The 113,731-nt window shown below is 70.3% G+C and carries 102 protein-coding genes, 1 tRNA gene and 2 pseudogenes (2 of these 105 only partly in view); 37 read left to right on the plus strand and 68 right to left on the minus strand.

Annotated elements, in window-relative coordinates:
• Positions 1-369, minus strand: partial view of a methylmalonyl Co-A mutase-associated GTPase MeaB gene (gene meaB, locus ABT084_RS01610; protein WP_351037631.1) — the start only. The gene continues 594 nt to the left of window position 1, outside the view; only the first 369 of its 963 coding nucleotides appear in the window; it begins with the start codon at positions 367-369; its stop codon lies off the left edge, out of view.
• Between the two features lie 11 nt (positions 370-380).
• A complete protein-coding gene (locus ABT084_RS01615; RefSeq protein WP_351037632.1) occupies positions 381-1,601 on the minus strand; it encodes an acetyl-CoA C-acetyltransferase in 1,221 nt (406 codons plus the stop codon).
• A 137-nt stretch (positions 1,602-1,738) separates the two neighbouring features.
• Between ABT084_RS01615 and mce the strand changes: the two genes are divergently transcribed.
• The 7 genes from mce (at position 1,739) to ABT084_RS01650 (ending at position 12,239) form a co-directional block, all read left to right on the plus strand.
• Positions 1,739-2,167 carry a methylmalonyl-CoA epimerase gene (mce, locus tag ABT084_RS01620; RefSeq protein WP_351037633.1) on the plus strand — a complete coding sequence of 143 codons (429 nt, stop codon included), beginning with the start codon at positions 1,739-1,741 and terminating at the stop codon, positions 2,165-2,167.
• A gap of 178 nt (positions 2,168-2,345) precedes the next feature.
• Positions 2,346-6,881: a polarized growth protein Scy gene (gene scy, locus ABT084_RS01625; protein WP_351037634.1), complete on the plus strand. Its 4,536-nt coding sequence runs from the start codon at positions 2,346-2,348 to the stop codon at positions 6,879-6,881.
• 194 nt (positions 6,882-7,075) lie between these two features.
• Complete coding sequence (locus ABT084_RS01630; protein ID WP_351037635.1) at positions 7,076-8,014, plus strand: coiled-coil domain-containing protein; 939 nt, start codon at positions 7,076-7,078, stop codon at positions 8,012-8,014.
• A 173-nt stretch (positions 8,015-8,187) separates the two neighbouring features.
• Positions 8,188-9,261, plus strand: coding sequence for an ATP-binding cassette domain-containing protein (locus tag ABT084_RS01635; protein ID WP_351037636.1), 1,074 nt, complete (start codon positions 8,188-8,190; stop codon positions 9,259-9,261).
• A gap of 2 nt (positions 9,262-9,263) precedes the next feature.
• On the plus strand, positions 9,264-10,043 hold the full coding sequence (locus ABT084_RS01640; protein WP_351037637.1) for an ABC transporter permease: 780 nt from the start codon (positions 9,264-9,266) through the stop codon (positions 10,041-10,043).
• Positions 10,044-10,203: 160 nt separating this feature from the next.
• Complete coding sequence (locus tag ABT084_RS01645) at positions 10,204-11,394, plus strand: ABC transporter ATP-binding protein (RefSeq protein WP_351037638.1); 1,191 nt, start codon at positions 10,204-10,206, stop codon at positions 11,392-11,394.
• Complete coding sequence (locus tag ABT084_RS01650; RefSeq protein ID WP_351037639.1) at positions 11,391-12,239, plus strand: ABC transporter permease; 849 nt, start codon at positions 11,391-11,393, stop codon at positions 12,237-12,239. The genes ABT084_RS01645 and ABT084_RS01650 overlap by 4 nt, the downstream gene beginning before the upstream one ends.
• 43 nt (positions 12,240-12,282) lie before the next feature.
• Here ABT084_RS01650 and ABT084_RS01655 read toward each other — a convergent pair whose 3' ends face one another.
• Positions 12,283-12,627: an Rv1322 family protein gene (locus ABT084_RS01655; RefSeq protein WP_351037640.1), complete on the minus strand. Its 345-nt coding sequence runs from the start codon at positions 12,625-12,627 to the stop codon at positions 12,283-12,285.
• Positions 12,628-12,847: 220 nt separating this feature from the next.
• On the opposite strand from ABT084_RS01655, the gene ABT084_RS01660 reads away from it, so the two are divergent.
• The gene (locus ABT084_RS01660) at positions 12,848-13,888 is read left to right on the plus strand and encodes an LLM class flavin-dependent oxidoreductase (protein WP_351037641.1); all 1,041 of its coding nucleotides are present in this window, start codon (positions 12,848-12,850) and stop codon (positions 13,886-13,888) included.
• A 99-nt stretch (positions 13,889-13,987) separates the two neighbouring features.
• On the opposite strand, the gene ABT084_RS01665 is transcribed toward ABT084_RS01660, so the two are convergent.
• Positions 13,988-14,380, minus strand: coding sequence for an SCO5389 family protein (locus ABT084_RS01665; protein WP_351037642.1), 393 nt, complete (start codon positions 14,378-14,380; stop codon positions 13,988-13,990).
• 220 nt (positions 14,381-14,600) lie between these two features.
• Here ABT084_RS01665 and nucS point away from each other — a divergent pair, with 220 nt between their 5' ends.
• Positions 14,601-15,272, plus strand: coding sequence for an endonuclease NucS (gene nucS, locus ABT084_RS01670; RefSeq protein ID WP_351037643.1), 672 nt, complete (start codon positions 14,601-14,603; stop codon positions 15,270-15,272).
• Positions 15,273-15,346: 74 nt separating this feature from the next.
• On the opposite strand, the gene ABT084_RS01675 is transcribed toward nucS, so the two are convergent.
• The 3 genes from ABT084_RS01675 to ABT084_RS01685 form a co-directional block, all read right to left on the minus strand.
• Positions 15,347-17,671: a P-loop NTPase family protein gene (locus ABT084_RS01675; protein ID WP_502968814.1), complete on the minus strand. Its 2,325-nt coding sequence runs from the start codon at positions 17,669-17,671 to the stop codon at positions 15,347-15,349.
• Positions 17,672-17,999: 328 nt separating this feature from the next.
• A complete protein-coding gene (locus ABT084_RS01680) occupies positions 18,000-18,323 on the minus strand; it encodes an STAS domain-containing protein (RefSeq protein WP_351037645.1) in 324 nt (107 codons plus the stop codon).
• Between the two features lie 169 nt (positions 18,324-18,492).
• Entirely contained in the window at positions 18,493-19,341 is an 849-nt protein-coding gene (locus ABT084_RS01685; protein WP_351037646.1) for a 3-hydroxyacyl-CoA dehydrogenase family protein, read from the minus strand.
• A gap of 191 nt (positions 19,342-19,532) precedes the next feature.
• Here ABT084_RS01685 and ABT084_RS01690 point away from each other — a divergent pair, with 191 nt between their 5' ends.
• Positions 19,533-20,105 carry a cob(I)yrinic acid a,c-diamide adenosyltransferase gene (locus tag ABT084_RS01690; protein ID WP_351037647.1) on the plus strand — a complete coding sequence of 191 codons (573 nt, stop codon included), beginning with the start codon at positions 19,533-19,535 and terminating at the stop codon, positions 20,103-20,105.
• 21 nt (positions 20,106-20,126) lie between these two features.
• Here the strand turns inward: ABT084_RS01690 and ABT084_RS01695 are convergent, their stop codons facing one another.
• Positions 20,127-20,705: a hypothetical protein gene (locus tag ABT084_RS01695; RefSeq protein ID WP_351037648.1), complete on the minus strand. Its 579-nt coding sequence runs from the start codon at positions 20,703-20,705 to the stop codon at positions 20,127-20,129.
• A gap of 168 nt (positions 20,706-20,873) precedes the next feature.
• Here ABT084_RS01695 and ABT084_RS01700 point away from each other — a divergent pair, with 168 nt between their 5' ends.
• The 3 genes from ABT084_RS01700 (at position 20,874) to ABT084_RS01710 (ending at position 24,934) form a co-directional block, all read left to right on the plus strand.
• Positions 20,874-22,199 (plus strand): sensor histidine kinase, encoded by a 1,326-nt coding sequence (locus tag ABT084_RS01700; RefSeq protein WP_351037649.1) that lies wholly within the window; start codon positions 20,874-20,876, stop codon positions 22,197-22,199.
• Positions 22,196-22,864, plus strand: coding sequence for a response regulator (locus tag ABT084_RS01705; RefSeq protein ID WP_351037650.1), 669 nt, complete (start codon positions 22,196-22,198; stop codon positions 22,862-22,864). Before ABT084_RS01700 ends, ABT084_RS01705 begins: the two co-directional genes overlap by 4 nt.
• A gap of 90 nt (positions 22,865-22,954) precedes the next feature.
• A complete protein-coding gene (locus ABT084_RS01710; protein WP_502968808.1) occupies positions 22,955-24,934 on the plus strand; it encodes a glycosyl hydrolase family 18 protein in 1,980 nt (659 codons plus the stop codon).
• Between the two features lie 143 nt (positions 24,935-25,077).
• Here the strand turns inward: ABT084_RS01710 and ABT084_RS01715 are convergent, their stop codons facing one another.
• The 25 genes from ABT084_RS01715 to ABT084_RS01835 all read right to left on the minus strand — a co-directional run bounded on the left by ABT084_RS01715 (position 25,078) and on the right by ABT084_RS01835 (position 51,802).
• A complete protein-coding gene (locus ABT084_RS01715) occupies positions 25,078-25,524 on the minus strand; it encodes a DUF2550 domain-containing protein (protein WP_351037651.1) in 447 nt (148 codons plus the stop codon).
• A 129-nt stretch (positions 25,525-25,653) separates the two neighbouring features.
• Entirely contained in the window at positions 25,654-26,028 is a 375-nt protein-coding gene (locus ABT084_RS01720) for a F0F1 ATP synthase subunit epsilon (protein WP_351037652.1), read from the minus strand.
• A 129-nt stretch (positions 26,029-26,157) separates the two neighbouring features.
• Positions 26,158-27,600: a F0F1 ATP synthase subunit beta gene (gene atpD, locus ABT084_RS01725; protein WP_351037653.1), complete on the minus strand. Its 1,443-nt coding sequence runs from the start codon at positions 27,598-27,600 to the stop codon at positions 26,158-26,160.
• The gene (locus ABT084_RS01730; RefSeq protein ID WP_351037654.1) at positions 27,600-28,517 is read right to left on the minus strand and encodes a F0F1 ATP synthase subunit gamma; all 918 of its coding nucleotides are present in this window, start codon (positions 28,515-28,517) and stop codon (positions 27,600-27,602) included. The genes atpD and ABT084_RS01730 overlap by 1 nt, the downstream gene beginning before the upstream one ends.
• Before the next feature lie 20 nt (positions 28,518-28,537).
• Positions 28,538-30,133 carry a F0F1 ATP synthase subunit alpha gene (gene atpA, locus ABT084_RS01735; protein ID WP_351037655.1) on the minus strand — a complete coding sequence of 532 codons (1,596 nt, stop codon included), beginning with the start codon at positions 30,131-30,133 and terminating at the stop codon, positions 28,538-28,540.
• A 130-nt stretch (positions 30,134-30,263) separates the two neighbouring features.
• Positions 30,264-31,079 (minus strand): F0F1 ATP synthase subunit delta, encoded by an 816-nt coding sequence (locus tag ABT084_RS01740; RefSeq protein WP_351037656.1) that lies wholly within the window; start codon positions 31,077-31,079, stop codon positions 30,264-30,266.
• On the minus strand, positions 31,076-31,624 hold the full coding sequence (locus tag ABT084_RS01745; protein ID WP_351037657.1) for a F0F1 ATP synthase subunit B: 549 nt from the start codon (positions 31,622-31,624) through the stop codon (positions 31,076-31,078). The genes ABT084_RS01740 and ABT084_RS01745 overlap by 4 nt, the downstream gene beginning before the upstream one ends.
• Positions 31,625-31,662: 38 nt before the next feature.
• Positions 31,663-31,908, minus strand: a complete 246-nt coding sequence (locus tag ABT084_RS01750; RefSeq protein WP_351037658.1) for an ATP synthase subunit C-like protein — start codon at positions 31,906-31,908, stop codon at positions 31,663-31,665.
• A gap of 82 nt (positions 31,909-31,990) precedes the next feature.
• Positions 31,991-32,809, minus strand: a complete 819-nt coding sequence (gene atpB / locus ABT084_RS01755; protein ID WP_502968809.1) for a F0F1 ATP synthase subunit A — start codon at positions 32,807-32,809, stop codon at positions 31,991-31,993.
• Between the two features lie 228 nt (positions 32,810-33,037).
• Entirely contained in the window at positions 33,038-33,484 is a 447-nt protein-coding gene (locus tag ABT084_RS01760; RefSeq protein WP_351037659.1) for a Cg1360 family ATP-synthase-associated protein, read from the minus strand.
• 260 nt (positions 33,485-33,744) lie between these two features.
• A complete protein-coding gene (locus tag ABT084_RS01765; RefSeq protein WP_351037660.1) occupies positions 33,745-35,064 on the minus strand; it encodes an MraY family glycosyltransferase in 1,320 nt (439 codons plus the stop codon).
• 116 nt (positions 35,065-35,180) lie between these two features.
• On the minus strand, positions 35,181-36,413 hold the full coding sequence (glyA, locus tag ABT084_RS01770; protein WP_351037661.1) for a serine hydroxymethyltransferase: 1,233 nt from the start codon (positions 36,411-36,413) through the stop codon (positions 35,181-35,183).
• A 746-nt stretch (positions 36,414-37,159) separates the two neighbouring features.
• A complete protein-coding gene (locus ABT084_RS01775) occupies positions 37,160-37,798 on the minus strand; it encodes an arsenate reductase/protein-tyrosine-phosphatase family protein (RefSeq protein ID WP_351037662.1) in 639 nt (212 codons plus the stop codon).
• The gene (locus ABT084_RS01780; RefSeq protein ID WP_283448545.1) at positions 37,795-38,442 is read right to left on the minus strand and encodes an L-threonylcarbamoyladenylate synthase; all 648 of its coding nucleotides are present in this window, start codon (positions 38,440-38,442) and stop codon (positions 37,795-37,797) included. The genes ABT084_RS01775 and ABT084_RS01780 overlap by 4 nt, the downstream gene beginning before the upstream one ends.
• A gap of 61 nt (positions 38,443-38,503) precedes the next feature.
• Positions 38,504-39,385, minus strand: coding sequence for a peptide chain release factor N(5)-glutamine methyltransferase (gene prmC, locus ABT084_RS01785; RefSeq protein WP_351037663.1), 882 nt, complete (start codon positions 39,383-39,385; stop codon positions 38,504-38,506).
• Between the two features lie 47 nt (positions 39,386-39,432).
• Positions 39,433-40,512: a peptide chain release factor 1 gene (gene prfA / locus ABT084_RS01790; RefSeq protein ID WP_351037664.1), complete on the minus strand. Its 1,080-nt coding sequence runs from the start codon at positions 40,510-40,512 to the stop codon at positions 39,433-39,435.
• A 139-nt stretch (positions 40,513-40,651) separates the two neighbouring features.
• Positions 40,652-40,870, minus strand: a complete 219-nt coding sequence (rpmE, locus tag ABT084_RS01795; protein WP_330332652.1) for a 50S ribosomal protein L31 — start codon at positions 40,868-40,870, stop codon at positions 40,652-40,654.
• A 147-nt stretch (positions 40,871-41,017) separates the two neighbouring features.
• Positions 41,018-42,121, minus strand: coding sequence for an LCP family protein (locus ABT084_RS01800; protein ID WP_351037665.1), 1,104 nt, complete (start codon positions 42,119-42,121; stop codon positions 41,018-41,020).
• A 306-nt stretch (positions 42,122-42,427) separates the two neighbouring features.
• Entirely contained in the window at positions 42,428-44,584 is a 2,157-nt protein-coding gene (gene rho, locus ABT084_RS01805; RefSeq protein WP_351037666.1) for a transcription termination factor Rho, read from the minus strand.
• Between the two features lie 428 nt (positions 44,585-45,012).
• The gene (thrB, locus tag ABT084_RS01810; protein WP_351037667.1) at positions 45,013-45,939 is read right to left on the minus strand and encodes a homoserine kinase; all 927 of its coding nucleotides are present in this window, start codon (positions 45,937-45,939) and stop codon (positions 45,013-45,015) included.
• A gap of 366 nt (positions 45,940-46,305) precedes the next feature.
• Positions 46,306-47,376: a threonine synthase gene (thrC, locus tag ABT084_RS01815; RefSeq protein WP_351037668.1), complete on the minus strand. Its 1,071-nt coding sequence runs from the start codon at positions 47,374-47,376 to the stop codon at positions 46,306-46,308.
• A gap of 7 nt (positions 47,377-47,383) precedes the next feature.
• Positions 47,384-48,688 (minus strand): homoserine dehydrogenase, encoded by a 1,305-nt coding sequence (locus ABT084_RS01820; protein WP_351037669.1) that lies wholly within the window; start codon positions 48,686-48,688, stop codon positions 47,384-47,386.
• Between the two features lie 155 nt (positions 48,689-48,843).
• Positions 48,844-50,235, minus strand: coding sequence for a diaminopimelate decarboxylase (gene lysA, locus ABT084_RS01825; protein ID WP_351037670.1), 1,392 nt, complete (start codon positions 50,233-50,235; stop codon positions 48,844-48,846).
• 52 nt (positions 50,236-50,287) lie between these two features.
• Positions 50,288-51,274: an ArgS-related anticodon-binding protein NrtL gene (gene nrtL, locus ABT084_RS01830; protein WP_351037671.1), complete on the minus strand. Its 987-nt coding sequence runs from the start codon at positions 51,272-51,274 to the stop codon at positions 50,288-50,290.
• A 9-nt stretch (positions 51,275-51,283) separates the two neighbouring features.
• Positions 51,284-51,802: a response regulator gene (locus ABT084_RS01835; RefSeq protein WP_351037672.1), complete on the minus strand. Its 519-nt coding sequence runs from the start codon at positions 51,800-51,802 to the stop codon at positions 51,284-51,286.
• Positions 51,803-51,884: 82 nt separating this feature from the next.
• Between ABT084_RS01835 and ABT084_RS01840 the strand changes: the two genes are divergently transcribed.
• Positions 51,885-51,956, plus strand: a tRNA-Arg gene (locus ABT084_RS01840).
• Between the two features lie 219 nt (positions 51,957-52,175).
• Here the strand turns inward: ABT084_RS01840 and ABT084_RS01845 are convergent.
• The 10 genes from ABT084_RS01845 to ABT084_RS01890 form a co-directional block, all read right to left on the minus strand.
• Complete coding sequence (locus tag ABT084_RS01845) at positions 52,176-53,549, minus strand: tyrosine-type recombinase/integrase (protein ID WP_351037673.1); 1,374 nt, start codon at positions 53,547-53,549, stop codon at positions 52,176-52,178.
• A complete protein-coding gene (locus ABT084_RS01850) occupies positions 53,546-53,719 on the minus strand; it encodes a helix-turn-helix transcriptional regulator (protein WP_351037740.1) in 174 nt (57 codons plus the stop codon). The genes ABT084_RS01845 and ABT084_RS01850 overlap by 4 nt, the downstream gene beginning before the upstream one ends.
• A gap of 11 nt (positions 53,720-53,730) precedes the next feature.
• Positions 53,731-55,092, minus strand: coding sequence for a replication initiator protein RepSA (gene repSA, locus ABT084_RS01855; protein ID WP_351037674.1), 1,362 nt, complete (start codon positions 55,090-55,092; stop codon positions 53,731-53,733).
• A 90-nt stretch (positions 55,093-55,182) separates the two neighbouring features.
• A complete protein-coding gene (locus tag ABT084_RS01860) occupies positions 55,183-55,515 on the minus strand; it encodes a SpdD-like protein (protein WP_351037675.1) in 333 nt (110 codons plus the stop codon).
• Positions 55,516-55,536: 21 nt separating this feature from the next.
• Entirely contained in the window at positions 55,537-55,695 is a 159-nt protein-coding gene (locus tag ABT084_RS01865; protein WP_107084747.1) for a hypothetical protein, read from the minus strand.
• Positions 55,696-55,712: 17 nt separating this feature from the next.
• Complete coding sequence (locus ABT084_RS01870) at positions 55,713-55,904, minus strand: mobile element transfer protein (RefSeq protein WP_351037676.1); 192 nt, start codon at positions 55,902-55,904, stop codon at positions 55,713-55,715.
• 15 nt (positions 55,905-55,919) lie between these two features.
• Positions 55,920-56,573: a DUF2637 domain-containing protein gene (locus ABT084_RS01875; protein WP_351037677.1), complete on the minus strand. Its 654-nt coding sequence runs from the start codon at positions 56,571-56,573 to the stop codon at positions 55,920-55,922.
• Positions 56,574-56,650: 77 nt separating this feature from the next.
• Positions 56,651-58,012, minus strand: a complete 1,362-nt coding sequence (locus ABT084_RS01880; protein WP_351037678.1) for an FtsK/SpoIIIE domain-containing protein — start codon at positions 58,010-58,012, stop codon at positions 56,651-56,653.
• A 2-nt stretch (positions 58,013-58,014) separates the two neighbouring features.
• A complete protein-coding gene (locus ABT084_RS01885; RefSeq protein ID WP_351037679.1) occupies positions 58,015-58,353 on the minus strand; it encodes an SCO3933 family regulatory protein in 339 nt (112 codons plus the stop codon).
• Positions 58,354-58,502: 149 nt separating this feature from the next.
• The gene (locus tag ABT084_RS01890) at positions 58,503-59,285 is read right to left on the minus strand and encodes a GntR family transcriptional regulator (RefSeq protein ID WP_351037680.1); all 783 of its coding nucleotides are present in this window, start codon (positions 59,283-59,285) and stop codon (positions 58,503-58,505) included.
• An 18-nt stretch (positions 59,286-59,303) separates the two neighbouring features.
• Between ABT084_RS01890 and ABT084_RS01895 the strand changes: the two genes are divergently transcribed.
• Together ABT084_RS01895 and ABT084_RS01900 are read left to right on the plus strand one after the other, a co-directional pair.
• Complete coding sequence (locus tag ABT084_RS01895; RefSeq protein ID WP_351037681.1) at positions 59,304-59,774, plus strand: NUDIX hydrolase; 471 nt, start codon at positions 59,304-59,306, stop codon at positions 59,772-59,774.
• A complete protein-coding gene (locus tag ABT084_RS01900; protein ID WP_351037682.1) occupies positions 59,771-60,151 on the plus strand; it encodes a hypothetical protein in 381 nt (126 codons plus the stop codon). The genes ABT084_RS01895 and ABT084_RS01900 overlap by 4 nt, the downstream gene beginning before the upstream one ends.
• A 1,016-nt stretch (positions 60,152-61,167) precedes the next feature.
• On the opposite strand, the gene ABT084_RS01905 is transcribed toward ABT084_RS01900, so the two are convergent.
• The 6 genes from ABT084_RS01905 to ABT084_RS01930 form a co-directional block, all read right to left on the minus strand.
• On the minus strand, positions 61,168-61,569 hold the full coding sequence (locus tag ABT084_RS01905; protein ID WP_351037683.1) for a hypothetical protein: 402 nt from the start codon (positions 61,567-61,569) through the stop codon (positions 61,168-61,170).
• Between the two features lie 672 nt (positions 61,570-62,241).
• The gene (locus ABT084_RS01910; RefSeq protein ID WP_351037684.1) at positions 62,242-63,105 is read right to left on the minus strand and encodes a hypothetical protein; all 864 of its coding nucleotides are present in this window, start codon (positions 63,103-63,105) and stop codon (positions 62,242-62,244) included.
• 355 nt (positions 63,106-63,460) lie between these two features.
• On the minus strand, positions 63,461-64,102 hold the full coding sequence (locus tag ABT084_RS01915; RefSeq protein WP_351037685.1) for a DUF4365 domain-containing protein: 642 nt from the start codon (positions 64,100-64,102) through the stop codon (positions 63,461-63,463).
• Between the two features lie 759 nt (positions 64,103-64,861).
• Positions 64,862-65,602 carry a GntR family transcriptional regulator gene (locus ABT084_RS01920; protein WP_351037686.1) on the minus strand — a complete coding sequence of 247 codons (741 nt, stop codon included), beginning with the start codon at positions 65,600-65,602 and terminating at the stop codon, positions 64,862-64,864.
• The gene (locus ABT084_RS01925; protein ID WP_351037687.1) at positions 65,599-65,823 is read right to left on the minus strand and encodes a hypothetical protein; all 225 of its coding nucleotides are present in this window, start codon (positions 65,821-65,823) and stop codon (positions 65,599-65,601) included. Before ABT084_RS01925 ends, ABT084_RS01920 begins: the two co-directional genes overlap by 4 nt.
• A 257-nt stretch (positions 65,824-66,080) precedes the next feature.
• Positions 66,081-66,353, minus strand: a complete 273-nt coding sequence (locus ABT084_RS01930; protein ID WP_351037688.1) for a hypothetical protein — start codon at positions 66,351-66,353, stop codon at positions 66,081-66,083.
• A gap of 79 nt (positions 66,354-66,432) precedes the next feature.
• Here ABT084_RS01930 and ABT084_RS01935 point away from each other — a divergent pair, with 79 nt between their 5' ends.
• From ABT084_RS01935 to ABT084_RS01945, 3 genes are all read left to right on the plus strand, one after another.
• Complete coding sequence (locus ABT084_RS01935; RefSeq protein ID WP_351037689.1) at positions 66,433-67,188, plus strand: GntR family transcriptional regulator; 756 nt, start codon at positions 66,433-66,435, stop codon at positions 67,186-67,188.
• A gap of 33 nt (positions 67,189-67,221) precedes the next feature.
• On the plus strand, positions 67,222-67,491 hold the full coding sequence (locus ABT084_RS01940; protein WP_351037690.1) for a hypothetical protein: 270 nt from the start codon (positions 67,222-67,224) through the stop codon (positions 67,489-67,491).
• Positions 67,492-67,601: 110 nt separating this feature from the next.
• Positions 67,602-67,841 (plus strand): hypothetical protein, encoded by a 240-nt coding sequence (locus tag ABT084_RS01945; RefSeq protein ID WP_351037691.1) that lies wholly within the window; start codon positions 67,602-67,604, stop codon positions 67,839-67,841.
• A 927-nt stretch (positions 67,842-68,768) separates the two neighbouring features.
• On the opposite strand, the gene ABT084_RS01950 is transcribed toward ABT084_RS01945, so the two are convergent.
• On the minus strand, positions 68,769-70,064 hold the full coding sequence (locus ABT084_RS01950; RefSeq protein ID WP_351037692.1) for a tyrosine-type recombinase/integrase: 1,296 nt from the start codon (positions 70,062-70,064) through the stop codon (positions 68,769-68,771).
• A 155-nt stretch (positions 70,065-70,219) separates the two neighbouring features.
• Here ABT084_RS01950 and ABT084_RS01955 point away from each other — a divergent pair, with 155 nt between their 5' ends.
• Positions 70,220-70,483, plus strand: coding sequence for a CopG family transcriptional regulator (locus ABT084_RS01955; RefSeq protein WP_351037693.1), 264 nt, complete (start codon positions 70,220-70,222; stop codon positions 70,481-70,483).
• Positions 70,480-70,893, plus strand: coding sequence for a PIN domain-containing protein (locus ABT084_RS01960; protein ID WP_351037694.1), 414 nt, complete (start codon positions 70,480-70,482; stop codon positions 70,891-70,893). The genes ABT084_RS01955 and ABT084_RS01960 overlap by 4 nt, the downstream gene beginning before the upstream one ends.
• Before the next feature lie 48 nt (positions 70,894-70,941).
• Here ABT084_RS01960 and ABT084_RS01965 read toward each other — a convergent pair whose 3' ends face one another.
• The 5 genes and pseudogenes from ABT084_RS01965 to ABT084_RS01985 all read right to left on the minus strand — a co-directional run bounded on the left by ABT084_RS01965 (position 70,942) and on the right by ABT084_RS01985 (position 78,476).
• On the minus strand, positions 70,942-71,745 hold the full coding sequence (locus ABT084_RS01965) for a hypothetical protein (RefSeq protein WP_351037695.1): 804 nt from the start codon (positions 71,743-71,745) through the stop codon (positions 70,942-70,944).
• Between the two features lie 68 nt (positions 71,746-71,813).
• Positions 71,814-73,943, minus strand: a pseudogene (locus ABT084_RS01970) (UvrD-helicase domain-containing protein); the annotation flags it as partial.
• A gap of 65 nt (positions 73,944-74,008) precedes the next feature.
• Positions 74,009-76,174, minus strand: a complete 2,166-nt coding sequence (locus tag ABT084_RS01975) for an AIPR family protein (RefSeq protein ID WP_351037696.1) — start codon at positions 76,172-76,174, stop codon at positions 74,009-74,011.
• A gap of 85 nt (positions 76,175-76,259) precedes the next feature.
• On the minus strand, positions 76,260-77,849 hold the full coding sequence (locus tag ABT084_RS01980) for a serine/threonine-protein kinase (protein WP_351037697.1): 1,590 nt from the start codon (positions 77,847-77,849) through the stop codon (positions 76,260-76,262).
• 129 nt (positions 77,850-77,978) lie between these two features.
• Entirely contained in the window at positions 77,979-78,476 is a 498-nt protein-coding gene (locus tag ABT084_RS01985; RefSeq protein ID WP_351037698.1) for an ATP-binding protein, read from the minus strand.
• A 111-nt stretch (positions 78,477-78,587) separates the two neighbouring features.
• Between ABT084_RS01985 and ABT084_RS01990 the strand changes: the two genes are divergently transcribed.
• Positions 78,588-79,442, plus strand: a complete 855-nt coding sequence (locus tag ABT084_RS01990; RefSeq protein WP_351037699.1) for a helix-turn-helix domain-containing protein — start codon at positions 78,588-78,590, stop codon at positions 79,440-79,442.
• Positions 79,439-79,651: a DUF397 domain-containing protein gene (locus ABT084_RS01995; RefSeq protein ID WP_502968810.1), complete on the plus strand. Its 213-nt coding sequence runs from the start codon at positions 79,439-79,441 to the stop codon at positions 79,649-79,651. Before ABT084_RS01990 ends, ABT084_RS01995 begins: the two co-directional genes overlap by 4 nt.
• Before the next feature lie 59 nt (positions 79,652-79,710).
• Here the strand turns inward: ABT084_RS01995 and ABT084_RS02000 are convergent, their stop codons facing one another.
• The 4 genes from ABT084_RS02000 to ABT084_RS02015 all read right to left on the minus strand — a co-directional run bounded on the left by ABT084_RS02000 (position 79,711) and on the right by ABT084_RS02015 (position 88,467).
• The gene (locus ABT084_RS02000) at positions 79,711-82,905 is read right to left on the minus strand and encodes a type I restriction endonuclease subunit R (protein WP_351037701.1); all 3,195 of its coding nucleotides are present in this window, start codon (positions 82,903-82,905) and stop codon (positions 79,711-79,713) included.
• Positions 82,902-84,203, minus strand: a complete 1,302-nt coding sequence (locus tag ABT084_RS02005; protein WP_351037702.1) for a restriction endonuclease subunit S — start codon at positions 84,201-84,203, stop codon at positions 82,902-82,904. The genes ABT084_RS02000 and ABT084_RS02005 overlap by 4 nt, the downstream gene beginning before the upstream one ends.
• On the minus strand, positions 84,200-86,191 hold the full coding sequence (locus tag ABT084_RS02010; RefSeq protein WP_351037703.1) for a type I restriction-modification system subunit M: 1,992 nt from the start codon (positions 86,189-86,191) through the stop codon (positions 84,200-84,202). The genes ABT084_RS02005 and ABT084_RS02010 overlap by 4 nt, the downstream gene beginning before the upstream one ends.
• A gap of 89 nt (positions 86,192-86,280) precedes the next feature.
• Positions 86,281-88,467: an N-6 DNA methylase gene (locus tag ABT084_RS02015; RefSeq protein ID WP_351037704.1), complete on the minus strand. Its 2,187-nt coding sequence runs from the start codon at positions 88,465-88,467 to the stop codon at positions 86,281-86,283.
• A gap of 144 nt (positions 88,468-88,611) precedes the next feature.
• Here ABT084_RS02015 and ABT084_RS02020 point away from each other — a divergent pair, with 144 nt between their 5' ends.
• Positions 88,612-90,294 carry a DUF6119 family protein gene (locus ABT084_RS02020; protein WP_351037705.1) on the plus strand — a complete coding sequence of 561 codons (1,683 nt, stop codon included), beginning with the start codon at positions 88,612-88,614 and terminating at the stop codon, positions 90,292-90,294.
• A gap of 76 nt (positions 90,295-90,370) precedes the next feature.
• Here the strand turns inward: ABT084_RS02020 and ABT084_RS02025 are convergent.
• Positions 90,371-92,037: pseudogene (locus ABT084_RS02025) on the minus strand (SWIM zinc finger family protein).
• Between the two features lie 612 nt (positions 92,038-92,649).
• Positions 92,650-95,154 (minus strand): helicase-associated domain-containing protein, encoded by a 2,505-nt coding sequence (locus tag ABT084_RS02030; RefSeq protein ID WP_351037706.1) that lies wholly within the window; start codon positions 95,152-95,154, stop codon positions 92,650-92,652.
• Between the two features lie 138 nt (positions 95,155-95,292).
• On the opposite strand from ABT084_RS02030, the gene ABT084_RS02035 reads away from it, so the two are divergent.
• From ABT084_RS02035 to ABT084_RS02050, 4 genes are all read left to right on the plus strand, one after another.
• Positions 95,293-95,517, plus strand: a complete 225-nt coding sequence (locus ABT084_RS02035) for an NAD(P)-dependent oxidoreductase (RefSeq protein WP_351037707.1) — start codon at positions 95,293-95,295, stop codon at positions 95,515-95,517.
• Between the two features lie 271 nt (positions 95,518-95,788).
• Positions 95,789-96,124, plus strand: coding sequence for a zinc-ribbon domain-containing protein (locus ABT084_RS02040; protein ID WP_351037708.1), 336 nt, complete (start codon positions 95,789-95,791; stop codon positions 96,122-96,124).
• A 280-nt stretch (positions 96,125-96,404) separates the two neighbouring features.
• Positions 96,405-97,403: an XdhC family protein gene (locus ABT084_RS02045; protein WP_351037709.1), complete on the plus strand. Its 999-nt coding sequence runs from the start codon at positions 96,405-96,407 to the stop codon at positions 97,401-97,403.
• 92 nt (positions 97,404-97,495) lie between these two features.
• Positions 97,496-97,879, plus strand: coding sequence for a DUF6479 family protein (locus tag ABT084_RS02050; protein ID WP_351037710.1), 384 nt, complete (start codon positions 97,496-97,498; stop codon positions 97,877-97,879).
• Between the two features lie 96 nt (positions 97,880-97,975).
• Here ABT084_RS02050 and ku read toward each other — a convergent pair whose 3' ends face one another.
• A complete protein-coding gene (gene ku / locus ABT084_RS02055) occupies positions 97,976-99,124 on the minus strand; it encodes a non-homologous end joining protein Ku (RefSeq protein WP_351037711.1) in 1,149 nt (382 codons plus the stop codon).
• A 31-nt stretch (positions 99,125-99,155) separates the two neighbouring features.
• On the opposite strand from ku, the gene ligD reads away from it, so the two are divergent.
• Together ligD and ABT084_RS02065 are read left to right on the plus strand one after the other, a co-directional pair.
• Positions 99,156-100,079, plus strand: a complete 924-nt coding sequence (gene ligD / locus ABT084_RS02060) for a non-homologous end-joining DNA ligase (RefSeq protein WP_351037712.1) — start codon at positions 99,156-99,158, stop codon at positions 100,077-100,079.
• On the plus strand, positions 100,076-101,131 hold the full coding sequence (locus tag ABT084_RS02065) for an ATP-dependent DNA ligase (protein ID WP_502968811.1): 1,056 nt from the start codon (positions 100,076-100,078) through the stop codon (positions 101,129-101,131). The genes ligD and ABT084_RS02065 overlap by 4 nt, the downstream gene beginning before the upstream one ends.
• 30 nt (positions 101,132-101,161) lie before the next feature.
• Here the strand turns inward: ABT084_RS02065 and ABT084_RS02070 are convergent, their stop codons facing one another.
• Complete coding sequence (locus ABT084_RS02070; RefSeq protein ID WP_351037713.1) at positions 101,162-101,980, minus strand: nuclease-related domain-containing protein; 819 nt, start codon at positions 101,978-101,980, stop codon at positions 101,162-101,164.
• A gap of 184 nt (positions 101,981-102,164) precedes the next feature.
• Between ABT084_RS02070 and ABT084_RS02075 the strand changes: the two genes are divergently transcribed.
• The 3 genes from ABT084_RS02075 (at position 102,165) to ABT084_RS02085 (ending at position 105,351) form a co-directional block, all read left to right on the plus strand.
• On the plus strand, positions 102,165-102,839 hold the full coding sequence (locus ABT084_RS02075) for a hypothetical protein (RefSeq protein WP_351037714.1): 675 nt from the start codon (positions 102,165-102,167) through the stop codon (positions 102,837-102,839).
• 350 nt (positions 102,840-103,189) lie between these two features.
• Positions 103,190-104,002 (plus strand): hypothetical protein, encoded by an 813-nt coding sequence (locus ABT084_RS02080; RefSeq protein WP_351037715.1) that lies wholly within the window; start codon positions 103,190-103,192, stop codon positions 104,000-104,002.
• Entirely contained in the window at positions 103,999-105,351 is a 1,353-nt protein-coding gene (locus tag ABT084_RS02085) for a histidine kinase dimerization/phospho-acceptor domain-containing protein (RefSeq protein WP_351037716.1), read from the plus strand. Before ABT084_RS02080 ends, ABT084_RS02085 begins: the two co-directional genes overlap by 4 nt.
• Positions 105,352-106,058: 707 nt before the next feature.
• Here ABT084_RS02085 and ABT084_RS02090 read toward each other — a convergent pair.
• Genes ABT084_RS02090 through ABT084_RS02100 form a run of 3 tightly spaced genes read right to left on the minus strand, consistent with a single transcriptional unit; the run spans position 106,059 to position 108,058 of the window.
• A complete protein-coding gene (locus ABT084_RS02090) occupies positions 106,059-106,334 on the minus strand; it encodes a DUF8847 domain-containing protein (protein WP_351037717.1) in 276 nt (91 codons plus the stop codon).
• Positions 106,335-106,344: 10 nt separating this feature from the next.
• Complete coding sequence (locus tag ABT084_RS02095) at positions 106,345-107,082, minus strand: TetR/AcrR family transcriptional regulator (protein ID WP_351037718.1); 738 nt, start codon at positions 107,080-107,082, stop codon at positions 106,345-106,347.
• A 46-nt stretch (positions 107,083-107,128) separates the two neighbouring features.
• The gene (locus tag ABT084_RS02100) at positions 107,129-108,058 is read right to left on the minus strand and encodes an AurF N-oxygenase family protein (RefSeq protein WP_351037719.1); all 930 of its coding nucleotides are present in this window, start codon (positions 108,056-108,058) and stop codon (positions 107,129-107,131) included.
• A 278-nt stretch (positions 108,059-108,336) separates the two neighbouring features.
• Between ABT084_RS02100 and ABT084_RS02105 the strand changes: the two genes are divergently transcribed.
• Positions 108,337-109,437 carry a ferritin-like domain-containing protein gene (locus ABT084_RS02105; protein ID WP_351037720.1) on the plus strand — a complete coding sequence of 367 codons (1,101 nt, stop codon included), beginning with the start codon at positions 108,337-108,339 and terminating at the stop codon, positions 109,435-109,437.
• Between the two features lie 81 nt (positions 109,438-109,518).
• Here the strand turns inward: ABT084_RS02105 and ABT084_RS02110 are convergent, their stop codons facing one another.
• Entirely contained in the window at positions 109,519-110,976 is a 1,458-nt protein-coding gene (locus ABT084_RS02110; RefSeq protein WP_351037721.1) for a penicillin-binding transpeptidase domain-containing protein, read from the minus strand.
• Positions 110,973-112,364 (minus strand): FtsW/RodA/SpoVE family cell cycle protein, encoded by a 1,392-nt coding sequence (locus tag ABT084_RS02115; RefSeq protein WP_351037722.1) that lies wholly within the window; start codon positions 112,362-112,364, stop codon positions 110,973-110,975. The genes ABT084_RS02110 and ABT084_RS02115 overlap by 4 nt, the downstream gene beginning before the upstream one ends.
• Before the next feature lie 119 nt (positions 112,365-112,483).
• Between ABT084_RS02115 and ABT084_RS02120 the strand changes: the two genes are divergently transcribed.
• The 3 genes from ABT084_RS02120 to ABT084_RS02130 form a co-directional block, all read left to right on the plus strand.
• Complete coding sequence (locus ABT084_RS02120; protein ID WP_351037723.1) at positions 112,484-112,873, plus strand: DUF6325 family protein; 390 nt, start codon at positions 112,484-112,486, stop codon at positions 112,871-112,873.
• Positions 112,873-113,133 (plus strand): SHOCT domain-containing protein, encoded by a 261-nt coding sequence (locus tag ABT084_RS02125; protein ID WP_351037724.1) that lies wholly within the window; start codon positions 112,873-112,875, stop codon positions 113,131-113,133. The genes ABT084_RS02120 and ABT084_RS02125 overlap by 1 nt, the downstream gene beginning before the upstream one ends.
• A gap of 168 nt (positions 113,134-113,301) precedes the next feature.
• Positions 113,302-113,731: the start of a C40 family peptidase gene (locus ABT084_RS02130; protein WP_351037725.1), read on the plus strand. It continues 968 nt past the right edge of the window; only the first 430 of its 1,398 coding nucleotides appear in the window; its start codon is at positions 113,302-113,304; the stop codon falls past the right edge of the window.

Raw genomic sequence — 113,731 nt, forward strand, 5'->3', positions numbered from 1 at the left:
CAGGTGCCCCCGGGTGGCCATCGAGCGGATGTAGACCCCGGGGTCCGAGGCGTGGTCCGACATCCGCACCCGGTCGCCGAGCAGCGCCCCGCCGGAGAACGGCGAGGAGGGGTCGACGGCGAGCACGCCGACGCGCTTGCCCGCCTTCCGGTACGCCGACACGAGCGCCGAGGTCGACGTGGACTTGCCCACGCCGGGCGAGCCCGTGAGGCCCACCACGTACGCCCCACCGGTCAGCGGGGCCAGGGCGGCCATCACCTCGCGCAGCTGCGGGGACGCCCCCTCGACCAGTGAGATCAGCCGGGCCACGGCCCGTGGCCTGCCCTCCCGGGCCTGGGCCACGAGCGAGGGAACGTCCACCGTCGTCATGCGATCAGCACCTACGCCTTCGAGCCGGTGCCGGGAGCGGGCACGCGCACGATCAGCGCGTCGCCCTGACCGCCGCCGCCGCACAGGGCGGCCGCGCCGACCCCACCGCCGCGCCGGCGCAGTTCCAGCGCGAGGTGGAGCACCACGCGGGCGCCGGACATGCCGATCGGGTGGCCCAGGGCGATCGCGCCACCGTTGACGTTCACCCTTTCCGGGTCCACGTCAAGGTCCTTCATTGACTGCACCGCGACGGCCGCGAAGGCCTCGTTGATCTCGATCAGGTCCAGGTCGGCGACCTCCAGGCCCTCCTTCTTGAGGGCGTGCAGGATCGCGTTCGAGGGCTGCGACTGCAGCGAGTTGTCGGGGCCCGCCACATTGCCGTGGGCGCCGATCTCGGCGATCCAGTCCAGGCCCAGCTCCTCGGCCTTGGCCTTGCTCATCACGACCACGGCGGCGGCGCCGTCGCTGATCTGGGACGAGGTGCCCGCGGTGATGGTGCCGTCCTTCGCGAACGCGGGACGCAGCCGGCCCAGGGACTCCACCGTGGTCTCCGCGCGGATGCCCTCGTCCTCGGAGAAGACGACCGGGTCGCCCTTGCGCTGCGGGATCTCCACCGGGGTGATCTCCGCGGCGAAGACGCCGTTCTTCTGCGCGGCGGCGGCGCGCTGGTGGGAGGTGGCCGCGAAGGCGTCCTGCGGGGCGCGCTCGATGCCCAGGCGGGTGTTGTGCTTCTCCGTGGACTCGCCCATCGCGATGTTCTCGAAGGCGTCGGTGAGGCCGTCGTAGGCCATCGCGTCGAGCATCTCGATGGCGCCGTACTTGTAGCCCTCGCGGGACTTCGGCAGCAGGTGCGGGGCGTTGGTCATCGACTCCTGGCCGCCCGCGACCACGATGTCGAACTCTCCGGCGCGGATCAGCTGGTCGGCCAGCGCGATCGCGTCCAGACCTGACAGACACACCTTGTTGATGGTGAGGGCCGGCACGTTCATGGGGATGCCGCCCTTGACCGCCGCCTGGCGGGCGGGGATCTGGCCGGCGCCCGCCTGGAGCACCTGACCCATGATCACGTACTGCACCTGGTCACCGGAGATTCCGGCCCGGTCCAGCGCGGATTTGATGGCGAAGCCACCGAGGTCGGCACCCGAGAAGGACTTCAGCGAGCCGAGCAGCCGCCCCATGGGCGTGCGGGCCCCGGCGACGATCACTGAAGTGGTGTTGTTCGTTCCGGACATGAGGCACAGCCCCTTGGATGAGAGGAGTGAACGAGGGTTTACCCGAATGTACTGAGCGGTACCCGCGCCGTCACCGGGCTGTGGGTGTGATCGCTGGCACGTTGCGTGACCGCCCTCCTCCAGAGTGCACTGGTCCCATGCTGACAAGAATCGACCACATCGGGATCGCCTGCTTCGACCTGGACAAGACCGTCGAGTTCTACCGTGCCACGTACGGCTTCGAGGTGTTCCACTCCGAGGTCAACGAGGAGCAGGGTGTCCGCGAGGCCATGCTCAAGATCAACGGCACCTCCGACGGCGGCGCCTCCTACATCCAGCTCCTGGAACCCACCCGGGAGGACTCCGCGGTCGGCAAGTGGCTGGCCAAGAACGGCGAGGGGGTGCACCACATCGCCTTCGGCACCGCCGACGTCGACGGGGACTCCGAGGCCATCCGCGGCAAGGGCGTCCGCGTCCTGTACGACGAGCCCCGCAGGGGCTCCATGGACTCCCGGATCACCTTCCTGCACCCCAAGGACTGCCACGGTGTCCTGACGGAACTGGTCACCGCCAACCCGGAGCACTGACCGCCCGATTCCCCGGCCGGTAGAGTGAGGGTGGCTCGGCCGGGGTTCGGTGCGCAGGGGGTCGGGGCCCGTGGGCCTCGGCCGCCATCTGACACCATCCCCCGGGGGCGTCGTTCAGCGGGCGGACGATGCTCATTTGGGAGTGAGCTTGCGACCAGGGGACGGATGGGACCGCGCTGTGCGGGGCTACGAAAGCCAGGAGAGCCATCAGGCCGAGGCCGACCATCTCTCGCTGTTCGAGGCCGAGATGGAGCGGCTGAAGAAGGAGCGCGGGAAGGCCGTCCAGCACGCCGAGGACCTGGGCTACCAGGTCGAGGTGCTGCGCGCCAAGCTCCATGAGGTGCGCCGCAGTCTCGCGTCCCGCCCCGCCTACGACGGCGCGGACATGGGCTACCAGGCGGAGCAGCTGCTCCGCAATGCCCAGATCCAGGCCGACCAGATGCGTTCGGACGCCGAACGCGAGCTGCGCGATGCCCGGGCTCAGACCCAGCGCATCCTCCAGGAGCACGCCGAGCACCAGGCGCGCCTGCAGGCCGAGCTCCACAGCGAGGCGGTCAACCGGCGCCAGCGCCTGGACCAGGAACTGAACGAGCGTCGCCAGACGGTCGAGGCCCACGTCAACGAGAACGTGGCCTGGGCCGAGCAGCTGCGCGCCCGCACGGAGGCCCAGGCCCGCCGGCTCCTGGAGGAGTCCCGCGCCGAGGCCGAGCAGTCCCTGAACGCGGCCCGCACCGAGGCCGCCCGGCTCGCCGAGGAGGCCCGCCGCCGGCTCACCGCCGACGCGGAGTCCTCCCGCACCGAGGCCGAGGCCACCCTGCTGCGGGCCCGCAAGGAGGCCGAGCGGCTGCTGACCGCCGCCTCCGCGCAGGCCCAGGAGGCCACCGAGCACGCCGAGCGGCTGCGCAGCACCACCTCCGCCGAGGCCGAGCAGACCCGGCAGCAGACCCTGGACCTCGGCCGGGTGGCCGAGCAGCGGGTGCAGGAGGCCGACAGCGCGCTGCGCGAGGCCCGCTCCGAGGCCGAGCGGCTGCTGAGCGACGCCAAGGAGAGCGCCTCCCGCCAGCTGGCGTCGGTGGAGTCCGTCAACGAACAGCGCACCCGCACCGCCAAGGAGCAGGTCGCCCGTCTCGTCGGCGAGGCCACCAAGGAGGCCGAGGTCCTCAAGGCCGAGGCCGAGCAGCTGCTCGCCGATGCCCGCGGTGAGATCGAGCGGGTCACCGCCGAGGCCGGCGACCAGGCCCGTACGGCCGCCGCCGAGGACACCGCCGCCCAGCTCGCGAAGGCGGCGCGCGCCGCCGAGGACGTGCTCAACAAGGCGTCCGAGGACGCCCGCGCGACCACCCGGGCCGCCTCCGAGGAGGCGGAACGCATCCGCGGCGAGGCCGAGGCCGAGGCCGAGCGGCTGCGTGCCCAGGCGGCGGCGACCGCCGATGAGCTCAAGGGCGCGGCGAAGGACGACACCGAGGAGTACCGCGCCCGCACGGTCGAGCTGCAGGCGGACGCCCGGCGGCTGCGCGGCGAGGCCGAGCAGCTGCGAGCCGAGGCCGTCGCCGAGGGCGAGCGGATCCGCGGCGAGGCGCGCCGCGAGGCCGTCCAGCAGATCGAGGAGGCGGCCCGGACCGCCGAGGAGCTGCTGGGCAAGTCCAAGGCGGACGCGGACGAGCTGCGCAGCGGCGCCACCGCGGAGAGCGAGCGGGTGCGCGCCGAGGCCGTCGAGCGCGCCACCACCCTGCGCCGGCAGGCCGAGGAGACCCTGGAGCGCACCCGCGCCGAGGCCGAGCGGCTGCGCGCCGAGGCCCTGGAGCAGGCCGAGGCGCTGCACGCCGAGGCGGAGGCGGCCGTGGCCGCGCGCCGCGAGGAGACCGACCGGGCGCTGGCGGCGAAGCGCGCCGATGCGGACGCCGAGCTGGTCCGGCTGCACGAGGACGCCGAAGCGCGTCTCGCGGGCGCCGAGCAGGCGCTGCGTGACGCCCGGGCGGCGGCGGAGAGCATCCGCCGGGAGACCACCGAGGAGAACGACCGGCTGCGCGCCGAGTCGGCGGAACGGATCCGCACCCTCCAGGCCCAGGCCGAGGCGGAGGCCGCGCGGCTGCGCACCGAGGCCGCGGAGGAGGCCGCGCAGGCCCGTACGGAGGCCGAGCAGGTCGGCGTACGGCTGCGCGGTGAGGCGGAGACCGAGGCCGAGCGGCTGCGCACCGAGGCGCAGGAGACCGCGAACCGGCTGCGCGCCGAGGCGAAGGCGGCGGCCGAGCGGGTCGCCGAGGAGGCCGCCGAGGCGCTGGCCGCCGCGCAGGAGGAGGCCGCCCGGCGTCGCCGGGAGGCCGAGGAGACCCTGGCGTCGGCCCGTACGGACGCGGACAGCGAGCGGGCGCAGGCCCGCGAGCAGAGCGAGGAACTGCTGGCGCAGGCCCGCAAGCGCTCGGAGGAGGCCACCGCCGAGGCGGTCTGGCTGACCGAGGAGGCCGAGCGGCGCGCGTCCGAGGTGGTCTCGGCCGCCGAGGCCACCGCGCAGCAGGTCCGCGAGGCCGTGGCCGGGCTGCACGAGCAGGCCGAGGAAGAGGTCGCCGGGCTGCGCAGCGCGGCGGATCACGCCGCGGAGCGCACGCGGACCGAGGCGCAGGCGGAGGCGGACCGGGTCCGCTCCGACGCGTACGCGGAGCGGGAGCGGGCGACCGAGGACGCGAACCGGATCCGCGGCGAGGCCCGCCTGGAGACGGACGCGGCGAAGGCACTGGCCGAGCGGACCGTCGGGGACGCGATCGCCGAGGCCGAGCAGCTGCGCGCCGACACCGCCGAATACGCCCAGCGGGTGCGCACCGAGGCCACGGACGCGCTGGCCGCGTCCGAGCGGGACGCCTCGCGCACCCGTGCCGACGCCCGGGACGACGCCAACCGGATCCGCGGGGAGGCCGCGGAGTCCCTGGAGGCCTCGCGCGCCGAGGGCGTGCGGATCGTCGCCGAGGCGACCGAGCGGGCCGAGGCGCTCACCGAGCAGACCCTGGCCGCGAACGCGCTGACGGTCGGCGAGGCCACCGCGGAAGCGGAACGGCTCACGGCCGAGGCCGTGGCGGCGGCGGACGCGACCCGCACCGAGGCCGCCCAGACCCTCGACGAGGCCCGCGCCGAGGCGGGGCGGCTGCGCACCGAGGCGGCCGAGCAGGCGGACCAGCTCATCACCGGGGCCACCGCGGAAGCGGAGCGGCTCACGGCGGAGACCCGCGCGGCCAACGAACGCACGGTCGGCGAGGCCGCCGCGGAGGCCGAGCGGCTCACGGCCGAGGCCGTGGCGGCGGCGGACGCGACCCGCACCGAGGCCGCCCAGACCCTCGACGAGGCCCGTACCGAGGCGGGGCGGCTGCGCACCGAGGCGGCCGAACAGGCCGACCACCTCATCGGCGAGGCCGCGGCGGAAGCGGAGCGGCTCACCACCGAGGCGGCCCGGACCCTGGACGACGCCCGCGCGGAGGGCGGCCGGATCATCGGCGAGGCCACCGCGGAGGCGGAGCGCGTCACGCTCGCCGCCGCCGAGACGCTGGCTTCGGCGGAGCGGGAGTCCGAGCAGACCCTGGACGAGGCGCGCGCGGAGGCGGGCCGGCTGCGGTCCGAGGCGGCCGAGCAGGCGGACCGGCTCATCGGCGAGGCGTCCTCGGAGGCGGCCCGCCTCACGGAGCTGACCCGCAAGGACAACGAACGCACCGTCGGCGAGGCGGCGAACGAGGCCGAGCGGCTGCGCGCGGAGGCGTCCGAGTCCCTGGCGTCGGCGCAGGAGCACGCGACCCGGACCCGGGACGAGGCGGAGCGCGTCAAGGCGGAGGCCGCCGCGGAGGCGGAGCGGATGCGCGCGGAGGCCCGTACCGAGTCGGAGCGGCTGCTGGACGAGGCGCGTCAGGCGGCCAACAAGCGCCGCAGCGAGGCCGCGGAGCAGGTGGACCGGCTCATCAGCGAGGCGTCCTCGGAGGCGGAGAAGCTCACCTCGGACGCGCAGGCGGCCGCGCTCGCGGCCACCACGCAGGCCGAGGAGCAGGCCGACGCGATGGTCGACGCGGCCCGCAAGGAGGCCGCGCGGATCACCTCGGAGGCGACCGTCGAGGGCAACTCCACGGTGGAGAAGGCCCGTACGGACGCGGACGAGCTGCTGGTCGGGGCGCGCACGGACGCGTCGGCCATAAGGGAGCGGGCCGAAGAGCTGCGCGCCCGGGTCGAGGCGGAGGTCGAGGAGCTGCACGAGCGGGCCCGCCGGGAGTCGTCCGAGCAGATGAGGTCGGCCGGCGAGCGCGTGGACAAGCTGGTGAAGGCGGCGACCGAGCAGAGCCAGGAGGCCGAGGCGAAGGCCAAGGCGATGGTGTCGGACGCGAGCAGCGAGGCCGGCAAGGTCCGGATCGCGGCGGTGCGCAAGGCCGAGCAGCTGCTCAAGGAGGCCGAGCAGAAGAAGGCCGAGCTGGTCAGGGAGGCCGAGGGCATCCGTTCGGCGGCGCAGGCGGAGGCCGCTCAGCTGGTCGACGAGGGGCGCCGTGAGCTGGAGGTCCTGGTGCGCAGGCGCGAGGACATTCAGGCGGAGATCTCCCGTGTCCAGGACGTGCTTGAGGCGTTGGAATCATTCGAGGCGCCTTCGGGTGGCGCGAAGCCCGCGGCCGGTGGCCCGTCCTCGGGTGGAGTGAAGGCGGGAGCGTCGGCCGGGTCCACTCGATCGGGTGGTAAGTCGTCAGAGGGCTAGTCGGGGAACAAAGTGTGTGCCCCTGATGGAGGTTCAGGCGGACGAGTGACAAGCATTCTGTCGCCTTGCCACTCAAAAGGGGTGTCATTGTCCAGATCAAACGTGGATTGACTCGATGACACGCCGCTCCGGCGCCTAGGATTCCCCTTAACACCTCACGTAGCACCTCATCGGTCTCATTCGACAGGAACCCCATGAGCGACACTTCCTCACCCTTCGGCTTCGAGCTCGTGCGGCGTGGTTACGACCGCGGTCAGGTGGACGACCGCATTACCAAGATCGTCGCCGACCGTGACAGCGCCCTGTCCCGCATCAACTCTCTGGAGAAGCGGATCGAGGAACTCCACCTCGAGACGCAGAACGCCCAGGCCCAGGTCAGCGACGCCGAGCCGTCGTACGCCGGTCTCGGTGCCCGGGTCGAGAAGATCCTGCGGCTCGCCGAGGAGGAGGCGAAGGACCTGCGCGAGGAGGCCCGTCGCGCGGCCGAGCAGCACCGCGAGCTGGCCGAGTCGGCGGCCCAGCAGGTGCGCAACGACGCCGAGTCGTTCGCGGCCGACCGCAAGTCGAAGGCGGAGGACGAGGGCGTCCGCATCGTCGAGAAGGCCAAGGGCGACTCGGCCACCCTGCGTTCCGAGGCGCAGAAGGACGCCGCCTCCAAGCGCGAGGAGGCCGACGCCCTCTTCGAGGAGACCCGCGCCAAGGCCGCCCAGGCCGCCGCGGACTTCGAGACCAACCTGGCCAAGCGCCGCGAGCAGTCCGAGCGCGACCTGGCGGGCCGCCAGGCCAAGGCGGAGAAGCGTCTCGCGGAGATCGAGCACCGCGCGGAGCAGCTGCGCCTGGAGGCCGAGAAGCTCCGTACGGACGCCGAGCGCCGCGCCCGGCAGACGGTGGAGACGGCGCAGCGCCAGGCCGAGGACATCGTCGCCGACGCCAACGCCAAGGCGGACCGCATCCGCAGCGAGTCCGAGCGCGAGCTGGCGGCGCTCACCAACCGCCGCGACTCCATCAACGCCCAGCTGACCAACGTCCGCGAGATGCTCGCGACGCTGACCGGTGCGGCGGTGGCCGCGGCCGGTTCCCCGATCGACGACGAGCCGGTCACCCGAGGCGTCCCGGCCCAGCAGAGCCGCTGACGCCGTCCCGCGGCGAGCACCGACGACGAGTACGGACGACGGGTTCGGCCAACCGGCTGACGGGCGGCCGAACCTGACAGAAGCTACTCGCTGGTAGCGAAACCCCGTGGTCCAGGGCCTTGTGACACCGTTTTGAGGTGGCGCAAGGCCCTGGGGCGTTCTAGCGTGGCCGCATGATCGAGCTTGAGGGCCTTACCAAACGATTCGGCGCGAAGACCGCCGTGGACAACCTCAGCTTCCAGGTCAGACCGGGGGTGGTCACCGGCTTCCTCGGCCCCAACGGGGCGGGCAAGTCCACGACCATGCGCATGATGCTCGACCTCGACAACCCGACCAGTGGTTCGGTCAGGATCGACGGCAAGCACTACCGGGACCTGCCGGAACCGCTGAAATACATCGGCGCGCTGCTGGACGCGAAAGCGATGAACGGCGGACGCAGCGCCTACAACAACCTTCTGTGCCTCGCCCAGTCGAACCGGATCCCCACGAGCCGGGTCTCCGAGGTGCTCGACCTGGTCGGACTGACCAGCGTCGCGAAGAAGAAGTCCAAAGGATTTTCGCTCGGGATGGGGCAACGGCTGGGAATCGCCTCCGCGCTGCTCGGTGATCCGGAAATCCTGATGTTCGACGAACCCGTCAATGGTCTGGACCCCGAGGGAATTCTCTGGATCCGCAATCTGATGAAGGGCCTGGCCTCGGAGGGAAGGACGATCTTCGTTTCCTCCCACCTGATGAGCGAAATGGCCCTGACTGCAGACCATTTGATCGTGATCGGCCAGGGCTGGCTGCTGGCCGATACCTCGATGGCCGATTTCATCCAGCAGAACTCGCGCAGTTTCGTGCGGCTGCGCTCCCCGCAGCAGGAACGGCTCAAGGACGTCCTGCACGAGGCGGGCATCCAGGCGATCGACGTCCCGGGCGCCGGTGCCCTGGAGATCGACGGCGCGAGTTCCGAACAGCTCGGCGAGCTGGCCGCCCAGCACCAGATCGTGCTGCACGAACTCAGCCCGCAGCGGGCCTCCCTGGAAGAAGCGTTCATGCGGATGACGGCCGACTCGGTCGAATACCACGCCCACTCGTCCGCCCTGCCCGGACATCCCATCGGACCCGGGCAACCGGGCGGCTACGGACACCCGGGCGGCCCCGGGCAGCCCGGTCCCGGCCTCCCCGGTGACAACCCGGCCCGGCCCGCCGACGTCCCCGCCTGGGGCGCCGGTTTCGACGCGCAGCGCAAGGGCGGCAAGTGACCATGGCTTCCTTCCCCGCCGTTCTGCGGTCCGAGTGGACCAAGATCCGCACGGTCTCCTCCACCATCTGGACCCTGATCTCCGCGCTGGTCGTCACGGTCGGCGTCAGCGCCGGCCTGTGCGCGGTCTTCAACGCGACGTTCAAGGACATGGACGAGGCCCAGCGGCTCACCTTCGACCCGACGCTGGCCAGCTTCGCCGGCATGACCCTCGGTCAGCTCGCCATGATCGTCTTCGGCGTCCTGGTGGTCGGCAGCGAGTACAGCACGGGCATGATCCGCACCTCGCTGGCCGCCGTACCGGCCCGGGCGAACTTCCTGTTCGCCAAGCTCACCGCGGCCACCGCGCTGGCCCTGATCGTGGGCCTGCTGACCAGCTTCCTGTCCTTCTTCCTCGGCCAGGCCATCCTGGGCAGCCACAGCATCGGCATCGGTGAGACGGGCGTCCTGCGCGCGGTGATCGGCGCCGGGCTGTACATGGCGCTGACCGCCCTGTTCTCGATGGCCGTCGCGACCATCCTGCGCAGCTCGATGCTCTCGCTCGGCATCCTGATGCCGTTCTTCTTCCTGGTCTCGCCGATCCTCGGGGCGGTGAGCGCGACCCGCAAGGTGGCGCAGTACTTCCCCGACCAGGCGGGCTCCAAGATCATGCAGGTGGTGCCGGGCGCGATGGACAGCGCCGCGCCGCCGTACGGGCCCTGGGGCGGGCTCGGCATCATGGCGCTCTGGGTGCTGGCCGCCGTACTCGGCGGGTACCTCGTCCTGAAGAACCGCGACGCCTGATCCCCCCGATCCCGGACCCGGGGCCGTCCCTTCTCAGGGGCGGCCCCGGGTCGCATCTCAGGGGTACCTCAGGGATCGGCAGGGGGTGGAACCGGACGGGGGTCGATATCCTCTTAAGCCTTACGCGGGCGAATCTCGCCAGCCTGGCAAGGGACAAGGAATGATCGAGGCAGTCGGCCTGACCAAGCGCTTCGGCGCCAAGACCGCCGTCGACCAGCTCTCCTTCCAGGTCAGGCCGGGGCACGTGACCGGATTCCTGGGGCCCAACGGGTCCGGGAAGTCGACCACCATGCGCATGATCCTCGGCCTCGACCGGCCCACCGCCGGACACGTCACGATCAACGGCTCCTCCTACCGCGGCCTGCCGAACGCGCAGCGCGGCGTCGGCGCCCTGCTGGACGCGAAGGCGGTCCACGGCGGCCGCCGGGCCCGGACCCACCTGCTCGCCCTCGCCCAGCTCTCCGGGATCCCGGAGAAGCGGGTCGACGAGGTGCTGCATGTGGTCGGCCTCCAGGACGTGGCCCGCCAGCGCACGAAGGGCTTCTCCCTCGGCATGGGCCAGCGGCTGGGGATCGCCGCGGCCCTGCTCGGCGATCCGCAGGTGCTGCTCTTCGACGAGCCGGTCAACGGCCTCGACCCCGAGGGCATCCTCTGGGTCCGCAACCTCATGAAGCAGCTGGCCGCCGAGGGCCGGACCGTCTTCGTCTCCTCGCACCTGATGAGCGAGATGGCGGTCACCGCCGACCACCTGATCGTCATCGGGCGCGGGCGGCTGCTGGCCGACATGGGCGTGCAGGAGTTCATCACGCACAATTCGGCCGGATTCGCTCGGGTCCGCACCTCCGACGACGCCCCCGGCGAGCGCGAGGAGCTCGCCCGGAGGCTGGTCGAGGAGGGCGCGCGGGTGCTCACCGAGCCCGACGGCGCCCTGCGGGTGACCGGGCTGGCGCTGCCGCGCATCTCCGACCTCGCGCACGAGGGCGGCGTACGCCTGTGGGAGCTGTCTCCGCACAAGGCCTCGCTCGAAGAGGCCTACATGCGGATGACCCACTCCTCGGTCGAATACACCTCCACCGACGACCCGCGCGCCGAGCTGTTCGAGCCGGAGCCGCTGACCGTGCCCGAATGGGAGGAGCCGGCGCCCCCGCCGGTCCCCCACGAGGGCTGGTACGTGCCCGAGCCCCCGGCGGCCGCCGGCGCGCCCGCGGCCTCCGCGGCCGCCGAGCCCGCGGCGGCGGCCGGGCCCGCGCCCACCCCCGCGCCCACCGGATCCGCACCGGCCTTCCTGATGCCGAGCAGCCCCGGCGATCTGGCCCGAGCCGTAAAGAACGACCCGGAGGACTCCCGATGACCCCGCCGACGAGCACCCGGCCCGCGCCGCGGCCCGGCGCGGCGGGCAACACCGCCCCGCTGCCCACGCCGCGTCCGCACCTCGGCCACGCCCTGGCCTCGGAGTGGACCAAGATGATCTCGGTCCGCTCCACCCTGTGGACCATCGGCACGCTGGTGGTGACCGTCGTCGGCATCGGGCTGGCCTTCGTGGCGCAGACCTCCGACGAGAACTACCTGAACATGCCGTACACTGCGCCCGCGCTGTTCGGCCTGCTCGCCGGCCAGCTCGCGGTGATGGTCCTCGGGGTGCTGACGATCACCTCCGAGTACGGCACCGGCCTGGTCCGGACCACCTTCGGCGCCGCGCCCGACCGGCACCGGGTGCTGACCGCGAAGTACCTCGTCTTCAGTGCGGTCGCCTTCCTCGCCGTGGCCGGCTCGGTCTTCCTGGTCGGGATCATGACGGCCATGGTGCACGGCGGCCCCGCGTCCGGTCCGCACGACAACGGCGCCTGGGGCTCGGCCCTGGTGGTCAGTGTCTACGTGACCCTGCTCGGCGTGCTTTCGCTCGCCATCGGGACGCTGGTCCGGCATTCCGCCGGAGGGATCTCGGTGATGCTCGGGGTGGTGACGCTGCCGCCGGTGATAGGGGCGATGCTCAGCGTCTGGGAGGTCTCGCAGCCGCTGAGCCGGCTGGTCCTCAACTACAACGCGCCGGTGGCCCTGATGCAGCTCTTCGGCATGCCGGGCACGGGCGGCGTCACCGACCTGCCGAACAAGCTGATCCAGATGGGCCTGCTGATCGCGGTGACCGGCGCCGCGGTGGCCGCTTCGTACGTGGCCGTCCGGCGCCGCGACGTGTGAGGCCGACGGCCGGCAGGCCGTTGGCCGCCGGTACGCCCGCCGGTCAGTACTTGGGAGCGTTACGGGACCGCTGCACCCGCGAGGTGCGGCGGTCCTTCGCGTTCCAGCAGGCCTTGTGCCAGTGCCTGCGGTCGTCCACGCCGCCGTACTCGGGCCAGGCCACCAGGTGCGGGGTGCCGGAGGGGATCTCCTGGTCGCAGCCGGGGCAGCGGTAGCGCTTGCCCGCGGCGCTCGCGCCCGCGACGTGCCGGACCTTCCACTCCTCGCCCTGGTACTCCTCCGTGCGCTCCAGGCCGTACCGCTCCAGCCCCGGGCCGCGGCCCGGGTCCGCGTCCGGTCGATCGGCTGGGTTCTCGCCGCCTCGGGGGCGGTTGTGGCGCGGTGACACGTATACCTCACGGATCAGCGAACGGGCAGGACTTTTCTCCAGACTACGCGCAGCGAGCCCGGGTACCCGCAGGGTGGCCGAAGACGATTCCCCGACAATCCCAATAACTTTCCTGTCAGGCCGTGCCTTTGGCACGTGTCAGACGTTGTTGCCAGCAGACGGTGTCTCACGAAACCGGTCCACCTGGGGAGGCCGCGTCAGCCGCGAGGAGGAGAAGGCGATGCGCGTAGGAGCGTTTGTACTGGGGGCCCAGTTCCCCGGCCAGGGGCCGGGAGAGGCCCTCCACAGGGCGGTGCGGACCGCCGAAGTGGCCGAGGAGGCCGGACTGGACTCGGTCTGGGTGGCCGAGCACCACTTCGTCCCGTACGGGGTGTGCCCCTCGGCGGTGACCCTGGCGGCCCTGCTGCTGGGGCGGACCCGGCGACTGCGGGTGGGGACGGCGGTGAGCGTGCTGCCGAACGCGCATCCGGTCGCCCTCGGGGAGCAGGCCGCCCTGCTGCACCTCACCTCGGGCGGCAGGTTCACCCTGGGGGTGGGCCGGGGTGGGCCCTGGGTGGACCTGGAGGTGTTCGGCGGCGGCCTCGAGGCGTACGAGCACGGCTTCCCGGCGGCCCTGGACCTGCTGCGGCGGTGGCTGACCGAGCCGCGCGTGGGGGTCCCGGCGGGCCCCGGGGAGCGGTACGGCTTCCGCGAGGTGGCCGTCGTACCGCGCCCGTCGGAGTCCCTGGACGAGGACGGAAAGGGACCGGAAGTGATCGTCGCGTGCACCTCTCCCGCGTCGGTCCGCCTCGCCGCGGAGCGGCTGCTGCCGATGCTGCTCGGCATGCACTGCGGGGACGAGGACAAGGCGGGGATGGTCGCGCTGTGGCGGGAGGCGGCGCTGGCCGCCGGGCACCCGCGGGAGCGGGTCCTGACCGCGGAGCACGTGTCGGCCGGGGTCTGCCAGCTGGCGGACCGCACGGCGGACGCGCGGGAGACCCTGCTCAAGGCGATGCCGGGGTGGCTGAAACAGGGGCTGGACGCACATGTGACGGTGGACGGCCGGGTCCGCGCGATGCGCGATCCCGTCGCGTACACGGAGCTGCTGTGCGAGCTGCACCCCGTGGGCACCCCCGAGCTGGCGGCGGACCGGCTGGCGGCCACCTCCGCGCGCACCGGGATCACCCGCTTCGCGCTGCTGACCGAGGGCTCCGGTGACCTCGCGGGCACCGAGGAGAACGTACGGCGCCTGGGCGTCGAGGTCCTGCCGCTGCTCGGCTGAGCCCGCGCCCTCCCCCTCCCCCGGCGCCGGGACTGTGGCTGCCGCTCCGGTATCAGTCGCACCTCCCACGATACGGAGCGGCAGCAAAGTACTAAGTCACTAACAGTCCCGCAGTTCCGGCGACTGGTTGAGCAGCTGACCCCTGATGGACGTGAACTTGGCCAGCCGGTCGTCCACCGAGGCATCCAGCGGGAACACCGCCACACGGTGGCAGTTCTGGAATGCCAGACGCACCCCGAAGTGCCGCTGCAGCGCACCGCGTATCGCATCACTCGCGAGCGCGCGCAGCAGCTGGCCACGCGCCTGCTCGTTCGGCGGCGGTGTCTGGTTGTCGGCGAACTCGCCGCCGTCAACCTTGAGTTGGGCCACCAACGAACTGATCATCTCCCACGCGAAAGGCAGGGAGGTCCGGACGCAGTCGACGAAGGCGGCTTCGTCGACCTCGCCTCGCTCGGCCTGTTCAAGTAGGGCCGGTGAGACGTCGAGCGACATGGGTTCTCCTCTCGCGACCCCGGCCGTTTGGTGACCGGAGTCTTACGGGCAGGGAAGGGAAACCGCGACGCAGCGTGCACGCACGACGACCTCCCGCTCACCACGGTAGGCGCCCGGGGGGTACCGCACCAGGAGAATGCGCATACAACGCGCCATCCACGAACGGGGCTTTCGGGGGCGAATCGCGTGGAGGCGGGTCGGTCGAGTAGCGTTGCCGACCATGCGTCTCGTCATTGCCCGCTGCTCCGTCGATTACGCGGGCCGGCTCACCGCCCATCTGCCCTCGGCACCCCGTCTGATCCTCGTGAAGGCCGACGGCAGTGTCTCGATCCACGCGGACGACCGGGCGTACAAACCGCTCAACTGGATGTCCCCGCCCTGCACCCTCAAGGAGGGGAGCGGGGACGAGGCGGGCGTCTGGACCGTCGTCAACAAGGCGGGCGAGAAGCTCATCATCACGATGGAGGAAGTCATCCACGACTCCTCCCACGAGCTGGGCGTCGACCCCGGCCTGATCAAGGACGGCGTGGAGGCCCACCTCCAGGAGCTCCTCGCCGACCGGATCGAGACCCTCGGCGAGGGCTTCACGCTGATCCGCCGCGAGTACATGACGGCGATCGGCCCGGTGGACATCCTGTGCCGCGACGCCTCGGGCGCGACGGTCGCCGTGGAGATCAAGCGGCGCGGCGAGATCGACGGCGTGGAACAGCTCACCCGCTACCTGGAGCTGCTGAACCGCGACCCGCACCTCGCGCCGGTCCGCGGTGTCTACGCGGCCCAGGAGATCAAGCCCCAGGCGCGCGTGCTGGCGACGGACCGCGGCATGGAGTGCCTGATCCTCGACTACAACGCGATGCGCGGCATCGAGGACGACAAGCTGCGCCTCTTCTGACGACACCCGGCCTTCACCCGAACGCCCCCTCCCGCCGATGGCGGAAGGGGGCGTTCGCGCGTCCCGGCGCGGACTCAGGGCGTGGCGGCGGGCGGGGAGAGCTGGGTCGTGGTGGGCGGCGGGGTGGTCGCGGCGTTCGAGGGCGAGGGGGAGGCCGGCGGCGAGGCCGGGGGCGACGTGCCGGGGGCGGGGGAGGACGCCGAGGGTGAGCCCGGAGTCGTCGGCGGCTTGGAGACCGGGCGGCGGGAAGGCCCGGTCCCGGGGGCCGGGGCCGACGCCGAGCCCGGGGCCGGGCCGGAGGGGGCCGGTCCCGAGGCACCCGGGGACGCGGGCGCGGAGGCGCTGCCGGACGGGGGCGCGTCGGTGCCGGTGGCGGTGCCCGGGGACGCGGGGGCGGGTGCAGGATCGTTCCCGCTGGTGTCCGGCGCGGAGGACGACGGGTTCGGCGAGGTGCCCCGGTGCTCCGGGGCCGCCGTGTCGCTCGAGCTGATCGCGAAGCTCACCGCCGTACCGAGGGCCAGCACCGCGAGGACGCCGCCCGCCGCCAGGGCCGCGGGCCGGCGGTGCCACTGCGGGACCGCGGCCGCCGTGGGCCGCGTCATCGGCACGCGTACGGTCACGGGCGCGGGCGCGGGCTTCGCGTCCAGCGGGAAGGTCTCCTCGAAGGCCGCCGCCGGGGGCACCACGGGCACCGGCTCGACGCGCACGAGGGGGAAGGCCTGGGTCGGCGCCTCCGCCCCCACCGGAGCGGGGGCTTCCAGCCGCAGCGGGGGCGAGAGGGCCGGGCCCGCCGCCTCCCGGTCCGTGACCAGGGCCAGGGCCCTGCGGCCCGCGACCGTGCCGCGCTTGTCGGCGAGGGCGCCCCGCAGCCCGTTGGAGGTCTCCAGTTCGGCGCGGGCCCGGTCCAGTCGGCCGCCGCACAGCGCGAGGACGCCGAGTTCGTGGTGGAAGTACGCCTGTTCCGCGACCTCCCCCGCCGTCCGGGCGGCCTCGGCCCCGGCCCGTAGCACCCGTTCCCAGGCGCCCCAGTGCAAGGAGGCGGCGAAGGCGGGCGCGGCGGTGCGGGCGAGCAGGACGGCGGCCACCACGTCGGCGCCCGCGAGGGCCGCGAGCACCGCGTCCCCCTCGGCCGCCACGCGCTCGGGGGTCACCGACGCATGGCCGGTCCACCAGGCGTAGTGCCGGGCCGCGGTCAGCGCCTCGCCGGAGGCGCCGAAGCCGGATTCGGCGAGCTGGCGGGCCACTCCGGCGGCCAGCCGGTAGCGGCTCCCCGCGGCCGTCAGCAGCCCGCAGGCCAGCAGCTCCGCGACCGCCGCGTCCGCGTGGGTGTCCCCCACCAGTGCGGGCAGGTGCGCGGGGTGCGGCATCTCGCCGTCGAGGGCGCACGCGAACCGCAGCGCGGCCCGCGCCGACTCGCTGACCCGCGAGGCCAGCAGCTCGGCCGGGGCGGCGCCCTCGGCGAGCGTCGGCAGCGGGACCTGCGCGGCGTCCCGGGACCGCTCCTCGAAGACGCCGGGCTCCTCGCCGTCGGCGTCCTCGGCGTTCAGCTCGTCGCGCCGGCGCAGCAGCCCGCCCGCCTGTACGAAGCGCAGCGCGAGCCCCTCGGAGGCGAAGCGCAGGTCCCCCGCCCAGGCGGACTCCAGCTCGGTGAGCGGCCGGCCGACGGCGATCTCCAGGAGTTCCGTGCACGCGGCCCGGCCCAGCCCGCCGAGGAAGATCTCCTCCAGGTGCGAGCGGTCCGAGGGGGCGGGAGTGTCCGGGGTCGCGGCCAGCAGCCAGGCGCATTCGGGGGTGGCGCGCAGCAGCTCCTCCAGCGCGGCGCCGCCGAAGTCGAGGTCGTCGAGGAGGACGACGGCGCCGATCTGGCCGACCAGCTGGAGCAGTTCGGCGCGGGCGGGGCGCTCGGGGAACCGCTCCGAGGGCGCGTAGACCACGGAATACAGCGCGTACAGCAGCTCGGTGGGGGTCTGCCGGTGCCCGGAGAGCCGGACGACACCGTCGGGCGCCAGGTCCGCGCAGTCCTCGGCCACGGCGTCGAGCAGGACGGTACGGCCCGACCCGGAGGGGCCGGTGAGCCGTACGGAACGCCCTCGTCCGAGCAACCGGGCGAGACGCTCGCGCTCCTCCTCGCGCTCCAGCAGCGGCAGGACGGCCAATGGGGCGCCCGGAGGCGCCGGAGGCCGCCCGGCGGCGTCCAGGGCGTCCCGTGAGGCCTTGTCACGACGCTGCGGACCCTCGCCCTCCGCATCACCCGGACGCCGAGCCTCGATCTCGCTCCCGTCGACGGGATTGACCGTCAGAAGATAGTCACCGACGGCAAGCCGGACGACCCGAGCGGGCCCGACCACCGGCGAAGAGGTATCGGGCACACCCTCATCCACAACGGACTGCCCCTGCATACGGTCCATGACCAAGTCCCCCGATCGCGTCGTGCGCCGTCGTCCCGCCCGGCCTTCGCACACGCCGCTGCCGCTACTGGTCCGGTTTCGCCCGAACCCTAGACCGTGTCCGGCCGTCCCGAAACCTCAGGGGTGCCATCCCGCCCGGACCGTTACGTTTCGCCCCACGGAGTCCCCCTCGTCCACCCCGGCCGCACCCCGCGGGTTCCGGGTGGGACGGGGACCCGCGGGAGTGTCCCCGCAGGCCGAGCGGGTCACCCCTGCCGCATGTTCCGACCGCCCGCACCCCCACCGGCCCGCACACACCCCGCCCCCACGGGACCCCACGTCACACCCGAGGAAGCGATTCCGCTTCCAGCCCGCCCTCGATCGCGAGGATCCGATGCAGCCGGGTCGCCACGAGCAGCCTCTGCATCTGCGGCGGCACCCCCCGCAGCACCAGCCGCCGCCCGGTCCGCCCGGCCCGCCGGTGCGCGCCCATGATCACGCCGAGCCCGGTCGCGTCCCACGAGTCGAGACCGGTCAGATCGAGCACGAGGTCCCCGACGCCGTCGTCCAGGGCGGAGTGGAAGGCCGTACGGGCGTCCGCCGCGCTGCGCACGTCGAGGCGGCCCCCGACTGCGAGTTCGGCGTGGTCGCCCCTGATGTGCATGTGTGCTCCCGGCAGTGCGGCGTTCGTCTGGTCCGATGGGGCCGTGGTCGGCAACTCTCACTGCAACTGACTGCCGTACGGGCAGGGAAGTTGCCGACCGTGAGCGAACCGATACCTAATTCACCCCGACGGGTGAGGGCATTCGAACGGTGTCGCCCGTGCTGTGCGCTCAGTGCTTGTAGAAGCCCTGCCCGCTCTTGCGGCCGATGTCACCCGCGTCCACCATCCGGCGCATCAGCTCCGGCGGCGCGAACTTCTCGTCCTGCGACTCGGTGTAGATGTTGCTGGTGGCGTGGAGCAGGATGTCCACACCCGTCAGGTCGGCCGTGGCCAGCGGCCCCATGGCGTGCCCGAAGCCCAGCTTGCAGGCGATGTCGATGTCCTCGGCGGAGGCCACGCCCGATTCGTACAGCTTCGCGGCCTCGACGACGAGCGCCGAGATCAGACGGGTCGTCACGAATCCGGCGACGTCGCGGTTGACGACGATGCAGGTCTTGCCGACGGACTCGGCGAACGCGCGGGTCGTGGCGAGGGTCTCGTCGCTCGTCTTGTAGCCGCGCACCAGCTCGCACAGCTGCATCATCGGGACGGGCGAGAAGAAGTGCGCGCCGACGACCCGCTCCGGACGCTCCGTCACGGCCGCGATCTTCGTGATCGGAATGGCGGAGGTGTTGGAGGCCAGGATCGCGTCCTCGCGCACGAGCTTGTCGAGCGCGCGGAAGATCTCGTGCTTGACCTCGAGCTTCTCGAAGACCGCCTCGACGACGATGTCGGCGTCGGCGACCGCGTCCAGGTCGGTGCTCGTGCGGATCCGGCCCAGCGCCGCCTCGGCGTCCTCGGCGCTCATCCTGCCCTTGGCGACGAACCGGTCGTACGAGGCCTTGATCCCGTCGGTACCGCGGGTCAGCGCGGCGTCCGTGACGTCGCGCAGGACGACGTCCCAGCCCGCCTGTGCGGAGACCTGCGCGATCCCCGAACCCATGAGTCCGGCACCGATGACGGCGAGCTTCCCAGCCACTTCACACCCCACGTTCTTCCATACGGCCCAGTCACGGCCCGGTCTCGTAGCCTCTTCGGCGGAGAGTAGCGTCCGGGACGGGTCCGATGACCGGGAAGTAACACGCGTCACGTCTCAGATGACGGACATCACACCGGGACGGCTCAGCACTCCGGCGGGGCCGCGCAGTTGACCCGAACTAGGCTGACCGCATGGTGAACCTCACGCGCATCTACACCCGTACCGGCGACAAGGGCACGACCGCCCTCGGCGACATGAGCCGTACCGCCAAGACCGACCTGCGGATTTCCGCGTACGCCGACGCCAACGAGGCCAACGCGGCCATCGGGGCGGCGATCGCGCTCGGGGCGCTCGCCGAGGACGTCGTGAAGGTGCTGGTCCGGGTGCAGAACGACCTGTTCGACGTGGGCGCGGACCTGTGCACGCCGGTGGTGGCGGAGCCGGAGTACCCGCCGCTGCGGGTGGAGCAGTTCTACGTCGACAAGCTGGAGGCGGACTGCGACACCTTCAACGAGGAGCTGGAGAAGCTGCGCAGCTTCATCCTGCCCGGCGGCACCCCCGGCGCGGCCCTGCTGCACCAGGCGTGCACGGTGGTCCGGCGCGCCGAGCGCTCCACCTGGGCGGCCCTGGAGGTGCACGGCGACTCGATGAACCCGCTCACCGCCACCTACCTGAACCGGCTCTCCGACCTGCTGTTCATCCTGGCACGGACGGCCAACAAGGAGGTCGGGGACGTGCTGTGGGTGCCGGGCGGCGAGCGCTAGGCAGCATCGGGAAGGGGCGTCCTAGAACCAGCTGCCGGTACGTTCCCGCGGGGCCGGTGCCGCCTCGGCGGCCGGGGCCTTGCGGGGCCAGAGCGTGTACGTCGCGGCGATGATCCCGTGGATCCCGGTCACCCGCAGGGCGACGGCCTGCCAGCCGCGCAGCGGCTCGGCCGCCGCCGCGTCGCCGACGTACCAGACCGCGAGCTGGAGCAGCCCGAGGGCGACGGCCGCCGCGACGAGCGTGCGCAGCCACAGCTTCCACTCGTGCAGCGCGCGGGCCTTGCCGTGAAGGGCGCCGGGCGGCTTGGGGCCGCCGCCGAAGCGGTGGGCGGCGTGGCCGTCGAGCCACTTCACCGTGTAGTGGCCGAATCCGACGGTGTACCCGATGTAGAGGGCGGCCAGGCCGTGGGTCCAGGTGGGCTCGGCGCCGTTCTTGAGGTCCAGGACGGTCGCGACCAGCAGGACCAGTTCCAGCAGCGGCTCGCAGAGCAGCACGGCCGCGCCGAGCCGGGGCTTCCGGGCCAGGTAGCGCAGGGCCAGTCCGGCGGCCAGCAGCACCCAGAAGCCGACCTCGCAGGCGATGATCAGTGCGACCAGCACGGGAGTCTCCTCGTCCCTCGGTTCTTGCCTCGTCCTGCCTTCCAGCCTCCCGGCCGCCGCAGGCCGGCGCGTCGTCGGCGGTGACGAACCGCGACTGCATCCTTCGATGTAGTCGGCATCCGGCGCCCGGCCGAGGCCCCGGGCCCCGCCACCCTGTTGGATGGACCCGTGACCCCGACGATCCCCCGCCCGCACCGCGACGACGTGCTGCTCGCCGTGATCAGCGTGTCCGTGGGCGTGCTGCTGTGGGCCCTCGGTGTGCACAGCAACCAGACCCGGCACCTGCTGCCCGACTGGGCCGCCCTGGTCCCGCTGGTGTGCCTCGGCGCGATGGAACTGCTGCGCCGCTCCGCGCCCCGCGTGACCCTCGCCATCGGCACCCTCGGGATCATCGCCGACCAGTTCACGGTGGGCAGCCTGGCCACCGTGGTGATCTTCACGGACCTGATGTACGCCGCCGTGGTCTACGGCAAGCCCGCCATGGCCCGGCGGCTTCCGGTCACCACCGGCCTGATCACCGTCGTCGCCACCATCGCCGCCGTGGCCTGGCTGCGCACCCCGCAGTCCCTGCTCATCGGCGCGGTCACCGGCCTCGTCTGCTTCGCGCCCGCGCTCACCGGGGCCACCCTGCGCAATCACCGCGAGGCCGCGGTGGCCGCGCGGCTGCGGGCGGAGCAGACCGCGCTGCTGGCCGAGATGGACCGTAGCCAGGCGGTGGTCGCCGAGCGCGCGCGGATGGCCCGCGAGCTGCACGACATGGTCGCCAACCACCTGTCGGCGATCGCCATCCACTCGACCGCCGCGCTCTCCATCGACTCCCCCGCCACCAGCCGCGAGGCCCTCGGGGTGATCCGCGAGAACAGCGTCCAGGGGCTGGCCGAAATGCGTCGGCTGATCGGACTGCTGCGCGAGGCGGGGGCCGAGCGGGAGGCCGTCGCGGTGCCCTCACTGGACGGCCTGGAGGCGCTGATCGAGCAGGCCCGTACGAACGGCTCCGCGAGCGGACTGGACTTCGTCCTGTACGACGACCGGGCGCCCGCCGGGGAGCGGGGCGAGCCGCTGCCCGCACCGGTGGAGCTGGCGGCGTACCGGATCGTTCAGGAATCCCTGACGAACGCGGTCAAGCACGCCTCCCCCGGCACGGTCACGGTCCGGGTGACCCGCTCGGCCGGCCTGCTGAGCATCGGCGTGGACTCTCCGCACGGGGGCGGGACGGCCGGACCGCGCGCACCCGGGTCCGGGGCCGGGCTGGTGGGGATGCGCGAGCGGGCGGAGCTGCTGGGCGGCAGCTTTCACGCGGGTACGGAGGGGACGGACGGTATGGAGGGGACGGACAGGGTGGGCGGGACGGACCGGATGGGCAGGACGGACAGGGTGGGCGGGACGGACCGGATGGGCAGGACGGATGCGACGGACGGTGTCGGTGTGACGGACGGGACGATGTGGCGGGTGCGGGCGGTCCTGCCCGCCGAGGAGAAGGCGGCGCGGACATGACGGCACGACCCATCCGGGTGGTGGTGGCCGAGGACCAGGGCGCGGTGCGGTCCGGGCTGGTGCTGATCCTGCGCAGCGCCGGTGACATCGAGGTGGTGGGCGAGGCGGCGGACGGGCTGGAGGCGGTCCGCCTGGCCCGGGAGCTGCGGCCGGACGTGGTGCTGATGGACGTACAGATGCCCCGGCTGGACGGGGTCTCGGCGACCCGCCGGGTGGTGGCCGAGCGGCTGGCGGACGTCCTGGTGCTGACCACCTTCGACCTGGACGAGTACGTCTTCGGGGCGCTGCGCGCGGGCGCGTCGGGGTTCCTGCTGAAGAACGCGGAGGCCGGGGAGCTGATCCAGGCGGTCCGCACGGTCGCGCGCGGGGAGGGGCTGATCTCCCCCGCGGTGACCCGGCGGCTGATCGCGGAGTTCGCGGCTCCGACGGCGGCCCGCTCCGCCCTGCCGCCCGAGGCGGCCGCGGCCGTGGAGTCGCTGACCCGGCGCGAGCGGGAGGTGCTCGGCTGCCTGGGCGGGGGCCTGTCCAACGCGGAGATCGCGGTCCGGCTGGAGATGGCCGAGGCGACGGTGAAGACCCATGTCAGCAGGCTGCTGGGGAAGCTGGAGCTGCGCAGCCGGGTCCAAGCGGCCGTATTGGCACAGGAGTTGGGCATCGCGCACTGACTTCTTGTGCGTGGCTGGAGTGGAGGTCTGGACCTCTTGACGGTTGGTCCAGACCTTTCTAATCTCACCGCAACACTGTGGTGAGCGTGCATGACAAAGCGTGCTCACGGGCGGCGCAGGTCCCACCCCCATGCCGGGAGTCGACGCCAGCGGCTCCGGCGGACCTTCGGAGGAGCACCCTTGAGCACAGCACACGCGTCACGTCCCGCACCCCCACCCCGGCAACGGCGTCCGCACCGGCTGCTGCGCAGACTCGCCGCGACCGTGGCCGCCTTCGCCCTTCCCCTCGCCGGGCTGGTCGGCCTCGCGAGCACCGCCCAGGCCGCCACCGCCGCGACGGCGACCTACACCAAGGTCTCCGACTGGGGCTCCGGCTTCGAGGGCAAGTGGACGGTGAAGAACACCGGCACCACCACGCTCAGCAGCTGGACCGTCGAGTGGGACTACCCGGCCGGCACCTCGGTCACCTCGGCCTGGGACGCCACCGTCACCAGCTCCGGCACCCACTGGACCGGCAAGAACGTCGGCTGGAACGGCACCCTCTCCCCCGGCGCCAGCATCAGCTTCGGCTTCAACGGCGCGGGCGCGGGCGCCCCCAGCGGCTGCAAGGTCAACGGCGGCTCCTGCGACGGCGGCACCACGCCCCCGGCCGACGCTCCCCCCACCGCTCCCGGCACCCCCACGGCCGGCCCGGTGGGCGACACCTCGGTGAGCCTGAGCTGGACCCCGGCCACCGACGACAAGGGCGTCAAGAACTACGACGTCTACCGCGGCTCCGCCAAGATCGCGACCGTGACGGGCACGAGCTACACCGACACGGGCCTGACCAAGGGCACGACGTACGGCTACAGCGTCACCGCCCGCGACACCATCGACCAGACCGGGCCCTCCTCGGGCACCGTGACGGTCACCACCACGGGCGGCGACCCGGGCCCCGGGCCCGGCCCCGGCCCCGGCTCCAAGGTGCAGCTCGGCTACTTCACCAACTGGGGCGTCTACCAGCGCAACTACCACGTGAAGAACATCGTCACGTCCGGTTCGGCGAGCAAGCTCACCCACATCAACTACGCCTTCGGCAACGTCACCGGCGGCAAGTGCCAGATCGGTGACGCCTACGCCGACTACCAGAAGACCTACGACGCGGCGAGCAGCGTCTCCGGCGTCGCCGACACCTGGGACCAGCCCGTCGCCGGTAACTTCAACCAGCTGCGCGAGCTGAAGAAGAAGTACCCGAACATCAAGGTCCTCTGGTCCTTCGGCGGCTGGACCTGGTCCGGCGGCTTCGGCCAGGCCGCGGCCAACCCGGCCGCCTTCGCCGACTCCTGCTACAGCCTGGTCGAGGACCCGCGCTGGGCGGACGTCTTCGACGGCATCGACATCGACTGGGAGTACCCGAACGCCTGCGGCCTGTCCTGCGACACCAGCGGCGCCGCGGCCCTGAAGAACGTCCTCTCCGCACTGCGCGCCAAGTTCGGCGCGAACAACCTGGTCACCGCGGCCGTCACGGCCGACGGCTCGGCGGGCGGCAAGCTGGACCTCGCCGACTACGGCGCGGCCGCCGCGTACGTCGACTGGTACAACGTGATGACCTACGACTTCTTCGGCGCCTGGGACGCCAAGGGCCCGACCGCCCCGCACTCCCCGCTCACCTCCTACAACGGCATCCCGATCGCCGGGTTCAACAGCGACGCCGCGATCCAGAAGTACAAGTCCAAGGGCATCCCGGCCAACAAACTCAACCTCGGCATCGGCTTCTACGGACGCGGCTGGACCGGGGTCACCCAGGACGCCCCCGGCGGCGCCGCCACCGGCCCGGCTCCGGGCACGTACGAACAGGGCATCGAGGACTACAAGATCCTCAAGAACAGCTGCCCGTCCACCGGCACCATCGCGGGCACCGCCTACGCCAAGTGCGGAAGCAACTGGTGGAGCTACGACACCCCGGCGACCATTGCCGGAAAGATGGGCTACGTGAAGAACCAGGGCCTGCGCGGCGCGTTCTTCTGGGAGTTCAGCGGAGACACCAGCAACGGCGAGCTGCTCACCGCGATCGACAGCGGCCTGAGGTAGCGGCCCGGCGCACCACGTACGAAGCCGGGTGACGGGGTCCGCCCCCCGTCACCCGGCTTCTTCATGCCGTACGGCGTTCCTACGCGACGTTCACCCTCCCCCAGACTCCGTCCGGGGGTACCCCCGTTCAACGGGCAAGGAGTTCAGGCCACATTTACCCGTTGGCCGGGAGGCGCGGCCTCCAGCCAGGCGAGGAATCCGGTCAGCGCGTCCTCGCTCATCGCCAGCTCCAGCCGGTCCTCGCGGTGGCGGGCGCCGAGCACGATGGCGTCGGAGAGCAGGGCCAGCTCCTCCTCGCCCTCCGGGGCGCGCCGGGACAGCACCTCGATCGCGGAGCGCTCCAGCACGCGGCGCGGCCGGGGAGAGTACGAGAACACCCGGAACCACTCGATCCGGTCACCGCCGTAGCGCGCGACCCCGTACACCCAGCCCTTGCCGGAGACGTCGGGGGCATCGGAGACACCCCAGCGCACACTGCAGTCGAAGGTGCCGCCGGAACGCTGGATGAGCCGCCGGCGCAGCCCGAACACAAACAGCCCGATCACCACCAGGGCTACGACCAGGCCGCTCACAAGCAGAGCGAGGAGCATCTTCACCGACCTCCTCGCTCATCGAATTCGGAAAACCAAAAACGGACCCGCATCGCCTCAGCCGCGACCCGGTCCGGAAAATTCCGGAACGGGCCGCGGCTGAGGAATCACACTCCTGTGGTGTCGGGGTCAGCGCCCCGTCACCGCGCGCAGCCGGACATCGGCGCGACGCTCGGAGGCGTTGTCGGCCTCCGACTTCGCGCGCTCCAGTGCCCGCTCCGCACGCTCGACGTCAATCTCGTCGGCGAGCTCGGCGATCTCGGCCAGCAGGGACAGCTTGTTGTCCGCGAACGAGATGAAACCGCCGTGCACCGCGGCGACGACAGTGCTGCCGTCACTGGTGCGGATGGTCACCGGGCCCGATTCCAGCACACCGAGAAGCGGCTGGTGACCGGGCATGACGCCGATGTCGCCGGACGTGGTGCGGGCAACAACCAGGGTGGCCTCGCCGGACCAGACACTACGGTCCGCCGCGACCAGCTCGACGTGCAGCTCAGCAGCCAAGGTGGCTCCTCGGGTCACCACCCGGCGGGAAAGCCGGGTGTTGGGTCAAATTCTAATGGGCGTGGGCAGGGGGACGGGACGCACCCGCCCCCCTGCCGTCAATCAGCTGTGCTCACGAGGAGCCCGGCTTCAGGAGACGCCCAGCTCCTTGGCGTTGGCCTTGAGGTCCTCAATGCCACCGCACAGGAAGAACGCCTGCTCGGGGAAGTGGTCGTAGTCACCGTCGCAGATCGCGTTGAACGCGGTGATCGACTCGTCGAGCGGAACGTCCGAACCGTCGACGCCGGTGAACTGCTTGGCGACGTGCGTGTTCTGCGACAGGAAGCGCTCGACACGACGGGCACGGTGGACAACGAGCTTGTCCTCCTCGCCCAGCTCGTCGATACCGAGGATCGCGATGATGTCCTGGAGGTCCTTGTACTTCTGCAGGATCCCCTTGACGCGCATCGCCGTGGCGTAGTGGTCCGCCGCGATGTACCGCGGGTCGAGGATGCGGGACGTCGAGTCCAGCGGGTCCACGGCCGGGTAGATGCCCTTCTCGGAGATCGGACGGGAAAGAACCGTCGTCGCGTCGAGGTGGGCGAAGGTGGTGGCCGGAGCCGGGTCGGTCAGGTCGTCCGCGGGGACGTAGATCGCCTGCATCGAGGTGATCGAGTGACCGCGGGTCGAGGTGATGCGCTCCTGCAGCAGACCCATCTCGTCAGCCAGGTTCGGCTGGTAACCCACGGCGGACGGCATGCGGCCCAGAAGGGTCGACACCTCCGAACCGGCCTGGGTGTAACGGAAGATGTTGTCGATGAAGAAGAGCACGTCCTGCTTCTGCACATCGCGGAAGTACTCCGCCATGGTCAGACCGGCCAGCGCGACGCGCAGACGGGTGCCCGGGGGCTCGTCCATCTGGCCGAAGACGAGCGCCGTCTTGTCGATGACGCCGGAGTCGGCCATTTCCTCGATGAGGTCGTTGCCCTCACGGGTACGCTCACCGACGCCCGCGAAGACCGACACACCGTCGTGGTTGTTGGCGACGCGGTAGATCATTTCCTGGATCAGAACGGTCTTGCCGACACCGGCACCACCGAACAGACCGATCTTTCCACCCTTGACGTACGGGGTGAGAAGGTCGATGACCTTGACGCCGGTCTCGAACATCTCCGTCTTCGACTCGAGCTCGTCGAAGCGCGGGGCCTTGCGGTGGATCGGCCAGCGCTCGGTGACCTCGGCGTTCGCCTCGGGGTAGTTCAGCACCTCGCCCAGGGTGTTGAACACCTTGCCCTTGGTGAAGTCACCGACGGGGACGGTGATGCCCTCGCCCGTGTCGGTCACCGCGGCCTGGCGGACCAGACCGTCGGTGGGCTGCATCGAGATGGTGCGGACCACGCCGTCACCCAGGTGCTGGGCGACCTCGAGGGTCAGCGTCTTGAGCTTGCCGTCCTCGGCCGGGTCGGCGACCTGGACCTTGAGGGCGTTGTAGATCTCGGGCATCGCGTCGACGGGGAACTCCACGTCGACGACCGGGCCGATGACCCGGGCGACGCGGCCCGTGGCGGCGGCCGTCTCAACAGTGGTCGTCATTACTTGTCACTCCCCGCGGTCGCGTCTGCCATGGCGCTGGCGCCACCGACGATCTCGCTGATTTCCTGGGTGATTTCGGCCTGGCGGGCCGCGTTGGCAAGCCGGGAGAGGCTCTTGATGAGATCCCCGGCGTTGTCGGTCGCCGACTTCATCGCGCGGCGGCGGGCGGCGTGCTCGGAAGCGGCCGACTGCAGCAGTGCGTTGTAGATGCGGCTCTCGACGTAGCGCGGCAGCAGGGCGTCGAGGACGTCCTCCGCCGACGGCTCGAAGTCGAACAGCGGAAGGATCTCGCCCTTCGCACCGTCCTCTTCCTGAACCTTGTCGAGGCTGAGCGGCAGCATCCGGCCGTCCACCGCGTTCTGCGTCATCATCGACACGAATTCCGTGTAGACGATGTGCAGCTCGTCGACGCCGCCCTCGGCCGTTTCCGTCTGGATGGCCTCGATCAGCGGCGCCGCGACGCGCTTGGCGTCGGCGTAGGCCGGGCTGTCGGTGAAGCCCGTCCACGACTCCGCGACCTTGCGCTCGCGGAAGCCGAAGTAGGCCACACCCTTACGGCCGACGATGTAGGTGTCGACCTCCTTGCCCTCGCCGCGCAGCCGCTCGGTGAGCCGCTCCGCCTGCTTGAGGGCGTTCGAGGAGTAGCCGCCGGCCAGACCGCGGTCGCTCGTGATGAGCACGATCGCGGCACGGGTCGGCGCCTCGACCTCGGTGGTCAGGGCGTGCTTGGTGTTCGAGCCGGTCGCCACCGCGGTCACCGCACGGGTGAGCTCGGTGGCGTACGGCATCGATGCCGCCACCTTGCGCTGCGCCTTGACGATGCGCGAGGCGGCGATCATCTCCATCGCCTTGGTGATCTTCTTGGTCGCCGTGACGGCACGGATGCGACGCTTGTAGACCCGGAGCTGCGCTCCCATGAGTCAGGTCCCTTCCGTCGTCACTTGGAGACGTTGACGGCCGGTGCGTCCTCGCCCAGCAGCTGGCCGTCCGAGGTCTCGAACTGCCGCTTGAAGTTGGCGATGGCGTCACCGATCGAGGTGAGGGTGTCGTCCGACATCTTGGCGCCCTCGGCGATGGAGGTGAGGAGGTCCTTGCGCTCGCGGCGCAGGTGCTCCAGCAGCTCCGACTCGAAGCGACGGATGTCGTTGACCGGGACGTCGTCCATCTTGCCGGTGGTGCCGGCCCAGACGGAGACGACCTGCTCCTCGACGGGCATCGGCTGGTACTGGCCCTGCTTCAGCAGCTCGACCAGGCGCTTGCCGCGCTCCAGCGAAGCCTTCGAGGCGGCGTCCAGGTCGGAACCGAAGGCGGCGAACGCCTCCAGCTCGCGGTACTGGGCGAGGTCCAGACGCAGACGGCCGGACACCTGGCGCATGGCCTTGTGCTGGGCGCTGCCACCGACGCGGGAGACCGAGATACCGACGTTCAGCGCCGGGCGCTGGCCCGCGTTGAACAGGTCGGACTCCAGGAAGCACTGACCGTCGGTGATGGAGATGACGTTGGTCGGGATGAACGCCGACACGTCGTTCGCCTTGGTCTCGACGATCGGCAGACCGGTCATCGAACCGGCGCCCATCTCGTCGGAGAGCTTCGCGCAGCGCTCGAGCAGACGCGAGTGCAAGTAGAAGACGTCACCCGGGTAGGCCTCACGGCCCGGCGGGCGGCGCAGCAGCAGCGACACGGCGCGGTAGGCGTCGGCCTGCTTCGACAGGTCGTCGAAGATGATCAGGACGTGCTTGCCGGCGTACATCCAGTGCTGGCCGATGGCGGAACCGGTGTACGGCGCCAGGTACTTGAAGCCGGCCGGGTCGGACGCCGGGGCGGCGACGATCGTCGTGTACTCGAGCGCGCCGGCCTCTTCCAGGGCGCCGCGAACGGACGCGATGGTCGAGCCCTTCTGGCCGATGGCGACGTAGATGCAGCGGACCTGCTTGTTCACGTCGCCCGAGCGCCAGTTGTCGCGCTGGTTGATGATCGTGTCGACGGCAAGAGCGGTCTTGCCGGTCTGACGGTCACCGATGACCAGCTGACGCTGGCCACGGCCGATCGGCACCATCGCGTCGATGGCCTTGTAGCCGGTCTGCATCGGCTCGTGGACCGACTTGCGGACCATGACGCCGGGGGCCTGCAGCTCGAGGGCGCGGCGGCCCTCGGTCGCGATCTCGCCGAGGCCGTCGATCGGGTTGCCGAGCGGGTCGACAACGCGGCCGAGGTAACCCTCGCCGACGCCGACGGAGAGCACCTCACCGGTGCGCTGCACCGGCTGGCCCTCCTCGATACCGCTGAACTCGCCGAGGACGACCGCACCGATCTCGCGCTCGTCGAGGTTCAGGGCGAGACCGAGGGTCCCGTCCTCGAACTTCAGCAGTTCGTTCGCCATGGCGGAGGGCAGGCCCTCCACCTTCGCGATGCCGTCGCCGGCAACGCTGACCGTTCCGACCTCCTCGCGCGAGGCCGCGTCCGGCTGGTACGACTGGACAAAGTTCTCCAGTGCGTCCCGGATCTCCTCCGGCCGGATCGTGAGCTCCGCCATCTGGGTTCCCTGCTCTCCTTGTTGGGCCTGAAGCTTCTTAGGGGTCTGGGGGCGACCCCCAGGAATCTTCTGCAAGTTCTGCACGGCCCAACCGGGCCGCTAGGACTACATCGTTCTTTTGGTCGGCTGGTCAGCCGGCCATGCGGCGGGACGCCTCGCTGAGGCGGTCCGCGATGGTGCCGTCGATGACCTCGTCGCCGACCCGCACCACGATCCCGCCGAGGACCGTCGGGTCCACGTCGAGGTTCAGGTGCATCTCGCGGCCGTACAGCTTGGCCAGCACCGCGCCGAGACGCTGCTTCTGCACGTCGCTGAGCGGAACCGCCGTGGTCACCGTGGCGACCCTGCGGTTGCGGCGCCCGGCGGCGAGCGTGGAAAGGGACTCGAGTCCCGCTTCCAGGCTACGTCCACGCGGGTGCGTGACAAGTCGCTCGACCAGGCGCTCGGTGACGGCGTTCGCCTTGCCACCGAGCAGGGTGTGGAGCAGCTGCTTCTTGGCGGCGGCGGTGGCCGACCGGTCGGTCAGCGCGGCGCGCAGCTCGGTGCTCGAGGACACGATCCGGCCGAACCGGAACAGCTCGTCCTCGACGTCGTCGAGCCCGCCCGCCTGCTGGGCGCCGGTGAGGTCGGCGGTGTCCGCCAGCTCCTCGAGGGCGTCCACCAGGTCACGCGACCGCGACCAGCGGGACCGGACCATGCCGGACAGCAGGTCGAGGGTTTCCCCTCCCACCTGGCCGCCCAGCAGACGGCCGGCCAGCTCGGCCTTGGCCTCGCCGGACTGCGCCGGGTCCGTGATGACCCGACGCAGCGAGACCTCGCGGTCGAGCAGCACGGTGACGGCAGCCAGCTCACCGGCGAGCTTCGTCGCGTCGACGGACGTGTTGTCCGTCAGCGCGTCGAGACGCTCGCGCGCGGCGGCCAGTGCCTCGCGGCTCGATCCGCTCATCGGGCCGCCTCGGCCTTCTCCTCGAGCTCGCTGAGGAAACGGTCGATCGTGCGGCTCTGCCGGGCGTGGTCCTCGAGGGACTCGCCGACGAGCTTGCCGGCCAGGTCGGTGGCGAGCTTGCCCACGTCCTGACGCAGCGCCTGAGACGCGGCCTTGCGGTCGGCCTCGATCTGGGCGTGACCGGCAGCGATGATCTCCTCACGCTGCCGCTGGCCTTCTGCGCGCAGTTCTTCCTTGAGCGCAGTGCCCTGCTCCAGCGCGTCCTGGCGCAGACGCGCGGCCTCGTGCCGGGCTTCGGCGAGCTGGGCCTTGTACTGCTCCAGCACGCTCTGAGCCTCGCTCTGAGCGGCCTCAGCCTTCTCGATACCGCCCTCGATCGCCTCGCGACGCTCTTCCAGAACCTTGTTGATGGTCGGGAGGAGCTTCTTCCAGAAGAAGAAGAAGACGATGGCGAAGGCGATGGCGCCGATCAGCAGCTCGGGGCCGGCGGGAACGAGCGGGTTCTGCTCTTCCTCGGCCGCCAGCTGAACCAGGTTGGCGATCACATCAGTGCCTTTCGTCGACAGTGGTCAGTAAGAAGTGATTACTTACCGAACACGAACGGCATAACGATGCCGATGAGAGCGAGCGCCTCACAGAAGGCGAAGCCGAGGATCTGGTTGGCGCGGATCAGGCCGGCAGCCTCGGGCTGACGGGCGAGAGCCTGCGTGCCGTTACCGAAGATGATGCCGACGCCGACGCCGGGGCCGATGGCCGCGAGGCCGTAGCCGATGGAGCCGACGGAGCCGTGGACACCAGCTTCAGCAGCAAGGTTCTGGAGAGCGGACATGCCGGTTCTTCCTTCTCTTTCACGGACCGATGGGGGTTGGCCATCGGGCGACTTGGGGTAATGCGGGGGCGGCGGGATTGCCTCAGTGCTGCTCGGCGAGAGCGCCCTGAATGTACGAGCAGGCCAGCAGTACGAAGACGTACGCCTGGACGGCCTGCACGAAAAGCTCAAAGAGGATCATGACGACGGTCATGACGAAGGAGACTCCGGCAGCCGGAATCATGAAGCTGCCCATCAGGTACCAGGAGGCGACCGTGAACATGACCAGCATCAGGTGGCCCGCGAACATGTTCGCGAACAGTCGGACGGCGTGGGTGAACGGCCGGACCAGAAGGTTCGAGAAGAACTCGATGACCATCACGAGCGGCAGGACCCCGCCGAGCGACTTGTCGTAGCCCGTCACGTTCTTCCAGAAGCCGACGAAGCCGTGCTTCTTGAAGGTCAGCGAGACCCAGACGACGTACACGATCGCCGCGAGGACCATCGGGAAGGCGATGACCGACGACACCGGGAACTGCGCGAGCGGAATCACGGACCAGATGTTCATGATCCAGATGAAGAAGAACAGCGAGACCATGAGGGGGACGTACTTCTCGCCCTCACGCTTGCCGAGCGTCTCGTAGACGATGCCGCGGCGGACGAAGTCGTAACCCGCCTCACCGATCATCTGAAGCTTCCCGGGCACGACCTTCGCCTTGCCGAACGCCGCCCAGAAGAAGGCGACGACGATCAGGGAGGTGATCAGCGCAAGCAGCATCACCTTGTTGAACTCATACCCGCCGACCGTGAAGAGCGGCTTGAAGAGGAAGGAGTTCAGGCCCGGAGCGGGAAAGCCACAGCCGTTGTCAGACAGGATGCGGCAGCTCCAGTCAAAGGCGAGCTGGTTCTGTTCAGCACTCACCGCGGGCTCCTTCAGCGTGGCGCATAGGTACGGCAACCTCGTTGTGTCGGCGCGGCGGACAGCCGCGGTTCGGCACGGGACTGGTCATACGGATGTGGGGGCGGCAGCTTGCAGGCATTGAGCCTCGCGATTGAGCAGGCGTCAGCTCAGATGTCTGCGCCCGCGATGCCGCAGTTGGCACCGGACGATAGCAGGATCTCGAACGAGCACTTATTCCGCCCCTACCGTTCACGACGAGGACCCCGTGTTTTCGGGCTTCTCACCCTTGCCGCCCTTGGGGGCTTCGGGCTCGACGTAAAGGATCTTGGCCTTCATGTGTGCGCGGGCCTGCGCACCGATCCAAGCGAGGGTCGCCGCGACGATGGTTGCCGCGAATGCCTTGGGATGGAACAGCGTCGTGTCCTTGAACACGGCGACGAAGACGAAGAGCAGCAGGATCTGGGTCGTGAAGAGCATCAGACCCATTGCCTGGAACAGATAGGGAAACGACCGCGCCGTGCGTTGCAGCACGAGCACGCCGATGCCCATGAAGACGATCACCACCAACGTGGCGACGACGGCGCCGAGGGCTCCCTTGCCGCCCGCGACGACACCGCTGACGACAGCGGCGATCGCGCCGACGGCAGCAGTGGGTACGGCGGTATGCAGAAGGGATCGGGCGTCATCAGACCGCATGGCGCATGGCTCCGCGTGGTGGTGGGGGTTTTCGGGACTCGTGCAGGACGAGCGTAAGCCCGGTCCGAGAGAGAGCCTCGGGCCAATGGACCGTCGCACTACGGTCCTTCGGCTCTGTCGCCGGGTTTAGTGAACGGTATCACAAACTATTTGATGAGAGCTTTACCTGTGAGGTGTGCTCACTGTCACACATGAGAGCTAACCCGCCCGTGTGTGCACGACAGCCAACTGTTCTGTCTGATATAGGGCGTTCGGTCCGGTTACCGGAACCGCGAACGAGGGCCTACGGCGGTCGCGCCGTTGACGCCGGAGACCCCGGCCACGGCCTTCGGCGCCGCTTCCCGGGCCGGCTCGGGCTCTTCGCCCGAGGTGTCCAGGGCGGCCGCCTCCGCCGCGGCCTCGGCCGCGCGCTCGGAGCGCCGGTAGCGGGGCGGGACCAGTCCCTCCGCCCACCGCGGGGCGCGCGGCGTGAACCGCGGCAGCAGGAGCAGTACGAGCCCCACCGCGCTCAGCGCGACGATCATCAGCACGATCCACATCGAGGCGGAGTTCACCGAATACGCCACGGCCCCGAAGGCGATCAGCGCCGACCAGAAGTACATGATCAGGACGGCCCGGCTGTGCGAATGCCCGATCTCCAGCAGCCGGTGGTGCAGGTGCCCGCGGTCCGCCGAGAACGGCGACTGGCCGTTCCAGGTGCGCCGGACGATGGCCAGCACCAGGTCCGCCACCGGGATGGCGATGATCGTCAGCGGCAGCACCAGCGGGATGAAGACGGGCACCATCGCGTGCGTCGCGTTGCGCTCACCACCGGCGAACAGGGCCAGCGCGTCCGGGTCGACCTGACCGGCGATGGAGATGGCGGAGGCGGCGAGCACGAGACCGATCAGCATCGAACCGGAGTCGCCCATGAAGATGCGCGCCGGGTGCATGTTGTGCGGCAGGAAGCCGACGCACATGCCCATCAGGATCGCGGCGAACAGGGTCGCGGGCGCGGCCGCCTCGATCGCGTAGCCGTACCAGATCCGGTAGGAGTACATGAAGAACGCGGCGGAGGCGATGCAGACCAGCCCGGCGGCGAGACCGTCGAGGCCGTCGACGAAGTTCACCGCGTTGATGGTGATGACGACGAGCGCGACGGTGAGCAGATTGCCCTGCCACTGGGTGAGCGAGACCGTGCCGATGCCGGGGACCGGGATGAACAGGATCGTCAGGCCCTGCATGACCATCACGCCCGCGGAGATCATCTGCGCGCCGAGCTTGATCAGGGCGTCGATCTCGAACTTGTCGTCGAGGACGCCGATCAGCCAGATCAGCGCCGCTCCGGAGAGCAGGGCCCGTGGTTCGTTGGACCGCTCGAAGACGCCGTTGAGGTTCGGCAGGTGATCGGCGACGAGCAGGCCGGCGCACAGTCCGCCGAACATCGCGATGCCGCCGAGCCGCGGAGTGGGCTCGCGGTGCACGTCGCGCGCGCGGATCTGCGGCATCGCCCCGGCCGCGATCGCGAACTTCCGTACCGGCCCGGTGAGCAGGTACGTCACCGCCACCGTGACGCAGAGCGTCAGCAGATATTCACGCACGGGCTGCCCCAGATGTATCGCCGGCCATCTCAGCCCCACACATTAGCCGCGATGTCCCCATGAGAGAGGACGCGAGGAGACCCCGAACCGGTTGCACTACCCCCTGCTTGCGGCGGTTACTCCCCGTACGGGGGAAATCCCAGGGCCAGTTCGGCGACGTCGGCCCTGATCCGGGAGGTGTCCCCGCCGGTCACGGCCGCCGTGAACAGGGTGGCGATCCTTGTCATCTCCGCCGCTCCCATGCCCTGGGTGGTCACGGCCGCGGTGCCCAGGCGCAGGCCGCGCTGGTCTCCGTACGGCAGGGCGCAGGTGTCCAGCACCATGCCCGCGGCGGCCAGGCGGCCCCGGGCGGCGGGGCCGTCGATGCCGAGGGGGGCCGGGTCCGCGGTGATCAGGTGGGTGTCGGTGCCTCCGGTGGTGATCGCGAGGCCGCGGGTGCGGAGGCCTTCGGCCAGGGTGCGCGCGTTGGCGACGACCCGGTGGGCGTAGGTGGTGAAGGCCGGGGTCGCGGCCTCGCCGAAGGCGACGGCCTTGGCGGCGATGGTGTGCATCTGGGCGCCGCCCTGGGTGAAGGGGAAGACGGCGCGGTCGATCCGCTCGGCGAACTCGGCACCGCACAGGATCATTCCGCCGCGGGGGCCGCGCAGCACCTTGTGCGTGGTGGCGCAGACGACGTCCGCGTACGGGACCGGGCTCGGGGCGGCGCCGCCGGCGACGAGCCCGATGGGGTGGGCCGCGTCCGCGATCAGGAACGCGCCGACCTCGTCGGCGATCTCGCGGAAGGCCGAGTACTCGGGGTGGCGGGGGTAGGAGATCGAGCCGCAGACGATCGCCTGGGGGCGGTGGGTGCGGGCCAGCTCCTGGACCCGGAGGTAGTCGATGAGGCCGGTCGCGGCGTCGACGCCGTAGCCGACGAAGTCGAACCAGCGGCCGGAGATGTTCGCCGGTGAACCGTGGGTGAGGTGGCCGCCGTACGGGAGTCCCATGGCCAGGACCGTGTCGCCGGGGCGCAGCAGCGCGGCGTAGGCGGCCAGGACGGCGGCGGAGCCGGAGTGCGGCTGGACGTTGGCGTGCTCGGCCCCGAACAGGGCCCTGGCGCGCTCCACGGCGATCCGCTCGGCCTGGTCGGCGTACTCGCAGCCGCCGTGGTGGCGGGCGCCGGGGTAGCCCTCGGCGTACTTGTTCGCGAGGGCGGAGCCGAGGGCCGTGAGGACGGCGGCGGAGGTGAAGTTCTCGGCGGCGATCAGCTGCAGGCTGTCGGCCTGACGGCGCGCCTCCCCGGCGAGGACGTCGGCCATCTGCGGATCCTGGCGGCGCAGGGTGTCCGTCGGCTGGGTGATGACGCTCATGGCGCGACTCCGACGCGGTGGATGGACCGGGTACCGCCACTCTAGGCCCGCGAACCCCATCCCGCCTTTCCTGCCCGTGGGGCGTGGGGGCCGCGCGGCCCCGCCACGGCGCGCGCCTACCTCAGCCTCCGCCGCCGCCTCAACCGCCGGACGGACCGCCCTCGCCTCCGGCGCCGCCTCAACCTTCGGGGGCCACCCTCGCCTCCGGCGGCGCCTCAACCCTTCGCGGGGCCACCCTCGCCTCCGGCGGCGCCTCAAACGCCGGCGGGGCTGATTTCGCCCCAGCCAAACACCGTCCCAACCCGGGGCGCGGCCCCGGCAACCGCCGCCCGGGCCAACGGTTCGCCTCCGGCGGCGCCTCAAACGCCGGCGGGGCTGATTTCGCCTCCGCCCCGCTCAACGCCCACTGGCGACCCAGCCCGACCCCGCACCCCACGCCCGCGGACGCAAAGGGGCCCAGCCACACCGAGCCCGCCCGGCGATTGAGGGCCCGCCGGAGGCGACACCGGCCCGCACGGCGCGGCAAAGCTCGGGCTCGCGCGAATCAAGCCCGCCCGGCGATTGAGGGCCGCCGGAGGCGATGGCGGCCGCACGGCGCCGCAGGGACCGGGGCTCGAGCGCATCCAGCCTGCCCGGCGATTGAGGGCTCGGCGAAGGCAGTGGCCTGGCCGTGCAGTGGTTCGGGGGGCAGGGGCCGCGGCAGGGGCGGCGGCGGGCGCCGGGGGTGGGGCAGCCCGGGGTGGGGGTCAGTGGCGGTCGTTGACGCCCGTCAGGGCGGTGACCACCGGGTCCAGCGCCTGCTGGATCTCGTCCCCGATCGAGCGGAAGAACGTGATCGGGGCGCCGTACGGGTCGTACACCTCGTCCGCGTCGGGCGAGGGAGCCAACAGCCACCCCCGCAGCGCCGCGGCAGCCCGCACCAGCGCCCGCGCCCGCTCCGCCATCCCGTCGTCGATCGGCGGCAGCGTGGCCGGGTCTATCGCCCGGACCAGCCGGGTGAACTCCTTGAGCGTGAACGTACGCAGCCCGGCAGAGTGCCCCATCGAGATGACCTGGGCCCGGTGGTCGCGCGTAGCGGTCAGCACCAGGTCGGCGCGTATGACGTGCTCGTCGAGCAGCTCCCGCCCGATGAACCCGCTCGCGTCGGCCCCGAAGTCCGCGAGGACCTCCGCCGCGTTCGCCTCCATGGGCGCACCCTCGTGGCCCCAGGTCCCGGCGCTCTCGACGATCAGCCCGCCGTCGGGCGTCCCGCCCAGCCGGTGGGTCAGGGCATGGCGCGTCAGCCGCTCGGTGATCGGCGAGCGGCACACGTTCCCGGTGCTGACGTGGAGTATGCGGAAGGCGTCCCCCCCGGCCCTTGCTATGCCACGCCCCTCAGGGCTCACGGGGCCACCTCGAGGTCGGGTACGACCTCGCGCAGCTGGTCCGCGGTCAGTGCCCCCTCGCGCAGGAGGACGGGAACCTTCCCGGTGACATCGACGATCGACGACGGCTGGATACCGGGCGTGGGCCCGCCGTCCAGGTACACGGACACGGAGTCCCCGAGCATCTCGCGCGCGGCGTCGCAGTCCTCCGGAGCCGGGTGACCGGTCAGGTTCGCCGAGGACACGGCCATCGGGCCGACCTCGGTCAGCAGCTCGATCGCGACGGGGTGCAGCGGCATGCGCACGGCCACCGTGCCGCGGGTCTCGCCGAGGTCCCAGGCCAGCGACGGCTGGTGCTTGGCCACCAGGGTCAGCGCGCCGGGCCAGAAGGCGTCGACCAGCTCCCAGGCCTGCTCGGTGAAGTCCGTGACCAGGCCGTGCAGGGTGTTCGGCGAGCCGATGAGCACGGGCGTGGGCATGTTGCGGCCCCGGCCCTTGGCGGCCAGCAGGTCGCCGACGGCCTCCGCGCTGAAGGCGTCCGCGCCGATCCCGTAGAGCGTGTCCGTAGGCAGCACGACGAGCTCGCCGCGACGCACGGCGGATGCGGCTTCACGCAGGCCCGTCTTACGGTCCGTCGCGTCGTTGCAGTCGTATCGCCGGGCCATCAGCGGGCCTCCTCGTGCGGGGTGATCGTGGCGGGGGTGTGCACAGGGCGGGGCGCGCTCGTCACGGCATGGCCTTGCGGGCGGTGGCGAAGCGCGGCCGGTTGTTCAGGTCGGGGTGGTCGGCGGCGTCGGCCCAGCCCCGCTCCTCGGCGAAGATCCACGGGACCTGGCCGCCCTGGGTGTCGGCGTGCTCGATGACGACGATGCCGCCGGGGCGCAGCAGCCGGTGTGCGGTGCGTTCGATGCCGCGGATGGTGTCGAGGCCGTCCTCGCCGGAGAAGAGCGCCATCTCCGGGTCGTGGTCGCGGGCCTCGGGGGCGACGTACTCCCACTCGGTGAGCGGGATGTACGGCGGGTTGGAGATCACCAGGTCGACCTGGCCGTCCAGCTCCGGCAGCGCGCTGAGCGCGTCGCCCTGGTGGACGGTGACCCGCGAGCCGTCGGCGTTCTTGCGGGTCCACTGCAGGGCGTCCTCGGACAGCTCCACCGCGTGCACGCGCGAGCGCGGCACCTCCTGCGCCATGGCGAGCGCGATGGCGCCCGAGCCGGTGCAGAGGTCCACGATCAGCGGTTCGACGACGTCCATCGCCCGTACGGCCTGTATGGCCCAGTCCACGACGGACTCGGTCTCCGGGCGCGGTACGAAGACGCCCGGCCCGACCTGGAGCTCCAGGTAGCGGAAGAAGGCGCGTCCGGTGATGTGCTGCAGGGGCTCACGGGCCTCGCGGCGGGCGATGGTCTCCCAGTAGCGGGCGTCGAAGTCCGCGTCCTTGACCAGGTGCAGTTCCCCCCGCTTGACGCCGTGCACGAAGGCCGCGAGTTCCTCGGCGTCGAAGCGCGGCGAGGGTACGCCTGCGCCGGCCAGCCGCTGAGTGGCCTGGGCCACCTCGGCAAGCAGCAAACTGCGCGGGCCTGGGGGTCGCCCCCCAGATGGTGGCTGCACGCTGGTCCTCCGGGCTGCTGTCGTACGGGCGGGTCGGTCGGAAGGGGTTACTGCGCGGCCGCGAGCTTGGCGGCGGAGTCGGTGTCGACGCAGGCCTGGATGACGGAGTCGAGGTCGCCGTCGAGCACCTGGTCCAAGTTGTACGCCTTGAAGCCGGTCCGGTGGTCCGAGATCCGGTTTTCCGGGAAGTTGTACGTACGGATCTTCTCGGACCGGTCCACGGTGCGCACCTGGCTGCGGCGCACGTCGGAGGCCTCCTGCTCGGCGGCCTCCTGCGCGGCGGCCAGCAGCCGCGAGCGCAGGATGCGCATGGCCTGCTCCTTGTTCTGGAGCTGGCTCTTCTCGTTCTGGCAGGACGCCACGACACCGGTCGGCACGTGCGTGATGCGCACGGCGGAGTCGGTGGTGTTGACGGACTGGCCGCCGGGGCCCGACGAGCGGTACACGTCGATGCGCAGGTCGTTCATGTTGATCTCGACCTCGACCTCCTCGGCCTCCGGGGTGACGAGCACGCCCGCGGCGGAGGTGTGGATGCGGCCCTGGGACTCGGTGGCCGGCACGCGCTGTACGCGGTGCACGCCGCCCTCGTACTTCAGGCGGGCCCAGACGCCCTGGCCGGGCTCGGTCGCGCCGTTGCCGCCCTTGGTGCGCACGGAGACCTGGACGTCCTTGTAGCCGCCGAGCTCGGACTCGGTGGCGTCGATGATCTCGGTCTTCCAGCCCACGCGCTCCGCGTAGCGCAGGTACATGCGCAGCAGGTCGCCGGCGAACAGGGCCGACTCGTCGCCGCCCGCGCCCGCCTTGACCTCGAGGAGCACGTCCTTGTCGTCGCTGGGGTCGCGGGGAACGAGCAGCAGGCGGAGCTTTTCGGTCAGCTCGACGCGCTGGGCGCTCAGTTCCTTGACCTCGGCGGCGAAGTCGGGGTCATCGGCGGCGTACTCCTTGGCCGTCTCGATGTCCTCGCCCGTCTGCTTCCACGCCCGGTAGGTGGCCACGATCGGCGTCAGCTCCGCGTAGCGCTTGTTGAGCTTGCGCGCGTTGGCCTGATCGGAGTGGACCGACGGGTCGGCGAGCTTCTTCTCAAGATCGGCGTGCTCGCCGATCAGGTCCTCGACCGCCTCGAACATCGGGGGCTCCTGGGGTGAAAAGTACGAACGGGCTGCGGGAAGGGCTGTGGCACCCGCGAAGGGGCCAGGACGACAAAGGCGCCGGTCCGGCCGCCCCCGAGTGGACTGGGGGCGGCCGTAGACCGGCGCCTTGGGCTCGCTACTTGGAGCCGGCAGCCTTGCCGAAGCGGGCCTCGAAGCGGGCCACGCGGCCACCGGTGTCGAGGATCTTCTGCTTGCCCGTGTAGAACGGGTGGCACTCGGAGCAGACCTCGGCTCGGATGGAGCCCTCGGTCAGGGTGCTACGGGTGGTGAACGACGCGCCACAGGTGCAGCTGACCTGGGTCTCGACGTACTGGGGGTGGATGTCGCTCTTCAAGGTGTCTCCTAGATCGGGAGGGCGCCGGGTCGCAGGGGCCGAATTGCGCGCTGCGTGAACCGGGGCCGACGGACCAGTCTGCCAGGACCGGGCCGCCTGTCAAAATTCAGGACGCCTCACATAACGGGGAGGGGGCCCCGGGTATTCCTACTGGACGATCGAACCCGCCCCGCTCTTGTCGTTCGCGGAGTTCTGCGTGGCTTCGGCGGGTATCGGCTGGTCGCCGCGCAGGGCGTCCCAGACGAGCTTGGACTCGTGCTCCAGGGGTATGACGCGGTCCTTGTCCTTGGGGTAGTCCATCACCGGCAGGGTGACCATGTGCATGTTCTCGGCCCCGAGGCCCTGGAGACCGGCGGCGAAGCCCATGAGGGACTTCACGTCGCCGAGGCCCTTGTCGGTGGTGATCGCCTTGGTGGCGGTGTCCGCGACGGCCAGGAGCCGCTTGGGGTTGTCGAACACCCCGATGCTCTTGACCTGCTTGATCAGTGCCTTGATGAAGGCCTGCTGGAGCTGTATTCGGCCGAGGTCGCTGCCGACGCCGACGCTCTTGCGGGTCCGGACCAGGCCGAGGGCCTGTTCGCCGTTGAGCTTGTGGGTGCCGGCCGGGAGGTCGAGGTGGCTGCCCTTGTCGTCCTTGATCGGCTTGTTGGTGGTCACCGGGACGCCACCCAGACTGTCGACGATCTTCTTGAAGCCCGTGAAGTCGACCTCGATGTAGTGGTCCATGCGGATCCCCGACATCTTCTCGACGGTCTTGACCGCGCAGCTCGCCCCACCGACGGTGTAGGCCTCGTTGAACTGCTCGAAGGTCGCCTTCGCCGTCTTGCCGTCGCTCGTCGTGCAGGCGGGCCGGTTGATCATGGTGTCGCGCGGGATCGAGACGACGCTGGCCTGCTTGTGGCCGTCGTACAGGTGGACGACCATCGCGGTGTCGGAGCGCGCCGAGCCGCCGTCGTCGGCGCCGTACTGGGCGTTGGCGCCGCCGCGCGAGTCGGAACCGAGGACGAGGATGTCCATCGAGCCGTTGTCGACGTTCTGCGGGCGGTCCTTGCCGAGCGCGGCGTCGATGTCCACGCTCTTCAGGTTCCCGTTGAACTTGACGTAGTAGTAGCCCAGGCCCGCCCCGCCGAGCACCAGCACGCCCGCCGCGGTCCAGGCGGTGACCCGCAGGGCCTTGCGGCCGCTGGTGGGCGGTTTGCGGCGGCTGGGCCTCACGGCACGCCTGCGGCTGGCTCTGCTGTCCTGGCTCATGCTCTCCTCAGTCCCGGTGTACCGGCGGCCCGGTCCGGACGCCTCCCGCTCCCCGTGTCCTCAGTGTCAGACGGCGGAGCGGATCTCAGGGTTCCACGCGAACGTGACCATTCAGTGATGAACGTCCATACGATGTTCGTCAATGAACGACCTGTGACGAAGCGGCTACCCGGCGTTCCCCGCGCAGGCCCGCCCGGGTGCGCGCGGGGCCCCCTGTGGCGAACATCGCAGGGGCGGGAACGCCGCCGCCCCCGCCGGAGGACCGGCGGGGGCGGCGTCGTCGTCGCTGGTGCGGCGGCGCGGAGATCAGTCGTCGTTCTTGCCCGACGGCGTGGTCTTCGCGATCTGCATCAGGAACTCGGCGTTCGACTTCGTCTGCTTCATCTTGTCGAGCAGCAGCTCGATCGCCTGCTGCGAGTCGAGCGCGTGCAGCACCCGGCGCAGCTTCCAGACGATCGCGAGTTCCTCGCTGTTGAGGAGGATCTCCTCCTTGCGGGTACCCGAGGGGTCGACGTCGACGGCGGGGAAGATGCGCTTGTCCGCGAGCTTGCGGTCGAGCTTCAGCTCCATGTTGCCGGTGCCCTTGAACTCCTCGAAGATCACCTCGTCCATGCGCGAGCCGGTGTCGACCAGCGCGGTGGCCAGGATGGTCAGCGAGCCGCCGTCCTCGATGTTGCGCGCGGCACCGAAGAAGCGCTTCGGCGGGTACAGCGCGGTCGAGTCGACACCACCGGACAGGATGCGGCCGGAGGCCGGGGCGGCGAGGTTGTACGCGCGTCCCAGACGGGTGATCGAGTCCAGCAGGACGACCACGTCGTGACCCAGCTCGACGAGACGCTTGGCGCGCTCGATGGCCAGCTCGGCGACGGTGGTGTGGTCCTCGGCCGGGCGGTCGAAGGTCGAGGAGATGACCTCGCCCTTGACCGACCGCTGCATGTCGGTGACCTCTTCCGGACGCTCGTCGACCAGGACGACCATCAGGTGGCACTCGGGGTTGTTCGTGGTGATCGCGTTGGCGATCGCCTGCATGATCATGGTCTTACCGGTCTTCGGCGGAGCCACGATCAGGCCTCGCTGGCCCTTGCCGATCGGCGACACGAGGTCGATGATGCGGGTCGTCAGCACGCCCGGGTCGGTCTCCAGACGGAGCCGGTCCTGGGGGTACAGCGGGGTCAGCTTCTGGAACTCGGGGCGGCCGCGGCCGGATTCGGGCGCCATGCCGTTCACCGAGTCGAGGCGCACGAGCGCGTTGAACTTCTCGCGGCGCTCGCCGTCCTTGGGCTGGCGCACGGCACCGGTGACGTGGTCACCCTTGCGCAGGCCGCTCTTGCGGACCTGGGCGAGGGAGACGTACACGTCGTTCGGGCCGGGCAGGTAGCCCGAGGTCCGGATGAACGCGTAGTTGTCGAGGATGTCGAGGATGCCCGCGACGGGGATCAGCACGTCGTCGTCGGCGACCTGCGGCTCGTTCGGGGTGAACTCGTCGCGGCCGCGACGGCCACGGCGATCGCGGTAGCGGCCACGACGGCCACGGCGGCCGTCCTCGTCGAAGTCGTCCTGCGGACCGTTGTCCTGCTGGCGGTCCTGACGGCCCTGGCTCTGGCCCTGGCCGCCCTGCTGCTGGCCCTGACCCTGGCCACGGCCCTGACGGCCGCCCTGGCGGTCCTGACGGTCCTGGCGCTCGCCGCGGTCGGCGCGCTCGGCGCCGCCCTGCTGCTGGCCCTGGCCGCCCTGCTGCTGCCCCTGGCCCTGGCCCTGCTGGCCCTGACCCTGGTTCTGGCCCTGGTCGTCGCCCTTGGCGCGGTCACGGCGGTCGCGCTGGCGCTCCGTACGGTCGCCCCGCTCGGCGCGGTCGCCACGGTCGCGGCGGTCCCGGCGGGTGCGGCCCTCGGCGGCGTCCTGACCGGAGACGGCGGTGGCCGCCTCGGCCTTGGCGTCGGGCTGCGCGGCGACGGCGGTGGCCGTGGTCTCGGGCTTGGTCTCGACCTGCACGGCCGCGGCGGGGGCCGCGGACTCCGGGCTGCCGGAGGGGGCCGTGGCACGGCGGCGGCGACGCTCGCCGACCGGCTGGTCCTCACTGGCCGGCTGGCCGGGGATCTCGATCTGGGCCTGCGCGGCCGGCTTCTCGGCGGGCGCCTCGGCGGCGGCCTCGCCCGTGCGGGCCTTGCTGGTGGCACGACGCTTCGGCTTGGCCTCGGCGGTGTCGGCGGGGGCGGAGGCCGCGGCCTTGGCGGTGGAGGCGCCACCGGCCTGCGTCTCCTTGATGACCTCGATCAGCTGGCTCTTGCGCATCCGCGCGGTGCCCCTGATACCGAGGCCCGACGCGACCTGCTGCAGCTCGGCCAGGACCATGCCCTCGAGGCCGGTGCCGGAGCGGCGACGCTTGGGTGCGGCGCCCGCGGCGGAGGCACTGGTGTCGACAGTGGTGTCGGCAGCGCCCATCAGATCGGTGGTGTCGCTCACGAAGGGTCCTTCCCTGGAGCGGACGTCGGCCTGTCTGGCTCGGCGACCGGTTGTGCTGTCCGACAACGGACCATGACTTGATGGGTCGTGGACCGCGGCCGGGGCGGTGGTCCGCCGGCAGAGATACCGCGGCGGAGGGAAACGTGCATGGGTTCCGGCGAGAAGCCCCCGAGCTGGAAGCGTGGGAATGTCACGCCGATTCCGGAGCGTGCTCGAAACTGCTTGGCAATGATCAAAGCAGTTGGGGAGGCTCCCGGAAGAAAGGTGGTCCCTGATGGGGACACTGAGCACCGAGCCATGGCGGCTTCGGATGCGCACTTGAGACTAACACTACCGGATCCAACAGATATTCCCCCTCTCAATCACCGGCCATCGCGCCCGTCCGCGGGGGCGGCCTGCCGGCCGCCCCGCCCCCTGGCGGCCGTGTCCTAGCCGCCCTGGCTGCCCAGCGGAAGGACGCTCGCGCCCGCGGCGTCGAGTGCCAGCCGGTTGGCCGCCCACCCCTCGCCCGCGAGCTGCGCGACCTTGTCGGCCGCGTCGTTGTCGGCCAGCGCGAGGACCGTGGGTCCGGCGCCGGAGATGACCGCGGGGATCCCGTCCGCCCGCAGCCTGTTGACGAGTGCCACGCTCTCGGGCATCGCCGGGGAGCGGTACTCCTGGTGGAGCCGGTCCTCGGTGGCGGGGAGCAGCAACTCGGGACGCCGGGTCAGGGCTTCGACGAGCAGGGCCGCGCGGCCCGCGTTGGCGGCGGCGTCCACGTGCGGGACGGAGCGCGGGAGCAGCCCGCGGGCGGTCTCGGTCAGTACCGGCTTGGAGGGCACGAAGACCACCGGAACGATGGAATCCGCAGGCTCCATACGGATGGCCTTGGCGCTGCCCCCGTCCATCCAGGCCAGGGTGAACCCGCCGAGCAGGCAGGCGGCGACGTTGTCGGGATGGCCCTCGATCTCGGTGGCCAGTTCCAGCAGCGCGGTGTCGTCGAGGCGCGCCTCGCCGCCTATGGTCACGGCGCGGGCGGCGACGATGCCGGCGCAGATGGCGGCGGAGGAGGAGCCGAGGCCGCGGCCGTGCGGGATGCGGTTGGCGCACACGACCTCGAGGCCGCGCGGCTGCCCGCCGAGCAGGTCGAAGGCGGTGCGCATGGAGCGTACGAGCAGGTGGCTCTCGTCGCGCGGCAGGTTGTCGGCGCCCTCGCCGGCGATGTCGACGTTCAGGCCGGAGTCGGCGACGCGGACGACCACGTCGTCATAGAGCCCCAGCGCCAGTCCGAAGGCGTCGAAGCCCGGACCGAGGTTGGCACTGCTGGCGGGAACGCGCACCCGTACGGCGGCGGCGCGGAATGCTGGACCGGCCACGCTCGATGACACTCCTTGTGACTGTGCGAAATCCTTGCCGTGGATCTTCAGCTGTGGATCCTCGCGGTGAATCTTCGCTGTGAATCGTGAATGTACTGGAGAACCTGCGACACCCGTAGGCCTCGGGGCAGCACCGTGTCATATGCGCGGTGGCGGATGTCAGTACAGCGTATCGAAGGAAGGTTCTCCTCCGACATAGGGCGCACAGGAGGCGCACGATGCGTGTCGCGGTGTTCCGTCGTGCTTTTGTGGTCGTACGGGCCGAGTTGCCGGATTCCGGAAAGCCTCGGGGGCCTTGCGGAATCCGGCAAGGGGCCGGTGTTCACGCGGCCGGGCGCACCCTGCCGCCGTCGGACCGGACCGCCGTCAGACCAGGCCGAGGCGTACGGCGGCGGCCTCGGCGTCCACCGGGACGGTGACGGGCTGCGGAGCGCCCGCGACCGCCCAGTCGGGGTCCTTGAGGCCGTTGCCGGTGACGGTGCATACGATCTTCTGGCCCGGGTCGACCAGACCGAGCTCGGCGGCCTTGAGCAGACCGGCGACCGACGCGGCCGAGGCGGGCTCTACGAAGACGCCCTCCTGTGCGGCCAACAGGCGGTAGGCGGCGAGGATCTGGCGGTCCGTCACCTCGTCGATGAAGCCGCCGGACTCCTCGCGGGCCTCGAGGGCGTACTGCCAGGAGGCCGGGTTGCCGATCCGGATCGCGGTGGCGATCGTGTGCGGCTCCTTGACGACCTCGCCGCGCACGATGGGCGCGGAGCCGGAGGCCTGGAAGCCCCAGACGCGGGGGGTGCGGGAGGCGAGGCCGTCGGCCTTGTACTCCTTGAACCCCTTCCAGTACGCGGTGATGTTGCCCGCGTTGCCCACCGGGAGGACGTGGATGTCGGGCGCGTCGCCGAGCGCGTCGACGATCTCGAACGCGGCCGTCTTCTGGCCCTCGATACGGACCGGGTTGACGGAATTCACCAGCGCGACGGGGTAGTTGTCGGCCAGCGAGCGCGCCAGGTCCAGGCAGTCGTCGAAGTTTCCGTCGACCTGGAGGATCTTGGCGCCGTGGATGAGCGCCTGACCCATCTTGCCGAGGGCGATCTTGCCCTGCGGCACGAGGACCGCGCAGACCATGCCGGCGCGCACCGCGTAGGCGGCGGCGGAGGCGGAGGTGTTGCCGGTGGAGGCGCAGATGACCGCCTTCGCGCCCTCCTCCTTGGCCCGGGTGATCGCCATGGTCATACCGCGGTCCTTGAAGGACCCGGTCGGGTTCGCACCCTCGACCTTGAGGTGGACTTCACAGCCGGTGCGCTCGGAGAGCACCTGGGCGGGCACGAGGGGCGTGCCGCCTTCGCGCAGCGTGACCACCGGGGTCGTGTCCGTCACCGGAAGCCGGTGCCGGTACTCCTCGATGATGCCGCGCCACTGGTGGGTGCCGTTGTCGGTCATGGGTCCCTTACTCCCCTTCAACACGCATGATGCTGGCGACACCGCGGACGGTGTCCAGCTTCCGCAACGCCTCGACGGTCCCGGAGAGGGCGGCGTCGGGTGCGCGGTGGGTGACGACCACGAGGGAGGCTTCGTTGCCGACCCCGTCCGGTCGTCCTTGCTGCCTAACGGTATCGATGGAGACACCGTGTTCCGCGAACGTGGTCGCCACCTGGGCGAGCACGCCCGGCTTGTCGGCCACGTCGAGGCTGATGTGGTAGCGGGTGACGACGTCGCCCATGGGGCTGACCGGCAGCTGGGTGTACGCCGACTCGCCGGGCCCCGTCGCCTCGGCGAGCTTGTTCCGGCAGACGGCCACCAGGTCGCCGAGGACCGCGGACGCGGTCGGCGCGCCGCCCGCGCCGGGACCGTAGAACATCAGCCGACCGGCGGCCTCGGCCTCGACGAAGACGGCGTTGTACGCCTCCCGGACCGAGGCGAGGGGGTGGCTGAGCGGGATCATCGCGGGGTGGACGCGGGCGGTGACGGACTGGCCGTCGGCGGCGCGCTCCAGGATGGCGAGCAGCTTGATGGTGCAGCCCATCCGCTTCGCGGAGGCGAAGTCGGCGGCGCTGACCTCGGTCATGCCCTCGCGGTAGACGTCGTCGAGGCGGACCCGGGTGTGGAAGGCGATACCGGCCAGGATCGCGGCCTTGGCGGCGGCGTCGTAGCCCTCGACGTCGGCGGTCGGGTCGGCTTCGGCGTACCCGAGGGCGGTGGCCTCGTCGAGCGCCTCCTGGTACCCGGCACCGGTGGAGTCCATCTTGTCGAGGATGAAGTTCGTCGTGCCGTTGACGATGCCCATCACCCGGTTGATCTTGTCACCGGCGAGGGACTCGCGCATCGGACGGACCAGCGGGATCGCGCCGGCCACGGCGGCCTCGTAGTAGAGGTCCCTGCCGTGCTTGTCGGCCGCGGCGTGCAGCGCGGCGCCGTCCTGGGCGAGCAGCGCCTTGTTCGCCGACACCACGGAGATGCCGTTCTCGAAGGCGGTGGTGATCAGCGTGCGGGCGGGCTCGATGCCGCCGATGACCTCGATGGCGACGTCGATGTCACCCCGTTTGAGCAGGGCGGTCGCATCGGTGGTGATGAGCGCGGGGTCGATGCCCTCGCGCACCTTGGAGGGCCGCCGCACGGCGACGCCGGCCAGCTCGACCGGCGCGCCGATCCTCGCCGCCAGATCGTCGGCGTGCGTCGTCATGATGCGCGCCACCTCTGAGCCGACGACTCCACAGCCCAGCAGCGCCACCTTCAGCGGACGCGTACGCATCATTCGACCCAAACCTTTCGATCCACGCATCGATTCCGCTCCAGGAATCGACCGTCCATCAGCCCCCGCTACGCGGTCTTGCGTACCAGGTGGGAACAAGTCTCACTCAATGGACACAACTTTCCATCCTTGGTCCATTGAGTGAGACGGTTATTTCATTATCCGACGTCGATCCGCAGGAGATCTTCCTCCGTGTCCCGCCGGACGATCACGCGCGCCGCCCCGTCACGCACGGCGACGACGGGCGGACGCAGCGCGTGGTTGTAGTTGCTCGACATCGAGCGGCAGTACGCGCCGGTCGCGGGTACGGCGATCAGGTCGCCGGGCGCGAGGTCGGCGGGCAGGAAGGCGTCGCGCACGACGATGTCACCGCTCTCGCAGTGCTTGCCGACGACGCGCGAGAGCATCGGCTCCGCGTCGGAACTGCGCGAGACCAGGGCCACGCTGTACTCGGCGTCGTAGAGGGAGGTGCGGATGTTGTCCGACATCCCGCCGTCGACGCTGACGTACGTCCGCAGGCCCTCCAGCGGCTTGATCGTGCCGACCTCGTAGAGCGTGAAGGCGGTCGGCCCGACGATGGCGCGGCCGGGCTCGACGGAGATGCGCGGCGCGCGCAGCCCCGCGCCCTCGCATTCGCGCGCGACGATCTCGGTGAGCGACTTGGCGATCTCGTGCGGCTCGCGCGGGTCGTCGCCGTCCGTGTAGGCGATGCCGAGGCCGCCGCCGAGGTCGATCTCGGGCAGCTCGACGCCGTGCTCGTCGCGCACGTCGGCCAGGAGCCGCACGACGCGCTTGGCGGACACCTCGAAACCGGCCATGTCGAAGATCTGCGAGCCGATGTGGGAGTGGATGCCGATCAGCTCGAGGCTCGCGTGGCCGAGCACCCGGCGTACGGCCTCGGCGGCCATCCCGTCGGCGACCGCGATCCCGAACTTCTGGTCCTCGTGGGCCGTCGCGATGAACTCGTGCGTGTGCGCCTCGACGCCGACGGTGACGCGGATCTGCACGCGCTGGCGGACCCCCAGCTCGGCGGCGACGTGCGCCACCCGGACGATCTCCTGGAAGGAGTCGAGGACGATCCGCCCGACCCCCGCCTCGACGGCACGCCGGATCTCGGGGACGGACTTGTTGTTGCCGTGGTAGGCGATGCGCTCGGCGGGCATCTCGGCGGCGAGGGCGGTGGTCAGCTCGCCGCCGGAGCACACGTCGAGGTTCAGCCCCTCTTCCTTCAGCCAGCGCACGACGGCCTTGGAGAGGAACGCCTTGCCCGCGTAGAAGACGTCGGCGTCCGGCCCGAAGGCGTGCGCCCAGGCGCGGCAGCGCGCCCGGAAGTCCTCCTCGTCGAGGAAGTAGGCGGGGGTCCCGAACTCCTCGGCGAGCCGGGTCACTTCGATCCCGCCGACGCTGACGACGCCCTCGCCGCCGCGGGTGACGGTCCGGGACCACACCTTCTCGGGGAGCAGGTTGAGGTCGGCGGCCGGCGGGGCGTAGTGGCCCTCCGGCAGGACGTCGGCGTAACGGGGACCGGCGGGATGTGCGGAACGGCTCATGACGCTTCTCTTTCTCCTTCTACAAGTCGGTGGGGGCGGCGCACCCGGCTTCTCACACCACGTCGGGTACGCCGATGCCGAGCAGGGTCAGGCCACCGGCCAGCACCGTCCCGGCGGCTTCGGCGAGCGCGAGCCGGGAGCGATGGGCGGCCGAGGGTTTCTCGTCCCCCTTGGGCAGCACGTCGTACTGGAAGTCGAGCAGGGCGTCGGCGAGCACGACCAGGTGCCGGGCGAGCCGCTCGGGCGCCCGGTGGTGGGCGGCGGCCTCGAGGACGAGGGGGTACTCGCGGAGGGCGTCGAGCAGCGGGCGGGCGTGGCCGTCCGTGGGCGTGTCGGTGGTCTCGTCCCGGGTGCGGAACCCGAGCTGGTCGGCGTTGCGCACCAGCGCCCGGGCGCGGGACACGGCGTACCGCACCCGGAAGAACTCGCTCGCCTCGCCTTGTACGGACAGACTCGCGCCGAAGTGCGGCGGCTGCGCGGGGTCGGTGGCGAGCATCGCCCAGCGCGCGGCGTCGGCGCCGAAGCGCCGTACGACGTCCCCGTCGGCCCGCGCCGGCGGCGCGACGCGCGGCGGCCCCGGCTCGTCCGGCATGCCCTGGGCGGCCAGCAGCCGCCCGACGGCCTCGTGCACGGCGCGGGTCCGGGGCTCACCGTCGGTGGGGGGCGCGGCCCGGGTGTGGGGGTGGTCGGCGAACCCGTACGCACTCCCCCGGGCCCGCACCGACCGCACCACGTCATGGGCGTCGCCCGCGGCGTCAAGGGTGAAATTGAGGAATCCGGGGCCGGTGATGTCCACGCGCCGGATACCGGCCACCGCGCCGAGCCGCCGGGCCAGCAGCCCGGCCACCTCGGCGGGGGCACGACCGCTCGCCTTGGCCAGCTGGAGGGCGACGGGGCTGGCGTACTCCCCCACTCCCCCGGGCCGGGTCCGCTCGACGACGACGCGCTCGGGCACGACCGCGCGGGCGCCCAGCTCCCCGTCCTCGACCGCGCAGCGCACGGCGCACACGACGGTACGGGAGAGGTCTGCGGGGGTCACGGGACCACCCTAGGGGAGAAGGTCCCCCCTGAGTCGAACCGGTTTCGCCATGTGAACGCCCCGCCCTCCGCCACCGCCGCGCTTGCGCTCGACGAGCCGCCGCACGACCCGCACCAGCTCGGCCGGCTCGAAGGGCTTGGCGAGGAACGCGTCCACCTGGGCGAGGGTCCCGGACTCCACCTCGTACTGCGTACAGGCACTGACGATCGCGACGGGCAGCTGCCGCGTCCGCGGATCGGCCCGCAGCCGCGCGACGGTGGCAAACCCATCCAGCCGCGGCATGACGACATCGAGGGTGACCAGGTCGGGACACACCCGGTGCACGATGTCCAGGCAGTCGGCACCATCGTTCGCGGTCACGACCTCGAAGCCCTCCAGCTCGAGATTGACCTTGATCAGCTGCCGGATGACCTTGTTGTCGTCGACAACAAGCACCCGGCCCGAGGCGCCTGACACAACTCGAGAGTAGGTCGCCCTAAGCCCCCGCGTCCGGGTTTTTGCCACTTCCACCCCCTCCGGGCGACCCACCCCTCCTCCCCCCGCAAACGGGTTCCTGATCACCCCACGGATGCTGGTAGTGTTCAACCCGTCGCCGCACAGCGGATGACACGCCCCCGTAGCTCAGGGGATAGAGCAACGGCCTCCGGAGCCGTGTGCGCAGGTTCGAATCCTGCCGGGGGCACTTCGCAAGAAGTGCCCAAAGACCCCGCCATCAGCGGCAACGCTGAGAACGGGGTCTTCGCGTATGTGCAGCCAACTGCCGCCGCACGCAGCCCTATGCCAGGTCCTGTGGACTATTCGTGGACAGGATCTTGGCCCATCGGCCCAGGTCAGCCGTGGAAACGCGGAAGGCCCCCGGACAGGTCCAGGGGCCTCGCAGGCTATCGCCAGTCACTCGCGATCACTCGTACTCGCGCAGCAGATCCTCGATCCGGCGGTTGGCCACCTCCTGGCGACCGTCGAGGCACTTCGCGTACCGACTGAGCAGCACCTCCACACTGTTGCCCGCGCGCTCGGCGACCTCGGTGGGGTCGACGCCGGCGTTGAGCCATGTGGACAGTGCCGAGTGCCTCAGGTCGTACGGCCGGTGGGCCAGCGCCGAGTCGGCCAGGGCGGGCGGCAGCGCCAGGACCCGGGCTTCCTGCCACGCCCGGTAGTAGGTGGAGGAGGACACCACTCCCCCGCCCTCACTGAAGAACAGCCGACCGTCCTTGGCCGTCCCGAAGGTGTCGAGGTGCTCACGGAGGATGGTCACCAGCTGCGGAGGGAGCGGCACCCGGCGTACGTCTTCCGTGGGCCGGTTCTTCAGCCCGCGGTCGTCGTGGCTCTCGCCGGAGTCGGTCCACTGCTTGCCGACGCTCGGCCGGGTGCGGTGCAGCAAAACCGACCCCCATCCGGACTCCGGAAGTGTCAGGTCTGCCTCAGCCAGCCCCACGACCTCGGCCGGCCGAAAGCCCCCGAAGTACATCCCGGCGAAGAGCCCCACGAGGCGCCGACCGCGTGCCCGACGGTATCCACCGACGTACGAGACGGCGTGCAGGAGCGAGCGGGCCTGCTCCGGGTTGGCGACGACGCGCGGATCGACCTCGTTCGACACCTTGGGCTTCTGCCAGCGCACCGCCGAGAGGGGGTTCTCCCTGAATTCCCCAAGATCAACGGCGTAGTGCAGCGCATTGACCAGCGTGCGCCGCTTCCTCCGCACGGTCTCCGCAGCGGCTCCGGTCCCATCCAATTTGATCTTCAGCGAATCGAGAACCGCCCGCCCAAGGGCCGGATCCGTGAGGTCCGACAGGGGCCGAGAAGCCTTGGCGACCCAGTCCAGGACGTTCCCCACCTCTGTAGGAAGCTCCCTGTCGTCCGGGCCGGGAAGAACGAAGGCCCAGTTCCTCAGTGTCTTTCTCAGTACGACATCCGCGGGTCGGCCAGGTCGATCGCCCAGTAGCACCATCGTCACCGAGGTCAATGACTCATTGATCCCGTCACGGGTGTTCGGCGCCGCGTGGGGCCACTTCATGGCGAGGTACTTCAACGCGAAGGCGTACCAGGTCAGCGTGGCCTTCTTCGCAGCCATGGAGCCGGGGAGCCCCGACTCTGTATCGAACTCCTCGCCGTCACGAGCCGCACGCATGAGCTTGGACCGGAAGTTGTCCGCGAGCCCTTTCGTCCTGAACGACTCGGGAAAGACCTTCCCAGCGACGGACCAGCGGACGTCATAGGAAGGCTTCTTCGTGTCCCGCTTTCGGACACTCCAGATCTTGACGTCGAACGACTTCACGCGGCAGCACCGTCCTGGTTCCGCAGCCAGGCAAGAAAGTCACTCCGCCACACGCGCAGCTCACCGTTGGGCAGCGTGAATGCTTTGGGAGCCTTTCCGAGTTCCCGCCACCGGTAGAAGGTGCGCCGCGAGATTCCCTTCAGCTCAGAGAGGACCTCGGTCGTGGTCATCAACTCGTCCTTCACGTCATGACTCCTTCCAGGGCTTCTCGGGCGATCTGGCGGTTGAGCTGGATGTCGCGGGCGATGGTCGCGGCGAGGACGGATTCACCGGGGGTGTGTCCGTGCCCGGCGTACTGCCAGGAGCCGAGGACGAGCACGGTGTCCGGCGCGGCGTCGGGAAGGCCGCGGGCGGCGTGCTCTTGTGCGGCGCGGTAGTCGGCGCGTGTCTGGCGCAGGGCTCCGAGGGTGGTCGAGTACTGGCGGGACTTGGTGGAGAAGTGGCCGCGGAAGCCGAGCATGTGGGCCCAGGCGGCGAGGCGGCGGTCCGGATAGAGCGGGTCGAGGTCGAGGCATGCCTCGATGAGCCGGGCGGTGTGGTCGGGAACGTCGAGGAAGACCAGGGCCTCGCGGTTGCCGATCCTGCGGTCGAGTGAGCCCGTGTTCTCAGCCGCCTTGGTCGCGTACTTGGCGACGTAGGAGGCGACGGCCTGCTCGGTGATGTCGGAGCCGTCCCCGAAGGCCTTGATGGGGCGCACGTCCAGCTGTGTGCCCCAGCGGAAGGTACGGGCGGGCTGGTCGGCGGCGGCCCGGACCGATACCGAGGTGTAGGAGTGGGCGACGGCGGCCCGGATGGAGCGGTCGAGGAGTTCGGTGCTGGCCCAGTGGGGCGGCGAGGTGCCGGGCCCGTCCGGTCCGTCGATGCGGATGACGGCGTGGAAGTGGATGGCGCCGCGCTTCTGGAACTCGGCGACCTTCCCGTAAGAGATCCGGGCGACCTCTTTCAGTTCGCGTTGGGTCAGTCCGGCGTACGCGGCGATCTCGCGGCGCAGCCGGATCGTGAAGCGCTGCCAGAGCTGTCCGGCGTGGTTGTTGAAGAGGACGGCGGCGGCGTAGTCGTACGTGGTCGGGTCGAGGGCGGTGCCCAGTTCGGGGGCGTCCTCCTGGTGGTGCTGGCCGCAACGGCAGGCGCGGCCGGCGGGGCGGTTGTGGACCGGGCCGAAGGACGGGGCCGTGAGGGTGGCGAAGACGCGGGGGTGTTCGCGGACGGTGGCCGGGATGTCCCGGCGGTCGTCCCCGGCCAGCCCCGCGCGGATGAGGTGGTACGTGTCGCCGGAGTAGGTCCAGGCGCAGGCGGGGCAGCGGGAGGCACGGCGGTTGCCGCAGGCGATCCGGAGACGGGCGCCTGGTTCGTCGCCGGTGGAGTACCGGTGCAGGACCTCCCCGGAGGCCTTGTCCTTGGCGACGGTCCAGCCGGTGATGTGGATCGGGTCGGAACAGCCGCCCGTACGGCGGATCTGGTCCTCCCAGCGGGCGTAGTCGGGGGCCGCGGCCACCTTCAGCATTTCGCCGAGGAGGCCCGGGGCGGGGTGGTGCCGGGACATGATGGCGCTTCCTTCCGGGTCTTCTGGTTCGGGCAGGAGCACGGCGCCGGGACGGCGGAGACTTGGCGGTTGAGGCCGTCCCGGAGCTGGTCAGCGGTGGTTCTGGCCGTTGAGGAGCGAACGCAGGACGACGGCGCAGACAGCGACCGAGGCGCCGGTGATGGCGACGGCCAGGAGCATCGAGACCAGGACCGCGCCGACGACGAGGACCAGGCCCGCGCCACCGGCGACGGCGGCGACGAGGCCGGCCGGAGTGAGACGGACGGCGGGCAGCTGCACACGCGATGTCGGCTGCACTGGGGCGTGGTGGCAGCCGCAGGCGGGAGCAGCACTCGTGTGGGGTTCAACGGCGGTGGTCGGCTGGTCGAGCGGGATGACGAGGCCGGTCGGGAGCGGGTTGACCGGGAACTTGGGCCGGATCATGAGGTTCTCCTTCCGAGGCGGTTACTTGTTGATCGCGGTGTCGATGGCCGGGGCGAGGAAGCTGTCCGCGAGGAGGAAGCCGCCGAGGAGGATCACGGCGACGAGCCACCAGGGCGGGCGGATGAGCTTCACGCCGAGGACCCCGACGGCGAGGAGGGCGAACCAGAGCGGAACGTCCATGGCGGTGGCCTTTCGGGTCAGCTGACGCGGCAGCGGTGGGAGCGGGCGGCGAGCTGGGCGGCGGTCGACGAGCTGTAGTCCGAGGACCAGCCGCAGGAATCGGTGGTGCAGACGGCGGCGTCCTTCATGCGGCCGTGGCGGTCGCGGTAGGTGCCGATCTGGACGGGGCCGATCTTCATGAGCGAGCGGAAGTTGATCCGGGCGGGCATGGCGGTCTCCTGTCGTCAGGCGAGCTGGGCTGCGATGGCCTCGGCGAGGGGGTACGGGACGCCGAGCCGGGCGCGCAGGGTCTCGGTGTCGATGTCCGAGCCGGTACGGGTGCGGTGGTCGGCGGCTATCTTCTGGGCGTGGGCGACGAGGGCGGGCGGAGCGGTCACCGCGGGTGCGGCTACCGGCGCCGGGGTGGGAAGGGCAGGAGCTGACGCGACCTGTACGCCGGGTTCTGTCGCCCGCTCAACCACGGGCAGGGGTGCCGGAGCAGGTTCCGGATCCGGCTCGCTGGGCGGCGTAGGCCGGTGGACCAGGAGCGTGCCGCCGAGGAAGGCGAGCGCGGGCCATCCGGCGACGAGGATCCGGAGCCAGTCCGGGACGTCGCCGAGGTCGAGGAGGCCGGCGGTGGCAACGTTCGCGCCGAGCGAGGCCACGAGGGCGACGGCGAACCAGGCCCAGGCCGAGCACGAGGGCTCCCCCGCGTCCCGCAGGGTGCGCAGGCGGTGCCAGGCGGCGACGAGGAGCAGATCCACGCTGACCGGGTAGGCCCAGGCTTTCCAGCCGCGCTGTCCGGCGGCTTCCGCAAGGTCGTGAAGGTGGGCGAAGGAGAGCGCTCCGGCAATGACGGCCTGGACGAGGACGGCGTCCGGGCGGACCAGGCGGGTCATGGTCTTCACCTCCTTTCAGGCATGGGTGGGGTAGGGACCTGGCGCGATGAGGCCGCGCCGACCGGGTGGGGGAGTGATCAGAAGGCAGGTGCCGAGGCGTTCTTCGGCTGGACCTTGCCGACGAAGACACGTACCGGGAGCGCGGGCCGGAAGGGTTCCAGCTCCGGGATGGCCGGGGTGCGGTGCGCGTGGGCGTTGCAGGTGTCCACGGCCTGGCGGAGCGTGGTGTGCGGGGCCCGGATGCGGGACCAGCCGCCGGAGGAATCGCCGGCCACAGCCGTGCCCGGGCGGTCCTTGTCGATCTGGATGGCGGCGAGGACAGCGTCCGGGGAGATGTCCCCGAAGGCCATGTTCGCCGAGCTCTCGTCGTTGACGCGGTGGGCGGTACGGCCGGTGAGCTGGGCGCGGAGCATGGTGATGCCCTTGCCGAGTTCGGAGCCGAAGCGTTGGCCGCAGACCTCCAGGTAGATGCCGGCGGCGCGGCCGAGCTGGGAGAGGCGGACCAGGTGCGTGACGATCTGATCCCGCCGAGCCTCGTCCGCCCTACTTGCGGCGAGGGCCAGCTCTGCGACCTCATCCACCAGGAGCACGACGGGTACGGGCCGCAGGTGCGCGGGCAGATCCCAAATATCGGCGGTGATCTCGGCGTCCGGGAGGCCGACGCTGATCCGCTGCTCGCTGCGGATGAGTTGATAGACGCGGCCCATGTACTCGACGAGCGCGGCCAGCAGTTCGGCCGCGGCGTCCGGGTTGTCCGCCAGGGCGGTGAACCGCGCTGCCAGTGGGGCGAGTTCCACCCCGTTCTTGCAATCGATGCCGACGAGGGCGACGTTCTGCGGTGCGAGCCCGGCCACAAGAGTGCGCTGATAGACGGACTTCCCCGATTGCGTCGCGCCGACGTTCAGGGCGTGCGGAACCTGCCGGTAGTCCCGGTAGTGCACCGCACCGTCTTCCCGCAGCGCGACCGGCACTCGGAGTTCCCCACCAGGCGCGGTGACCGCAGGCATGCGCACCCGCTTGAGTACGTCGTATCCGGTCATCCGCAGCTCGACCACACCGGAGCGGATCTCTCGGGAGACGACGTTGTGGAGGGCGAAGGAGTGTCGTAGCCGGTCGGAGGAGGCGGTGAAGTCGAACGCGTCCTGCCCGGGGCGGAGTTTCAGCCGCAGGACCAGACCGGTCGAGGTGGGCCGAAGCCGCAGGATGCGCGGCGAGCGCGCCTCGGGCGGCGGGCGGTTGCTGACCCGGGCGAGCGCCAGTCGCCAGCGGGCGGGCGGGACAGTGAGCCCGCAGGCGTCCATCACGGAGCGGTAGCGGATCAAGACGCGGACCGTCGCGAAGGTGACCCCGAAGGTCACCCAATACCAGGTGGGCCGCAGCCAGCGCAGGACGAGCGCGAGGGCCAGGACCACGAGCAGCGTGACCCATAAGGCGTTCATGCTTAGCCCGCCTTGGCCAGCGAGGTGACGGCCACGGCGCGGAAGCTGATCCCGTGGCGCTTCTGACCGTTGAACTCGTTCTCCCAGGGCCGGGCGACCAGGCCGGTCAACGCGACCGGGGTTCCCAGGGCCAGGGTTCCGGAGACGTCGGGCTCCGCCACGGTGATGGACACGACCTCGGCGTTGCCGTTCATCACGAACAGCACGTCCACGGTCATGAGGTTGTTGCCGGTCTCGTTGTCGACGGCGACCTGTCCGGTCTTCTTGTCGCGCAGCTTGAGCTGCGGGGGCTGGGCGACCATCACGGTCGCGCCGGTGGTGTCGACGGGAATCTGACGCATAGCGGATCACTCCCCTATAGAGGTTCAACTCCTGCACTCATGTACATGAGTTACATGAAGAAGAGTGCCCGACTCCTATACATGAGTCAACCCGCTACGAAGAGAAACTCGTAGCGGGCTGTGGGGAGTTGAGCGGGCGTCAGTCGACGTCAGTCGCGCGCAGGGATCCGGTACTCGAAAACGAACTGGTCAGCGGCCATGAGGGTGTCGCAGACCTCCACCACGCGCCCCTCTTCAGTGACGGCGTTGCGCAGCAAGTGCACCACCGGAGCACCGGGGCTCAACGACAGCTCGGTCGCCTCCGCCTTGGCAGCCGGCCGGGCCTGGAGCGTCTCCACGAACTCAGCGAAGACGTGACCGTGATCCTCAAGCCGGGCGTAGATGCCACCTGGACCGGGGTTGTCCGCGAACAGCTCCGGAATGTCCTTCGCGACGTCCCACGGCAAGTACGAGGTAGCCGTCTCGACCGGCGTCCCGTCCCGGAAGTACAGCCGCCGACGCGCGAGCACCTGAGTCCCCACGGCGACGCCGAGCCGCTCCGCGATCTCCTCCGGAGCCTCCATGGGCCCACGGAACAGCATGCTTACGCTGGCCTCGGCCCCGGACTGCGCGGACTCGGCCAGGTATGCCGCCTTACCCTCCTGCCGATGGGTACGCCGGAAACGGTCCGAAGACCGGTGCCGTACGGGCGGCCGGGCCTTCACCAGCGAGCCCTTGCCGTGCCGGGTCTCCACGAGCCCACTGGCCCGGACCTCCACCATGGCCTTCCGAATCGTCCCGCCCGCGACGCCGTAGCGCTCCACCAGCTCGGACTCACTCGGCACCATGTCGCCGGCCTTCAGCACCCCGGCTCGGATCTGCTGCACGATGTCGTCAGCGATCTGCACGTAGCGCGGCACGGCTCCTCGGCCACCTCCCACTGCGGTTCCCATAGTCCTTCTCTTCCTCCTATGCTCCTGTACATGAGTACGGGTTCCCCGCAGCACAAGTCAACGCCACTGCACTCCGTGTCCGTAGCCGGGGCAGTGCTGCGCGAGGACGGCCGACTCCTGGCGATCCGCCGAGCGGACAACGGCACTTGGGAACTCCCGGGCGGAGTCCTCGAACTCACCGAGTCCCCGGAGGCCGGCGTCCGCCGCGAGGTCCTGGAGGAGACGGGCATCCACGTCGAGGTGGACGAGCTCACCGGGGTCTACAAGAACACCACCCGAGGCATCGTCGCCCTGGTCTTCCGCTGCAAGCCTTCCGGTGGCACGGAACGCACCTCGGCGGAATCGACCGCGGTCGCCTGGCTCACCCCGGAGGAGGTGTCCGAGCAGATGTCCGAGGTCTACGCAATCCGCCTCCTGGACGCCCTGGACGACGCAGGCCCCCACGTCCGCAGCCACGACGGCCGCCAGCTCACGGAGGCATCGGCGTGACCGAGGAGGAGTGGCGCAACAAGACGCCCCGGCACCCCCGCCAACTCAACAACATCTACGAGTTCCTGGACGAGGTCCGCATCCGACCGGGCTCCTGGGTCCGGGACAGGTCCCTCCAGCACCTGGACTCGATGCTCCTGGGCTACCGCGTGGGAGGAACGATCCACGGGGGTAAGGACGAGGACGACTTCGCCCAGACCGGCGACTTCAGCATGTGGCTCTGGCGCCGATTCGACGTGGACATGAACCCGCAGGGCTGGGCAGTCGAGATAGAACGCGCAGCGGAGCAAGCGGGCAAGCCGCCGATGGACATGTTCTTCACCCTGCTCGACGCCTTCCGAGCCGAGCGACACGGCTCCGCCGAAGCGGCGCGATAAGAGTTTCCCTACTTCATCAAGGGCGCTTCCGCCGCCAAGGCGGCGTCGCGCGCCCGTCGCCCCGGGCCTGCGCTCCTGTCTCCGCCCCGCTCCCGCCCGGGGCGCCGACCACGCGCCAACGGCTGAGGACTTGATGGGCTGGAGGAGCCCGGCCTGATCGGTGAGCCGTCCGTCAAGACGATGCCTCCGGCGGGGGCGCTCTGACTCTGGGATGCGGGGGCCAGTCGTGCGGCCGCGGGTCCGTTGTGGTTCGGGGGTGGGGCTGTCATCCCGTCTGCCGTCGCCCCAGGGCAAGCCGTAGCAGACCAGTCGTCAGGGGCCCAGGTCGTTCGTCCAGCAGGGCGCTCCACCTGGGCCCCTGACGACTGCCCCGCTACCACTACGTGTGGGACGACGGCAGACGGGATGACAGCGAGGAGTGTTGTAGCTGGGGCCGATCGACTCCACGGATCTACGTCTCGGGTTGCACGCGGCACCCCAGGTGCGATCATGAAGTTGCTAGGAAGGCTTGGCGTCATGACTGAATCTGCGAACGTGCTACCCGTAGCCGATCTTTCAAAATTTGAAGCTCGCGGAACAGATGGAAATATTCGTGGCCCCACCATGCGTGAGATGCTAGAGCACCTAGACGTTCAGGTGGATCTACAGCACCCCTGGCCCGACCCTCCAGTCGGATTCGATCCTGTCGATGAGCCGTGGCTAGATAGTGCGCGGGTACTTTTCATCTCTAGGGACATTTTTGATGCCGCCCTGAAAGGGGTGGGAGTAGCCGGCGGCGGGCCGAGATTGAAGTGGATGCAGGCAGTCCCACTGCCCGACACTCCCTACGTTGCGATTTACCCCAACGCCAGTCATTCCGGTGCGAGCATTATGATGTATGCACCGCTTCCCCGCCCAGGAAATATCCTAGTTCTTCGCACTGTGCGAGTTGACTTGGATAGCAACCAATCAGGCCTTGGGGAGAAAATTCATGGCATCTACGCAGATAATAGCCATTGCTATCCAGCGCTGGATGGTCAGAAGCTGAAGTGCTTCAACTCGAAGCCATCCCACCCTTGCTCGGCGAGCGGCGGAACGGGCGAAAATGATTGGCTTGACTGCTCTTGCGTGGTGTGCGGAGGCTGAGCATGCTTCTCGCTGAAGTCACCACCACTAGTACGTGGACGGACGTGGTTATTGCGGTCGCCGCAGGGATTACCGGTGTGGCGACACTGTTTTTGGTCTTTGCGACCTGGTGGGTATTCTTCCGGAGCGGCCCACGCCTGAAATTGAGCTGTCAAGTAGACGATGAAAATGCGATTCACATCAGAGTTGTCAATAGAGGTCGAATACCTGTTGAGATTACTCATGTCGGCCTTGCGACGCGCCGACGGCCCAGGGTCCTTAAATTGTTCCGCCGACCAATGGAGGTATTTCACCTAGGCTCTTATCCTGCAGGGATGGCAGATGGGCTGTGGGAAGCACTAGATAGACCGCTTTCCATACCTGGCGCAGCCTCTGAAACATTTACCACGGCGTGGCCTACCATGGATAGGTGCCTAGTACTTGCCTCCCGTGAGACATTTTTGCCACGCGTAAATCGGTCCCATAGCCATAGGCTCTATCCAAAAAAGATTGAGAGGGTAGCCTACGTTCCATATTGGGGTAATATTCGCGCAACGGTGATGTTTCATGCCGGACGGAAGTGCTGCAGGGTCGCATATCGCCGAGGGGTCTTCACTCAGAGGGGCCGTACGATTGGTGAGGGGCGCCGTCACGAAGCGGCCGATGATTGATTCCCTCAGAGGCGGACCCGGTTGCGTCCTCCCGGGCCGTCTCGGGGCTATGGGAGGGCGCTCATTGGGTGGCCAAGACTGGCGACCCGTGCACGACGCCGGCCCAAGGCTGCTCCAGCACCGTCTCATCATCGACCTCGCGCCCGAGCAGAAGCTAGTGCTGTAGCCGGAAAGGTCCACCGGGTCGCGGCGTCCGGTGGGGTGCATCGCAAGGCGGAGGGCCGCGGCTCGTACTGGACGTACCGTCGTGATCCGACAACGCGGCGAGGAGCCGTGCCGGGCGCCGCGACACGGTGCGCCTTTCCGATCACAGCACTAGCTCTCAGTGAAAAGGTCCATCTGGCCACGTACGTCGCTGCTCTTACGACGCTTGATGATGTAGTTCTCCACATGCCCAAGCGTCTGAACCACACTGGCGTGATAGAGCCAACTGAGATTTCCCTCTTTTTCTAGGCTCCCCGTGACCTGTAGCGCAAGTTCTTCTTCGTGCGCTCTCACAGCTTCGTGATAGTCATCTTCGTCGGCAAGGCGGACACGCACCTTTCGCGGGCCATCCGGCTGAAGGGAATCGATACCGAATACACCCGGGCTGCCCGCCTGCTTCTTCGCTAGCAGGTGGACTCGCCCCATAATTGTCACCAGTTGAGACGAGTTATCCTCGGCCAGCTTACTTGTAGCGCGCAGTAGCGGATCCACATCGTCCGACCGAAAGACAAACGAACTCTCAAGTCCAACTACTTGCGGACTTCCAGCATCCCACTCCACTTCAATGTTGGATTCATCCGAGTTTACAGCTATGGCGAGAATTGCACTCGTCATCTCATACGAGACCCCCCGAGCGACTCCGTCCTCGAAGCCCGACAGTGAGCCGGTGACCTTGTAATGCTGCAGAGCCTCAGCAGTAGCCTCAACCGCTCTCACAACTGCTTCGCTCACCGACCTGACCGAGGCGGCGCCGATCTCTGGAATGGAAGCGACAGGATCGTACCCGCTCTTGAGCGTTACGGCACCACTTGGCGGGGCGTAGGCAGTGACAATATAACTGCCCGGCGCGGTCTGCCCCATCAGAATCTGATCCAAATAACGCCCCGCAAACCGCCCATTCCTGTTGACGAAGTGCCGCCCAGGGCCAATGAACGCCTTGGCTCCGGCCAGGAGTGTGCGGCGAGCAGACTCCACCAGCTTTTCTCCGCTACGCCACGGAATCAACCCGCTGGGAGCCGCCGACTCCTTCCTAAACCTGAACTCGTCCACAGCATCTGCGGCCAGGCGTGGGTAGATGGACCGGGACCATAGATCCCAATTCTCCGACAATTGAAGCAGCGCTGATTTCATTGTATCCCCGAAATCTGGCGCTCCGGAGTTTAGTGGGATGAGTAGACTTGCTGTCCGCACATCGAAGTTTCCGTTAGCCGGGGGCGCAACCCGCGTGTAAATCCCGGTTCGACCGCCAACGACATGCCAACCCGCATCAGTCAAGATGTTAGTCAGCTTCTGTGGATCAACGTTGACAGGGATCGGAACCGGCGTGATGCTAGCCATTGATCGACTCCCCTCGGTCGGTCCTGTCCAGGATGTTGATAAGGGCGTTAGCGTCGAAAATATTCTTCGTCGGGATCCGCACAGACGGTTTGGCTACGTGAGTAGCCGATTCCACATTCTCCAGGTGAACCCAATAGCAGCTGCGCCGAGTGAGTAGTCCCTGATGGCCTACTTCGGTCCAGTCCAACTGCCGCGTCGGCACTGTCATAACGACCAAGATGGCCTTGGGGTAACTCCGAAACTTTGCCAGGTGATCGAAGTACTGACGCTTAGTAAACTGGTAGCTAAAGAATTCTCGTTCAGGATCGGGTGTGATCTGCGTAGTGCACTTAAGCTGAGCAAAGAGCATGCTCTCTACCTGCGTAGCAGTATTCGGGGGTCGAATGATCTGAGCGTCAATACCCCAGGCATCTTTGCTGACCATTTCGAATGTGCAGCCTGCAGTGGCCGCGATGCTGGCCATGTAGCCCTGCTGGAGCTGCTCCATCATGTCGGTGACGGTTTGCTGAGCAACAGCGTCGATATGGCGCTGGCGAGGCTTCTTGCGCTCCGCATCGCTCGCGTCTACCACATCTGTCATAGGCGGCCCCCCTCCCTGTTGATCAGAATAGGTCAGCACCACCAGCGCTGTCATGGGTGCGGGGTCCCCTCGCATCGATATCAGTGCCAGTGGCAGCACATCGCCTCACCAGACGCTGGGGTCTTGGGTGGTCAGATTGAGTGCGGGTAGACGATCTTCCAAGTAGCGGCACTGATGGCGTGAGTCTGCCCTCTGTTGCGATGCACGTGGCGCTGAGATACCTCCGGATACTGCCGCGGGACGTTCCGGGAGGCTGGACCTTGCGCAGCCCTTCACCGTAGGTGCACTGCTGCTGGGGCAGCTGTGGTCTATTCGTTAACCGGCCAAGGGCGGAAGGCGCGCCTTCCGCCCTTGGCCTGCAGATACGAGTGAGACGCACGGGGCATCCGTGGCCGTTTGCTGTCGTAGTGGAAGCCGCATGGCGAAGCCCCAGACGAATCTGGGGCTTCGCTGACGTTGATGCGCGGTGCCGCTAGCTGGACGTCGCTGACGGGCCACTAGAGACGCCATGACCCCCGTGCCGCGAGTGGGCTGATGTCGGTAGGCGGCGACCGCGGCTGGTTGCTACTCGGACCGCATCTCGCAGGGCCTCGGTCAGGTCTGTCGCCAGGAGGTGCAGTTCGTCCAGGTCCGCCTCCTCGTCCGCGAGTAGGTCGAGCGCCTGGTCTAGGAGGTCGAGCCCTCGGTCCAGTTGTACTGCTTCGGTGCTGTCAGCCAGGCGGGACAGATGGCTGTCGTTGGCACCGGTGCTCAGGAAGCAGGGCTTGTCGTCGGGGCCCGACCACGGGAGGAGTCTCAGTTCGTCACGAGACGTCATTTGTTCGAGTTCCCTTCTTCCGATGCGTGGCAGGTGGTGAAGAGTGCGTCGGCTCGGTCTCCGGGGAGAACCAGGAGGGCGGCTTCGACCACGCGACCGGCGATGTCGGTCGCCACGCGGGTGATCGTGAGGACGGCCATTGATTGGCTGATCCGAAGGGCCCCTGCCTCTTCGGGGGTTGGCAGGCGGGCGCTGGCCCTCTCCTGTACCTCAGCCAGCGGTGGGCGCAGCGAGGCCAGCGTCGCCGCCACCGCGGAGCATGATGACGGGTCGGGGATGACGGCCGGCGCCAGGTCGCGAGGGACATAGACGTGCGCCAGGCTGTGCGGCATCTTTCCCTCGTGGCAGAGGTGGAGGAACTCCGTCAGGGGGCTGCTGGGCGCGACCTTGAGGAGGGCGGCCAAGTTGCCTTGTGCCCGGAGGTGGGTGGTACTGACGCTGACGCTGAGGGCCCCGTCGGGCGCGGGCGGCACGGCTGGGGCATGTCCCCCGCCGACGTACGTGATTCTGCGGAGGGGGTGGCGGATGAAGTTGCCGCTGCCGTGGATCTTCTCGATGAGGCCTTCACCCTGGAGGAGCGCGAGGGCGTTCCGGAGTGTCGGGGTGCTGACCTTGTAGCGGGCAGCTAGTTGAGCCTCGGAGGGTAGACGTTCGCCAGCTTCCAGACGGCCCGTCGAAATCTGGTTGCGGAGGTCTTCGGCAATGGCGTGCCGGCGGGAAGGGGCGGGGTGCGTCACCACCGGCTCCGCATCCGGAGGGCGACGAGGTGGGTCCGGGCTCGCATGGTCAGTTGCACACCCGTTTCGAAGCGCAGCCGCTTCGCACTGGCCGGGAGTTGAATCAGGTCGATGGCCCGGCACGGCTGCCCGCCGACCTGGATGACGTCGCCGCGCTGCACGCTGGTCGAGATGATCTCGACTCTCCTCGCGATGGGGCCGCGTGGCTTCCATCCGTTCACCGGGCCACCCGCTCCGGGTGCGGGCGGTCGGCCACTGTGTGGCACGAGCAGTCGCAGGCCTCGTAGATCACAGGGACGCCTACCGGTGCCGCGGCGGGGGACGACAGGGCGCATTCGCCGTGGGTGCCGATCGCGCACGAGCTCGACCGGTAGGCGGTCCTCCCGTGCGTGGCATATGAAAGTGCGGGGAGTTGCAGCCCACTGGTGCGGGCGGTGGTGGGGCCCGTACGGTTGTCCACGCTGATCAGCTCCTATCGCTAATGGCCAGGTCCCCGGACGTCGCCCGTCGCGGGGACCGTTCTATGTACGGCGGCCCAGAGGGTGCGGCCGGTCAAGCTGCTGGCGAGGAGCCCGAATCGATCGGCTTCCGCCACGACTTCCAAGACCTCCCGCCACGCTTCGGCGGACAGCGCTTCCGGTACCTCCGTTTCGATCGACGTGTAGCGGACGTGCTCCTCCATCCGCGTGAGCAGCCCCAAGGCGGACAGTCGGGCGGCGATGCCCTCGGCCCGTGTTTCCGATGCGGGCACAGGAAGGCCTCCGTCGCCGGGTGATGACGTTGAGTGAAGCTAGTTAACTAGATTAGAGCTAGTGGACTAGATTTTCTACATGCCTGAGCAGCCGCCTTATCTCCGCGTCGCCGACGTCCTGCGGCAGCGGATCGCGGAGCATGTGTGGACGGCCGGAGATCGGCTCCCCTCCCGCGCCCAGCTCGCCGAGGAGTGCGGTGTCGGCGAGAACGTGGTTCGGCGAGCCCAGGAGCTGCTGATCTCCCAAGGTGTGCTGGAAGGTCGCGCGGGTTCGGGGACGTACGTCGCCGAGCCTCGGCGGCGCGTGCGGGTGGTCCGTTCCTCGGCACGCGAGCAGCCGGGCGGTTCGCCGTTCCGGGCGGACATGCAGGCATTGGGCAAGCAGGGCAACTGGGAGAGCCGGACCGAAGCGAAGGTGCCGGCCCCGGCCGAGATCGCGGTGCGGCTCGGTATCGCCGAGGGCGACCTGTGCGTGCGTACGGTCTACGAGTTCCTTGCTGATGGTCGGCCGGTACAGCTGTCGACGAGTTGGGAGCCGTACGAGCTGACCACGGGCACCCTCGTCGTCCTGCCCGAGGGCGGGCCGCACGCCGGCGTTGGCGTGGTGAACCGGATGGCCGCGATCGGGATCACGGTCAGCCACGCTGTGGAGCAGCCGGAGCCGCGGCAGGCGACTGCTGAGGAAGCATCGCTCCTGGGGATCCAGAAGGCCGCTCTGGTCACGCACATTCGGCGGACGTACTACAGCGATCAGGGGCGGCCCGTGGAGACGGCAAACATCGTCATCCCCGCCGCGCTATGCGAGATCGTCTACGAGATCCCTGTGGGGCGTTAGAGCGCCCAGCGAAGGAGAGAGGAGGTACCCGCTGTGGAGTCGGAGCGCCGGGCTCGCATAGCCGAGCTGGCCGCCACGGCGAGGCCTGTCTGGGCGGAGCACCGAGATGGCGGGGCCCTTCAGGAGTTCCTGAAGGAGATCGGCTGTGACGGCGTGGATGCGGTCATGGTGACCATGCGGGTCGCCGGGTGCGACCTCGGCGAGGCGCAGAGGATGTTCCTCACCACGCCTTGCCGAGCCGCCGAACTCGCCTTCCACGATGAGGTCATGAAAGGCCTTGAACGGTCCCAGGGCGACGTCTGAGCGCGCCAGCCGAATTCCTATCGTGGTGGGCGCCCAGTGAACTGGCGTACGCCTGCACACGCCACCAGTGCGCTGCCATCCTCGGCGAGAAAGACAAGGTAGTACCAGCTGTGGTCGACGGCCATGATCTGTCCGACGCGCACTGGCTGCGCATGCTGGCTGAGGAGCTGCACCGCTCGTTCCAGCCCCAGAGTCTCACCGACACCCCTCCGCCGCATGATCCGCAGCCGGATGCCGAAGACACCTGCATGCCGCTCCGAGGGAGAGGCTCGATCCGATACATCGTGGGTACCGCCGGACTGGAGGGCGGCCAGGGCAGCAACGGATGCCGCATCATCACCAGCCAGTAACCGTTCCAACTGATGCCGTTCCATCGCCACCCCCTGTGGGCATTCTGCGATCCGGCAGCGGTGCGCCGCAACCGCCCGTACCACTCGCCACCGCTGTCCCCCAAGGCTCAGCGAGCATGTACACGCGTGCCGGAACGGGAGGGCTTCTGTGTCGCGGCTGGTTCTCGCCCTATCTGCGTGCGGTCATCAGCCCCACTCTGGGCGTTGGGATGCATCGCGATCGTAGGGGGTCGGGAATGGCCAAGCGACGACGACCTCAGCCTAGGGACAACCGGGGCGGTTCACGACGACCGGCGTCCCTCTCTGGCTTGGCGTCCTAGTGGTGGTCGTGCTGGTGTACTCCTTCCTCCGCTAGCGGCTGAGTTCCGAAGCAGCGCATGCACGGTGACCCTGCGGGCTGTGGTCTATTCGTGGCCTGGCGAGGCAACGGACACCACCCATGGGCCCCTGACCTGCTGAGATGGGTGAGACACACGGGCCCTCCGGAGCCGTGTGCGCAGGTTCGAATCCTGCCGGGGGCACTTCCGGAAAGAGGGTCTGACCAGCGGAAACGCTGATCAGACCCTCTTTTGCTTGGGCCTAAACAGCAACGGCCTACCTTGCCGTTACGTCTCCTGCGAATATCGCTCTGACCTGGGCCTTTCTCGCGCCGGACGCGTAGTGTCCTGTATGTACGATCCCGTTAAATCTGCATCGCGGGACATGCGTGGGACGAAAGAGACTCAGAGGGGGGCGGACAGCGCTCTCTGCCCCCTCTTGACCTGCGCCCTTTCCAGCCAGGACCGGTCAAACGCATACGGAGGGTGGGGCCGTTGCACTTCACATCCCAATCCGCAGACTCCCCTGACACTGACTCCCATGGGGGCGCCCGGGGGATGCGGGAGCCTGGTGAGCCGCTCGGTGCACCACGAAAGGGTTGACGACCTCTCAGCTGTATTCGTCCAGAAGCGCGTCGATGCGGCTGTTGGCGAGGGCCTGGCGGCCGTAGAGGCACTTCGCGTACCGGGTCATGAGCACTTCGACGCTATTGCCCGCCCGTTCGGCGACCTCGGTGGGATCGACGCCGGCGTTCAGCCAGGTGGACAGGGCCGAGTGCCGCAGGTCGTACGGACGGGCAGCCAAGGGCGACGCGCCCAGGTTCGGCGGGAGACCGAATTCGCGGGCCTCGTGCCAGGTGCGGTCGTACGTGCTGGAACCCACGATGCCGCCCTTCTCGTTGAAGAACAGCCGACCGTCGTCCGCGGTACCGAAGGTGTCGACACCATCCCGCCACAGGCTGACGAGCTCAGGCGGGAGCGGCACCGTACGCGTTCCTCCCGGCGGGCGGCCCTTCAGACCTCGCAGGTCGTGGTTGCGTCCGCTGTCGGTCCACTTCTTGCCGACGGAGGGACGGGTGGCGTGCAGGACCACGCTGCCCCACCCTGCCGTCGGCAGGTCGCAGTCCGCCAGCGTGACGGCCACGGCTTCGGTCGGCCGAAGCCCCGCGTAGTACATCCCGGCGAAGAGACCGACCAGCCTCCGCCCCCGCGCCCGCTCGTAGACGCCGATGCAGGAGACCGCACGAAGCAGGTTCCGCGCCTGCACAGGGTTGACGACCACTCGGGGGTCGACCTGCTGGACGGTCTCGGTGATGCGCCAGCTGATGCTGGCCAGGGGATCGGCGCGGAGCCGGCCCAGCTCGATCGCGTACCGCACCGAGTTCACGAGCGTCATGCGCTTGCGCCGCTGTGTTTCGGCAGCCGCGACCGTGCCGTCCCGCTTCAGACGCAGAGCCTGCAGCACGCCTCGTATGACGACCGGGTCCAACAGATCGTCCAGCGGGCGTGAAGCCCGGGCGACCCAGTCCAGGGCGAGCCGCACCTCCGTGGGGGCCGTGCGCGGATCGGGCCGGGGCACCACGAACGCCCAGTTCCGCAGCGCCCGCCGCAATAGCTCATCGTCCGGCCGCCCTCGCGTCCTTCCGAGCATCGCCACACTGATGGAACAGAGGGCGTCGTTGGTCTCGGTCCGGGTCTTCGCCGCGATCTGGCCCCAGCGCGCCTCCAGGTATTCGAGCGCGAAGGCGTACCAGCTGACTCTGATCGAGCCGCGCCCGCCCCTACCCCGACCGAAGTCCTCAGCGGCAGCTTCCCTGACAGCCCGGACCAAAGAGGCCCCGAGCTCGTCGGCCAGAGCCCTGACATCCGCTCCGTCGCCAGCCGTCAGCCCCCGCCGGGGCTTCACCGCCCTCGACCCATACCGCCTGGGCACGCCTCGCACCCGGCCTGACGGACTCCGCATGGCGTTCACCGCCTCTCTCCAGGTCAACACACCGCCTGCGGCAGCCATGCCGACCGGAAAGGCCCCACTCCGGGAGGATGGACGGTAGGATAGGTAGCATGAGTGAGCCTACCGGCAAGTACTCGATCACCATGCCGCGCGACATCGCAGAAGCCGCCAAGGCCCGCAGCGGCCCTTCTGGCTTGTCCGCCTACGTGGCCGCCGCCGTCGCCCGTCAGATCGAACGCGACAACCTCAACGAACTCATCGCCGTCGCCGAAGCCGAGCACGGCCCGGTCACGGATGAGGAGATCCAGTCTCTGCGCGACCAGCTCACCCAGGCACGAGGCATTCAGACGGAGCGCGGAGCGGACGCAGCGTGACCCGCTCCCCTGCTGTCCCCGGCGGCACCCTCGTGCTCGACAGCGAAGGGCTCGCCAAGGCCGTCCTGCGCGACCGCGCGGTCACCACCTGGCTCGCCCTGGCCCGCGCAGACGACCTCCGCGTGATCACCTCGGCGGCCACCCTCGTCGAAGTGGTCCATCCCCGCATCAACCGCGCGGCCCTGGAGTGGACGCTCTCCCGCCTGGTCGTCGAGCCCATCACTGAGCCGATCGCCCGCCACGCCGCCGCTCTGCTCGCCGATGCCGGCCTGCACGGCCACAAGTACGCCATCGACGCCATGCTCACCGCCACAGCCCTGGCCGCGGCTGGGCCAGTCACCATCCTGACCTCAGACCCGGAGGACGTCACCAGACTGTCTGGCGGACTCATCACTGTCATCAAGGTCTGACAAGCGGCTGGCCGTGCGGAAGGTGATCGCGGGTTCCCGAAGACAGAGTCAACCCTTGCCCTGCACCCCCAGCCATGACTCGAAGGCCATCAGCTGCTCGCCCATAGCCCCGAGCGAGTAAGGCGACGACTCGTACTGCACCGACAGATTTACCTCGTAAAGCTTGTACACCGCCGGGGCCGTCTTCCCTGCCATGGATGCCGCCTTCAGGGCCCGCGCCACCCTTTGAAGGTCCGTCCCACGAAGGCCTTCTGTGACCTCTGGCCACACAGTCTCCGCGAGGTGGTCGCACAGCTCCATCAAGAAGCGGCCCGCCCGTTCCGCACGGTCGGAGATCGCTTCCTGTTGCGCCTCACGCATGTGGTCCGCAAGGTGGTCCTTGCGCTCGTCCTCGCTCTCCCATGAGCCGTCGTCGTAGATCTTCTTCCAGATGCTCTCGGCCCGATCCATCGCTTCCTGGAATTCTTGGTCGAGTTCTTCTTGGGTGAGCGTGGGATGCGATGCCTCGACGCCCTTCAGACCGCTCATGAGCGCGTCTACAGACACCGCCGGGAGAGCCAGTCCGTCTCGTACCGCAGTCAACAGCGCGACCGTGTCGACAGCACGCAGAGCCTGTTCGCTGTCGACCAGACTCCACAGTTCGTCGGCGCATCGTCCGACGGCGGAATAGTTGTGATCAGCGATCTCTACGTCGAGCTCCCCTGAGAGATTGAGGAGCGCCTCGGACACGCTTGCAATCTCATCCATGGCATTTTCGATCTCCTCGTCGATTTTCTCGACCACTCTCAACGCCTCTTGCGCCTCCGTGACCTCACGTTCCAACCGGGCAACGCGATCCGCGAGTTCACCCATCCTGCCTCCTCCTGTTGTCGTGACGTCATGCGTGACGGTTGCTGGACCGGGTCAGTCCGTCGCTGCCCAAGCCCGGCTGAGAGCAGGAAAGGGCTGGGCTCCCCTGCCCAGGACACGTACAGGCCGTCGCGGGCCCGGGTGCAAGCGACGAAGAGCAGGCAGCGCTCGGCGAGAAGGTCGGCCTCATGCTGGAGGCGATCCGTATCCGCCGGCGTCACCGCTTTGAGGTAGGGAAGGGCTCCGTCATGGGCGCCGACCACGGCCACGCAGCGGTACTCCAGGCCCTTGAACGCGTGCATGGTGCCCACGTTCACCGCGGCGGGCACCGCGGGCCGGTCGGCTCGCAGCCGCTGCGCGGGGATGCCAGCTGCCGTCAAGCGCTCGGCTGCCTGGTCGCAGGTGCGGTTGAAGCGGGCGCTCACGCCGATGTCCTCAGGGGCGACCCCCGTGTCCAGCCATCGCCGGACACGTCGGACGAGCGCGTCCAGTTCGTCCTCCACGGAGGTGGCCGCGTGTGTTTCGGGGCCGTTCCCGTGCAGGGCGGACCGGTAGCCGAGCAGGGTTTCGTTGCGGGCGTCGTCCGCCAGCTCGGCGAAGGGACGCCCGGTCAAGATGGCGGTGGACCAGCTCAGGATCTCGTGGGTGGAGCGGTAGTTCTTGCGCATCTTGGTCGATCGGCCCGCGACCTTGATCCCGACGGCCTTGAGGGAGACCTTGCTGTCGTAGATCCGTTGATGCGGGTCGCCGGCGATGAACAAGTCGTCGGGGCGGACCGGAGCGGCGGCGCGGAGGAGCCGCCACTGGGCAGGATGCAGATCCTGGGCTTCGTCGATCATGATGTGCCGGTAGCGCGGTCCGGATCGCTCCAGCAGATCCGCGGCCTCGACGCAGGTCCCGAGGAAGGTCCGCAGCCCGTCGGAGGTGAGTCGGGCGGTGAATTCCTCGACTGCGCGCCACACCGGAGGCCGGGCGGAAGGCGGCAGCGCACTGCCGCGTCCTTTCCGCTCGGCGGCTTCGTACTGTTCGTACGTGCGGAGGTTCTGGGCGAGGACGACGTGCCGAAACTCCTGGGCGAGGAACTGCGGACTCCCGGTGAATCCGGCCGCCTGGGCAGCCCGCTGCCAGCGGCCCGCTTCCTCATTCCCGCGCAACGGCCTGCGGGAGGTGGACACCACACGCCCAGCGAACGCGTCGACGGTCATGATGTCCACCCGGTCCCGGAGCGTCTCGTCGTCGACCAACTCGGCGAGCCCGACACGCAGGGCCGCCACCAGCGCGTTGGTATAGGTGGTGAGCAGAATGCGGTCGCCGTCGCGGAGGTGGCCGAGCAGGTGCCGTACACGGTGGAGGGCGACGACCGTCTTCCCCGTACCAGGGCCCCCGGTGACCTGGGCCGGTCCTGAGTAGGAGGGCCGGTAGGCCACCTTGCGCTGGGAGGGGTGGAGGAAGACCCGCCACGCGGCGAACGGCTTGTCGAGGATCTCGCGGAGCTCCTCGGAGCCGGTGACCAGGGCAATGCGGGTACGGGTGCGGCGGATCGCGGAGTCGTAGTCGGTCGGGTTCACGAGTTCCGCGCCGGCAGTGGCGGCCAGGTTGAGCGCCACCACGTCCCGCCACACCTCCTCCACCGTGAATCCTGACGCGAGGTACTCCAGAACCTCGCGCTGGTCCTGGGGGAAGAAGGGCGCGAACGCCTCCAGCTGTTCGAGAGTGGTCAGGACCCGTGCCTGGTGCAGGGTGGTCTCGTCGATGCCCAGGGCGGCCAGGTCCCCGTCGGAGAACGCGGCGTAGAGGCGTTGCGCGGGTTCGGGCGCCACCCGTTCGTAGGCAGGGGTGAGTTCTTCCAGGACGGCGATGTCACGGATCTCGACGGCCTGGGTAACGGTATTGATGCTTGCCTTCTGCTTGACCGCCCAGGCGTTGGCCTTGTCGTGCGGAAGCACCCGCAGCGGGACGTACGTGTCCCCGCTGTCGGGCACGAGCACGACACCACGGGCGCCCCGGTCGATCCGGATGGTCCGGATGTGCCGGTCACGATCCCCTTCGAGGGACTCCAGCTTCAGACCGGGGTCCTTGAACAGCTGGTCCAGAGTCAGCCGTTCGAATTTCTCCCAGGCGTCGAACACCCCTTGTCGGACGGTCCCCTGAAGCTTGGGGAGCTGCGCGCAGAAAGCGATGTCGAAGGCGAGGCGGGGCATAGGGTCGGTGGTTCTCCTCACAGGCTGCGAGGCGGGCAGCCGAGCGCACGCCTCGCCCTCGTGCGTCAGTCGTCTTCGGAGCCCAGCCCGGGCTCTTCGAGCCCGTTGAGGACTCGCCAGGCAAGATCAGCGAGCGTCTCGCCGGTGGGGGCAACCCATCGGGCTGTGCCCTGGTTCGCCACGGGTCGTTCCTCCCATTCGGCGAGCTTCCACATGTGGGTGATCAGTCCGGAGGGCGAGTACCGCTTGCCGTCGGCCGCCCACAGGACCGGCTTGGTCCGGTGCTTCGCCCAGGTCGCACGAGAGCGCTTCTCGTCCTGGGCGAGCCAGTCCCGGAGAGCATCCGCTTCCATCGGATACGCGGTGGTGAGGGTCAGCGGGTCGCCTTCCTCCAGCACTCCCTGGTCGATGAGCACATGCACGGCGTTGGGACGTCGGGGCTTGCGCTGGGTCGGGATCCGCCGGTATTTGTCGCGCGTGACCCGGTCCTGCGGGTCTGCGGCACCGGCGAGGACCCGGCCGGCGACTTCGCGGGCGCGGGCGACGTCCGCGCACACCCCACGGATCTGTGATCGCTCGCCGTACAGCTCGTCGATGACGGCGGCGACGGCGGGAAGCAGTTCCTTGATCAGGTCGGGCACGCGCGGGAGGGCTTCGGCCGACCATTCGAGCTGAGGGTCCGGTTCGTCGATCGATTCGGTGTCCAGGCGCTGGAAGACCAGGTGGGCCAGCAGGTAAGCCCCGTTGTCGATGAGGGCGGCGCCCCGCCCCTCGTAGCGCGGGCGCAGGGCGTGAAGGGCACTGCGTACGGCGCGCAGGACCCGCACGCTGTTCCACAGGAGATATACCCCCGGCTGGGGCCGGAAGAGGACGTCGTAGATGCCCTGGGAGCCGCGCTCCCACAGGACGTCGAGGGTGGTGGCCATACGGGCCGCGTACTGGCTGTCGGGGTGCGCGCATGCCAGGGCGCACGCCGCCTCGACCACCGAGCAGCCGGTGGCCTCCGGAGGCTCCAGTTCGCCGCGTCGGACGCTGTAGTCGAGTCCGAGTTCGGCCCGCATCTCCTCCAGGATGGCGGCCTGTACGGGGTCGAGCGTGATGAAGTCGCGTGCTTCCACCCGGTTCTGCCGATTGGTGGCTTGGGTGGCCCTCTTGGCGAAGTCGACGGCCTTGCCCGTCACGATGATCCGTACGGGAACCTGCGCGGATGCCGCCCCTTCGTCGGCGGCGATCGCGTCTGCCACGGATCGGACGGTCTGGGCGCCGTTCACGACACTGGCGTTGTGGAGCTTGAGCGTCAGCGGGTATGCGTGGGGCGTCCGCATCGACTGATAGGTCTTCTCCACGGACTCGCACAGGACGGTGATGCCGTTGTTGAAGTAGAGGAAGTGGGCCGGCTCTTCCGTGAGTGTTTCGATCAGCTCGTTGTTGATCGAGGTCCTGCCCAACGGGTTTCGGATGTTGAGGTTGAACAGGTTGGACCCGTGCGCGGCCCATTCGGCGACGTGCTCCGCCGAGACCACGCCCTGGTAGGAGTCGTAGGGGGTGCTGACCCCGAACCAGGGAAAGAGGACGGTCGTGAGCTCTACCGGCTTGGGAGCCAGGTCCTCCCGCACCGAAGCCCATACGTCTGGGGCGAGGATGATTCGGTGGTCGAGGAGTTCACCGAACCGGTTGAACTCCTTCTCCCCGTTGACCAGCGCGTGCCTGAAGCCTTCGATGACCTCGTCCGTGCGCATGAGGACGACGACCTGCGTGACGGGCACGGGCCCCTTCGACATGACGGCCTTCGCCTGCTCCGCCAGCTGGCGCCCGCGCGGGTTGAACGGCGAGAAGTCCTCGTCGTCGATGAGGCGCAGGCCCGCCAGCAGTTCGAGGACGGCATCCCGCTCGCTCTTGGCCTTCCCGTACTGGCTCCACTTCGCCTGGACGAGGTAGATGTGCGGGTCGGGTCCGTCCACCACCGCGATAGCGTCGATGCCCTGGTCGGCGATGCCGTCTATGACGGTGTCCGCGGCTTCCTGCGGGCTGAAGCCGGTGACCATGCGGACGGCTTGCGCGGTCAGCGCCCTGGACAGCAGGCGCGGTTCACGTTCCCGAGGCGACTTGTCCTCCAGGTCACCGACGTGGAGGAGGCCCGGGTCCACGTAGACGCTCCGGAGTGCTTGCTCCACCTGGCGCACTTGGAGCGCGACGCTCTCACCCCCGCCTGCGGCCTTCTTCCCGGTCATCGCCTTGCCCTTCCATCAGCCTCTTCTTCCTCAACCCAGTACGGCCGAGGGAACTCCACACGATCAACCATGTCCCGCAGGTTGATCAACTTTCTTCCGTCCCGTCGAGGTCGAGGCGGATCAAGGTCAGGGCCTCGGCGATCTCCGCCGTCATCTCGTCCCCGGGCCCGTAGACCAGAACAAGATCGGCGTGGAGTGGTTCAAGCAGGGCGCGGGCCTCGGCCGTCCGGCCCTGCGCGAGCAGCAGCATGCCGATGTCGCGGCGCAGCTCGATGGCTTCCTCGCTCGCGTCGCTGTCGACGGACCGGACGATGCCCAGCACCGCTTGCAGCGTGGCGAGGGCCTCCGTCACCTGGCCGAGTTCGGCGCGGCAGCGGGCGGCCTGAGCCCGGCATGCGCGGGCCTGTTCGCTGGTGGGGCCGTTGATGCGGCCGTAAGCGTCGGCCAGCGCGGCGAATTCGGGCAGGGCGGTGCGGTAGTCACCGCCGAGGAGCTGGATGGCTGCCCGCTGGGTGCGCAGCTCCAGCACGGGCCGGCTCTCCGTGCCGAGCAGGCGGGCGGCCGGTTCGATGACCTCGCTCAGCACCTCGGCGGCCTGCGCGAACCGCTCCTCCTCCAGGAGGGCGGCCGAGTGCGCGTACGCGTCCTTGATCTCGGCCCGCATCTCGGCCGGTACGGGGAGGGGCCCGGCGACCTGGACCTCCGGCACAGGGCCGCCGGCCACACCCCGCGCACTCTGAGGCCGGGCGAGGGGAGCGTACGGGTTGCGGAACAGCCCGGTCGGGTCGGGCGCACCGGCCGGCCCGGCCTCGTCGGGTGCCGGTGCCTGGCCGGCCCCGGGGAGGAAGGGCCGAAGTCGCTCGTACACCTCCTGGATGTCGGCGGGCCGCGCTTCGGGGGCCTTGCGCAGCAGGTGCAGGACGAGCTCCTCCAGCGCGGTCGGCACCTCGGGACGCAGCTGCCGCAACGGGGCCGGGGCTCCGGTGACGTGCTGGTACATGAGCAGGAACTCGCTGTCTGCCTGGAACAGCACCCGCCCGCTGAGCAGTTCGTGCAGCACGCACCCGAGCGCGTACAGGTCCGTCTGCGGGGTGATGCGGCCACCGCGGACCTGCTCGGGCGCCATGTACTGGGAGGTTCCGATGGGCGTCCCGGTAGCGGTGAGCTTGGTCGCGTCGGTGCGCAGGATGGCGGCGATGCCGAAGTCGAGGACCTTCACCGTCCCGTCGCGGGCGACGAGGATGTTGCCCGGTTTGAGGTCCCGGTGGATGGCCGGCACCTCGTGGGCGTGCGAAAGGACCGTGGCCACCTGGGCGACCACGGCCACGGCCCAGCTCACCGGCAACGGGCGGGCCGGGTCCACATAGCCGGACAGCTGGACGCCCTCGACCAGTTCCATGACGAGGAACAGCCGCTCCTGGGTGTCGTCGAGCACCGCGTCGTACACCTGAGGTACGCCCGGGTGCTGGATCCGGGCGGTGATCCGTGCCTCGCGCCGGAACCTCTTGGCGAACTCCTCGGCGAGCTGGGGTGAGGTGACCGCCTGCTGTCGGATGAGCTTCACCGCGACGGGCCGGTCCAGCACGGCGTCATAGCCGCGCCAGACGTCACCCATGCCACCGTGGCTGATTTCCTCCAGGAGTTCGTACCTCCCGGCGATCACCTGCTGCGACACCTTGCTCCGCCCCCGTCGCGTCCGCGCGCCGGCGTACGTGTACGGGTGGTGTCGGCCGGCCCGACGTTCCGGAACCAGTCTGCGGGGCGCGGCGATCTTCCGTCCAGTGAAGTTGGGCGGGTACGTCGGCTATGGCCGAGAAGGGTCCCTGGCGTCGCGGTCCGGTCGGGTGTAGCCGTACTCGGCCCATACGGTCTTGCCGGGGGTCCCTCCGGGGCGGAAGTGCCACCCCCATCGGTCCGCGAGGGCCGCCACCAGGAGCAGACCGCGCCCGTCGGTACGGTCCGGGCCCGGTGGGCGGGTGGCGGGCTCGTGGAGGCGTTCACCGCGGGTGTCGGTGACCTCGACGCGTACGGTCGCGGGGTGGTGGGCGGTGAGCCGTACGCGGAAGTCCCGGCCGGGGACGCGGCCGTGACGAACGGCGTTCGGGGCGAGTTCGGCCACGAGCAGGGTGAGCGTGTCGTGCGCCTCGGTGCCATAGGGGACGCCCCAGGCGTGCAGCCGCTCGCCGCACAGTCGGCGGGCAAGGCGGGCGCCGCGCGGGGTGGAGCTGAAACGCATCTCGAAGTGGTGGGTGGGGTGCGGGGGTTGGGTGGTGGGAGTGGCGTGGGTGGGGTTGCTCGTCATGACTCCACGGTGGATCGCGGTGGGCGTAGCGTGGCCACGGGTGACGCGCCGTCGTGTTCGGCTTGTACGCGGGGCGCTGACGCCCTGTACGTGTGCGGAAGGGTGACGGCGATGGCGGACGATGACGGGTCCGAGCGGGAGCCGGTGGGGCAGCGCCCGGAGGAGGAACCGGGTCAGGGCGTGGTGACGGCGTTCGGGCGGCAGCTGAAGCTGTTGCGGATCCGGGCCGGGCTGGAGCGGGCGGAGTTCGGGAAGCTGGTGGGGTACGCGGCGCAGTCGGTGGCCTCGTTCGAGCAAGGCAGGCGGATCCCGCCGCCCGGGTTCATCGACAAGGCGGATGACGTGCTGGACGCGGGTGGCATGTCGAAGGTGCTGAAGGAGGAGGTCGCGCGGGCGCAGTACCCGGCTTTCTTCCGGGACGCGGCCCGGCTTGAGGCGTCGGCGCTCGCCCTGTGCGTGTACGCCGCGCTCGCCGTCCCCGGCCTTCTGCAGACAGAGGAGTACGCGCGGGCGGTCTTCCGGATGCAGCGCCCGCTGCTCGATGACGCCGTCATTGAACAGCGCCTTGAATCGCGTCTCGCGCGGCAGCAGATCTTCGGTCGGCGCCCCGCCCCGCTGTTGAGCTTCGTCATCGAGGAAGTGGTGCTGCGCAAGCCGATCGGCGGGCAGGAGGTGCTGCGCGGCCAGCTGGAGCAGATCCTTCTCGTGGGCCAGGAACGGAACATCGAGATCCAGGTCATGCCCACCGACCGCGAGGACCACGCCGGGTTGAGCGGGCCGTTCAATCTGATCGACGCCGCGAACGGCCAGCGCATCGCCTATACCGAGGTCCAGGACGACAGTCGCCTGTACACCGGGACGGGCAAGGTCCGTGAGTTGGAAGCCCGTTATGGCATCCTGCGCTCACAGGCCCTGACGCCGAGCGAGTCGATGGCCTTCGTCGAGAAACTGCTGGGAGAGAGATGAGCATGCGTCGCACCGCACCCAAGGTGGCGGAATCGGCATGGTTCAAGAGCAGCTACAGCGGCGGCGGTGGCGGCGAGTGCGTCGAGGTGGCCGCCGCGTCCGGCGCCGTGCACGTACGGGACTCCAAGCGGCTCACCGGACCCGTACTGACCGTGGGACCCGCCGCCTGGGCCGGGTTCGTGGAGCTGGCGGCCGAGCCCCGGATTTAGCCGAGCGCGGCACGAGGCCCGCGTACACCGTGACGGTGTACGCGGGCCCGCGCCGACCACTACGCGGCGTCGTCCACGCCCTCCTCGCGGCGGATCATCCGCCACGCGGCGCGGCGGGCGCTGCGGTCGAGGCTGGACTTGAAGTTCCGGTCGGCGCCGAAGTACTGGCGGCCGATGCCGGCGATGGTGTCGATGTGGTCGGCCATCTTGTCGGCGAAGACCTTGTCGAACACCTTCCCGAAATTGTCCTCGTCGTTGACGACGGCGGCGGCCCGTACCTTCGCGTCGGCCTTGGCCTCCTCGAAGGGACGGATGACGTCCTGCTCGGTGAAGTCCGTACCGAACTTGGCGTTGAACTTCTCGATCAGTTCCGACAGGAGCGACTTCTCGGCCTCCTTGGCTCCGCCTTCGCCCTCGCCGAAGCCCGGCAGCGTCGCGGACCCCTCGGGGGTGAGGGAGACGTCATGTTCGCCGGTCTTCTGGACCCGCAGGTGGCTGAGGTCCACCTCGCCGATGTCCACGCCGCCGTCGGTGCGGCCGCGGAGCCGGGTGAGGAGGTAGCGGCCGTAGAGGTGCAGCCTCTCCAGGTCGGGGTCGTGGTACGGGACGATCTGGGCGAGGAAGCCGTACTTGCGGACGTAGTCGTTGAGGTCGGCGCGGAAGTCCTCGGCCGTCTTGACCTCGTCCTCGTCATCGTCGTTGTCGCGGAGGGCCTCGTAGCGGGTGACGGCCGGGGAGAGCTGCCGGTACAGCTCGGCGTGCAGCTTCTCCCACTTGGCCTGGGAACCCGCCGCCTTCTCCTTCGCCTCGAAGTAGGCAGTGGCGAACTCGTCCATCTCCGCCTCGGAGATGATCGGCGCCGACATGACCCGGCTCTGGGCGGTGTAGAGGAGATTGGGGTCCGAGGGGAGGGTTTCCGTCTGCTCGAAATACGGGCGGAAGGCCTCCTTGATATCCTCGGCGTCGTTGGTGAAGTCCAGGACGGCGAGGTCGGCCTGCGACTTGCGTTCGGCGGTGCGGTTCAGCCGGGAGAGGGTCTGGACGGCCGAGATGCCGGTCAGCTTCTTGTTGACGTACATCGTCGTCAACAGGGGTTGGTCGAAACCGGTCTGGTACTTCTCGGCGACCACCAGGATCTTGTACTCCCGCTGACCCTTCGCGCCGGCCTTCACCGCCTTGTCGTCGGCGCGCGTGTAGCCGAACGCCTTGGGCAGCGCGCTCTCGGCGATGCCGCCGTTCTCCTTCGGCTCGGTGGTCTCGTCCCCGTCGATGGTGAGCGAACCGGAGAAGGCGACGAGGACTCCGAGGTCCGGATACCTGGTGTGGTAGTCGCGGTCCTCGATGTAGCTCTTGATGGCGCGCGCCATCTGGACGGCCGAGTGCCGGGAGGCGGTCACCACCATGGACTTGGCGCGCCCGCCGAGCCGGCCCCGGGTGTGGGTGACGAAGTGCTCGACGATCACCTGGGCGTGCTGGGAGACGGTCGAGTCGTGGGTGAGCGCGTACCGGGCGAGGAGGGAGTTCGCCTTGGAGGGGTCGACCTCCAGCTCGTCGCGGTTCTGGTTGACCAGCTTCCAGTACGTGCCGTACGTGACGTAGTTGCGCAGGGGGTCGAGGATGAACCCTTCCTCGATGGCCTGGCGCATGGAGTACGTGTGGAACGGGCGGTAGGCCGCCTTGCCGTCGACCTGGTCGGCGGTGCCGAAGAGTTCGAGCGTCTTGGCCTTGGGGGTGGCGGTGAAGGCGAAGTAGGAGAGGTTGGCGGCCTTGGAGCGGTCCTCGGCCTTCTTCTTGAGCTGCTCGGTGACGGTGAGCGTGGTCGCGCCAGCGTCCTCGGAGTCGGAGTCCAGGCCGAGGTCGCGGAGGGCGGCACGTACGGAGGTGGCCGCGTCCCCCGACTGGGAGGAGTGGGCCTCGTCCACGATGATCGCGAAGGTGGTGCCCTTGATCTCGGTCGGGTTGCGCTGGATGTAGTCGAGCAGCGCGGGGAACGAGTACAGGGTGACCGTGACGATCTTGCCGGTGTCACGCGAGAGGGCTCGGGCGAGCTGTTCGCTCTTGGCCCCGTGCTTCTCGTCGATCTTGACGACCAGGCCGTCCGTCTGGGAGAAGCTGCCGACCGTCTCGCGGAGCTGGGCGTCCAGGTTCCGGCGGTCGGTGATGACGATGACCTTGTCGAAGACGGGTTCGCCCGGCTTGATGAGTCCGGCGGTCAGGGCCTCGGTGTTGAGGGTGCGGGGGTCGGTGTCGGCGTGCAAGTCGGAGAGGCGGTGGGCGAGCCATCCGATGGTGTTGGACTTGCCGGAGCCGGCGGAGGCCATGATCAGGTAGTCCTGCCCGGCGCCGTGGGCGGCGGCGTGGGCGGTGATCTTCTTGACCACGTCCCACTGGTGGTAGCGCGGGAAGATCGTGGTGCGGGTGGCGGCTCCACCGCCGGGGGTCTTCGCCTTCGGTTTGGCCTGGTGGACGAAGCGCTGGAGGAGGTCGAGCCAGTTGTCCCGGGCCCAGACCTGCTCCCAGAGGTAGGAGGTCGCGTACTGACCGAAGGCAGTGGGGGCCGGGTTTCCGGCGCCTCCGGGGCGGCCGGGGCCTTCGGAGCCGGTGTTGAAGGGGAGGAAGCGGGTGTTCTTGCCCTTGAGGGCGGTCGCGACGAAGACCAGGTCGGGATCGACTGCGAAGTTCGCGACGACCCGGCGGGTGAAGATCAGCTCGGTCGGGTCGCGGTCGGTGCGGTATTGATTGATGGCGTGCTCGACGCCCTGCCCGGTGAGCGGATTCTTGAGCTCGGCGGTGGCGACGGGGATGCCGTTCAGGAACAGGGTGAGGTCGAGCTTGTGGTTCCAGTCGAGCTGCTTGGTGGCGTAGATCAGCTCGCGGACGACGGTGAGGCGGTTGGCCCGGTAGCCGTCGAGGACGGAGTCATCGGGGACCAGGTTTGGCTTGAAGTAGGCCACCCGAACGAGTACGCCCCGGTCCTTGACGCCGTTGCGGAGGACGTGGAGCAGGCCATCGTTGGCAATGGCCTGGTCGAGGCGGCGGGCAAAGCCGCGCTGCGCCTCGTTGGCATCGCCGTAGATGGTGCGGAGCTCGTGCCACTCCTCGGCCTGGGTCTTGCCGATGAACTCGAAGAGCTCCTGGGTGTCCAAGCCGAGGTCGGCTTGGTAGCCGGCGCGGCTGGCCTCGCGCCAGCCGCGCTGGGTGAGCGCGGCGACTATCGCGGAGCCGAAGGCGGACTCGTCATGGACGGCGCTCATGCGGTGATTCCCTCCGTTACGTTCCGCCCACTGGCGGTGGACACGTCGAACTGGCCGGTGACGGCGGCGGTGATGAGCGCTTGGCGGCGCTCGGCAAGCAGACCCATCTGGCACTCGATAGCTGCATTGACGTGGTGGAGATTTCTCTGATTGCTTTGCACAAGTTCCGCAATGGCCAATTGCTTATCCATTGGGGGAGTCGGTACGCGAACTGAAGCCACTTGGCCCTCACCGATCGAAGGAACAGGTCCGGGATTGGCAAGCTGCCCCATATCCAAGAGGGACAGTACGGCTCTCCAGTAGTGCGGTTCCCCATCGGCGAAACTAATCGCGCGCACATTATCATCGATGATCGCTGGCCGGGTTGTCACACGACGACGGTTGAGCAATAGAGCTGCCCCTACTCGCGCATAGAGGATGGAGCCACTGGGTACAATCCGCGCCCCAAGCCTCCGAGCAGTGTCGCGCGTGATCCAGTTCTCCGCAGTTCCCAAGTTCCCAACCTCATCCGCCAGTTGAAAATCGGAAACTTTAATAAAAGGGAAATCCCCTTCACTAAGGCCTTGATATTCATGGGGGAACGTAGTCCCCATGGCGAATCGGGCGATTCTTCCGATGGTGGGCGCTTTCCAGCCGTGCGGCAAGGACCCCAACCACGTGGACCGTCCACAGTTCGATGATCCACCCACAAACTGGGCATGAAGGAAAGATTGATTCCGCTCACGCCATAGCCGCGACTGCTCCTTTCGCAGCTCCATGAGGCCACCGATTCGGGCGGTCTCGGCGTCGAGGAAGTCGGCAATTCGGCACTGCTCATCAATCTGCGGGCTCGGCAAATTCAGGTTCCCGACCTGCTCAAAATTCAGACCTTCGCGATTCCCGCCGACTTGGAGCTCGCGGATCTGCTCTTGCGCGGGGCGCGAACCAAGCGCGTAGGCCAGATACCGTGAATCGAATTCTACTGTCGGACGAATGATGCACACATGCTGATTGACATTTGCTTCACCCAGGACATCCGGAGCCCAAGCGACTCGACCGAGCGATGCCCCGGTGATGTTAAGAAGTACATCACCAGGCTCTACTCGTGTGTTCCGCATCTCCTCGTGCGTCGCACTGTCGATATAGGCAACATCGTCAAGCCGGAGACCGCCAAAATGAACGTTTTGGCTTCGCAAGAAAATAACGCCAGCGCTCACGTAATTCTCAGATCCGCCGCCAGGCGTCTTCCCGCTGCCGATCTTCAGAGCGCCCCACTTGAGTGGACGGGTACCCCAGCGCGACGCATAGGAAACGCTCATTCCGTCACCTCACCAAGCAGTGCCTGAATTTCCGCCTCCAGAGCCTTTAGTTCCGCGTCGATCTCCGTCAGCGGCCTCGGCGGCTCGTACACGTAGAAGTGCCGCGTGAACGGGATCTCGTAGCCGATCTTCGTCTTCGTGTGGTCGATCCACGCGTCCGGGACGTGCGGGTGCACCTCGCGCTTCAGGTACTCCTCATTGTCCTCGCCCAGTGGGACGTTCTCGTAGTCCCGGAGATCTGCGTCCGGTTCCGGCTCGCCCTTGATCTTCTGAACTTCGCCCTCGGGGTCTCGGACGCCAATCGTGTCCCGTACCGCCTTAACGAAGGGGGCTCCGGTCGGCCAGAGGAGGCCGGCGCCGACGACCGCATCCTTCAGGGCGACCAGGGCGTCGGACTTCTTCGACCACGTCGAACCCAGCAGGGTACGGACGGCGGCAACGAAGGAATCCGCGTCCGCCAGCTTCTGGATCGGCTTCGCGGCGGCCAGGGCGGTCGCCGTCTCCTCCGTGACCTCGAACCGGAGCTTCAGCGGGCGCTCGACCGTGATGCGCTGGTAGCCGAAGGTATCGTTGTCGAAGACCTTGACCTTGGCATGCAGGGGGTGGGCGGGATCGGCCGCGACCTGCACCGCCTCCTCGTACAGGCGGGTCACGTCCGCGATGTGCTGCTTACCCAGCTCCTTGCGCTTGTCGCCCAGCGACTTGCGCATCTTCTGGAACTGGTCGCGGGCGTCCAGCAAGACGACCTTGCCCTTGTGGTCCGGGGCCTTGCGGTTCGTAAGGATCCAGAAATATGTCGAAATGCCCGTGTTGTAGAAGAGTTGGTCCGGCAGGGCGACGACCGCCTCCAACCAGTCGTTCTCCAGGATCCAGCGGCGAATCTCGGACTCGCCAGAGCCCGCCGCGCCACTGAAGAGGGGTGAGCCGTTGAAGACGATGGCGATACGGGAGCCGCCCCCGCCCTTCACGCCCAGCGGCTTCATCATCGAGATCATGTGCTGGAGGAAGAGGAGCGAGCCGTCACTGATACGCGGCAGGCCCACGGCGAAGCGGCCGGCCTCGCCCAAGTGCTTGTGCTCGTACTCGACCTCGTCCTTGACCTTCTTCCACTCCACGCCGAACGGCGGGTTGGCCAGGAGGTAGTCGAACTTCTCGCGTCCCTGGCCGGGGTCGCTCAGGGAGTTACCGAAGGCGATGTGCTCCGGGTCCTGACCCTTGATCATCAGGTCGGACCGGCAGATGGCCCAGGACTCCGGATTGAGCTCCTGGCCGTAGACCTCCACCGTGGCGCCCTTGTTGTACTTCCTAATGCGCTCCTCGGCTGCGGACAGCATTCCACCGGTGCCACAGGCGGGGTCCATGACTGTGCGGACCACACCCGGAACGCTGAGGGCATCTCCATCGGGTGCGGTCAGGAGGCTGACCATAAGCTCGATGACCTCGCGGGGGGTGAAGTGCTCACCCGCCGTCTCATTGGACTGCTCCGCGAAGCGGCGGATCAGCTCCTCGAAGATGTAGCCCATGTTGTGGTTGGGCACGCGCTCGGGATGGAGGTCCAGGTCCGTGAACTTGCCGATGACCTTGTAGAGGAGGTCGGCGCCGCCGAGCCGCTTGATCTGCTGAGAGAACTCGTACTTGTCAAGGACCTCACGGGCGTTCTCCGAGAAGGCGCCCACGTAGATCTGGAGGTTCTTCGCCGCGCTCTGCGGATCCGCCGCGATCTTCTTCAGCGTCAGGTCGCTCTTGTTATAGAACGAGTGCCCCGATGCCTTGCGCAGGAAGTAGTCCGGGTCGATGTCCAGGTCCTTGTACTGAGCCGCGACCTCCGAGACCTGCGCCCGGGTCGGCTCCAGGACGCATTCCAAGCGGCGCAGCACAGTGAACGGCAGGATGACCTTGCCGTAATCGGACTGCTTGTAGTCGCCGCGCAGGAGGTCTGCGACGGACCAGGCGTGGTTCGCCAGTTCCGTGTGCTTACTGCTGTTCAAGGGGTTCCCCGGTTTCCTTCCGGACCGTCCCGCCCAACCGGCGCGGGTGCGGACAAGTTTGGTCGCTCTGTACGAGGTTCAGGTGCGGTTCAGGCCGGATCGGTGGCGGCCACGGCCGCGGTCGGGATCAGTGCGCCGCCCGTGAGGCCGCCGGTCAGCAGGGCGGCCGTCTCCTCCGCGAGCCAGGCCGCTCTCCGGGCCCGCGTCCGAAGTTCGTGGACGTGGCGGAACGCCTCGCCGTAGCGGCGTTGTTCGTCCAGTGGAAGGAGGGGGATCCGTAGCCGGCCCGGTACGACGTGGCGGACCGTGCTGCCCGTAGCGGCCCCGGCGAGGTTGTCTGCCGCGTCGATGAATCCGGCCAGGAACCAGGGATCCAGGCGGGTCGGGTCCGGCCGGAGCAGGTGGACATGGGGGCCGAGGAGCGCGCCCGCGTCCACCTCGTCGGCGACCCGAGCCATCGGGCCGGTACCGGCCGCGATCCCCCGTACGAGGACGTCGCCCACGGCGATCACAGGTGCGATCTCGGAGCGGAGTTCGGCCGAGGTACCGGTCGGGCCGGTGCCGCGCGCGATGTCCCCGGCGGTGAGGACTACTGGTAGCAGCGGGGCGGCGGGAACACCGTCAGGCTCAGCGCCCTTCGGGTCCGGGACCGTGCGAAGCAGGGTCAGGGCGCCGCCTCGGACGAGGTCGGAGGCGGTCGCCGTACGCCATTCGCGGGCCAACGGACCGGGTTCGCTCCAGCCGGTCAGGTCCGCCGCACGGAGGAGGGACTTGGCGGCTTCGGTCAGCTCCCGGCGGCTGGTGTGCGTACGGGCGGACAGCTCGGCCGGGTCGACATCCGTACGGGAAGCGTGGACCTGGCGGGCGGGGGTGAGGTCGACGAGGTCGTCGAGGAGGTCGACCACGGGGACCGCGCGCGCCGCGCCGGACTCGGCGGCGAATCCGTCCGAATCGGCGGTGAAAGCTTCCCAGTGTGCGAGAGTCCGGGCCGTCAGGCCGGCCCAGTCGATCGGGGTCCGGGAAGAACCCGTACGCGAGGCGCCCGTACGCGAAGTGCCGGTATGCAGGGAGTCCGACTCCTGGACCCCGGCGCCCGGCGAGGGAGACCCGGCCGCGTCGACGAACAGGACGGACTTGCGCTCCGGGCCGCCCGGCTCGGGCCGGCGCAGTACCCACAGCTGCAAGCCCACGTGCAGCGGCGGCGCAGCCCCGGCCGGGAGGGCCAGTACGGCCCGTACGGCGCCTCCGCGCACCAGCTCCGCCCGCACCCGGCGCCCGGAGGGGCGGGAGGACGTGGCGGGCGGCAGGATCAGTACGGCCCAGCCTCCGGGGCTGAGGTGGGCGAGGCAGTGCTGCACCCAGGCGAGCTCGGACTCCAACCGGCCCGGCACTCCGTACGCCCAGCGCGGGTCGTAGGCGAGCTCGTCGTGGCCCCAGTCGCGATCTCCGTACGGCGGGTTGCACACCACGGCATCCGCCGTCAGGCCGGCGAAGGCATCCGCGCGCAGGCTGTCCCCGATGCGTACGGCTACTTCGGCCTGTGGCGCGGCGAGGCTCAGCCCGGCCGTGGCGCGCTGGGCCTGAACGGGTACGGAGTCCTGGCCGAGGAGGGTAGTGGCGCCGCGTCCAGCGGCGGCTGCCAGAAGCGTGCCACTGCCGCAGGCAGGGTCCAGCACGCGCGCGACCTCTGCGGGGAGCAGTTCCGCGACCAGGCGCGCCAAGGGTTCGGGAGTCCCGTAGACGCCGGTCGCGGCGCTGTCCTCCAGTTCTCTTTCCGCGAGGACCGCGAGCGCGGCCGGACCGCCTTCCTCACGTACGCAGCGGAGGAGCGCGCGCAGGGTCGGCCCATCGGACGCCGAGAACAAGGGATGTGTGGGCGTCGCGCCGGGGAGCGAGGCCGGATACTCAGCCACCGCTTCAGCGGCCCGAGCGGCGAGCTCGGAGTCCGTGAGGTCGGCGAGTCCGGCCGGCGCGTCCGAGGAGTGGTGAGCGACGGCGAGGACGAAGCCGATGTGGCTGGCCGTCCTGTCCGGGTCGGGTACCTGGAGGCGCATCGCGGTGCGCAGTTCCTCCCGGGCGTCGGCGGCTTGCGCGTGCCCACGGGAGCCGAGCCACCCCTGGACCGCCCCGAGGTCGTAGAGCGGGCTGGTGTCGGTGCCGGCGGACGGAGCGGGGAAGTCGGCATGCCGTCGGCGCCAGTTGCTGACGGTGGCCCGGGTGACACCGGCGATGCGGGAAATCTCCGCGGCTGTCACGTGCGCTGTTGTCTCGGGCATGACCGGACGACACCTCTCCTTGGGGCAGACAGCTCACACCCTACACCACAACCTGGACGGCGATACATGTTTGACAGTGCTTTCATTGGTGCATCTACTTGATGTCGTTAGCGTCAGGCTCACCTCACCGCTCCGGGAGTCCTCATGCCGTTCGGCTCGACCCTCACCCCGCGCCCCACCGCCCCCAAGACCCGGCGCAGCACCCTCTACCTGCTTCGGGACACGGGCACGTCCCCCGCGGACCTGCGCGCCGCGCTCAACGCCAGATACGAACGCGATCACTCCTTCGTCGCCGAGGACGTGACCGCCGGGGATACCCCGGCGCTCCTGTGCCACGGGGTGATCGGGCTCCACCGGCCGCCCGACTGGACCTCGGCCGTGCACACCCTCACGGGGCGGAAGCCGTCCGTGGAGAACCGCACATCGGCGTGCGCCCTGCTGCTCCCCGTCGCCGACGATGTCTTCGCCCTCACCTTCGGCATGGGGCACCTCTTGCTCGACCAGAGCAGGATTTCCCCCGGTTTCGGCTTCGACTTCGTCCTGCGCGCCGCGCAGCCGGACGCCATCCGCCAGGTCACGCACAGCCTGATGGACGCCAGAGGCCGCACGGACCGAAGCTCGGCCGCCCAGGGTCAGCACATCCGCGCGTTCCCCATCGAGGAGTACGGAGAGGTGGTGAGCCAGCTGGTCGGGACTCTGAGCTCGACGGAACTCATGATCGGGAAGCACAGCCGGCGAACGGCTCAGGTCGCCGGCACGGACTCCCTGAAGATCCATCTCGGTGCGCGACCCGAGGACCTGGTGCACGACCTCACCGAGATCCGGGAGATCCTCGCTCGCCGCTCTCCCGCGCCGGAGTTCGAGGCCATCGCCCGCGTTCGGCCACTCAAGAGCGCGGACCCGCGACGCGGCGTCCTGGAGGCCCGTCTCGACGACCTGCTGGGCTCCTCGGTGGACACCGGCTCCCTGGCTCTGGCCGTCCCTGCGACCTGCCTCGACCAGGAGGATGCCGCGCTCTCCTACCAGGTGAAGGTCGGGTCCGTCCGCCGTCTGATTCCCTCCCCCGGCATCGACGACATTCTGGAGCTGCTCGACGGCATTCCGCCCGGCAGCCGCCTGGAGGCCCTGTCAGCGGGCTACATACAGATGCACCGAGATGTGGAGGGCGCCGACCCTGTGAGTGCCCAGGTGAAGGCCAGCAAGTGGATCACGGCCGAGATCCCGCTCGGCTCAAGCCGCTACTTCCACCACGAGGGGCGCTGGTTCGAGATCGGGGACCAGTACCTGGAGGGCCTCCGGAGCGAGGTCGATACCCTCCTCACCGCGCCGACGACCTGTCCGCTGCCGGCCTGGACGAGCGACCTGACAACAGAGGAGGAGTACAACCTGGAGGCAGCGAAGCACGGTTACCTCTGCCTGGACCGTCAGCTGATCCGGACCGCCCAGCATCCGCACGGTTTCGAGGCCGCGGACCTGCTCGGCCAGGACGGGACCCTGATCCACGTCAAGAGGGCCGCTTCCTCGGCGCCGCTCAGCCACCTCTTCGCCCAGGGCAGGATCTCCGCCGACGCCCTGCGCTACGACGCGGAGGCGCGCGCCGAGTTCACCCGGCGGGTGCGGGAACGGCAGCCAGGGCGCGCCGTAGGCGAGGACTTCACCCCGAGGAAGGTCGTCTACGCCATCTCCCTCAAGAGCGGCAAGGCCCTGACGACGGAGAACCTGTTCACGTTCGCCCAGGTGTCACTGCTCCAGGCCGTCCGTGCCCTGCGCGCGCAGGGCACGGACGTGGCAGTTGTCGGCATTCCGTCCCCGGACAGCAGCGACTGAGCCACCTCCGCAGAACCGTTCGCAGCCGGGATCAAGCCCGGCCCGGCCCCATTCGAACGGGACGGGACGTGACGGATCACAGCCCGTGTTCCTCCATCAGACGCATCAGATTCCGCTTGCGTTTCTGGGCGGCGCGCAGATCCTCTACGTATGCGGTGAAGTCGTCCGGCGTGCCGAGGCGGTGGTGGCAGTCGCGGATGCCCAGAAGCAAGCGGACGAGGTTTTCGTAGGCGTGGTTGCCGGTCTCGCCTGCGAGTCGGGCGGCCAAGCGGAGGTAGACGCGCAGGGCTTCGGCCGGGCGGGTCGGGCGGGAGTGGTCGGCGAGGCTGACCCACTGACCGTCATGCGTGCCGAATTCGTCGGCTGCCTGCCAGGCGGCGTCAATGTCCTTGTCATCGAGGAGTACATCGACGAGTACGGGGTCACCCTGCGCCCTCGCCCGCTCGGCATCGGCGTGCAACAGGGTCAGGGCCTGCTCGCGCTCGAGCGGCCAGCATGCGGCGGCCTGAGAGGTGGCGCGGAGCTGCTGGTAGCCGAGCAGGGTGCGGCAGGCGGCGAAGTGCTCACGGCGCAGGGCGACGGCGTCGGCCAGCCGGTTCGTTCGACTGTAGCGGTCGGTGAGGTGGTCGACGAGTGCGGTGTCGACAGTGGCGAGGTTTTCGGTCTCGCGGATGCCGCGCTCGGCCCATTCCAAGGCTTCGGCGCTACGGCTGGCGGTGTCGAGCTCACGGGCGATGAGGAGGTGGGTGTGGCCGTTCGGTGCGAGGTCGGCAGCATGCACGGCGACCACCGTGTCGATGTCCCGCCCGGACTTCGCAAGGCGCTGCATCAGTTGTTTCTCGGCCCAGCCGGTGCGGTTGGCCTGCCACGCGTCGACCGCATACCGCCGCAGGGCGGCCATTCCGTTCTCCCCGAGGACATCCTCATAGTCAAGGGGGTCGATGTCGGCCAGGTCTGCCGCGTCGTCAATCACGTGGGTGACCAGCCAGTGCGCCAGTTCGTCAGGGTCGGGGCGGGCTGCGCGGCAGGCGTCGTGATGGGCGTCGGCCAGAGCGGCGCCGATCTCTCCGAGCACACCGTCGGAGTCGTCGACGCTCTCGACCACCCCGGCCAGCATTCCGATCGCCTCCCGGGACAGGGCCACCGCGTCGTCCGCCTGTCCAGAGCCAGTCAGTGACCGTATCGCGTGGACCGCCCGCCCGGCCTGGTCGGCGTAGGCGCGGGCGTCGGCGTACTCGACGTGTCCGTACTGGGCGAACGGTCCGCTGTCGAGCAGGTCACGGATGCGGGCGCAGACTTCGGCCAGATCTCCGCGGGCGCTCGCCGCCCTCAGTTCCAGGCGGCCCCGCAGCCTCCGGTCCTCCATCATCTCTTCTCGCACGAGAGCGAGCAGGTCATCCCGCGAGAGGCCGACCAGCCAGGCGTCGAGGCCCCGCGCCCTGGCCCGTGCCGACTCGCGCCATCGGAGGAGGTCCGGCGCCCGGCCGATCACGGTCAGGCCGAGTGCAACCAGATGCTTGCAGAAATTGCCTTCTTGCCGTACGGGCAGCCACACGTGCCCGCCGGTTTTCCGCGCCCGTCCTGGAGCAACTCCACCTCGTACCGCTCCGTGCCGCGTACCGAGGCCCTGATCCAGCCGTCGCCGACCTCGACACCGGACACCGCGCCGACATGGGCGAGCCCACGCTCGAACGATCGCTCTCCAGCCAGCGCCCTCAGCTTGGCTTCAGTAAGACCGCCCACAGCTCCCTGCGCTCCGATCCGGCTCGGCCTCCACCCGCTACTCCTCACATTATCGGCCGCTTGGTCACACGACTCCGGCGATCAGAACGGCACCCATGAGGCGATGTCTCGAACAAGTCCAGAACCTCGCCATCCCCGCCCCGTCGCACTGGAACCTCAACACACAGCAGCAGGCGCGAAATGCCACCCAAATGGCGCATTTCATTTTCGTGGGACAAGCGTGGGACGACGAGCCTGATCATTCGTCAGATATGCGCCGGACCTGGGAAGACACGCGAGTTCGGTACGGCCTCCGGAGCCGTGTGCGCAGGTTCGAATCCTGCCGGGGGCACTTCGCAAGGAGTGCCAAATAAGCCCCTGACCCGCAGAAATGCGGGTCAGGGGCTTATTTGTTCATGTCAGAGGACGCACGGCCCATGCTCTTCAGACCGCGCAGGTCGTGATTCCGCCCGCTGTCGGTCCACTTCCGGCGGTGTCCCGCCCGGCACACGCCTTGCCGCAGTGTCGGACGGTGACATACAGATGCGCCGGGACGACGGGGGGCCGGCCCCGTGAGCGCCCTCCCGGCGGTTCGGTCGTCACTGACGGACAGTCACACCCCCGTGCGTACAACTACCCCTTGGCAGCAACCACCTTGGCGCCCGAGGTGAGGGTGGCGGCCAGCACGCGGGCGCTCGCGGGGGCGCCGCGAGCCGGGTCACCATACGCGGCGTGCGCCTGGTCCAGGGTGGGCACGAGGCACGGTGCGCGGTCGGTGGGGGCGCGGTCCAGGAGCGTGGTGCCGGTTTCGGCCTCCTGGGTGGGGGCGTAGCCGGCCGTGCGGAGGGCTGACAGTGTCTCCTCCGGCGGGGCTGTGGAGATCAGGACCGTGGGGGCGATGCGGCGCAGGCGGAGTTTGGTCAGGCCGCGGGCCTGGGCCACCTCGGCGATCAGGGCGGTGTCGTCGGAGCGGATGCAGCAGGCCGAGCGGACGACGCGCAGCCGTCCGTGGGTGCGGGCGGTGTCCTTGACCGTGTAGGTCAGTGGTTGGGGGAGGGGGGTGTCGCGCTCGCTTGCCGCCGCGAGGCCGTCGAGGAGTTCGTCCGCGCTCCAGCCGGCGTCCAGGGCCCGGCGGATGGAGGTTGCCGTGATGCGCCAGACCACCGCGTGGCCCTCGGACTCGATGTCCCCGACCGCGGAGAGCAGGTCGGCGAGGGCGGGCGCGGGCGCACCGGTGACGGTGGCCGTCAGGTCGCTCTGGAACCGGGCCGTGTCGCTGGGCTCGGGCAGCGCTGCGTACAGATCCTCGCGGAGGGTGGTCACCGCCTTCGCCAGGGCGGGGCGCAGGGAGAGGTCTTCGCCCAGGCCCGCCTCGCCGCGGGCGGACGGGTCCGTGTCCGCGCCGGGTACGGCCGGGTAGTGGTGGGCGGCTCCCGCCTCCAGCAGGCGGCACAGGGACCGGCCGACGGGGGTGAGCGCGCCGTGGGCGACCACGCCGAGCAGGGCCGCCTCGGTCAGGGTGGCCGCCATGCGGTCGAGCACTCCGTCCAGGCCGGTCAGCTCCCCGCCGGCGTCCGCGGCCAGGTGTCCGCGCAAGGCGGGCTGGAACCAGGCGGCCAGGGCGAGGAGTTCGGTGAAGCCCCGCGCGTTCCCGGTCAACCCGTGTCCGTCGGGGAGGACGGCGAGCGCTCGCAGGACCCCGGTGCGCAGGGTCACGGCGTCCTCGTCCTGCGGGCTGATGAGTGCGACCGGGGTCTCGTCGGGGTCCGGCCAGTGGCTGAGAACAGCGGGGACCACGGCCCAGGCGGCCAGCAGAGGCAGCAGCTTGCCCGCCGCGGGGGCGGCCGCCCAGGCGTCGTAGCGGTCGCTCGGCAGCAGCCGGGCGGAGGGCTTGGGGGCCTTGGAGTTCCGGCGGCCCCGGGGAGCCAGGGCCGGTTCGTCGTTCCGGGGCGCGGCCAGGCCGGCGTTCACCGCGAGGTCCAGCCACAGCCTGGTGTCGGCCTCATCGGCCCCGGCCGCCTTGGCCAGCCGCCTGGTGTCCCGTACGGCGATCCCGCCCGCCTTGCGGATCGCGACGGGCTCGGCGGCCAGCGCCCGCAGGACCAGCTCGGCCCGCCAGGCGGCCGCCGCGGCGGCCGTGCCGCCCTCGCCCTCCCAGCCGGACGGCAGCGGCGCGGTGGCGGTGGCCGTGAACTGCGCGGGTTCCAGACGGGGGTTGGGTGCCGAGCTCCCCTCGCGGAGCGCACGGGCGACCTCGTAGGGAAGTTCCGCCAGGTCGGGGCCGGAGGGGATCAGGAGTCCGCGCTCGGCCAGCCAGTCGGTGCCCTCGTCACCGCTGCCGCCCTCCCGGAAGACGTACTTGGTGTCCGGTCCCGCGTACTGCGACCCGTACCGGCCGACGAAGCAGTGGGTTCGCAGCAGCGGCGGGCCGGGTACCAGGTGGTCCAGCAGCTCCAGCGCCCGGACCGGGGCGTCCGCCACCAGTGCCCGCACCCGGGCGGGATCGGCGAGCAGAGCGGTGATCAGCTCCTGGGCCTGGTCGCGGGTTCGGCCCGCGCCCTCGCCGAAGAGGTTTGCGGCGACCCGCTTGATCTCTGGGGCGTTGTAGGCGGTGGTCAGCAGCCGGTCGGCCCTGCGCCCGTAACCGTCGAACCCGGCGGCGCGGACGTGCAGCAGTGGTGGGACCGCCAGTTGGCCCTTGGGCGCGGGGAGCAACAGCGCGCGCTCCCGCAGCCGGGTGAGGGCGTGTTCCGCCCGCTGCCGCTTCTCCCCCGGCTCGAACCAGGACAGTACGTCCCGCTCGGGCACCCATCGGTCCGCGGGTTCCACCGGGGGAACGGGCTTCCGCTGTTGCCAGGGATACCGGGGGCCGTCCTCGGCCTCGCCACCGGCTACGGGGCCATGCCGCTCCAGGGCGAGGGCGGCGATGGAAGCGAGCAATTCCAGTTCTCCGGCGGTGCCCGCCGCCAGCCCCTGGCCAACCGACTCGTCGGTGAGCAGGTATTCGGCGAGCTCGCGGAAGGTGGTGATCCGTCGGTACCCGGCGGCGAGCGGCAGATCCCGCTCCTCCAGCAACGCGGTCAGCCGCTGAGGGTCCAGGGTCCCCAGCCATTTCCCAAGGGCGGTACGCGCATTCACCCGGCCAGGCTAGCGCCGTCCGGCCACCCCGCGGGAGGGAACCGGACCCGTCACCTCGCCGCCGCGCAGACGGGCTTCGACGTCCGGAAGATTCGAAGATTCTGAGAATGCAGCCGATGGCCCCGTCCCGCGGCATCCATGCGCGACCCTGCGCATCCGCTCGCGGCGGCCGCCGTCGACACCTTCGAGCACGAGCACGCCACCTTCGTCTCTCCGCTCTTCGGCCTGCCGAATGCCCTGCTCACCCCGCATGTCGCCGGGATGACCGGACGCGCCATGGCCACCGCGGCCATCCGCTGCGCGGACCACATCGCGGCTCTGCTCGCCCACCGCCCGGGCGGCGTGCCCGTGGTGACCATGTGAGAACCACCGCCTGTGTCCAGAGGCCCGCCGCCCCACGCTTCGGCCGACCGGCCGACCGGCCGACCGGCCGACCGCCCGTCCGCCTCCGCCGCTGCCCTGCGCCCCTGCGCCCCTGTCCGCCGCGGCATCGAAGTGCCGAGGTCAGGGGGCTGTCCGCAGGGCGGGTCGGGTCGCTGAGCGGCCTTGGGGGTCGCCTGGGAAACTGGGAGGGAGGATCCCGGTCAGCGTCTCCCGCCCGGCGGTGGGTGCTGAGTCCAGGAGGGCCGATCTCATGATCATTTTTGGCACCAAGCTCTACGTGTACCAGCTCGCGATACTCACACTGACGTGCCGTCACTGCGGCAACGTCGCCGCTCACATGCTCACGAAGCACGTCAGCAAGTTCACGCTGTTCTTCGTGCCGCTGTTCCCCTTCTCCAAAACGTATGCGACGCAGTGCACGTTCTGCGGCATGGAGCAGGTGGTGCCCCAGCAGTGGGCCGAGGAGTCGCAGGCACAGGCCGCGGCCGCAGCGGCGGCCGCACCCGGAGAAGCTCCCCACTACGGGGCGTACGGACAGCCTCAGCAGCCGCAACCTCAGCATCCGTACCAGCAGCCTGGCGCCTGATCGATCGCCGTGGGGCGCTCCGTTCGCCCTGAGGGTCCGCCAGGCTCGCCCGGCGCTTTCGGCGATGGCGCCGTCCGCGTGGCATGAGAGCTGCCGCGCGAGAGGCCCCGGCGTCGTGATCGTCTTTCCGGCGGGACGTACGAGTCGGGTGGGCCGAGGATCGGCGGATTTGCGGGTTGGGGTGGGCGGGTGCGGTGCCTAGGCTTGAGAAAAGGCTGCATTGTGCCGCTGACCTGGCGCTTTGTGGATCGGGAGTCTTTCGGCGATCGAGGTGGCACGGATGCGTGAGCTGGCGGAGACGGCGCGGCAATGGATCTCGGAAGGGCGGCCCGGGTTCCTGGCGCGCCCCATCACCGAGCAGGGTTTCGGCCCCCGGGACGCCGGTGGGGCGGTGCTCGTCGATCCGCGCGGGGAGTGCGTGGGGGCCCTGTACCGGGGGGTGTTCGACGCCGAGCTGGTCGCGGAGGCCGGGTCCGTCGCGGCCGGGGACAGCGCCCGGGTCTGCGAGGTGTCCGTGCGCGGGGCCGAGGCCGTCGAGGCGCGGCTGACCTGTGGCGGGCAGGCGGAGATCCTGCTCCAGCCGCTCGCGGCGATGCCGTCCGCGTGGTGGGACCTGCTGGCCCAGGGGGCCGGGGTGGCGCTGGTGACGCGCCTCAACGACGCCGCCGACCAGGCCGTGAGCGAGGTCGTACGGGCGCTCGACGCCCCCGCCACCGATGCGGAGCGGCGGGCGGCCGAGCTGCTGGGTACGCACCGGGCCGGCCGGGACGCGCTGTACGGGGAGTCGGGGCTGGTGCTGGTCGAGGCGTACCCCTCCGCCCCCTGCCTGGTGATCGGCGGCGGCGGTGAGCTGGCCCGCGTCATCGAGCGGCAGGCCCGGCTGCTGGACTGGGACGCCGTCCTGGTCGCCGACTCCACCGAGGCGGCCAAGGTGCTGGACGCGCGCCGGGAGGGCGCGTGCCTGGTGATGCTCAGCCACGAGCCCGACTTCGACGTCCCGACGCTGCGGGGCGCGCTCGCGAGCGGGATTCCGTACGTCGGCGCGCTCGGCTCCCGCAAGACGCAGGCGCGGCGGCGCGAGAGCCTGCTGGCGGACGGGGTGAGCGAGGCGCAGCTGGCCCGGGTGCACGGCCCGATCGGGCTGGACCTGGGGGCGCGTACGCCCGCCGAGACGGCGCTCGCGATCTGCGCCGAGATCCTGGGCGTCCTGGGCTCGCGGGGCAGTGCGGCGCGGGGGACGGGCGCGCTGCGGGACACGGAGGGGCCCATCAACGGCTGAGGCGGCCTGCCCCTGCCCCCTCCGCGTCCCGTTTGTCATGTTTATAGGGATTTTAGGGCGTATCCAGACCGAAGCGCGGGTACTTCTTGTGCATGGAAACGACCCTGAGCGATATCGCGTGGTTCCTGGTCGTCGGGATTGCCGTGGCCGGATTCCTGATCGGCGCCTTCTGGTTGGGCAAGCGGGTCCGGGCACAGGAACCCGCACCACCCACTCCCGAGAGCCAGCCGCACCTGCCGGACGGCGGGGCGGTGTACGAGCTGCTCGAGGAGCGGGAGCCGGTCGAGATCCCCGAGGGCGGGCTACGGCCGCACGAAATGCAGGGGTACGGAAACTTCGGCTCGACCACATCCAGCCACCCGGACGAGGACCAGGCGGCGCGTGACGCCCCGTACACGACCTGGCACCGCCCGGTCCCCCCGGCCAAGCCACCGACGGGCGGTGACATGACGGGCGGTGGCATCCGGCCGGTGTGAGGCCTGGCGCGAGCGTGCAAGTGTCGCGAGCGTGCGGGTGTGCGGTCCGGGACGGGCCGCACACCCGCACGCCCACGTCATGTCACGTTCTTCCATTCAAGCCGACGTGCGTTTGCGCGGGGTGGGCTTCTTCGACGCCGCGGTCTTCTTCGCGGACGCGGCGGTCGTCTTCGCCGCGGTCGTCTTCTTGGTCGCCGCCGTCGCCGCCGTCGCCGCCGTCGCCGTCTTCGCCGTCTTCGCCGCCGACTTCGCGGTGGTTTTCGCCGTCGTCTTCGCGGCCGTCTGGGCGGCGGCCTTCTTCGTCGCCGCCGTCGACTTCTTGCCGGTGGCGGCCTTGGGGGCCGCGGTCGTCTTCGGGGCGGCCCTGCGCGCCGCCTTCGGGCGGATCGGGGTCACCTCGGCCACCTCGGCCGCCTCCCCCCGCTCCTCCCCCCGCGCCTCCTCGTCCGCCGCCGCTTCACCGCGCGAGGCCTTGGCCGCCCGTACGCTCTTCTCCAGGGCGGCCATCAGGTCGATGACCTGCGCACTCCCGCTCGGAGCCGGCGCCTCCGGCGCGGCCTGGCCCTCGCCCGACTCCGACTTCGCGGCGAGCATCGCCTCCACCGCCGTGCGGTAGTCGTCGTGCAGCGACGCCACTTCCACGTCGCCCAGGGTCGCCATCAGCGCGTCCGCCAGGTCCAGTTCCGCCTCGCGGACCGTCACCTCGGTTTCCGGGGCCACGCCCTCCGGCGCGCGGATCTCGTCCGGCCAGAGCAGTCCGTGCATGGCGATGACGTCGTCGACCACGCGCAGCATCCCGAGCCGCTCCCGCCCGCGCAGGGCGAACTTGGCGATCGCGACCCGGTCGCTGCGCTTGAGCGCCTCGCGGAGCAGGGTGTACGGCTTGGCGGCCGGGATGCCGTTCGCCGCGAGGTAGTACGCGGCGTCCATCTGGAGCGGATCGATCTCGGAGGCGGGGACGAAGGTCACGATCTCGATCGTCTTGGCCGTGGGCAGCGGCAGCGCCGACAGGTCCTCGTCCGTGATCGGGATGACCGATCCGTCCGCCTCCTCGTAGCCCTTCCCGATCTCCGCGGCGCTGACCTCCTCGCCGTCCAGTTCGCACACCTTGCGGTAGCGGATGCGGCCGCCGTCGGCGGTGTGGATCTGGCGGAAGGAGATCGAGTGGTTCTCGGTGGCGTTCACGAGTTTGATCGGGATGCTGACCAGGCCGAAGGAAATGGCCCCGTTCCAGATGGATCGCACGGTTCCTCCTGATTCATGGCAGTCTCATCGTATGACGCCGATCACCATCGTGGAGGGGCGTCGCCTCGCGCTCAGCAACCTGGACAAGGTCATCTATCCGGGGAGCGGCTTCACCAAGGGCGAGGTGCTGCACTACTACGCCACCGTCTCCAGTGCGCTGCTGCCCCACGTCCACGACCGGCCGGTCTCCTTCCTGCGCTATCCGGACGGGCCGGAGGGCCAGCGTTTCTTCACGAAGAATCCGCCGCCCGGCACGCCCGGCTGGGTGAAGACCGTGCGGGTGCCCCGGTCCGAGGACCAGCTCGCGGAGCAGGTCGTGGTGGCCGACCTGGCGACACTGATGTGGGCCGCGAACCTGGTCGTGGAATTCCACGTTCCGCAGTGGACCGCGGGGCGCCCCGCGGTGGCGGACCGGCTGGTCTTCGACCTCGATCCCGGGGATCCGGCGAGCGTGGTGGAGTGCTGCGCGGTCGCGCTGTGGCTGCGGGAGCGGCTGGCGGCGGACGGGCTGGAGACGTACGCGAAGACCTCGGGGTCGAAGGGGATGCATCTGTTGGTGCCGCTGGAGCCGACCCCGTCCGAGCGGGTGTCGGCGTACGCGAAGACGCTCGCGCAGGAGGCGGAGAGCGAGCTTCCGGAGCTGGTGGTGCACCGGATGGCGAAGGCGCTGCGGCCCGGGAAGGTGTTCGTGGACCACAGCCAGAACGCCGCCGCCAAGACCACCGCCGCGCCGTACACCCTGCGGGCGCGGGCGTCGGCGGCGGTGTCCGCGCCGGTGGCGTGGGCGGAGGTGGCGGGCTGCCTCGACGGGGGCGGACCCGCCGCGCTGGTGTTCCTCGCCGACGACGTGGTGGCCCGCCTCGCCCGGGACGGGGACCTGTTCGCGCCACTGACCGACCCGGGGCGGGCCGGGGCGCTGCCGCGCGGGGGCGCCCGTACGGCGGGTGCGTCGTGATCCGGGTCGCGCTGGCCGCCGCCGTGCGGGAGCTGCCGCGGGCGGCGGGGCTGGCGTACGAGCCGAAGTTCGACGGGCACCGGCTGGTGATCCGGCGCACCGGCGAGGGCGTGGTGCTGCAGGCCCGGTCGGGGCGAGTGGTGACGAGCGCGTTCCCCGATCTGGTCGCCGCGGCGCGGCAGTTGCCCGCCGGAACCACGCTCGACGGGGAGGTGGTGGTGTGGCACGCGGGGCGTACGGACTTCGCGCTCGTCCAGCGGCGGGCCGCGGCGACGGCCGCCCGGGCGGCGATCCTGGCCCGGACCCTGCCGGCGTCGTACGCGGCCTTCGACGTCCTGGAGCTGGCCGGGCTGGACCTGCGGGCACGGCCCTACGAGCGGCGGCGGGCGCTGCTCGTCGATCTGCTGCTGCCGCTGGGGCCGCCGCTCCAGCCGGTGCCGATGACGACGGACGCGGGGCTGGCGGCGACCTGGTACGAGACCCTGCCGGCCAGCGGGATCGAGGGCCTGGTGATCAAGCGGCTGGGCCAGTCCTACCCGACGGGCCGGCGCGGCTGGCAGAAGCTCCGGCACACGGACACGCGGGACGCGGCGGTGATCGGTTACACGGGGACGGCGGCGCGGCCGCTGGCGCTGGTGCTGGTCCTGTCGGGGGACGGGGACGGTGGCGCCCTGGCCGAGGGCGGCGCGGCGGTGGGGGCCGGGGTGGCCCCGGACCAGGAAGGGGACCCGGCCACGGAAGCCGACGCGAACGCCGACGGGGACGCCGACCCGGACGCCGACGCGGACACCGACCCGGACGCCGACCCGGACGCGCCGCTGGTGTCGAGCCCGCTGGGCGTCGCGGTACGGGCGGAGGTGGCCGCGGCGCTGGCCATGGCCCCGGGCCCGGCCGACGCCGACCGGGCGGCCCCGGGAAGCGGGACGGTCACGGCGATCGGGCTCGGCGAGATCGCGTACCGCCCGGTGGACCCCCCGCTGACGGCCGAGGTCCGCTGCGCATCCGGCCGCCACCCACCCCCGGAGGTCCTCCGCCTGCGCCCCCCGTGGTGACCCCGCGACGGCCGGTCCCCCGCGCGACCGCTACACCTGGGTCCACGTGTGGCGGTTGCGGGCTGTGGTGAAGAGGGCTTCGACGTCCGAGGGTTTGAGGGTGGCCGGGGCGCGGGTGAGGCGGGTCGTGGCCGTGCCCGGTTCGAGGAGTTCGACGTCGCGCAGGGTCGGGACCGCGTCCAGGCGGCTCGCCTCGACCACCGCCAGCGCCGGGGTGACCGCCGTGACCAGCGCGTGCGTGGCGCGCTCGGCGGCCCGGCGGGCCCAGCGGACGTCCGGCCGGGGCTCAGCGCGGCCGACGGTGACCAGCAGGTCGCCGACGTGGACCCGCTGACGGCGGCCCGGGACGGTGCGCACGCACCACACCCCGCCCGGCCCGATCAGCAGGTGGTCGATCCGCCCCGCGCCGGGCAGCGGTACGGCGTGCAGCGCGCGCCAGCCCGCGCCCTCCAGGGCGTCCAGCTCGGCCCCCACCCGCTCCTGGGCGAGCAGTTCGGGGCGCATCCGGTGCCGCGTACGGGCCCCCGCGGTCCCGTGTTCCAGCTCGCCCAGCAGCGCTTCGCCGGGGCGGTTCGGGGCCAGGTCGTCGTCCGGGTGCAGGGACAGCCGGGCCAGGTCCGCCGCGCTGGGGACGGGCGCCGGGCCCACCGTCCAGGCACCGGTCAGGTACGGACGTAACACCGCCAGCGCCGCCTCGCGGTGCCGGGCCGAGAGCACGCTGACCCGGCCGGCGGCTCTGTCGTACCAGGCGACGCTGCGCCCGTCGGGCAGATTCACCCACAGCCGGCCACGGTCGGGCAGCACCTTGAGTCCGAGCCCGAGGCCGTGTTCCCGCTCACGCTCACGCATCTCCCTCACCCCCGCCGTCCATGGGAACAGGCCCGGCCGCGCGCGGCAATCCCCCGGTTGTGTAACGACTCCGCCGGGACCCTGCTGCCTCGCTGTTACAAAGCCACCGCCGAACTGCAACGGCCGCCGCCTACGTTGATGCGACCTGGACACGCCAGGCTCCGACCAGCACCGAAGGATTCCCGTGAGCACCGTCCGCCGCACCATCGTTCGCGCCGCCGCCGTGACCGCCTGCGCCGGAAGCCTGCTGGCGCTGCCCGCTGCCGCCGCCCTCGCCGACGGGCTGCCCGCCGCGGCCTCCGCGCAGACCGCCGGGCCGCACCGGACCCTGGTCAAGAGCGTGACGCTGGCGGACGGCGTGTCCACCGCGCGGGTCTACCGGGTCGCCGAGGGCTCGTACCAGGCCGACATCCTGCGCGGCGGCGCGAAGGTCTCCTCGCTGACCAGCCACGCCGGCACTCCGGGCTACGGCCGCACGGACGGGCTGCACCTGGCGCTCCAGCCCGACGGGCGCATCTCCTCCTGGTCCGCCGACCGCAGCGGGGTCGTACCGGCCGCGCTGTCCTCCGGCGCCGACGGCCACAAGACCGCCGTCCGGGCCGGCGCCGACGAGAGGGGCGCGGCGGCGGACGCGGCCGCTGACGGGGCACTCGCCACCGCCCCGGACGCCTACACCCACACCGGCACCCGCACCGACACCGAAGCCCGCACCGACAGCACCGTCGCGCTGCGCCTCGGCACGCTGACCGGCGCCCCCGACGACGGCGTCCTGCTCATCGCCGCGGGCGGCGGGATGGCCGCCGTCGGCGCGGCCGGGCTCGGCTTCGCGATGCTGCGGCGCGGGCGCACCGAGGCCTGACCGGTCCACCGCCGGACCGGGCCCGCCGGCCGCCGGACCGGGCCCGCGCCGCCTGCCGCGCCCGCCCGCCGGGCCCGCGGCCCGGGTCCGCGGGCCCGGGTCCGCGGGCCCGGGTCCGCGGGCCCGGGTCCGCGGGTCGGACGTCCGCGCAAAAAGGGCGTACCTCTGCATAAGGTTGACGGGACAGGTCAAGACCAGGTTCAGTCAGCGCACGCGGCCCTCGGCCCGCGTCGCACGCACCGCACCGCGCAGGGGACAGGAGGACGCAGGGGTCTGTGAAGACGTTCCGTACGCGCGCCCGCGCCCTGCCCCGCATGCGCCCCCGTACCCATACCCGTACCCGTGCCCGGATGCGTAGCGGTACGCGTACCCGTACCGCGCCCCGCGCCCGGCTCCTCCGGCTGCTCGGCGTGGCCCTGCTGCTGGCGGCGGCCCCGGTGGTCGCGGGCTGTGACAACACGGGTGGTCTGGCCAACGCCGGGGCGACCCCCACCGCGAACGGTCCCGTGCACCTGTGGCCCGAGCGCAAGGGCGCGACCGTGCCGCCCGCCGATCCCGGCGGGGCCCCGCCCGAGTACGTCAAGGGCATCCCGCCGGTCAAGGACCAGAACGTGCACGGCGTGGACCCGGTCGCGCTGATCCAGGCCGAGGTCAGGAACCACAAGGGCGCCGTCGTCGGGCCCGACGGGATGCCCGCCGCGACGGCGGCCGCGATCCTGGCGTGCCCGACCGGACCGCAGCCGACCGGCCCGCAGCCGACCGAGTCCGGCGCCGTGAAGTCGGCGAAGTGCCCGGTGCTCACGCCGTACTACCGCGATCTGACCGGCAACGACCGGGACGAGCTGATCATCGGCTTCGAGCTGCCGGACCACCAGATGTCGGTCCGGGTCTACACCGCCGACCCGGACGGCCGCCTCAACCGGATCATGGCCACGACCGATTCCGTGATCAGCGTCGAGCTGGCGGGGCGGGACGTGGTGCTGCACGTGCCGAGCGCCAACCCCGGCTACGAGCTGAACACCGCCTGGTCCTGGGACGAGAAGCAGCGGACCATGCTGCCGACCCGGGAGCAGATCATCCGGGTGCCGCAGCGGCCCGGCGGCGCCGCGAGCCCCCAGCCGCTGCGGCCCCGGCGCTCGCCCGGGGGCGGCGGCGCCTCGTGACCGGCGGGCGCGGGTCCGTACGCGGAGCAGGGGCGGCGCGCGGCGCGTGGCGGCTGCCCGCCTGGACCGCCACCCTGACGTGGAAGTCGGCGTGCTTCATCGTGGTGATGTGCTGCTCGCTGGCGGCTGTGCTCGGCGCGCTCGTGCATGTCGCCGTGACCCGGCAGACGGTCGCCACGGCGCGCGAGAAGGCGCTCGGCAAGCTGCACGACGCGTCGCGGTCCTACGAGGCCGGCGAGAGCCTGCCGCCGGAGTCCGGCATCGACCCGGCGGGGCTGCCGTCCTCGCTGCGCGCGCTGGCGGTGTCCGGCCACCGGGGCACGATCGTCGCCGACCGGCGCGGCCGCCCGGTGATGTGGGCGGCGGCGCCCGCGGACGGCCGGGCCCTGGCGACCTCCGTCGACTACGGCCAGAGCGCGCGCACGATCAGCGGCCTGGACCAGGCCATCATGGGCTCCTCGGTGCTGGCCATCGGGGGCACGCTGCTGGTCGGCGCCTTCGCGGTCACCCGGGTCACCCGCAGGCTGCACCAGACGGCGACCGTGGCCCGCCGGATCACCCAGGGGGACCTGGACGCCCGGGTCGGGGACGCCCGTACGAAGGATCCCGCGCGGCGCCAGGACGAGGTGGCGACGGTCGCGGCGGCGCTCGACACGATGGCCGGGAGCCTGCAGTCGAAGCTGCTGAGCGAGCAGCGGTTCACGGCGGACGTGGCGCACGAGCTGCGCACCCCGCTGACCGGGCTGCAGGCGGCCTCGGAGCTGCTGCCGGAGGGGCGTCCGACGCAGCTGGTGCAGGAACGGGTGCGGACGATGCGCCAGCTCACCGAGGACCTGCTGGAGATCTCCCGGCTGGACTCGGGCAGCGAGCAGGTCGAGACGGACCTGCACCGGCTGGCGGCGGTGGCGGAGCGGGCGGTACGGGCCTCGGGGACGGCGACGGAGGTCGTGGTCGTCCGCGATCTGTACGTCGAGACGGACCGGCGGCGTCTGGAGCGGGTGCTGGGGAATCTGATCGCGAACGCGCACAAGCACGGGCGGGCGCCGGTGGTGCTGACGGTGGACGGCCCGGTGGTGACGGTACGGGACCACGGGGACGGGTATCCGGAGTACCTGGTGGCGCACGGGCCGCAGCGGTTCCGTTCCGGGGCGGGCGGGGGTGGTGGCGTCGGGGGTGGCGGGGCCGGGGCCAAGGGGCACGGTCTGGGGCTGACGATCGCCGTCGGGCAGGCGGAGGTGCTGGGGGCGGGGCTGGTGTTCCGCAACGCGGGGGTGGAGGAGGGGGGCGGGGGTGCGGTGGCGGTGCTGACGCTGCCGATGCCGGTGCCGGGTTCCACGCCCACCCCCTGACCCGGGACTCCGCCCCCACGCACCCCGCGCCTCAATCGTCGGCGGGGCCGGGTCGGCCTCCGGCCCCACCGGCGCGGCCTGCGCAAGGCCCCCCTGGCCTCCGGCGGCGCCTCAAACGCCGGCGGGGCTGGGGGTGCCGGGAGTCGTTCGGCGCTACCGGGGCAGCGGGCCTCGCCAAGGCGGCATGCGCAGCAGCCCCCTCGGCCCCGCCGAGTTCGCCTCCGGCGGCGCCTCAAACGCCGGCGAGGCTGAAAGTGCCGAGGCGGCGCTCGGCGCTACCGGGGCGGCGGGCCTCGCCAGGGCGGCACGCGCAGGAACCCCCTCGCCTCCGGCGGCGCCTCAAACGCCGGCGAGGCTGAAAGTGCCGAGGGTCGTTCGGCGCTGCCGGGGCGGCAGCTGCCGCGGCTGGAGGCGGCGAGGCGCCCCACCCCAGCCCCGCCGGCGATTGAGGCGCCCCCGGAGGGCACACCGCGCCGCGGCCACAGTCCACACACCCGCCCCGGTGGCAGGGCTGAAGGTGCCGGGGCGCCCCACCCCAGCCCCGCCGGCGATTGAGGCGCCCCCGGAGGGCGCACCGCGCCGCGGCCGCAGTCCCGGCGGCCCCCGGCGACACGCCCGGCCACGACGCGCGGGGGCCGCTCAGCCCCGGCCCCGTAAGGGCGTCGGTCAAGGACGCGGGCGCGGGCACGGCCGCAGGGCGGGGAGGGTCACGCCGTCGGGCGGGGTGGTTTTGTCCAGGGCCAGCGGAGCTTCGGTTTCGTGCCCGACGGCTCGTGCGCGTACTTCCAGCCCTTCTGCAGGTGCAGGCGCTTGGAGTAGCCCGCCGGGACCCGCTGGTAGAGCAGGACCGTCGGCGGGCCGCCCGCCGCGTCCGGGACCGGGATCTCGTACCACTTCGGCGGATGGCCGGTCGGGCCGAGCAGGATCGGCAGGACTCGGCCGTCCATCGGGCCGCCCTCGAAGGGGGTCGGTTCGCTTCTCACCCTTCCAGTGTCACAGCAGGTGGGCGGCCTCGGAGACCACAGGGATCACCCGCCGGGCCAGCACGCCCACCGGGCCGTCCGCCGATTCCGTGGCCAGCGCGGCCCGCGCCGCGGCGGCCGTCTCCGGGTCGGTGGCGGCCGTGGCGGTCAGCAGGGCGATGAACTGGTCAACCAGCCAGTCCCGCAGCTCCGCGACAGGCGGCTGCTTGCCCTCGTCCAGCCAGATCAGCGAGGCCGCCTCGACCGCCGTGATCCAGGTGCGGACCATCATCCGCAGCCGGGGTCCCGGTTCCGGGACGTTCAGGTGGAAGAGGATCTGGTGCGCCGCGGTGCGGCGGATGCCGTCCACGGTGGCCGTGGTCCGGGAGGTCTCCACCACACTGCCGCCCTGGAGCAGCGCGCTGAACCCGGCGTCGTGCTCGTCGACGAAGGCGAGGTAGCGGTCCAGGGCCCGGGAGAGCCGCTGGGTCAGCGGTCCCGCCTGCGCTTCGGCGAAGCACAGGCCGAGGACGTCGGCCGCGGAGCGCAGGGCGGCTTCGTACAACTGCTGCTTGCCGCCGGGGAAGTACCGGTAGACCAGCGGGCGCGAGACCCCGGCGGCCTCGGCGACGTCGTCGAGCGAGATGTCCTCCGGGGCCCGGTGCGCGAACAGCGACAGGGCCGCCTCGATGATCTGCGCCCGCCGTTCCTCGACGCTCAGGCGGCGGTAGGCACGCGGCGCCGGGGCCGCCGGCGGGGTCCGGGTCATGTCCGCAGGGTAACCCCCTGCGGACATGACCCGGACCGTGGCGGCGTCAGGCGAGCAGCCCCGAGCTCTGCCAGAGCCTGCGGCCGACGCCGCGCAGGACCCCGATGTCGTCGAGGAAGTCGGTGAGCCGCTTGGCGCCGGTCTGCATGACCTCGCGGCGGTGGCCGCTCGCCTTGACCTGGGCCGTCGCCTCCGCGCGGTCCAGGCCGATGTTCTCGTACACCTGGCCGTTGACGAAGGCGAGCGAGAAGACCCGCGCGGCCTCGCCGCAGCTGATCCGGGTGAGTTCGCGCTCCCAGCGCGGGGCGGTGATCATCTGGCGGCGCAGTTCCTCACGGGCGTACCGGACGTGCCGGGCCTCCTCGATGACGTGGATCCGGGTGACCCCGCGCACCAGGGGCTGGATCCGCTCGTCCGGGAAGGTCAGGCGCTGCATCCAGTCGAGGATCTCCTCGCCGAGGAGGGTGCAAGCGAAGGAACCGGGGGTGGTGGAGACCGTCTTGAGGACGCGCGCCAGGTTGTGGTTGAAGCGGGAGACCGGGTATTCGGGGGCGCCGCCCGTCTTGATCATGCGGGCGAACATCATCGAGTGGCGGCACTCGTCGGCGATCTCGGTGAGGGCGTAGCGGACGTGACTGCTGGTCAGCGGCTTGTCGTAGATGTGCCGGGTGAGCAGCTGCATGAGGATGATCTCGAACCAGATCCCGAGCGAGCCGAGCGCGGCCGCCTCGTGGCGGGAGAGTTCGATGCGCTGCTCCTCGCCCATCTTCTTCCAGATCGGGGTGTCGTAGAGGGAGAGCAGCTCGGGCGGCCAGTAGTACTTGCCCTCGATCATGGGGGCGTCCCAGTCGAGTTCCTTGTCGGGGTCGAAGGAGTGCTTCGCCGAGGATTCGAGCAGTCGTTCGGCGACGTGCTCCCGGTCCTTGAGGAGGCCGAGGGCGTCGCGCGGCGCCGCCCGGTCGGTCACGGTCGTCATGGCTCGGACACCTCTCACACATGGGGTCGACACGGGCCGACACGGATCCGCACGGTTCAGCGCGGATCCGCACGGTTCAGCGCGGATCAGCACGGAGCGGCACACGTCGACACCGGCCAAAACCTGGGTTACCAGCGGTCACCTCTTATGAGACTGCTTGTCAGCAAGCCCGTCAATCCCCTGCGCCCGACTTGTTGACCGCCTGTCTACCAACGTGTGACGCTGCCAACAGTCCAGTCCCGCACGGCAGTCCACACACGCGCACCCAGGGGGCGTTCATGTCGACACACCAGCTCTACACCAAGGATCCGGGCGACCCCGTATGGCAGGTCCCGGCCACCGGAGCGGCCCGTTTCAGCTGGGAGTACGACGAAGGGCGCGAGCGGCTCCTCGCCCTGTACCAGAAGGGCAAGGACAAGCAGTGGGACGGGGCCACGCGGATCGACTGGGACCTGGAGGTCGACCCGTACGACGCGCTGGGCACGCCCGACGACGTCCTGACCCTCTACGGCACGCGGCACTGGGCCAAGATGACCGACCGCGACAAGGGCGACCTGCGGCGGCACTACACCGCCTGGCAGTTCAGCCAGTTCCTGCACGGCGAGCAGGGCGCGATGGTCTGCGCGGCGCGGATCGTGGAGTCGGTCCCGGACCTGGACGCGAAGTTCTACTCCGCCACCCAGACCATGGACGAGGCCCGGCACGCCGAGATCTACGGCCGCTTCCTGCACGAGAAGATCGGCATGCTCTACCCGGTCAACGACAACCTCCAGGGGCTGCTCGGCGACACCCTGCGCGACTCCCGCTGGGACATGCCCTACCTCGGCATGCAGGTGCTCATCGAGGGCCTCGCGCTCGCCGCCTTCGGCATGATCCGCGATACGACGGACAAGCCGCTGCCGAAGCAGATCCTCGCGTACGTCATGCAGGACGAGGCGCGGCACGTGGCGTTCGGGCGGATGGCCCTGCGCGACTACTACAAGCAGCTGACGGACGCCGAACTGCGCGAGCGCGAGGAGTTCGTCATCGAGGGCTGCTACCTGATGCGGGACCGGCTGCGCGGGGTGGAGGTGCTGGAGAACTTCGGCATCCCGAAGCAGGAGGCGGCCGAGCTGAGCGAGCAGTCGGAGTTCCTGCACCTGTTCCGCAAGCTGCTGTTCAGCCGGATCGTGCCGTGCGTCAAGGACATCGGGCTGTGGGGGGACCGGCTCCAGAAGGCCTACCTCGACATGGGCGTCTTCGACATGGGCGACTCCAACCTCGACCTGCTGATGGCCCAGGACGAGGAGATCGCCGAGACCCTCGACCGCGAGCGGTTCGCGCACGAGGAGCGGCAGCGGATCGCGGAGGTGGAGGCGGCGATCGCGGACGGATCCTGAACGGAAGGGCTCCTGAACGCAGGGCTGCCGAGCGGCCCGGGGCAGCGGCTCAGCGGATCAGCGGCTCAGCGGATCAGCGGCTCAGCGGCTCAGCGCCGCCCGCATCACCTCGCGCGCGATCGGCGCGGCCGCGCTGTTCCCGCTGATGTCCCCCCGGTCGGCCGCCGCGTCCTCCACGACCACCGCGACCGCCACCGCCGGCCGGCCCGCATCGGCGCCCTGGGCCCAGGCGATGAACCAGGCGTACGGCGTGCCCGCGTTGCCCACCCCGTGCTGCGCCGTGCCCGTCTTGCCGCCGACGCGGGCGCCCGGGATCGCCGCGTTGCGGCCCGTCCCGTCCTCGACCACCTTGACCATCATCTTCTGGAGCCGCAGCGCGGTCCCCGGGCTCATGGCCCGGCCCGCGCCGCGCTGGTCGCCGCGGCGGATCTGGTCGCCGTCGCTCTGGGTGGTCCGCTCGATCAGGTAAGGGGTGCGGACCTCACCGCCGTTGGCGACCGCGCCCGCGACCATCGCCATCTGGAGCGGGGTGGCCGTGGTGTTGAACTGCCCGATGGCCGACAGGGCCAGCTGGTCCTGGCTCATGTCGGTGTCGAAGTTGGACCGCGACACCCACGCCGGGACCCGCAGCCCCTCGTCGTTGAACCCGAACCGGCGCGCCGCGTCGGCCATCCCGCGCAGCCCGACCTGGACCCCGATCTTCGCCATGACCGTGTTGCAGGAGTACTGCACGGCCTCCGCCATGCTCGCGTCCTGACAGCCTTCCGAGGCGTTCGGCAGCAGGGTCGAGGTGCCGGGCAGCGGGTACGGGTCGGGGGTCCGCGTCGGCGCGTCCACGTCCTTCACGACGCCCGCGTCCAGCGCGGCCGCAGCTGTCACGATCTTGAAGGTGGACCCGGGCGGATAGGTCTCGCGCAGCGCCCGGTTGAGCATCGGCTTGGCCGGGTCCGCGTTCAGCCGGGCCCAGGCACCCTTGACCGCCGGGCCGGTGCCCGACAGTACGGCCGGATCGTACGAGGGGCTGCTGACCAGGGCGAGGATCCTGCCGGTCGCGGGCTCGACGGCGGCCACCGCGCCGCGTTTGCCCGCGAGTCCGGTGTAGGCGGCGCGCTGCATGGCGGCCTTCAGCGTGAGCACCGCGTTCCCGCCGTCCGGGCGGCTGCGGGCCAGTTCGTACCAGAGCGGGAAGGCGGTCAGCCCGGGGTCGGTCCCGGCGAGGACGGCGTCCTCGGCGCGCTCGACGAAGCTGGTGCCGTAGGTCTGCGAGGAGTAGCCGGTGACGGGGGCGTACAGCGGTCCGTCCGCGTACGTCCGCTCGTAGCGCAGCAGTTGGTGGCTGTCCCGGGATCCGGTGATCGGGCGCCCGTCGACCAGGATGTTCCCGCGCGGCTGCGCGTACCGCTCGATCACCGGCCGCTTGTTGGCCGGGTTGGCCGCGAGGGAGCGGGCCTCCCAGACCTGGACCCGGGCGACGCCCGCGAAGAGGGCCAGGAAGAGCGCCGCGCAGAAGTAGCCGCACCAGCGGATGTAGCGGATCACCCGGCCCCGCCTTCCGCGCCGCCGCACGCTCCTTCGGCCGGCGGGCGCGGGCGCCGCGCGCTGTCGCTGAGCCGCACCAGCAGGGCGACGATGACCCAGTTGGTCACCACGGAGGAGCCGCCCTGGGCCAGGAAGGGCATGGCCATGCCGGTGAGCGGGATCAGCCCGGTGACCCCGCCCGCGATGACGAAGACCTGGAGGGCCACGATCGAGGCGAGCCCGGTGGCCAGCAGCCGCCCGAAGGGGTCGCGCAGCGCGAGCCCGGCCTGGAAGCCGCGGGCGACGAGCAGGGCGTAGAGGACGAGGATCGCGCAGAGACCGGCCAGGCCCAGCTCCTCGCCCGCGGTGGCGAGGATGAAGTCCGATTTGGCGGCGAAGCCGATCAGGAAGGACTGGCCGTGGCCGAGTCCGGCGCCGAGCAGTCCGCCCGCGCCGAAGGCGAAGAGGGACTGCGCGAGCTGGCCGGGACCGCGGCCCTGCTCGATGGAGGCGAAAGGATTCAGCCAGTCCTCGACCCGGCCGTGGACGTGCGGTTCGAAGGTCCCCACGGCATACGCCCCCAGGCTCGCCAGCACCAGCCCGATGGCGATCCAGCCGATCCGGCCGGTGGCGGTGAACAGCATGATGACGAACAGCCCGAAGAAGAGCAGCGAGGTGCCGAGGTCCCGTTCCAGGACGAGTACGCCCACGCTCAGCAGCCAGATCGCCAGGATCGGCCCGAGCACCCGGCCGGGCAGCAGCCTCAGCCGCAGCCCCGCGATCCGGCGGCCGGTCAGGGCCAGGGCGGTGCGGTTCGCGGCCAGGTAGGAGGCGAAGAAGACGGCGAGCAGGATCTTGGCGAACTCCCCCGGCTGGAAGGAGAGCCCGGCGAAGCGGACCCAGATGTGGGCGCCGTTGACCGCGGGGAAGAAGACCGGGACCAGCATCAGCGCGAGGGCGGCGGCCACCGCGAGGTACGCGTAGCGCTGGAGCACGCGGTGGTCGCGCAGCGCGGCGACCACGACCACGAAGAGCGCCGCCCCGAGCCCGGACCACAGCAGCTGGTCGCCCGCGGTGAGGTGGGCGGGGGTGGTCAGGTCGAGCCGCTGGATGAGGACCAGGCCGAGACCGTTGAGCAGGAAGGCGATGGGCAGCAGCAGCGGGTCGGCGTAGGGCGCCCGCAGGCGCACGGCCAGGTGCGCGAGCAGTGCGGCGACGGCGAGCCCGGCGGCGTGCCGGGAGGCCTGCGGGGGGAGGTGGCCGATGGTCGCGAGACCGACGTAGAGGTGGCCGAGGACGGAGATGAGGACGGCGCCCGCCAGGAGGGTCAGCTCGACGCCCCTGCGCTTGGCGTGCGGTACGCCGGGGGGCGGAGCGGGCTCCGCCACCTGTGCCGTCAGTGCGGTCATGGGGGCAACGTAGCAAGCGCCGGTAGATTATGTCCCTTTATGTCATAGTGAGCCGGAGAGTTGTCGAAGAGTCGTCAGAAGTGGTCGGGCACGCGCCTGTCAGTCGAGGAGTCGGGGTCATGGGGCCTGTGGAGTTCATTGTCCTCGCCTTCCCGGAGGAGCAGCTGCGGGTGTCCGCGGTCTCGGCCGTGATGGGCCTGCGCAAGAGCGGGAACGTCCGGCTGATCGACGGCCTCGTGGCGACGAAGACGGCGGCGGGTGAGGTGCTGGCCGCGGAGTTCGACGAGTTCCAGGAGCTCAGCGGCCTGCTGAACGGCCGGGAGGCGGCCCGGCTCATCGGTCCGGAGGACGTCCGGGAGGCCGCCGACCTGCTGGACCGGGGCAGCTGCGCGCTGCTGGTGCTGGTCGAGCACGTGTGGGCCGAGGACGCGGCGATCGCCGTACGGGCGGCGGGCGGCCGGATCGCCGGCTCGGTCCGGATCCCCGCCGAGCGTCTGGGGGTGGCGTGATGTTCATCCGTCCGGTGCACGCGGTGGCCCGGCCCGCCGAACGCCCGGCGGGGCGTCCGCTGCTGCGGGGGTCGCTGGCGCGCGGCGCGTACGTCTGGGAGGGCGGCGAACCCGCCCGCGGCGCGGCGGCCACCGCTCCGCTGTCCCCCCGGGCCGCCGCCCTGGCGGGCCGGCTGGACCGGCTCGGCGCCCTGGCCCGCGAGGGGCTGCTGACCCCGGAGGAGTTCGCGGCGGCGAAGGCCCGCCTGCTGGAGGGGTAGTCGGCGGTCCGGGGGGTGTCCCCCACAGGGGTGGGCCGGGGGGCGTCCCCCACAGGGGTGGGCCGGGGTCCGCCGGACGGGTGAGGGGGCCGACTCGGCCGACTCGGGTGGGCGATTCGTCATACCGGTCGTGGCACGATCACGCCCCGTTCCCCCGGAGGTGATCCCATGTCACGTCGGCTGCTGCGTGCCGTCTGCATCGCCGCGACCCTGGTCGCGGCCGTACCGCTGTCCGCCGCCGCCGCGCCGCCGGCCGCTCACCCGGCCGCTCCCCCGGTCGGTCCGCCCGCCGGTCCCTCGGCCGGAGCCCCGGGCGCACCGGCGGCTCCGGAAACGCCGGAGACCCCAGAGACCCCGGAGACCCCGGAGACCACCGATGCCACGGGGGCCGCGGAGACCACCGATGTCACGGAGGCCGCGGGAGCCGCGGGATCCACGGAAGCCGTCGGCGCTCCCGAGGCTCCCGGGGCCCTCGCCGTGGGCGGGCTGCTCACCCGGCTGCAAGGGCTCTACCAGAAGGCCGAGGAGGCCGCGGAGGCCTACAACGCCACCGAAGTCGCCCTCACCGCCCGCCGCGAGGAGGAGCGGCGGCTCAGCG

Origin of the sequence: Streptomyces sp. NPDC002138, assembly GCF_040296485.1 — a bacterium.
Lineage (GTDB): Bacteria > Actinomycetota > Actinomycetes > Streptomycetales > Streptomycetaceae > Streptomyces.

Excerpts from the sequence above, each read along its gene's own strand:
- ABT084_RS01615 (WP_351037632.1), bottom strand. The coding sequence starts at position 1,601 with ATGTCCGGAACGAACAACACCACTTCAGTGATCGTCGCCGGGGCCCGC.
- mce (WP_351037633.1), top strand. The coding sequence starts at position 1,739 with ATGCTGACAAGAATCGACCACATCGGGATCGCCTGCTTCGACCTGGAC.
- ABT084_RS01630 (WP_351037635.1), top strand. The coding sequence starts at position 7,076 with ATGAGCGACACTTCCTCACCCTTCGGCTTCGAGCTCGTGCGGCGTGGT.
- ABT084_RS01635 (WP_351037636.1), top strand. The coding sequence starts at position 8,188 with ATGATCGAGCTTGAGGGCCTTACCAAACGATTCGGCGCGAAGACCGCC.
- ABT084_RS01640 (WP_351037637.1), top strand. The coding sequence starts at position 9,264 with ATGGCTTCCTTCCCCGCCGTTCTGCGGTCCGAGTGGACCAAGATCCGC.
- ABT084_RS01645 (WP_351037638.1), top strand. The coding sequence starts at position 10,204 with ATGATCGAGGCAGTCGGCCTGACCAAGCGCTTCGGCGCCAAGACCGCC.
- ABT084_RS01650 (WP_351037639.1), top strand. The coding sequence starts at position 11,391 with ATGACCCCGCCGACGAGCACCCGGCCCGCGCCGCGGCCCGGCGCGGCG.
- ABT084_RS01660 (WP_351037641.1), top strand. The coding sequence starts at position 12,848 with ATGCGCGTAGGAGCGTTTGTACTGGGGGCCCAGTTCCCCGGCCAGGGG.
- ABT084_RS01665 (WP_351037642.1), bottom strand. The coding sequence starts at position 14,380 with ATGTCGCTCGACGTCTCACCGGCCCTACTTGAACAGGCCGAGCGAGGC.
- nucS (WP_351037643.1), top strand. The coding sequence starts at position 14,601 with ATGCGTCTCGTCATTGCCCGCTGCTCCGTCGATTACGCGGGCCGGCTC.
- ABT084_RS01675 (WP_502968814.1), bottom strand. The coding sequence starts at position 17,671 with ATGCAGGGGCAGTCCGTTGTGGATGAGGGTGTGCCCGATACCTCTTCG.
- ABT084_RS01680 (WP_351037645.1), bottom strand. The coding sequence starts at position 18,323 with ATGCACATCAGGGGCGACCACGCCGAACTCGCAGTCGGGGGCCGCCTC.
- ABT084_RS01690 (WP_351037647.1), top strand. The coding sequence starts at position 19,533 with ATGGTGAACCTCACGCGCATCTACACCCGTACCGGCGACAAGGGCACG.
- ABT084_RS01705 (WP_351037650.1), top strand. The coding sequence starts at position 22,196 with ATGACGGCACGACCCATCCGGGTGGTGGTGGCCGAGGACCAGGGCGCG.
- ABT084_RS01710 (WP_502968808.1), top strand. The coding sequence starts at position 22,955 with ATGACAAAGCGTGCTCACGGGCGGCGCAGGTCCCACCCCCATGCCGGG.
- ABT084_RS01715 (WP_351037651.1), bottom strand. The coding sequence starts at position 25,524 with ATGCTCCTCGCTCTGCTTGTGAGCGGCCTGGTCGTAGCCCTGGTGGTG.
- atpD (WP_351037653.1), bottom strand. The coding sequence starts at position 27,600 with ATGACGACCACTGTTGAGACGGCCGCCGCCACGGGCCGCGTCGCCCGG.
- ABT084_RS01730 (WP_351037654.1), bottom strand. The coding sequence starts at position 28,517 with ATGGGAGCGCAGCTCCGGGTCTACAAGCGTCGCATCCGTGCCGTCACG.
- atpA (WP_351037655.1), bottom strand. The coding sequence starts at position 30,133 with ATGGCGGAGCTCACGATCCGGCCGGAGGAGATCCGGGACGCACTGGAG.
- ABT084_RS01740 (WP_351037656.1), bottom strand. The coding sequence starts at position 31,079 with ATGAGCGGATCGAGCCGCGAGGCACTGGCCGCCGCGCGCGAGCGTCTC.
- ABT084_RS01750 (WP_351037658.1), bottom strand. The coding sequence starts at position 31,908 with ATGTCCGCTCTCCAGAACCTTGCTGCTGAAGCTGGTGTCCACGGCTCC.
- ABT084_RS01760 (WP_351037659.1), bottom strand. The coding sequence starts at position 33,484 with ATGCGGTCTGATGACGCCCGATCCCTTCTGCATACCGCCGTACCCACT.
- glyA (WP_351037661.1), bottom strand. The coding sequence starts at position 36,413 with ATGAGCGTCATCACCCAGCCGACGGACACCCTGCGCCGCCAGGATCCG.
- ABT084_RS01780 (WP_283448545.1), bottom strand. The coding sequence starts at position 38,442 with ATGGCCCGGCGATACGACTGCAACGACGCGACGGACCGTAAGACGGGC.
- prfA (WP_351037664.1), bottom strand. The coding sequence starts at position 40,512 with ATGTTCGAGGCGGTCGAGGACCTGATCGGCGAGCACGCCGATCTTGAG.
- ABT084_RS01800 (WP_351037665.1), bottom strand. The coding sequence starts at position 42,121 with ATGAGCCAGGACAGCAGAGCCAGCCGCAGGCGTGCCGTGAGGCCCAGC.
- thrC (WP_351037668.1), bottom strand. The coding sequence starts at position 47,376 with ATGACCGACAACGGCACCCACCAGTGGCGCGGCATCATCGAGGAGTAC.
- ABT084_RS01820 (WP_351037669.1), bottom strand. The coding sequence starts at position 48,688 with ATGATGCGTACGCGTCCGCTGAAGGTGGCGCTGCTGGGCTGTGGAGTC.
- lysA (WP_351037670.1), bottom strand. The coding sequence starts at position 50,235 with ATGAGCCGTTCCGCACATCCCGCCGGTCCCCGTTACGCCGACGTCCTG.
- ABT084_RS01850 (WP_351037740.1), bottom strand. The coding sequence starts at position 53,719 with ATGACCACGACCGAGGTCCTCTCTGAGCTGAAGGGAATCTCGCGGCGC.
- repSA (WP_351037674.1), bottom strand. The coding sequence starts at position 55,092 with ATGTCCCGGCACCACCCCGCCCCGGGCCTCCTCGGCGAAATGCTGAAG.
- ABT084_RS01860 (WP_351037675.1), bottom strand. The coding sequence starts at position 55,515 with ATGATCCGGCCCAAGTTCCCGGTCAACCCGCTCCCGACCGGCCTCGTC.
- ABT084_RS01865 (WP_107084747.1), bottom strand. The coding sequence starts at position 55,695 with ATGGACGTTCCGCTCTGGTTCGCCCTCCTCGCCGTCGGGGTCCTCGGC.
- ABT084_RS01870 (WP_351037676.1), bottom strand. The coding sequence starts at position 55,904 with ATGCCCGCCCGGATCAACTTCCGCTCGCTCATGAAGATCGGCCCCGTC.
- ABT084_RS01875 (WP_351037677.1), bottom strand. The coding sequence starts at position 56,573 with ATGACCCGCCTGGTCCGCCCGGACGCCGTCCTCGTCCAGGCCGTCATT.
- ABT084_RS01880 (WP_351037678.1), bottom strand. The coding sequence starts at position 58,012 with ATGAACGCCTTATGGGTCACGCTGCTCGTGGTCCTGGCCCTCGCGCTC.
- ABT084_RS01885 (WP_351037679.1), bottom strand. The coding sequence starts at position 58,353 with ATGCGTCAGATTCCCGTCGACACCACCGGCGCGACCGTGATGGTCGCC.
- ABT084_RS01890 (WP_351037680.1), bottom strand. The coding sequence starts at position 59,285 with ATGGGAACCGCAGTGGGAGGTGGCCGAGGAGCCGTGCCGCGCTACGTG.
- ABT084_RS01895 (WP_351037681.1), top strand. The coding sequence starts at position 59,304 with ATGCTCCTGTACATGAGTACGGGTTCCCCGCAGCACAAGTCAACGCCA.
- ABT084_RS01915 (WP_351037685.1), bottom strand. The coding sequence starts at position 64,102 with ATGACAGCGCTGGTGGTGCTGACCTATTCTGATCAACAGGGAGGGGGG.
- ABT084_RS01935 (WP_351037689.1), top strand. The coding sequence starts at position 66,433 with ATGCCTGAGCAGCCGCCTTATCTCCGCGTCGCCGACGTCCTGCGGCAG.
- ABT084_RS01955 (WP_351037693.1), top strand. The coding sequence starts at position 70,220 with ATGAGTGAGCCTACCGGCAAGTACTCGATCACCATGCCGCGCGACATC.
- ABT084_RS01965 (WP_351037695.1), bottom strand. The coding sequence starts at position 71,745 with ATGGGTGAACTCGCGGATCGCGTTGCCCGGTTGGAACGTGAGGTCACG.
- ABT084_RS01975 (WP_351037696.1), bottom strand. The coding sequence starts at position 76,174 with ATGACCGGGAAGAAGGCCGCAGGCGGGGGTGAGAGCGTCGCGCTCCAA.
- ABT084_RS01985 (WP_351037698.1), bottom strand. The coding sequence starts at position 78,476 with ATGACGAGCAACCCCACCCACGCCACTCCCACCACCCAACCCCCGCAC.
- ABT084_RS01990 (WP_351037699.1), top strand. The coding sequence starts at position 78,588 with ATGGCGGACGATGACGGGTCCGAGCGGGAGCCGGTGGGGCAGCGCCCG.
- ABT084_RS01995 (WP_502968810.1), top strand. The coding sequence starts at position 79,439 with ATGAGCATGCGTCGCACCGCACCCAAGGTGGCGGAATCGGCATGGTTC.
- ABT084_RS02000 (WP_351037701.1), bottom strand. The coding sequence starts at position 82,905 with ATGAGCGCCGTCCATGACGAGTCCGCCTTCGGCTCCGCGATAGTCGCC.
- ABT084_RS02005 (WP_351037702.1), bottom strand. The coding sequence starts at position 84,203 with ATGAGCGTTTCCTATGCGTCGCGCTGGGGTACCCGTCCACTCAAGTGG.
- ABT084_RS02015 (WP_351037704.1), bottom strand. The coding sequence starts at position 88,467 with ATGCCCGAGACAACAGCGCACGTGACAGCCGCGGAGATTTCCCGCATC.
- ABT084_RS02020 (WP_351037705.1), top strand. The coding sequence starts at position 88,612 with ATGCCGTTCGGCTCGACCCTCACCCCGCGCCCCACCGCCCCCAAGACC.
- ABT084_RS02035 (WP_351037707.1), top strand. The coding sequence starts at position 95,293 with ATGCGCGACCCTGCGCATCCGCTCGCGGCGGCCGCCGTCGACACCTTC.
- ABT084_RS02040 (WP_351037708.1), top strand. The coding sequence starts at position 95,789 with ATGATCATTTTTGGCACCAAGCTCTACGTGTACCAGCTCGCGATACTC.
- ABT084_RS02045 (WP_351037709.1), top strand. The coding sequence starts at position 96,405 with ATGCGTGAGCTGGCGGAGACGGCGCGGCAATGGATCTCGGAAGGGCGG.
- ABT084_RS02050 (WP_351037710.1), top strand. The coding sequence starts at position 97,496 with ATGGAAACGACCCTGAGCGATATCGCGTGGTTCCTGGTCGTCGGGATT.
- ligD (WP_351037712.1), top strand. The coding sequence starts at position 99,156 with ATGACGCCGATCACCATCGTGGAGGGGCGTCGCCTCGCGCTCAGCAAC.
- ABT084_RS02070 (WP_351037713.1), bottom strand. The coding sequence starts at position 101,980 with ATGCGTGAGCGTGAGCGGGAACACGGCCTCGGGCTCGGACTCAAGGTG.
- ABT084_RS02080 (WP_351037715.1), top strand. The coding sequence starts at position 103,190 with ATGCGTAGCGGTACGCGTACCCGTACCGCGCCCCGCGCCCGGCTCCTC.
- ABT084_RS02095 (WP_351037718.1), bottom strand. The coding sequence starts at position 107,082 with ATGACCCGGACCCCGCCGGCGGCCCCGGCGCCGCGTGCCTACCGCCGC.
- ABT084_RS02100 (WP_351037719.1), bottom strand. The coding sequence starts at position 108,058 with ATGACGACCGTGACCGACCGGGCGGCGCCGCGCGACGCCCTCGGCCTC.
- ABT084_RS02105 (WP_351037720.1), top strand. The coding sequence starts at position 108,337 with ATGTCGACACACCAGCTCTACACCAAGGATCCGGGCGACCCCGTATGG.
- ABT084_RS02115 (WP_351037722.1), bottom strand. The coding sequence starts at position 112,364 with ATGACCGCACTGACGGCACAGGTGGCGGAGCCCGCTCCGCCCCCCGGC.
- ABT084_RS02120 (WP_351037723.1), top strand. The coding sequence starts at position 112,484 with ATGGGGCCTGTGGAGTTCATTGTCCTCGCCTTCCCGGAGGAGCAGCTG.
- ABT084_RS02125 (WP_351037724.1), top strand. The coding sequence starts at position 112,873 with ATGTTCATCCGTCCGGTGCACGCGGTGGCCCGGCCCGCCGAACGCCCG.